The sequence below is a fragment of the Nonomuraea sp. NPDC003707 genome (assembly GCF_053587055.1).
Window position 1 is genome coordinate 1 of the sequence record NZ_JBSFNK010000048.1, and the last position, 80,823, is coordinate 80,823.

The following is an 80,823-nucleotide window of genomic DNA, read 5'->3' on the forward strand; positions in this document are numbered from 1 at the left end:
CTGTCGAACAGGGTCCAGCGGGTCAGCGCGAAGTAGAAGGCCATCACCGTCGGCACCAGGAAGATCACCAGGTAGACGACGGCGGCCGGCAGGTAGAGCGCGTACGGGTAGGCCGACTTGCGCTTGGCCGGGCCGGCGGGCGGCCGCGCGAGTGCCGGGCCGGGCCCCGAGCGGGGCCCGGCGTCCTGCCTGGTCACCACCCCGCGAGCCCCAACTGCTTGGCCTGCTTCTCGACATCCTTGTCGTACTGGGCCGCCCCCTCGGCGGCCGGCGTCAGCCCCGAGCCGACCGCGACGGTGATCTGCTCCAGAGACGGACCCTTGACCGGGGACAGGAACTCCAGCGCGGGCGCGGTGGCGCTCTTGTCGATGTACGCCTGCAGGTCCTTGGCCACCTGCACGGCGTCGTCCGGCAGCTTGGCGCCCGTGATGCGGTACGGCCCCGAGGGCTGCACGACCTTGCTGACCGCTTCGGTCGCGGCCGGCGAGGCGACGAAGGCCAGGAACTTCTTGGCCGCGTCCAGGTTCTTGGTGGTCTTGGGGATGTAGACGCCGCCCGGCTCCCAGAGGGTGGCGCCGTTCTTGGCCGGGTCGGTGCCGGGGACGCCGAAGAAGCCGACGTCGGTGGCCGCCTGCGGCATCGTGTCCACCAGCGGCGGCACCTGGGCGCTGAGCATCGGGTAGTGCGCGCCCTTGCCCTCGACCAGCATCTTCATGCCCTGGTCGGCGGTCGCCGAGCCGAAGCCCTCGCTGAGGTAGCCCTTGGCCTTGACGTCGGCCAGGTGCTGGAACCCGGCCAGCGCCGCCGGCGTGGTGGCGAACTTGGCCTTGCCCGCGGTGTAGTCGGCGGCGAAGTTCGGGACCGCGGCCTGCACGTTGTAGAAGTCGCCGAGCACGAACAGCTGTGAGGTCCAGGTGTCCTTGAACGTCGAGATCACCGGCGCGATCCCGGCCGCCTTGATCTTCTCGTTGTTGGCCATGAACTCGTCCCAGGTCTTCGGGACCTGCAGGCCGAGCTTCTCGTAGACCTTGCGGTTGTAGAGGATGCCGCCGCCCAGGGCGGTGCCGGAGGGCACGCCGAACACGTGGTCGCCTTGGCTCACCACCGGCAGGAAGTCCTTCTGGACGTTCTGGATCGCCGGGTCGCCGGCCAGGTCGACCAGGGTCTGCGACGGGTTGAGCGCTTGCAGCAGCGACCCGGAGTTGTACGCGAACACATCCGTCATGTCGCCCGTCGAGAGCCTGGTCTTGACGATGTTGTCGCCCTCGCTGCCGGGCGGTCGCGTCTCCATCTCAATCTTGATCTTGGGATTGGCCTTCATGAAGGCTTCCGTCATGGCCTTGGCCGTGTCGACCGAGCCCTGGCCGTTGTCCACGAGGTATTTCAGGGTGACCGTGCCGTCGGCTGCCGGCTCGGCGCCCGAGCTTGAGCCGCAGGAGGTCAGGGCCGTCATCGTGAGAACGGCCAGAGCCGCTCCCAGCGCGCGGTGAGAGGTCTTCACAACGCCCCTCCGGGTCCGTTGAATCGTTTTAACGCCCCCCGATGCGAGTTAACGTAAGCGTTACAGGGCCTGGCGGTCAAGGCTCGATTTGAGGAACGGTCCCCAATCGTGATCCACGTGGAGTGGGTGGACTCTTGGATATCCGATCTCTTGAATGGGTAACGTTATTCATCGCGGCACCGGCCTGGAGCTCGTACAATCGGGTCGCGTCGAGTCGAACGGGGTGCGTCACATGGTCACGCGCGACGGGCGGCGACGGGTGACGATCACCGATGTGGCGAGCCACGCCCGGGTCTCCACCACCGCCGTGTCGAAGGTGCTGCGCAATGCCTACGGGGTCAGCGAGGCGATGCGCGTCAAAGTGCAGGCCGCCATCGACGAGCTCGGCTACCGGCCGCAGGCCGCGGCCCGGGCGATGCGGGGGCGCACGTTCACGTTCGGCGTGGTGCTGCCGCACATCAGGAACCCGTTCTTCGCCGACATCCTCGACGGCTTCGACGAGCAGATCGCGGGCGCCGGCTACCAGGCCATCATCGTCCAGGGCAGCGGCAGGGACGCCGAGGCCGAGGTCCGCGCCATCGACGCGCTGGTGGACCGGCAGGTGGACGGGATCCTCGTCGTCGCCGCCGTCATCGCCAGGGCCCGCCTCGAAGAGATGGCCAGGAACACGCCCACCGTCGTGCTCGGCCGCCACGACCGTTCGGCGGTCTACGACTCCGTGCTCGACGACGACGAGGCGGGGGCCGAGCTGGCCGTCGAGCATCTCATCGCGCTCGGGCACCGCCGCATCGCGCACATCACGCAGAAGGACGTCGGAGCAGTCCGCTCGGTGACGCTGCTGCACACCATCAGGGCCAGGACGTACGAGCGGGTGATGGCCGAGCACGGCCTGGCCGAGCACATCGCTCTCGCCGCCACCGCCTACACCGAGGAGGGCGGCCACCAGGGGACGTGCGAGCTGCTGGCCCGCACGCCCCGGCCCACGGCGATCTTCGCCGGCGCCGACCAGGCGGCCTTCGGCGCGCTCGCGGCCATTCACGAGGCCGGGCTGGCCGTCCCCGGCGACGTCTCCGTGGTCGGTTACGACAACGCCCGCGCGGCGGCCCTTTCCCACATCTCGCTGACCAGCGTGGACCAGGACGGGATCATCATGGGCAAGACGGCGGGGCGGCTGCTGCTGGAGCGGATCGAGGGTCGCACGACGGCGGTGCGCTTCTCCGTCACGCCCACCCTGGTGACCCGCCGCTCCACCGCCCCGCCCGCCTGACGCGCGGGCGTCAGGTCAGAAGGAGTACGGGCCGAAGCGGCCCCAGGCCACGACGGCGGCCAGCAGGAGGAGCACCGCGTTGATGGCGATCCCCTGGTATTCCTTGCGGCGGACGTGTACGACCGCGGCCCCGATCATGACGATGACCAGGCCGGCGGCGGCCAGCGGCGTCAGCACCGGGACGATGCCCAGCGCCGCGGGCAGGATGAGCCCGATGCCGGCCAGCACCTCCAGGGCGCCGATGCCCTTGACGGCGCCGGCGGAGAAGTCCTCCGTCCAGGCCAGGCCGGAGGTGGCCAGCTTCTCCTTCGGCTGGGACAGCTTCATCAGCCCGGCCCCGAGGAAGGCCAGGGCGAGGAGGCCGGCGATGATCCACAAAACGACGTTCATCGGGAGTCCGATCGATGGCGAGATGACTTAAAGCTTCAACCGGAAGATACGCACGTCGCACTTGAAGCGTCAAGCGTGAGTGGACGCGTGATCACTTGATTCATCAAGTTAGAGTGGAGAACATGGAGCACCCTCAGGAGCCGCGCTGGCTGACCGCCGAGGAGATGGAGAGCTGGCTGGCTCTGGTCACCGTGCTGATCAAGCTGCCGGCCGCGCTGGACGGGCAACTGCTGCGCGACGCCGGGATCAGCCACTTCGAGTATCAGGTGCTGGCGGGGCTGTCGATGACCCCCGAACGCACCATGCGCATGAGCGACCTGGCGATGATCTCGGAGGGGTCGCTGTCCCGCCTGTCCCATGTCGTCAACCGGCTGGAGAAACGCGGCTGGGTGCGCCGCACGCCGGACCCGGACGACGGCCGCTACACCCTGGCCATCCTCACCGGGGAGGGCTGGGAGAAGGTCGTCGAGACCGCCCCCGGGCACGTCGAGGCCGTACGCGGCTTGGTCTTCGACCCCCTCACCAAGGCGCAGATCCGGCAACTGCGCGAAATCGGCCGCCGCATCACCCACGCCATCGACCCCGGCGACGGCTGCCTCGACCGGCACCCGGCCACCGCGCGCCCGGAGCCCGACCCCGACCCCATCCCCAACCGGGAGCCCTCATGACATCCATCCTCAACCCGGACATCCCCGCCGGGGCCTACGACGCGTTCCTGCCCGGCGCGCTGCCCCGGGCGCGGGCCCAGCGCCCCTGGACGCCCGCCGACGGCCCGCTCCCCGCTCTCTACCTCAGCCACGGAGCGCCCCCGCTCTTCGACGACGGGCCCTGGATCGGCGAGCTGTTCGCCTGGGCGCAGTCGCTGCCCAAGCCCAGGAGCATCCTCATCGTCTCCGCCCACTGGGAGGCCGCGCCGCTGGCCCTGTCCGCGCCTGCCGCCGGCACCCCGCTGGTCTACGACTTCGGCGGCTTCCACCCGCGCTACTACGCGATGACGTACGACACCCCCGACGCCGGCGCGCTCGCCCGGCGGGTGGCCGCGATGATGCCCGACAGCGAGCCGGTCCACCAGCACCCCAGCCGCGGCCTCGACCACGGGGCGTGGGTGCCGCTGATGGCCATGTACCCGCTGGGCGACATCCCGGTGCTGCAGCTCAGCCTGCCGACCCACGACCCCGACCGGCTGCTGGAGCTCGGGGCGCGGCTGGCCCCGCTGCGGGAGGAAGGCGTGCTGGTGATCGGCTCGGGGTTCATGACGCATGGGCTCCCCTTCGTCACCTCGGAGATGCTCCACCGTGGTGTCGTCCCCGCCTGGTCCTCCGACTTCGACGCCTGGGCGGCCGACGCCCTGGCCAGGGGAGACGTGGGGGAGCTGGCGGCGTTCCGGACCCGCGCGCCCGGCATGCCGTACGCGCATCCGACCGTCGACCACTACATTCCGCTGTTCGTCACGCTGGGGGCGGGCGGCCGGGTGGACCGGCCGGTGACGACGGTCATCGACGGCTACATGATCGGATTCTCCAAGCGGTCCTTCCAGACGGTCGCGTAGCGCCCGATACGTACGGCAAGAATCCAGAAAGTTTCGGTCAGCGTGACGGCGGCGCGGTGCTGGCGCGGACGATCAGTTCGGTGCCCAGCTCGACCCGGGTCTGCGCCAGCGGCTCGCCCTGCGCGAGCTTCATGAGCATGGCGGTGGCCGTGGCGGCCATCTCGGTGAGCGGCTGGCGGACCGTGGTCAGCGGCGGGACCGCCCACTCCACCGAGGGCAGGTCGTCGAAGCCGACGACGCTCAGGTCACCGGGGATGCGCAGGCCCAGCTCGTAGGCGGCGCGATAGACGCCGACGGCCTCCCCGTCGTTGCAGGCGAAGATCGCGGTCGGCGGGTCGGGCAGGCGCAGCAGCCGGTGGGCCTGGGCCAGGCCGCCCTCGATGATGAAGTCGCCCGAGCCGATCAGCTCGGGGTCGACGGGCACCCCGGCCAGGTCGAGCGCGGTGCGGTAGCCGTCGAGGCGGGCCCGGCTGGACAGGGCCCAGTCGGGGCCGGTGATGACGGCGATGCGGCGATGGCCGAGGTCGATCAGGTGGCGGGTGGCCGACAGGCCGCCGCTCCAGTTGCCCGCGCCGACCGAGGGGACGCCGGGCCCGGGGTCGCCCGACGGGTCGAGCAGCACGATGGGGATGTCGCGGGTGACGAGCTGGTCGCGCTGCTCCTCGGTCAGGCCGGAGAACACCGCGATCACGCCCGCCGGGCGGCGGCTCAGCACGCCTTCGATCCAGCCGTGCCCGGGGCCGGAGCGCTGCTGCATGTCGGAGATCACCACGGCCAGGTGATGCTCGCGGGCGACCTGGTCGACCCCCTTGATCATCTCGATCGGATAGTCGCCGCCCAGAGCGTGGAACACCACCTCCACCAGGGCTGACGCGTTGACCCGCCGGCGCTGCCGGCGGTAGCCGTGGCGGCGGATGAGGCCCTCGACGAGGGCGCGGGTCTCGGGGGCGACCTCGGAACGGCCGTTGACCACCTTGGAGACGGTCGCGGTGGACACGCCGGCCAGCTCGGCGAGCTGCGTGATGGTCAGCGGCTGGGGCGTGGCGGACGGCTCCTCGGTGGCGGTCATGGCCGCAGTCTAACGGGATGGTTTCGGAATCTGGGACCGATTGTTTCGGCGATCTTACGAGGAGGTTCTTGACGGGTTTCGGGAATTCGACCTAGAGTCCGGGCTTAACGATCGGACATTCGACCGAAACTTTCCGACGCGCTGGCGGACCCCCCATTCGAAGGAGCGCGGCATGCACCGACCTGTCTCCGAACGCGGGGTGACGGCAGCACCCGCCGCGCCCGCCCACTACGTCCTCGCCACAGCGCTCCGCCCCTGAGCGCCGGACCCACCGAAAGAGACCGACGTGAAGTTCCGCAACGTAACCCCGGTCGTGCTCGCCGCGGCCCTCGCCCTGTCCACGGCCGCCTGCGGAGGCGGTGGTGGCGGCACCCCGTCCCAGCCGTCGGGCGGCGACAGCAAGTCGTTCGAGTTCTGGTCGTTCTCCGGGATCAACCAGAAGGCCTCCGTCGACGACTACCTGAAGCAGAACCCGGGCGTGCAGATCAAGCTCACCGAGGTGGGCAGCTCGGTCGAGACGGCGCAGGCGCTCACCACGGCGCTGGCCGGCGGCAAGGTGCCCGACCTCGTCCTCATCCAGGGCGACGACCTGCCCAAGTTCGTCCAGCAGCCCCAGAACTTCTACGACCTGCGCCAGCTCGGCGCCGACAAGGTCAAGGGCGACTACCTCGACTGGGTGATGAGCGCGAGCACCGCCAAGGCCGGCGAGATCATCGGCATCCCGACGGACGTGGGCGGCATGGCCGTCGCCTACCGGGCCGACCTGTTCAAGGAGGCCGGGCTGCCGACCGACCGCGAGGAGGTGGGCAAGCTCTGGCCCACCTGGGACGCCTTCATCGAGACCGGCAAGAAGTACACCGCCAAGACCGGCAAGGCGTTCGTGGACAACGCGGCCACCAGCGTGTTCTACCAGGCGGTCAACCAGGGGCCGCAGAAGTACTACGACCCCTCGGGCAACGTCGTCTACAGCACCAGCCCGCAGGTCAAGGCGGCCTTCGACGTGGCGCTCAAGGCCGCGCAGGCCGGGATCACGGCCAAGCAGAGCTCGTTCTCCGAGGGTTGGAGCGCGGGCATGGGCAAGGGCCAGTTCGCGGTGATCTCCGCGCCGTCGTGGATGCTGGGCGCGATCCGCAGGAACGCCCCCGACACCAAGGGCAAGTGGGACGTCGCCACCATCCCCGGCGGGGCGGGCAACTGGGGCGGCAGCTACCTGGCGATCCCCAAGGGCGCCAAGAACGCCAAGGCGGCCTGGGAGTACATCACCAAGACCCAGTCGCCGCAGGGCCAGCTGACGCACTTCGTCGACTCCGGCTCGCTGCCCACGACTCCGTCGGTCTACAAGGACGCCCAGCTCACCGGGCTGAAGGACGAGTTCTTCTCCGGCGCGTCGATCGGCACGATCTACACGAACTCGCTGCTCGGGCTCAAGCCGTTCTACATCGGCCCGGACAGCTCCGCCATCGGCCAGGAGCTGCAGAACGCGATCACGAACGTCGAGCAGGGCAAGGGCGACCCCGCCAAGGCGTGGGACTCGGCGCTGGCCAACGTCAAGACGGCCATCGGCAAGTAGGACCAGCGTGACGACGAGCCTCAGCACGTCGCGGGCGGTGGAGACGCCGCCCGCGCTCACGACTCGGGTGCGGCAGAGTATCGGCGAGCGCATCGCCCCGTACTTCTACATCGCCCCCTTCTTCCTGATCTTCGCGGTCTTCGGCCTGGTTCCGCTGCTGTTCACGTTCTACGTGGCGCTGTTCGACTGGAACCCCATCGGCGATCACGTCTTCATCGGCTTCGACAACTTCAGCCGCCTGCTCGCCGACGCCCGGTTCTGGAACGCGCTCAAGAACACGATCAGCATCTGGGTGCTGTCCACCGTCCCGCAGCTGGTCCTGGCGCTGCTCCTGGCCCACCTGCTCAACCACGCGCGGCTGCGGCTGGCGGTCTTCTTCCGGATGTCGATGCTGGTGCCGTACATCACCTCGGTGGCGGCCACCACGATCGTCTTCGCCCAGATGTTCGACCGCGACTACGGCCTGCTCAACTGGCTGCTCGGGTTCGTCGGCGTGGAGCCCATCGACTTCAAGCAGTCGGTCTGGGGGAGCCACCTGCTGATCGCCGTGATGGTGACCTGGCGCTGGTTCGGCTACACGACCCTGCTCTACCTGGCCTCCCTGCAGGCGATCCCGCGCGCGATCTACGAGGCGGCCGCGGTGGACGGCGCCGGTGGGTGGAAGCAGTTCCGGCACATCTCGATCCCGTCGCTGCGGCCGGTCATCGTGTTCACGGTCGTGACCTCGACGATCGGCGGGCTGCAGATCTTCACCGAGCCGCTGCTGATCTCGCGGGCCGCGCCGCTGACGTGCGGCCCGGTCCGGCAGTGCCAGACGCTGACGCTCTTCCTGTACGAGCAGGGCTTCGGCCAGTTCCAGTTCGGCTACGGCGCGGCCATCGGCGTGGCCCTGTTCGTCCTCGTCATCGTCGCCGCGACGGTCAACTACCTCCTGTCCACCCGCATCCGCCCGGAGCGATGATGACCGCCACCAAGAGCAATCGGGTCCGCTGGTGGACCTACCTCCTGCTGGGGCTGGCCGCGTTCGCCTGCATCTTCCCGCTGTACTGGATGTTCGTGGTGGCCACGACCGACACGGCGACCGCCACCCAGCTGCCGCCGGAGATCGCGCCGGGCGGCAACTTCTTCCACCTGGCCGAGCTGGTGTTCACGACCGTGCCGTTCGTACGCTCGATCGTCAACAGCCTGATCGTGGCCGGGACGATCGGCGTCGGGCACGCGGTGCTCTGCTCCCTGGCTGGGTTCGCCTTCGCCAAGCTGCGCTTCCCCGGCCGCAACGTGCTCTTCCTGATCGTCGTGCTCACCATGACCGTGCCCACGCAGCTCGCGGTCATCCCGCAGTACATGATCATCTCCGCCCTGGACTGGGTGGACACGTTGCAGGCCCTCATCGTGCCCGGCCTGGCCAGCGCGTTCGGCATCTTCTGGATGCGCCAGCACCTGTCCACGACGATCAGCGACGAGATCCTGCAGGCGGCCCGCATCGACGGGGCGAACACCTGGCAGATCTTCTGGCGCATCGCGTTCCCGCTGGTGCGGCCGGCCGCGTTCGTGCTCGGGCTGCTCGGCTTCGTCACCTCGTGGAACGACTTCCTGTGGCCGTTCATCGTGCTGAAGTCGCCCGAGATGTACACCGCGCAGATCGCCATCAAGGCGCTGCAGAACAGCCTCGACGTCGACCTCGGCCTGGCCATGTCGGGCTCTTTCCTGGCCACCCTGCCGCTGCTGGTGCTCTTCGTGTTCGTCGGCAGGCGGATGGTGGCGGGGATCATGGACGGCGCCTTCAAGGGCTGAGAACTCACATTAAGGAAGTCATGACATTCGTGAATGAGCCGTGGCGTGACCGCGGCCGCCCGTCCGCCGAACGCGTCGAGGCCCTGCTGGCCGAGATGACGCTGGAGGAGAAGGTCGCGCAGCTCGGCTCCGTGTGGATCCAGACCGACGACCCCGGCAACGTGGCGCCCCTGCAGGACCGCTTCGCCGCGGTGGAGGGCCTGGAGGAGCGGCTGGCCGACGGGGTCGGGCATCTCACCCGCGTGTACGGCACCGCGCCGCTGTCCGCGGCCGAAGGTGCGGCCCGGCTGCGGGAGCTGCAGGAGCGCGTGGTGGCCTCGAACCGGCTCGGCGTGCCCGCGATCGCCCATGAGGAGTGCCTGACCGGGTTCGCGACGTTCGGGGCGACCGCGTACCCGACGCCGCTGGCCTGGGCGGCGACGTTCGACCCCGGTCTGGTCGAGCGCATGGCGGCGGCGATCGGCGCCGATCTGCGGGCCGCGGGCGTGCACCAGGGCCTGTCGCCGGTGCTGGACGTCGTACGCGACTATCGCTGGGGGCGGGTCGAGGAGACGCTGGGCGAGGACCCGTACCTGGTGGGCAAGATCGGCGCGGCCTACGTGCGCGGGCTGGAAAACGCCGGGATCATCGCCACCCTGAAGCACTTCGCCGGCTACGCGGCCTCGCGCGCGGCCCGCAACCACGCACCCGTCAGCATCGGGCCGCGCGAGCTCGCCGACGTGATCCTCCCGCCGTTCGCGATGGCGCTGCGCGAGGGCGGCGCGCGTTCGGTGATGAACTCCTACACCGACCTCGACGGCGTCCCGGCCGCCGCCAGCGCGGACCTGATGCGGCGGCTGCTGCGGGACGAGTGGGGGTTCGAGGGGACGGTGGTGTCGGACTACTGGTCCGTCCCGTTCCTCGCGTCCATGCACCGGGTGGCCGAGGACGTCGCGGCGGCGGGCGCGATCGCGCTGTCGGCCGGGATCGACGTGGAGCTCCCCGACACCCGCGGGTACGGCCGCAACCTGGTCGAGCAGGTGAAGGCGGGCCACGTCGACGAGGCGCTCGTGGATGAGTCGGTACGCCGCGTGCTCCGGCAGAAGGTCGACCTCGGCCTGCTGGACGGCGGCCCGCTCGTCCCGGACGGCGCCGAGGACGTGGACCTGGACAGCGCGCGCAACCGGGAGCTGGCCGCCGAGGTGGCGGAACGTTCCATCGTGCTGCTGTCCAACCCCGGCCGGGCCCTGCCCGTCGACCCGCTCGCGACCCGGCGGCTGGCGGTCATCGGGCCGTGCGCCGACGACCCGCGTACCCTCATGGGCTGCTACTCCTTCCCCAACCACGTGCTCGACCGCTTCCCCGAGAGCGGCATGGGCCTGCCGGTCGCCTCGATCCTGGAGGGCCTGACGGCCGAGTTCCCCCACGCCGACGTGCGCCACTGCCTCGGAGCCGAGGTGTCGGGCGACGACGCGTCGGGGATCCCCGAGGCCGCCGAGGTCGCCGCCCAGGCCGACCTGGTGCTGCTGTTCGTCGGCGACCGGGCCGGGATGTTCGGCGGCGGCACGTCGGGCGAGGGCTGCGACGCGGCCGACCTGCGGTTGCCCGGCCGCCAGGCCGACCTGGTCGAGGCGGTGCTCGCGACCGGCACGCCGACCGTGCTGGTCGTGGTGTCGGGGCGGCCTTACGCGCTCGGCGCCTACCAGGACCGGGTGGCCGCCGCGGTCCAGGCGTTCTTCCCCGGGGTCGAGGGTGCGGCCGCGGTCGCCGGCGTGCTCAGCGGCCGGGTGAACCCGTCCGGGCGGCTGCCCGTGCAGATCCCGTACTCGCCGTTCGTGAACCCGTCCACCTACCTCCAGCCGCCCCTGGGGCAGAAGGCGGAGGGCATCACGGTGCTCGACCCGACCCCGGCCTTCCCCTTCGGGCACGGGCTGTCGTACGCGGCGATCACGTACGAGGCCATGCGGACGTCGAGGGCGGAATACGGCACGGACGGCGTGGTCGACGTGCGGGTGACCGTGCGCAACGACGGTGACCGGCGCGCCGAGGAGGTCGTGCAGGTCTACGCCACCGACCCGGTGGCCCAGGTCGCCCGGCCCGTCCAGTGGCTGGTCGGCTTCGCCCGCGTGCCCCTGGACGCGGGGGAGAGCCGCGAGGTGGTCTTGGAGGTGCCCGCCGAGGCGTTCTCGTTCACCGGGCTCGGCGGGCGGCGGCTCGTCGAACCGGGGGAGATCGTGCTGTCCTCCGGGCCGTCGGCCGCCGACCTGCCGCTGAGCGCGTCCATCCGGCTGGTCGTCGATCCCGGGAAGGAGGGCTGAACATGCGCACGTACGGCAACCCCGTCGTCGCCGGGTTCCACCCGGACCCCAGCGTGTGCCGGGTCGGCGAGGACTACTACCTGGTGTGCTCCAGCTTCGAGTATTTCCCGGGCGTGCCGATCTTCCACAGTCGCGACCTCGTGCACTGGCGCCAGATCGGCAACGTCCTCGACCGGCCCTCGCAGCTGAGCCTGCCGGCGGACGTGCCCGCCTCCGGCGGCATCTACGCGCCCACCATCCGTCACCACGACGGGCGCTTCTATGTGATCACCACCAACGTGAGGGCCGGCGGCAACTTCATCGTCACCGCCGAACGCCCCGAAGGCCCCTGGTCCGAGCCGGTCTGGATCGACCTGCCCGGCATCGACCCCGACCTGACCTGGGACGAGGACGGCTCCTGCTGGTGCGCCTTCTCCGGCACGCAGGTGGCGCGCGTCGATCCGGCCGAGGGCAAGATGCTGGAGGGGCCGTACCAGGTCTGGTCCGGCACGGGTGGGAAATATCCGGAAGCGCCGCACCTCTACCAGGTGGACGGCTGGTGGTACCTGCTCATGTCCGAAGGCGGCACCGAGCGCGGCCACGCCGTCTCGATCGCCCGCGCCCGCTCGCCGCGCGGCCCGTTCGAGCCCGGCCCGGTCAACCCGATCCTGACGCACCGCGGCACCGACCGGCCCGTCCAGAGCACCGGCCACGCCGACCTCGTGCAGGCCGCCGACGGGACCTGGTGGATGGTCCTGCTCGGCACCCGCCCGCGCGGCTACACCCCCGAGTACCAGGTGCTCGGGCGGGAGACGTTCCTCACGCCCGTACGGTGGGAGGACGGCTGGCCGGTCGTGGGCCCCGTCGAGGAACGCCACCCGGCGCCCGCCGCCTGGCACCCGCTCCCGCCCGAGGCCTCCCGCGACGACTTCGACGAGCCCTCGCTACGGCCCTGCTGGATCTCGCCGCGCGGCCGCCCGGACGGCTCCTGGTCGCTGACCGAGCGGCCCGGCCGGCTGACCCTGCACGCCACCGGCCCGACCCTCGACCGCCCCGGCCACACCTTCATCGGCCGCCGCCAGCAGCACCACGACTGCCGCGTCACCGCCCTGCTGGAGCCGGGTGAGGGCACGGCCGGGGTGTCGGTCCGGATGGACGAGGCCCACCACTACGACCTGGAGGTCCAAGGGGGGCTGGTGCGGGTGGTCGCGCGCATCGGCCCGCTCCGGCAGTGCCTGGCCGAGCGTCCGGTGCCGCCTGGGCCGCTCACGCTCGCCCTCGACATCCGCACCCGCGACATCCTGCCGCCGTCCGTCATCTCACCGGCCGGCGAGCCGGTGGGGGTGGACGGCCGAGGGCCGGACACCATCGCCTTCTCGGCGGACGGCACACTCCTGGCCGAGCTGGACGGGCGCTACCTGTCCACCGAGGTGGCCACCGGGTTCACGGGGCGGGTGATCGGGATGTACGCGACGGAGGGGAGCGCGAGCTTCGACTGGTTCGACTACCGGCCCGCCGACCACTAACCGGCCCGCCCACCCTTCGGGAGGAGCGGCTTGGGGCGTGATGGGCGGCGGAGGCGGGCTGCCTCCGCTCCCCGGAGGACGGCAACGCCGTACGGGGTCCTCTCCTCCCGAGGGACGCCAACCTCGTGCGGCGAGCCCCCGAGGGACGCCAACCCGGTGTGGCGGCTCCCTCCTCCCGAGGGACGGCAACCCTGTGCGGCGGCCCCTTATCTCCCCCCGGAAGGACGGCAACCTCGTGCGGTGGGACAGGGGTTTAAGGTGCTTCCCTTATTAAGGCAGTCGCCTTAGGGTTGAGGGCGACTCGTCAACGACAATGGGGGCGTCATGACCGAAACCATGCCCGATTACCCCTTCCCGCGCACGACGGCACTGGAGCCGCCGAAGGAGTGGGCCGAGCTGCAGGACCGCTGCCCCGTGGCCCACGTGCGGCTGCCCAGCGGCGACGCCGCCACGCTGCTGACCCGCTACGACGACGTCCGCGCGCTGCTCACCGACACCAGCTTCCAGCGCGGAGGCGAGGGCGCGGCGCGGGTGTCCACGACGGACGACGGCGGGATCTTCTCCCGCAGTAGCACCACCCGCATGCGGGAGGGCGAGGACCACCTGCGGTGGCGGCGGCTGCTCAGCAAGTCCTTCACCATCCGCAAGATGGAGTCCTGGCGCCCCCGGGTGCAGCAGATGACCGACGAGCTCATCGACGACCTGCTCAAGTCCGGCTCGCCCGCCAACCTGTCGGTCCAGCTGGGCCTGCCGCTGCCGGTGCGGGTCATCTGCGCCCTCGTCGGCGCCCCCAGCGAGGACCAGGACAAGTTCGCGCACTGGTCCCAGGTCATGCTGACGCTGACGCGCTACACGCAGGAGGAGGTGCTGAAGACGTACGAGGAGTTCGGCGCGTACACCTCCGCCCTCGTCGAGGAGAAGCGGACGGACCCCGGCGACGACCTGCTCAGCGAGCTGACCCAGATCTCCGACAGCGAGGACGGCCGGCTCAGCCACGAAGAGCTGATCACCACCGTGATGGCGCTGCTGCTGGCCGGGCACGAGACCACGTCCAACATGATCGCCATCATGGCCGCGATGCTGCTCGCTGAGCCGGAGCGCTACCAGGCGGTCGTCGACGACCCGGAGCTGATCCCCGGCACCGTCGAGGAGGTGCTGCGGCTGGACAGCACGCTGAGCGTGGTCGGCTTCCCCAGGGTCGCCACCCAGGACTCCGAGTTCGCCGGCACCGCGGTGCCCGTGGGCAGCACCGTCATCCCGTGCCGGCCCGCGGCCAACCGGGACCCGCGCAAGTTCGCCGATCCGGACGCGTTCGACCCGCGCAGGGACAACGCCAACCAGCACCTGACGTTCGGCGCGGGCCCGCACTACTGCCTCGGCCAGCCGCTGGCCAGGCTGGAGCTGCAGGTCGTGCTCGGCACGCTCGCCCGCAGGCTGCCCACCCTGCGCCTGCGCGACAGCGCCGACGAGCTGAAGCTGCGCACCGGACTGCTGTCGGGCGGGCTCCAGGACGTGTGGGTCACATGGTGAGCTCGCGATGACCGTTCAGGCGTCCGCGCGCGCGGTGACCGCCAGGAGCGCGATCATGCGTGCGGCGGAACGCCTGTACGCCACCGAAGGCTTCGCCGGGGTGTCGATCCGGCAGATCGGCGAAGCCGCCGGGCAGCGCAACAAGTCCGCGGTGCAGTATCACTTCACCTCCCGTGACGAACTCGTCAAGGCCATCCTGGCCGAGCACGCCGAGGCCATGGAGGTGCACCGGCAGGCGATGATGAGCCGGCTCGGCGATCCCGGTGAGATGTCGCCGCGCGACCGGATCCGCTGCGTCGTCCTGCCCCACATCGAACGCCACGTCGACCTGGGCGTCCCCTCCTGGTACGGCCGCTTCCTCGCCCAGGTCGTCGTCGAGCCCGCGCTGCGCGAGTACGCCGTCAGCGTCCACCTGGAGCGGCCGTCCCTGCGTCGCCTGTACGACGCCACGCGGGAGCCGGGCGAGCCCGATCCAGGCCGGGCCGCACGGCGGGAGGCCATGACCCGCGTGCTCATCGTGCACATGTGCGCCGAACTGGAACGCGACCTGGCCGCAGGCGACACCACCGCATTGGGACGAGATCTGGCCACCGGTCACGCCACCGCCGCGTCCGCCGCGACGGCCTGGCGGCGGCTGGGCGACGACCTCGTCACGGCGGTCTGCGGCCTCCTCGGCGCCCTGCGATCCGACCCACGCTGACCGCCGTCCAGGGCCGGCCACCGGGCAAGGCTGGGCGGCGCGCTTGTCCGTGACTTGGCCGCGGGTTGGGCGCGGCTCGGCTCGCGTCCAAGAAGTCGCGAAGTCCGCGACAAGTGCGTCTGCCTAACGTTGCCCCGTGGACGCCCAGCAGGGCATCCGGACCCCCGCCGGGCGGCGGGGTGCTCATCCGCCTTCTCCCGGGAGGGGCCGCAGATGCCAGGCGAGACTTTCATCCTCACCACGGACGGGGACGCGCGCGCCGAGCGGGTGGCCGTGCTGATCGAATCCCGCTGGGCCGAGATCGCCGACGGCCGGACGGCGCCGCGCGGCAACCCGTACCTGAGGGGCCTGATGTCCGCGCTGCTGTGGGCGGCGCTGGCCGTGCTCGGGTCGGTCATGTACGTGTTCGGCTGGGTGCTGTTCGGCGGCGGCGGCGCGTGAGAGGGCAGGTCACGGGGCTAGGCTCGCAATGAGCTAGTGTGCTATGGAATCAATAGCACGCCCGGTTCCGGGTGGTACCGGGAGGTAGGCTGGTCACCATGGCTGAACACGTCTCCGAGACCGTCGCGACGGACGGGAGCCCGCATGGCATCTCGTGCGACGTGCAGTTCGTCGATGTGTTCAAGGTGCTCGGCAAGCGCTGGAACGGCATGATCCTCGTCGCGCTGATGCAGCGGCCCGCGCGCTTCGGCGAGCTGGCCAAGTCGATCTCCGGGATCACCGACGGCATCCTGTCGGATCGCCTGCGGGAGCTGATGGCGGCGAACCTCGTCGAGCGCCAGCTGGCCGACGGCCCCGCCACGGCGGTCCTCTACCGGCTCACCCCCATCGGCGAGGACCTGCGCGGCGCCTTCCAGGAGCTGCACGCCTGGGCCGCCCGCAACAACATCCACGAGCAGTGCGCCCCCTGATCGGCGGGCTTCAGCGCCGGGCGAGGTCGATGAGCTCGGCGTAGAGGCCAAGTGTCTCGTCGATGCCCGGCTCGCTCTCGGGGCTGCGGCCGGACGTGGCGAACAGGACGTGGTCCACGCCGGTGCCTTCGAGCCCGGCCAGGTCGTCGGCGATCTGGCGCGGCGAGCCGCCCAGGAACGGCCGGTCGTCACCCATCGGCTCGGCGGTGATCGGCACGTTGGCCCTGGCGACCACGGTGACCGACTCCGGGTCGCGGCCGAACTCCTCGACCGCCGCCCGGAAGGCCCTGCCGAGGCCGAGCAGCGCGTCACGCGAGACGGCCACCGGATTGAGCCCGTCGGCGATGCGGGCCGCCCGCCGCACCCCGCCCGGCGTCATCGCGCCCAGCAGGATCGGCACCCGCGCCTGCACCGGCTTGGGGTTGATCTCCGACTCGGCGATCCGGGTGAACTTGCCGTCGTACGAGACGGGGTCCGGCCCCCAGCAGGCCCGCATGGCGGCGACGACCTCGTCCATGCCGGGCCCGATCCGGCTCATCGGCACCCCGGCCGCCTCGAACTCCTGCGGCATCCACCCCTGGCCCAGCCCGGCGACGACCCGCCCGCCGCTGAACCGGTCAAGGGTGGCGAAGCGCTTGGCCAGGACGGCGGCCGGGTGCAGCAGGGCGTCGATGATGCTGGTGCCGAGCTTGACGCGTGAGGTGAGCGCGGCCACGTAGCTCAGCGTCTCCAGCGGCTCGTAGGTCTGCCGGTAGACCTCGGGCACGGGCTGCGGCTCCCCGCCGCCCATCGAGACGGGCGCGACGGGCCGCAGCAGCCTCTCGTAGGTCCACACCGAGTCGTACCCGAGTCGTTCGGCCTCGCGTGCGACGCGGGCGATGTTCTCCGGGCCGGCCAGCGGGCCCGACGTGGGCAGGGCGATACCTAGTTCCATGCTCGAAGCGTACTATATTTTTCGTAGTTCGCTAGGCAAGGGTAAGTAAACTTCGGGACCTGTAGTTTATCTGCGCGCGGCCCGGAAGGCGCGGATCGGCCGGTCGCGCAGGATGTTCCGCCCCCGGCATTGACCGCGAGGGCGGCGTGTCATACCTTCCCTACCGAAATGTTCGATTTCTGCCCGAAATTTTCGGGAGGCCAGATCTATGGGTAGGGCGCTGAAGTTGGCCGTCGTCGCGGTTCTGGGACTCGCCATGGGCACTGCCGGGGTGGCCGACGGGGCGGCGTCGCCCGGTGGGCACTGGGTCACCACGTGGACGGCGATGCCGCAGCTCACCGAGCCGGGCAACCTGCCGCCCGCGCCGTACACGCAGGAGAACCTGGTCCTGGCCGACAGCACCCTACGGCAGACCCTGCGGGTGTCGGTCGGCGGGCAGCGGTTCCGGCTGCGCCTGTCCAACGCGTTCGGCGGCGCGCCGCTGCCTGTCACCCGCGTCACCGTGGCGCTCCCGGGCGGCGGGAAGGCCGGGGTGAGCGCGATCCGGCCGGAGAGCGTCCGCCCGGTGACGTTCTTCGGCCGGCCATCAGCGGTCGTTCCGGTCGGGGCGCAGGTCGTGTCCGACCCGCTCGACCTCACGCTGGCCGCGGGCACCGTACTGACCGTGACCCTCTACCTGGCCGACGGCCAGGCCTCCACCGCCGTCACCTCGCACCCCGGCTCCCGGACCACCTCCTACCTCGCCAGGGGCAATCAGGCCGACGCGGCGGACCTCACCGGCGCCACCCCCGTCGACCACTGGTACTTCCTGAGCGGCCTCGAGGTCTGGGCCAAGCCCGCCACGGCGACGCTGGCCCTGGTCGGCGACTCGCTGACCGACGGCAGGGGCTCCACCACCAACCGGAACAACCGCTGGCCCGACCAGCTCTTCGACCGCCTGCAGGCCGACCGCCGCACCGCGGGCGTCGCCTTCGCCAACCAGGCGGCGGGCGGCAACCGCGTGCTCAACGACGGGCTGGGCCCCAACGTCCTGGCCCGCCTCGACCGCGACGTGCTCGCGCAGAGCGGCGTGAAGTGGCTGATCCTCTTCGAGGGTGTCAACGACATCGGCACCGCGGACGCCACCCAGGAGGCCCAGAAGAGGATCGCCGACGAGCTGATCGCCGCCTACGACCAGATCGTCGCGCGCGCTCACGCGCAGGACATCCGGGTGTACGGGGCCACGATCACACCCTTCGGCGGCAGCTTCTACGACGACGCCCAGGGCTACCGCGAGGCGGCCCGGCAGACGGTCAACGACTGGATCCGCGCGAGTGGCGCGTTCGACGCGGTGATCGACTTCGACCGGGCGCTGCGGGACCCGGCCGATCCCCGGCGGATGCTCGCGACCTTCGACGTGGGCGACCATCTGCACCTGAACCCGACGGGCTACAAGGCGCTCGCGGACGCGGTGCCCGCGCGGTTGCTGCACCGGTAGCGCCCCCGTTCCCCGACCCGCCGCACCCGTGCGACCCTCCGTACTGAGGGGCCCATCGGAGGAGGGGGCGGGGAGCGGGCGTCAGTCCCAGGGTTGCCGGTAGGACGGCTGGTAGGCGTGGAGGCGCAGGCGCAGGGTGAGGGTGACGGTGGTGCCGGCGGGCAGCTCCACCGTCAGGTGCGGGCCGTTCACCGGGGTCTCGGTGACCGACCGCACCGGCTCGTGGTGGACGTACTCGGTGTCGTGGCCGGTCCAGCCCGGCTCGGCGGCCGTGGCCGCGACGCCGGCGATCTCGTGCTCCCCGAACGCCCCCGCCTGCACGACCAGCACTCGGTCGGCGGTGGCGGAGAGGTTGACGAGCGTGACCACCGTGGCCTCGGGCTCGATCGAGCTGACCAGCGCCGCCACCTGCTCGGGCACGCCGGGACGGCGGCGCACGGCGTCGAAGTAGCGGACCCTGGCCTGCTGCAGGCCCCCGTTGTAGATGACCTGCGGCCCGCCCCACATGAGCTGCGTGAGGGCCTCGGTCACCACGGGGTTGACGTTCTGCCAGAGGTGGATGTCCGACTCGGGCAGGTCGCGGTCGGCGTTGTCGAGCAGCAGGGCGATGCGGCGGCGGGCCTGGGCGTGCGCGGCGGCGAGGATCCGCTCGGGATAGCCGGGGTTGTCGCCGCACAGGTACGCGTACCAGGGCTCCTCGTGCCCGGCCTCCTCCTTGTCGCGGAACGGCCGCACCGTGGCCCAGTCATAGCCGGTCGCGGCGCGCAGCGCGTCCAGGCGGGCGCGGTCCTCCGGGGCGCCGGTGTGGTGCCAGAGCGCGAGCGGCACCGAGGTCTGGACCGGGTTGTAGTCGAACCAGCCCTTGTCGCTGTGCCGGTAGGGGACCAGCAGCGTCGGCACGTCCACGTCGGAGCCGAGGTGGGCGCGCCAGCGGCCCTGGTTGGCCGAGTCGCTCTGGCTGAACGGCAGCTTCACGCCCCTGGCGATGACCGCGTCCAGCAGCGACCTGATGAGGTCCAGGTAGCCGTCGTCGCGGGTGGCCAGGGCGGCGCTGAGGGCGCCGACGGCCGTCGCCTGGCCGATGCTGTACATGCCGTGCGGCCAGGTCCAGCCGTAGTGGCCGCCGTACCAGCGCCCGTCCAGCAGGCTGCCGACCACGCCGTCGAGGCCGACGTTGTCGGGGACGACGCCGCCGTTCTCCTCGGCCCGGCGCCGCCAGGCTCCGACGTACTCGCGCAGCCAGGCGGCGTAGCGCTCGTCTCCCGAGACGAGGTAGGCGTTGCAGACCAGGCCGGCCACGCTGAGGTTGCCGACCGCGTCGCCCCGGCCGAGGCGGCGCTGCATCTCGGCGCCCAGGCGGGGGTCGTCGGCGAGCGGCGGCACGGGCTCGCCGTCGGGGACGAGCCAGTCCAGCGGGTAGCCGTACTGCGCCGCCTCCGCCGCGGTCCACGGGTACGCGGGCGAGCCGGACACCCCTTCCCGCGCCCCCCGGCTGCCGTTGTGCGGGGCCTTGATGATGCGGTGCGCCGGGTCGTAGTTGCCCTTGGCCGGGTCGAGGTAGAGGTCGGCGAACCTGGCCGCCCGCCCGGCCCAGGCCGCCGGGTCGGCGGCGGTCAGGAAGTACGTGAACAGCAGGCTCTCGCCCTGGTGGAACCAGTCGTAGCCGATCTCGAACTCGTCGGCGAACATGCCCAGCTCGGTCATCTGCCCGACGACGCCGTGCCAGTGCCGGGCGCTGCCGTCGAGCAGGTCGTCCGCGCCGCCCAGCAGGTAGAGCTGCGGCCAGTTGAAGAACGGCTCGAAGAAGTCGTCCGCGCCGTCGCGGGAGGACAGCCGGCCGGAGTACCGCAGCGAGCCGTCCGGCCTGGTGTAGCGGTCGGAGAACAGCCGCCACCCGCTGTCCAGCAGGTCGAGCAGGGCACGCTGGGCCAGCGCCCACGCCGGGGGGTCGAGGACGGGGACGCTGGCTTTCACGACGGTCATGTAACTCCTAGGAGAGGCGGTCATCCCTTGGTCGCGCCGGCGGTCAGCCCGGCGACCAGGAAGCGCTGGGAGAAGAGGAACACCAGCAGCACGGGAGCGATGGACAGCAGGGTCGCCAGGACGAGCTCGGGCGGCTGCACCTCGGCGTTGGCGCCGACGACGGGGTTGAACGTGGGGGTCGCGGCCAGCATCTGCGTGAGCCCGACCTGCATGGGGTAGTTGTCGCTGTCCGGCAGCATCACGTACGGCAGGAAGAAGTTGTTCCAGTTCGTCACGAAGCTGAAGAAGGCGACCAGCGCGACCACCGGCTTGGCCAGCGGCAGCGCCACCCGCAGGAACGTCGCGCTCTCCCCGCACCCGTCCAGCCGCGCCGCGTCGAGCAGCTCGCCGGGGACGCTGGTGGAGAAGTAGATGTACGTCAGGTAGACGCCGAACGGGAAGAACGACATCGGCAGCACGACCGAGGCCGCCTGGTTGACCAGGCCGACGTAGCTGAGCTCCAGGAAGATCGGCAGCACCAGCGCGGTCCCCGGCATCAGCATCACGACCAGCGTGACGATCAGCAGCAGGCGCCGGCCGGTGAAGCTCATGAGCGCCATCGCGTAGCCGGCGGGGATGCTGACCAGCAGGGTCAGCGCCACGGAGAACGCCGCGTACGTGACGGAGTTGCCCATCCAGGTCAGCACGGCGCCGTCCTGGAAGGACATGAGGTGCTGCCAGTTGGTGACGAGCGAGCCGAGCGAGCCCGGCGACAGCGGGTTCCCGTGGATCAGGTCGGCCGGGCTCTTGGTCGAGGCGAGCACCAGCCACAGCATGGGGAGGACGAAGAACACCGCGAATACCAGCAGGAACGCGATGACGAGCACTTTCGCGACAGCCCGCGCGGGGTCAGTCCGTGTCAAAGAGACCTCCCCGCGCGACGAACAGCCCGGCGCAGCACAGCGCCACGATGAGCAGGTCGACGGCGATCGCCGCGGAGCCGTTGAAGTCGTTCTGGTTGAAGGCGTACAGGTACGCGAGCTGGTTGATCGAGTAGTCGTTGCCCACGACGCCGAAGCTGGCCTGGGAGATGAGCTGCGGCTCGACGAAGAGCTGCGTGCCCGCCGCCAGGGACAGGATCAGCATGTAGACGATCCACTTGCGCAGCATCGGCAGCTGCACCCGCAGCGCGATCTTCACCGGCCCGGCGCCGTCCACCCGGGCGGCCTCCATGAGCTGGTGGGGGATCGTGTTCAGCGCGCCGTACATGACCACGATCCAGCCGCCCGCGCCGGTCCAGAACGCGATCAGGGTGAAGATCCACGGCAGGTGACCCGGCGAGATCACCTGCACGAAGGTCTCGCCCCAGAGCGCGCGGACGAGGTCGTCCACCGGGCTCACGGACGGGTCCAGCATGAACAGCCAGAGCAGCACGCTCGACGCGCCCGCCAGCGCGCCGGGGACGTAGTAGACGAACCGCAGCGCGGCCCGCGACCAGCCCGCGGTGAGCCGGTGGACCAGCAGCGCGAGCAGCAGGACCAGCACGGTCAGGGTGACCAGCCAGAGCACGAGGTAGGTCGCCACGTGCTCGACGGCGGCCAGGAACCGGAAGTCCTGCGCGGTCCTGACGAAGTTGGCGAAACCGGTGAAGACGCCGCGGGCATCGGTGAAGGCCAGATTGAGCGCGTACACCGTGGGCACGATGCCGAACGCGACCAGCAGCACCACGTACCCGGAGACGAAGACGTGCCCGGCGGAGAGCCGCAGTCTCGATCCGGTCACTTGGTGACCTGGTAGCCGAAGACCTGGGCCTGCTGCTCGATGGCCGTCTGCCACTCCGGCAGCAGCGACTCGACCGTCTTGCCCGCGGTCTGCCCGGGAATGACGGTCTTGGCCCAGACCGCCTCCTGGCTGAACTCGGGGGAGCCCCAGCCGGGCCACACCTGCCCGGCCGCGGCCGAGATCGGGCCGGCGAGGTCGCCGGCGTAGTAGCCGCTGTCCTGCTGCTTCTTGATCCACTTGGTCGCGGCGGGCGCGTACGCGGGATAGCCGGGGGAGAGCTCGACCTGGTACGCGTCGGCCGTCGCGACCCAGCCGATGAAGTCCTTGGCCGCGTCGAGGCGCGCGCTGTGCCGCGACAGCCACCAGGTGCCGCCGCCGACGTTGCCGGTCACCGGAGTGCTCTGGTCGGACCAGCGCAGGGCGTCACCCACGGCCAGCTCGCCCTTCGGGGTCTTGAGCGTGCCCTGGAAGACCGCGCCGCCGTACCACGCCGGGCCGGGCAGCATGAGCACCTTGTCGCCCTGGCTCTTGGCGAACTCGGGGCCGAACAGGGACAGCATCGACATGGTCTTGTTCGCGACGAGCTTGTCCATCATCTTCGCGGTGCGCACGCACTTGGGGTCGGTCGCCTTGACGGTGATGGCCTTGGGCCCGGTGACCTGGTTGGCCGGGCACTCGCCGCCCCACATGTAGATCTCCGGGGCCCACGCGTCACCGGCCGTGCCGATGATGTAACCGGGGTGCTCGGCGGCCACCTTCTCGCCCAGCGCCTGGTACTCCTCCCAGGTGGTGGGCAACGTGTAGCCGAACTTGTCGAGCAGCTTCTTGTTGTACCAGAGCACCACCTGGGCCAGGTCGTTGCGCAGGCAGTAGACCGTGCCGTCCACGGTGCACACGTCGAGCGCGCCCTTGGCGAAGCCGCTCAGCGTGGCGTCGTCGAGCAGGCCCTTGTTGAGCGGGGCGACGAACGCGTTGTCGCCCTGCGAGGCCCAGGAGGCGGTGTTGTTGTCCGTGGTGAACACGACGTCCGGCCAGCCCTCGCCGGCCCGGTCGAACAGCTGCACCTTGGTCTTGAGCGTGTTGGAGCCGTTGGCGTTGCCGTCGTAGGTGACGATGTCCAGCTGCACGTCGGGGTGTGCCTTCTGGTACGCCTTCGCGGCGTCGAGCCGGGTGGAGTCCACCCACACCAGGAGCTTGCCGGCCTTCTGCTCGGCGGGGGCGAAGCCGTACTGCGATCCGGCGGAGCCGGTCGGCTTCGCCTGGGTCGGGGCGTTCGGGGGAGCGCAGGCCGCGACGGCGAGCAGGGCCGCTGCCGCGGTGACCGCCAGGTGGGTGCGTCGTCTCATGGGGCTTCCTTCGGACAAGGCGGCTTGAGGTACGTAAACGCCGTGTTTCGGGATATGACATCATACGTGTGACGTATTCACAATGCCCTACACTGAAGGGCGTTCAGGCGGACGGGAGGATGCGTTGACTCAGCACGCGACTACGGGGCCGTGGGATTCGACGCGGGATCCGCAGCCGCCCGAGCGGGCCGGCAAGCGGCCACCGCGCCGGGTCCGCGGGGCCAAGCTGGGCACCACCGTGGTCGAGCAGCTGGTCGACGACATCGTGCGCGGGGCGCTGCCGCCCGGCACGGCGCTCCCGCCCGAGGCCGACCTCTGCGAGGAGTTCGGGGTCAGCCGGACGGTGATCCGCGAGTCGGTCAAGGTGATCCAGGAGAAGGGCCTGGTCAGGATCGAGCACGGCCGCGGCACCCAGGTCACCGACCCCCGGCAGTGGAACCTGCTCGACGACGTCGTGCTCACCGCCGTCATCGCGCACGACGAGAACGTGACGTTCCTGGACGAGCTGGTGTCCGTGCGCACCGCGCTGGAGGCGGAGATGGCCGCGGCCGCCGCCCTGGCGCGCACCCCCGACGACGAGGAGCGCATCGGGGCCGAGCTGGCGGTCATGCGCGCCAACCTCGCCTCCACGCCCGACTTCGCCGCCGCCGACGTGCGCTTCCACGACATGATCATGGCCGCGTCACGCAACCGGCTGGGGCGGGCCATCGTCAACAGCATCCACGACAAGGCCCGGACGAGCATGCTCTACCACGGCGAGTACAACGAGGCCGTGATGCGCCAGACGCTGGCCGAGCACCAGGCCATCAAGGACGCGATCGCGGCCGGCGACCAGGAGGGGGCGGCGGCCGCGATGCGCAAGCACATCACCGATTCCTGGAACCGCCGCCGCCCGTAATAAGCCCCGTAATAAGCCCTGACGCCATAGATCCGCGGGTCCGGCTCCATCTGGACGGGTGAGACCAGAGGAGAGCCCTTTTGCACCCCGACCAGCAGCGAGATTTCACCGAGTTCGTCGCCACGCGCTCGGACAGCCTGATCAGGCTCGCGTACGTGCTGACCAACGACCAGCACGCGGCCGAGGACCTGCTGCAGACGGCCCTGGCGAAGACCGCCGGACACTGGCGGCGGATCCGGGACAACCCGGAGGCGTACGTGCGCCGCGTCATGTACCACGAACAGGTCGGACGGTGGCGAAGTCCGCGCTGGGGCCGCGAACGGGTGGTCGAGGCGCCTCCCGACCGGGCCACGGGCGACCGGACCGGCGAGGTCGACACCCGCCTCAGCCTGGATCAGGCGCTGCGCGCCCTGCCGCCGCGCAAGAGGGCCGTCCTGGTGCTGCGCTACTACGAGGACCTGCCGGAGTCCGAGGTCGCCAAGATCATGCGCTGCTCGGTGGGGACCGTGCGCAGCCAGACCCACCAAGCCGTCGCCCGGCTGCGCGAGCTGGTCGGCGAGAACGTCACCCTGGAGGCCTGAGATGACCATCGACGAACAGCGGATCGCCGCGGAGTTCCGGCGGATGGCCGCCGAGGCCAGGCCCGTGGACGCCCTCGCGCACGCCCGGCGGGCGCGGACCGGCGCGCTGCGGCGCCGGCGCGCGGCGTGGTCGCTCGCCGGGCTCGCGGCGGCCGCCTCCCTGGTCACGGCGGTGATCGTCGTGCTTCCCTCCGGCGATTCCGGCCCGGACACCGCGGCGGAGGTCGCCCGGCTGCCGCAGAACACTCCTGAGCAGTTGCAGGTCGTACGCGAGTGCATGCCCAAGGGCGGCCCCGTCCACAACATGGACGGCAACCTGCGCCTTCCCGAGCAGGGCTCGGTGGAGGACTTCCGGGTGCTGGCCGAATACCGGGACAAGAAGGGCATGACCGCCCTGGTCGGCAGCCTCGCCGGCTTCGTCCTGTGCACCCCGACCACGCAGAAGGACATGGCAGAGAGGGCGGTCTTCACGTACTGGGGGTTCAAGCCGCCCGGGGACCTGACCGGCTTCCAAGGAGATCTCCAGGTGGACGCGTACACCTCGCACACGCATTCGTACGCGACGGGGCCGCAGCGGGTCCAGCACGACGACATGTACCGGGTCGTCGTCGGCCGGGTCACCTCGGGCGTGCGCCGGGTGGAGATCGACTGGGCGGACGGGCGGCGCACCGACGCGCGGCTGGCCGGCGGCTTCTTCATCGCCCGGGTGCCGGGGAAGCTGGCGCGGGATCCCGAGGACGGGTCGATGACGCTGCTGGACTCCCCGCCGGTCACGGTCACCGCGTACGGCTCGCAGGACCAGGTGCTGGGGCGGCAGAAGGACGTGAAGTTCGGCCCCCTGGGCTAGGGGAGCGGCTACTGAGATCGTCGGCGGTCGTCGGCAAAGAGTTCGTGCGGACGTCCGCGACACGCCGTAGCGAACCGCTCTTTGCTGGCATTAGTGGGCACTTTTCGACGTAACTCGACATAAGAGGTCCGTGTCGGGTTCGGGGGACAAGAAGGGCCGGGCCGGAGGATCGCTCATGTACCGTCTGCTGGGTGCCGTCGTCATCACCGCACTGGCCGTCATGGCGAGGCCCGCCGCTGCCGCGCCGTGGGAGGTCGACAACATCGCGCATCGGGGCGGATCCGGGTACGCGCCCGAGAACACCATCGTGGCCTGCGAGGTGGCCCGGACCCAGCGGGCCACCATGTGCGAGTACGACGTCCAGCAGACGAAGGACCAGCGGCTCATCCTGATGCACGACCAGACGCTGGCCCGCACCACCAACGTCGAGCAGGTCTTCCCCGGGCGCTCCCCCTGGCGGATCGCCGACTTCACGCTCGCGGAGATCCAGCGCCTGGACGCCGGCTCGTGGTTCTCCTCCCAGTTCCAGGGCGAGAAGGTGCCCACCCTGGAACAGGGACTGCGGGAGATGAGCAGGCGCGGGGTCGGGATGCTGCTGGAGATCAAGCACGATCCGGCCAGCACGGACATCGACGAACGGGTGGCCGCCGAGCTGAGGAAGTACCGATCCCTGTGGAAGGGCAGGCGGCTGGCCGTGCAGGCGTACAACTGGGAGTCGATGCGGAACCTGCACGAGATGATGCCCGACCTCCCCGTCGCGCTGATGGGCAAGCCGGACGCCTCCCGGCTGGAGGACCTGGCCGGGTTCGCCGCCGCGGTCACGGTGCCGCACAGCGGCCTCACCGCGACCTACGTCAGGCAGGTCCACGAGCACGGCATGCGGGTCTACACGTGGACGACGGACCGGCGGGCCGTCATCCGCCGCCTCATGTCGTACGGCGTGGACGGCATCATGACCGGGCGGCCCGACCAGATCGACGCCGTCAAGCGCCGGGCCATGCGCGTGGTCATGAGGGCTGGCGGAGGTCGGCTATGAGGTCGTCGCCGGACGCCGCGAGCCGGTGCTCGATGACGTCGGCGAGATCGGTGTCCATGTCGGGCCCGTAGAAGTCCTCGGCGAGGTCGAGGTGGCGGCGCATCGCCTCGCGGGCCCCGTCGGGGTCGCGGTCGAGGATGGCCTCCAGGATCACGGTGTGCAGGGGCTCGCCGGCCTCCCGGACCTCGCGGTCGCTGAGGCTGCGCAGCATCAGCCCGTAGGTGAGGTCCTGGATCGCGGTGAACATCATGTGGATGACCGGATTGCCCGAGGCCCTGGCGATGGTCTCGTGGAAGGCGAGATCGACCCGCGCCCTGGCGTGCACGTCGCCCGGCCGGGCGAAGAGCTGGTGGACCCGCAGCAGGTCGGTACGGTCGCGCTTGCTCGCGTTGGCCGCGGCCAGGCTCGCCGCCTCGGTCTCCAGCATCACCCGCGCCCGCATGAGCTGGCGGGCGGTCACCCCGGCGGCGCGGGCCGCGAGGTTCATCGGCCGCATCAGGTTCTCGGCCGTGTAGTGGCGGACGAAGCTGCCCCGCTGCGGCGAGACCTCGATCAGCCCGCGCTCCTGCAGGGCCTTGAGGACCTCCCGGATGACCGGGCGGCTGACCGCGAACTCGGTCGCCAGGTCCCGCTCGGAGGGCAGGCGCACGCCGGGGGCCCAGTGTCCGGTCAGGATCCGGTCTTCGAGAACGGCGATCAGCGCACCCGGACTGGTCGGCGGCTTTCCCCCGATATTGGGTTCGGCGGGGCTCTCGAGTGACGGTTTCCTCCCGCGCTCAGCGGTCATGCCGACCACGGTAGCGGCTCGCCGCCGGTGCCGAGCCGCGCTCCGTGCCAGCACGCCCGCCCATCCGGGCCGAACAGGTGAAGATCGGTCAGCGGCACATAAAAGGTCGCGCGTTCCCCGTCGCGCGGCCCGGTGCGGGGCGGCACGCGGGCGACGATCGCCCGGCCCGTGTCGTCGCGCAGGTGCAGGATGCTCTCGTTGCCGAGGTTCTCCCGGTACGACAGCGTCGCCTCGATGGGCAGGGCGGCCCCGTCGTCGGCCCGTACGCGTACGGACTCGGGCCTGAACCCGACGCGCACCGACTCCGGCAGTTCGTCCGGCAACCGGGGCAGCCGCCAGCGCAGGTCGCCGCTGATCAGCTCCACCCCGTCCGCGTCCGCCCGCGCGGTGGCCTCGATCAGGTTCATCTGCGGGCTGCCGAGGAACGTGGCGACGAACACGGTGGCCGGCTGCTCGTAGATCTCGGTCGGGGTGCCGATCTGCGCGAACTCGCCCTCGTTGAGCACCGCGACCCTGTCGCCCATGGTCATGGCCTCGACCTGGTCGTGGGTCACGTACAGGACGGTCCCCTTGGTGCGGCGGTGGAACTCGATCAGCTCGGCCCGCATCTGCACGCGCAGCGCGGCGTCCAGGTTCGACAGCGGCTCGTCCATGAGGTAGGCGGCCGGCTCCCGGATCATGGCGCGCCCCAGCGCGACCCGCTGCCGCTGGCCGCCGGAGAGCTGGCCCGGCTTCTTCCTGAGCTGGTCGGCGAGCCCGAGCACGCGGCTGGTGTCCTCGATCCGCTGCCGGATGACGTCCTTCGGCACGTGATGGGCGCGCAGCCCGAACGCCAGGTTGCCCTCGACGCTCAGATGCGGGTAGAGGGCGTAGTCCTGGAAGACCATGCCGATCCCGCGGTCGCCGGGGTGGGCGTGGGTGACGTCCTTGCCGCCGACCGTGACCCGGCCGGCGCTGACCGGCTCGATCCCGGCGACGATGCGCATCAGCGTGGACTTCCCGCACCCCGACGGGCCGACGATCACCAGGAACTCCCCGTCGCGGACGTGCAGGTCGACGTCGGCGAACAGCACCTGGCCGCCGTACCGCTTGGTGACCCGCTCGATGCGGATGCCGTCGGTCATCGCTTGACTCCTCCGAGGGTGAGGCCCGAGACGTAGTAGCGCTGCAGCAGGGCGAACAGGACGAGCGGCGGCAGGATCGACAGCAGCGCGGCCGCGGTCTGCAGGTGGTAGACGATCCCGTGCTCCCCCTCGAAGGACGACAGCGCGAGCGGCAGCGTCCACAGCTCCTGCTCGCTGGCCGCGATCAGCGGCCAGATGAGGTTGTCCCACTGGGCCAGGAACTGCAGCAGCAGCACCGTGAGCAGGGCCGGGCGCAGCAGCGGGACGGCGATGAGGAAGAAGATGCGCAGCTCGCCGGCGCCGTCCACCCGCGCGGCGTGCAGCATCTGCGCGGGGATGCCCAGCGCGAACTGCCGGACCAGGAAGACGCCGAGCGCGCTGGCCACGAACGGCGCGATCAGGCCCTGGTAGCTGTTGAGCCAGCCGATCTCGCTGAGCGCCACGAACACCGGGATCATGACGACCGCCGGGGTCAGCGACAGCGCGATGATCACCAGGTTGAGCAGCGCGGCCCGGCCCGGGAAGCGCAGCCGGGCCAGCGCGTACCCGGCCGCCGCCGAGATCGCCACGTCCAGCACGGAGACCGCCGAGGCGATGACGAGGCTGTTCAGCAGGTAGCGCGGGAAGCGGCCGTCGGTCATGATCTCGCCGAGGTTGTCGAACAGCGCGAACCCGTGGAAGCGCAGCCCGGACAGGTCGCTGTCGTCGGGTGCCGAGGCGAGCACGATCATGGAGTAGAGCGGCAGCAGCATCAGCGCCACGAAGCCGACGAGGGCCACGACGGTGAGCGAGCGTCGGATTCTCATTCCTCGTCACTCCTGATCAGCTTGAACTGGGTGAAGGCGAAGACCAGCAGCACCACGAGCAGCACGATCGCGATCGCCGACGCGTAGCCGAACCGGGAGAAGGAGAACGCGTTGTTGTACAGGTAGAGCGGCAGCACCTGGGTGGCGTTGACGGGCCCGCCCTTGGTGAGCAGGTAGGCGGGCACGAACGACTGCATGGCCCCGGTGACGGCCACCACGATCACGAAGGTGAAGGTGCGGCGCAGCAGCGGCACGGTGATCAGGAAGAACGTCCGCAGCGTGCGGGCGCCGTCGATGGCCGCGGCCTCGAAGACGTTGGCCGGCAGGGCCTGCAGCCCGGCCACGAAGATGATCACGTAGAGCCCGACGTACTTCCAGATGACCATCACGAGCAGCGCCCAGATGGCGTAGTCGGAGTCGGTGAGCCACGGGCGGGCGCCGACGAGGGTGTCGGCGAGCCCGCCGGTGGAGTAGATGACCTGCCACAGCACGGTGGCGCCGACCAGCGGCATCACCGCGGGGACGAAGACCATCCCGCGCAGCCAGGCCCGCAGCCGGCCGGGCTTGGCCAGCGGCACGGCCACGACCAGCGCGATCACGATGGTCGGGCCCACCGCGAAGACCGTGTAGAGCACGGTCACCCACACGCTGCTCCAGAACTCCGCGCTGGTCGCCATCTCGCGGTAGTTGTCCAGGCCCACCCACTGCGGGGTGCCCGACAGGTCGTACGAGGTGAAGCTCAGGTAGAGGGCCGCGAGCGCGGGCAGCGCCCAGAACAGGACGAAGTACACGATCGCCGGGGCGGCGAGGCCCGCGCCCGCGCGGGCCTCGACCCCGGCCATGGTGGCCCGCCGTGCAGCGGTCATTTGAGAATCCGCCCCACCGCGGCGTCGAAGGCGGCCGCGGCCTCCTGGGCGGAGCGCTGCTTGTGGATCACCGACTCCAGCGCGTCGAGCAGCGCCTTCATCGTCTCGGTCCACTGGGGCAGGACCGGGCCGAAGTCGGTGTACGGGAGCTGCTCCTCCAACTGCTGGCTGGCCTTGTCGCGGGCGCTCGGCAGCTTCTGCCAGCCAGCCGCCGGGGTGACCAGGCCGGTGGCGGCCAGCTGCTGGTCGACATGCTCGGACGTGGACAGCCAGTTAACGAAATGCCAAGCCGTATACGGATTTTTCGCCTTTTTGGCGACCATCCACCCCCATGAGTAGCCGGAGGCCACCTTCTCCTTGCCCGCCCAGTTCGGCACGACGGTGCTGTCGAAGGTCTTGCCCAGCTCGGCCTTGGCATTGAGCGCCGGGATGAGGCTGGAGGTGAACCGGCCGGACACCAGCATGGCCGCCGTGCCCTTGGCGAACAGGCCGAACGCGCCGACCGGGTCGTTCAGCTTGGGATTGCCCTGGCGGCCGTAGTATTCGAGCGCCTGCAGGCCCGCCGGGGTGTTCAGCCCGCCGCGTCCCGTGCTCTCGTCCACGATCCTCCCGCCGAGGCCGTTGATCAGCGGGATGAAGTTCAGCATCGCCCAGATGTTGTCGGCGAGCTGCCACTGGAGCCCGACCTGGGAGCCCGTGGTGAGCTTGGCGTTGAACTCCTCGACCTCCTCCCAGGTCTTCGGAGGCTTGTCGGGGTCGAGCCCGGCCTGCTCGAAGCGGTCGCGGCGGTACCAGAGGTGGACCGAGTTGAAGTCGATCGGGACGCCGTAGACCTGGTCCTTGTAGGTGAGGGCGGCGAAGGCGTTCGTGTCGAACCTGGTCTTGAGCTCGTCGATGGAGCCCGCTCCGAACTCCGCCGGCGGCAGCGGCGCGACCTGCCCCTTGGACGCCCGCTCGGCGAGGGTCCAGGCGCCGACCTTGATCAGGTCCGGTGGCGAGCCCGTGGTGAACGCGGTGGAGAGCTTGGTGTCGAGGTTGGCGATGGGGATGTACAGCGGTTTGACGGTGACCTTCGGGAACTGGCGCTGATACTCGGCGATCTTGGCATTGAAGTATTTGGTGTTCGCCTGCTCCTCGTGCATCCAGACGTTGACCGTGCCCTGGGGCCCGGACTCCTTGGAGCCGACCGGGGCGCCGCTCGACCCGCAGGCGGCCAGCGGCGTCGCCAGGCTCAGCAGGGCGGCGCCGCGCAGGAGGTCTCGACGGGGGATATCACTCATGTGTCCGGTTCCTCTCAGGGGACGGTCGTGAATTCGGTGACCCCCGCGTGGATGGCGTCGGTCATGCGCCGGTGCCAGGCGATGTCGCGCCACATGCCGTCGAACTGGGGGCCGCAGAAGTTGCTGGTCGCCAGCGCCTCCCAGCGCCCGGTGGCCAGCGCGGCCCGTACCCCGATCTCGCACAGCTCCTTGACCCAGCCCCAGTCGCGGCCGGGGCCGTCCTTGTAGTTCACGATTCCCCAGCATTCGGTGGTCACCAGCGGCTTGCCGGCCGCCCGCGACCATGCCGCGACCTCCCCGATGTGCTCGGTCAGGCGGCCGGCCCACCGCTGCGGGTCGGACCGGTACAGGCGCTCGGCCGGTCCGGACAGCGGCTCGTAGGCCCGGGGGTCGAACTGGGAGTGGTGCAGGTCGTAGCCGATCTCCGCGTAGAAGTCGGTGGTGGCCTGCGGTGTCATCCACACGTGCGGTTCGAGCAGGTCCAGCTCGGACAGGTCCTCGCCCGGGGCGCCGGTGGTCTCGGTGCAGCCGGACAGCGTGTAGCGGTAGCGGGGGTGGGCGGCGCGCAGGGTGGAGATCGCCTCTTTGGCCCAGGTCTGTACGGCCGCGTCGCCCCGGGACAGGGTCTCGGCGCCCGCGTCGTTGCCGTACAGGAAGGGCGCCCACATCGCGAGCGGCCACTCGTTCACCAGGTCGACGAAGTAGACGGCGTCGGCGAGGCCGGCGTCCTCGATCGCCGAGAGGGTGACGTCCCAGATCCGGGCCAGGTCGGCCGGGGTCCTGATCCGCGAGCGGACGTCGAGTTCGTCCTTCCTGAACCACGAGGACAGCGCGACCCGCAGCCCGCGGTCCGCGCATGCCCGGATGAAGTCGAGCAGGCCGGGCAGTACGCGTACGGAGACCGGCTCGGTGGCGCCCCAGGACTCGAAGTGCCACACGGGGAGCAGGCGCCAGGTCCGCTCCGGATCGGCCGCCACCAGGTGGGGGAAGGCGTCGATGCGTACCGCGTCGTAGCCCCGTTCGGCCAGTTCGTCGAGTGCGCGGTCCCAGTCCTGGTAGCCGGCGCCGTCCCAGCGCCGTTCGAGCCAGGAGAAGTCCCACATGGTGATCGCTAGGGGACTGGTGGTCAACGTCATAGTCTCAACATCCGTTCGATGTTGGTCTTACCAGATTGGTAGATCGTGGCTGGCCGAAGCGTGACTGTCAAGGCTCCTCTTGGTCCTTGCGGGTTACTGGTCTAACCAGCTAGCGTTCTTGGACCATGAGCACCCGAGCCGTCGCCGGCCTGGAGACCATCCGATGCCCGATTCAGCCCAACGTGCTCCTGATGCGGCTGCACGCCGACGACGGCCTGACCGGCCTCGGCGAGTCGTTCTTCGGGGCGGAGGCGGTCGAGGCCTACCTGCACGAGACCGTCGCACCACTCCTCGTGGGAGCGCCGCTGCCCAGCCCCGAGCGGCTGCGCCGGCTGCTCACCGGCCATGTGGGCTTCCAGGGCAGCGGGGTCGAGACCCGGGGCAACGGGGCCGTCGACATCGCCGTGTGGGACCTGCTCGGAAAGGCCACCGGGCAGCCCGTTGCCACCCTGCTCGGCGGCCCCTACCAGGACAGCCTCCCCGTCTACAACACCTGCGCGGGCCCCTCCTACGTCAAGAACGAGCCGCGCCAGGCCGTCTCCAACTGGGGCCTGGCCGACACGTCGCGGTACGAGGACCTGCGCGGCTTCCTGGAACGGCCCGGCGAGCTGGCCAGGGAGCTGTGGGACGAGGGACTGCGGGCCATGAAGGTGTGGCCGTTCGACCAGGCGGCCGAGCGCACCGGCGGCATGCGGCTGGAGCGGGCCGACCTGCTGGCCGGTCTGAAGGTGCTCGACGACATCAAGAACGCCGTCCCCGAGATGGACGTCATGGTCGAGCTGCACGGCCTGTGGAGCCTGCATGCCGCGCTCGGGCTGGTCAAGGAGCTCGAACGCGTCAGCCCGTACTGGGTCGAGGACCCGCTGCGGTCCGACAGCCAGGCCTCCTACGCCACGCTGCAGGCCGCGACGCCGGTGCCGCTGGCCACCGGCGAGACGCTGACCGGGCAGCGCGCGTTCCGCGGGCTGCTGGAACGCGCGGGGATCCGGGTGGCCATCGTGGACATCGGCTGGACAGGCGGGCTGACCGAGGCCCGCAAGATCGCCGCGCTCGCGGACTCGTACGACCTGCCGTTCGCGCCGCACGACTGCACCGGGCCGATCTCGTTCGCGGCGTGCGTACACCTGGCCCTGAGCCAGCCCAACGCGCTGGTGCAGGAGAGCGTGCGCGCCTTCCGCCACACCTGGTACGGGGAGCTGGCCACCGGCCTGCCGCTCGTGGAGGACGGCCGGGTGCGCCTGGAGGACCGGCCCGGCCTGGGCGTGGAGCTCACCGACGGCCTCACCAGCCGCCCGGGCGTCACCACCCGCCTGACCGGCACCCGCCCATGAGCCGCGCCCGGCGGAGCGGGGTGCGGAGATGACGCGGATGGCGGCGTTGCGCTGGTACGGGCGCGGCGATGTGCGGCTGGTCGAGACCGAGATCCCCAGCCCCGGTCCCGGCGAGGTCCTGATCGCGGTGACGCTCTGCGGCATCTGCGGCAGCGACGTCGAGGAGTACCGGGCGGGACCGATCGTCGTGCCGGTCACGCCGCACCCGCTGACCGGCCGGACGGCCCCGCTCACCCTGGGGCACGAGGTCGTCGGCGTGGTCGCCCGCCCCGGCCCCGGCGTCGACCTGGCCCCGGGCACCCCGGTCGTCCCGGACGTCGTGCTGGGCTGCGGCCGGTGCTGGTGGTGCGCCCGCGGGGACTACCCGCTGTGCGAATGCGGGGCGGCGCTCGGACTGCAGGACGATGGAGGGCTGGCCGAGTACCTGGTGGCGCCGGCCGGCCGTTGCGTCCCGCTGCCCGAGGGCATGCCCGCCGAGGTCGCCGTCTTCGCCGAGCCCGCGGCGGTCGCCGTACGGGCGCTCGACAAGGCCGGTGACGTGTCCGGGGCCGTGGTCGCGGTCGTCGGGTCCGGCGCCATCGGGCTGCTGGTCGCCCAGGTGGCCGCCTGTCGCGGGGCGGCGGCCGTCGTCGCGGTCGACCCGGACCCGGGCCGCCGCGCGCTGGCCGATTCGTGCGGCTTCACCGGCGCGGCGCCCGGCGAGGCGGCGGACGCCGTCCGCGAGCTGACCGGCGGCCGTGGGGCCGACGTGGCCGTGGAGAGCGCGGGAACGCCCGCCGCGGTGACGGACGCGCTGTCGCTGTGCCGCCGCGGCGGCACCACGGTCCTGCTCGGCGTCACCCCGGAGCCCGCCGCCCTGTCCACGCTGGACGTGGTGCTGGGGGAGAAGCGCATCGTGGGGTCGGCCTCGCACCGATGGGACACCGACGTACGCGCCGCCGTCGCCCTGCTGCACGCCGGTCACCTTCGGGTCGATCGGCTCCCCGTCCAGACCGTCCCGCTCCCGGACGCCGTACGACGCGGCCTGGCCGACCCGCCCCGTGACGTCCTGAAGACCATCGTCACCGTCACAAGCGCCTGAGCGGACGGCACGCCGCCCCGCGTGCCGCCGTCAGTGTTCGATGCTGGCGTTGAAGTGGGCCAGGCCCCGGGCGAACGCGGCCAGCTCCTCCGGGGTCCAGTCCTTCAGGACCGTGGCGAGCCCATGGATCCGGTACTCGCGCTCCCCGGCGACCCGCCGCAGCCCCTCCTCGGTGATGCGGAGCTTGCGGGCCATCCCGCCCTCGGGGTCGGGGATGCGCTCGGCGAGCCCGTCGCGGAGCAGGACGGCGGTCTGCCGGTTGACGGTGGAGGTGTCCAGGCTGAACGCCTGCGCGAGCTGGCCGATCGACATCGGCCCCTCGGCCTCTAGCCGGCTGAGCAGGATGTAGCTGCTGCCACGCTCCAGCCGTCGTTCCGAAGCAGGCGCGGCCGACGACGCCAGCTCCTTATATCGGCCGATGAGCATGAGCTCACGCTCGATGTCAACGATCTCCTCGCGCATGATTACCTCCCCACGGCGGTCAGAATATCCCTCTATATGGTGATGTGTAGGATACATACCATATGCATCGTGCATATAATTCTGCGAGATACGGGAGAACTCATGAGTTCAACGCGTGCCGCACCGTCCAGTGGCGCGATCATCAGCGTGCTGGCGGCGGCGGGCATCACGGTCTCGCTGATGCAGACCCTGATGGTGCCGCTGATCGCGACCCTGCCGACCCTCCTGCACACCACGGCCGCCAACGCCTTCTGGGCCATCACCGCGACCCTCCTGGCCGGCGCGGTCGCCATGCCCGTCTCGGGGCGGCTCGGCGACCTGTACGGCAAGCGCCGCGTCATGATCGTCAGTGCGGTCCTGCTGGCCGTCGGCTCCCTGGTGTGCGCCCCCGCCAACTCGCTGGCCCCCATGGTGATCGGCCGCGCGCTGCAGGGACTCGGGATGGGCGTGATCCCGCTGGGCATCGCCATCATGCGGGACGTGCTGCCGCCGCAGCGGCTCGGCTCGGCCATCGGCCTGATGAGCTCCTCGCTCGGCGTGGGCGGAGCGCTCGGCCTGCCCGCCGCCGCGTTCGTCGCCCAGTACGTGAGCTGGCACGCGCTGTTCTGGGGAGCCGCCGCGCTCGGCGTGGTGATGAGCGTGCTGATCTTCATGATCGTGCCGGAGTCGCCGGTCAAGTCGCCGGGGCGCTTCGACTTCGTGGGGGCGGCCGGTCTGGCGGCCGGTCTGGCCCTGTTCCTGCTGCCGGTCTCCAAGGGCAGCGACTGGGGCTGGACGAGCGGCACCACGCTCGGCATGTTCGCCGCCTCGGCGGTGATCCTGCTGCTGTGGGGCTGGTGGGAGCTGCGCGTGTCCGCGCCCCTGATCGACCTGCGCACCAGCGCGCGCCGTCAGGTGCTGCTGACCAACCTGGCCTCCATCGTCATCGGCTTCGGCATGTACGCGATGTCGCTGATCACGCCGCAGCTCCTGCAACTGCCCGAGGCCACCGGGTACGGCCTGGGCCGGTCGATGGTCGAGGCCGGGCTGTGGATGGCCCCGGCCGGGCTGGTCATGATGGCGATCTCGCCGGTGGCCGCCCGCCTGTCGGGGGCTCGCGGGCCCAAGACGTCTCTGCTGCTCGGGACGATCGTCATCGCCTCCGGCTACCTCCTGGCCCTCGTCCTGATGGGGCACGCGTGGGGCGTCCTCGTCTTCTCGTCCGTGGTCAGCGCCGGGATCGGCTTCGCGTACGCGGCCATGCCGTCCATCATCATGAGCGCCGTCCCGCGTACCGAGACGGCCGCCGCCAACGGGCTCAACAGCCTGATGCGCTCGATCGGCACGTCCTGTGCCAGTGCCGTGCTCGGGGCGGTGCTGGCCAACCTGACGGTCACGTTCGGGTCCGTGACGCTGCCGTCCGAGGCCGGGTTCCGCGCCGGCTTCCTCATCGGCGGCGGGGTCGCCATGGTGGCGGCGCTCATCGTCCTGACCATCCCCGGCCGCCGCGCCGCGCAGCCGCAGCCGGCCGGCCTGCCCGCCGACACCGACCAGCAGGTCCGCACCCGCTGACCCACGTGGGGTGGCAGGCCGCCACCCCACGTGGGTTACGTCGTGCCCAGTTGACCGCGGCGCAGGCGGGCGGCCTTGGCCATGTTCCAGCCCAGCACCGCCGTGACCACGCCGTCGAGCCGGTAGAGGGCGACGAAGCGGTTCTGCTCGGGGTCGCCCTCGACCACGCTCACCTCCGCCTCGGGCGACGGCAGCCCGTGGACCTGGAGCTTGACGTCGTACTGGTCGGTCCAGAAGTACGGGACGGGCGCGTAGGCCAGGTTCTCGCCGAGGATGTTGGCGGCCACGACCTGGGCCTGCTCGACGGCGTTGGTCCGGTTCTCCAGCCGCAGCCGCCGGCCGAGCCCCTCGTGCTGCCAGGAGGCCACGTCGCCCACCGCGTAGACGCCGTCGCCGGCGCGGCAGCGGGAGTCGCACTCCACGCCGTCGCGCAGGGCCAGCCCGCTGTCGCCGAGCCACCCGGTCGCGGGGCGGGAGCCGATCGCCACCACCACCGCGTCGGCGGGCAGCAGCTCGCCGGACGCCAGGCGTACCCCGGTCACCCGGCCGCTCTCGGAGGCCAGGCCCTGAACCCCGACGCCGAGCCGCAGCCGGACGCCGTGCTCGGCGTGCTTCCTGGTGAGCAGCGCGGCGGCCGGGTCGCCGAGCTGGTCGGCCAGGACCGCGCGGCCGAGGCCGACGAGGGTGACGTCCAGGCCGAGACCGCGCGCGGTGGCGGCCACCTCCGCCCCCAGCACGCCCTCGCCCACGACGACGAGGCGCGGTCCTTCGAGCAGGTGGGTGCGGAGCGCGAGCGCGTCGTCCAGGGTGCGCAGCACGTGCACGCCCGCCAGCCCGTCCTGGCCCGGCAGCCGGGACGGGGTCAGCCCGGTGGCCAGCACGACGGCCTGTGCGCGCAGGGTCCGCCCGGAGGCGGCGGACACCTCCCGCGCCTCGGGGTCCAGCCGCACCGCGGGGTCGCCGAGGATGAACGTCGCACCCAGCTTGTCCAGCTCGGTCTCGGCCCGCAGGTGCGCCCGCTGACTCTCCCACGTGCCGGCCAGCACCTGCTTGGACAGCGGCGGGCGATCGTAGGGCGGGTGCGGCTCGGCGCCCAGGACGGTCAGGCGGCCCTGGTGGCCCTTGCGGCGCAGCGCCTCCGCGACGGCCAGGCCGCCGGCGGAGGCGCCCACGATCAGGACGTCCGTCAAGACTGCCCGTCCAGGGTGATCGCGGCGGCCGGGCAGACGGCGGCCGCCTCGCGTACGGCGGCGTGCAGGGGCTCGGCCGGCGACGGGTCCAGCAGGATCACGATGCCGTCGTCCTCACCCTGGTCGAACACCTCGGGGGCGATCAGCACGCAGCTGCCTGCCCCGCAACATTTGTCCGTGTCGACGGTGACGTTCATCAGAGGGTTCCTTTCGGTTCTACCGGCGCCGCAGGCCGCCGACGACGAGCCCTTCGCGGCGCTTCAGCTCCTCGGCGGTCAGGCCGCCGACCAGCCGCCGTCAACCGGGACGATCGCCCCGTTGACGAACGAGGCGGCGTCCGAGGCGAGGAAGAGCGCGGCGTCGGCCATCTGCTCCGGCTGGGCCAGCCGCTCTCCGAGGGCGAGCACGGGGCTGAGCCGGGCGGCGCCGGTGGGGTCGAAGGAGGCGTTCGTGGCGATGTTGGTCATGGTGGGGCCGGGCAGGATGGCGTTGCAGCGGATGCCGTCCTTGGCGTGCGCCCAGGCCACGCTGCGGGTCAGGCCGACCACGCCGTGCTTGGACGCGGTGTAGGCGGCGCCGGCCGCCCCGCCGCGGATGCCGGCCTCCGAGGCGGTGTTGACGATCGCGCCGGAGCCCTGGCGCAGCATGTGCGGCAGCACCGCGTGGGTGACCAGGAACGTGCCGGTCAGGTTCACCCGCAGGACCCGCTCCCAGAGCTCGACCGGGATGTCGGCGGGCAGCGCCATCGTGTCCATGATCCCGGCGTTGTTGCACAGCACGTCGATACGGCCGTACGCGCCGATCGCCGCCTCGGTCAGCGCGGTCACCGACGCCTCGTCGGAGATGTCGGCGGAGACCGCGACGGCCGCCTCGCCGATCTCCTCGGCGGTCCGCCCGGCCGACTCCTTGTCGATGTCGCAGGCCACGACGCGGGCGCCCGCCTTGGCGAACGCCACGGCCATCGCCCGGCCGATTCCGGACCCCGCACCTGTGATCAGGGCGACGCGATCGTCGAATGTGCTCAAGAGCCCGTCCTTTCGCCAGCCGTCCTCCGGCCATGCTTGCGGCACGGCAACCGGACGATGTTGTCCGGTTGCTACGATACCCGCTGTGCCGGAGTCACGTCGACCGAACAGAGGACCGAGTGCCGCAGCCGAGAACCGGGCGGCGCTGGTCGCGGCCGCCCGTGAGGTGTTCGCCAGCGCCGGATTCAACGCGCCGCTGAGCACGGTCGCCCGCGCCGCCGGGGTCGGGCAGGGCAGCCTCTACCGGCACTTCCCCGACCGGATCAGCCTCGCGATGGCCGTCTTCGAGGACGGCGTCACGGAGCTGGAGGCGCTGGCGGCCCGGCCCGGCACCACGCTCGACGACCTGCTGGCGCTGCTGACCGAGCAGGCCATCGCCTCGACCGCGTTCATCGAGCTGGTCAGCACGCGGCCGAGCGAGCCCGATCCCCGCATCATCGACGTACGCGATCGCGTGGCGGGAGTCCTGTCGGGCGTGCTCGGCGACGCCCGGCGCGCGGGAGACGTCCGTGACGGCGTCTCGGCCGACGACCTGGTGCTGGCCATCGGCATGCTCGCCGGGGTCCTGGCCAAGACCCCGGCACCCGACCGGCGCGCCACCGCCGGCCGGGTGTGGGCGCTGCTGCGCGAGGGCATCGCGCCCTGAGCGAGCCCGCGCCCGTCGCCGGGAGGGGTCACCGGCTGACCGCCCGCTTGTACAGGCGCGTGGCCAGCGGCACGAACACCACCAGGATCAGCACCGACCAGGACAGCGACACCGCCACCGCGTGCTGCAGCGGCCAGGCCTGCGGGCGCGTCGCGGCCGCGTTGCCGAACAGCTCGCGGGCGGCCTGGATCACGGTGGAGACGGGGTTCCACTCGGCGACGACCTTGAGCGGCCCCGGCAGGCGGCCGGTGTCGACGAAGGCGTTGGACAGGAAGACCAGGGGCATCGACACGATGGTGGCGATGTTGTTGAACACCTCGGGCGTGCGCAGGGCCAGCGCCACGGCCGCCGTCACCCAGGAGAAGGCGTACGCGAAGAACAGCAGCAGCAGGAAGCCCAGCACGGCCTCCAGCGGCGAGGTGTGGATGCGCCAGCCGACGGCCAGGCCCACCAGCGCCATCACGACGATGCTGGTCACGTTCATGAGCGCGTCGCAGACGGTCTGGCCGACCAGCACCGCCGAGGGTGCCATCGGCAGCGTGCGGAACCGGTCGAAGATGCCCTTCTGCAGGTCCTGGGTGAGGGTGTAGCCGGTGATCTGCGCGCTGGTGACGATGGTCTGGACGAAGATGCCCGGGATCATGTACTCGCGGTAGGACATGCCCGGCAGCTCGATCATGCTGCCGAAGACGTACGCGAACAGCAGCACGAACACGATCGGCAGGATGACCGCGCCGCCGAGCAGGTCCGGGGCTCGTCTGATCTTGAGCGCGTTGCGCTTGGTGATCGTCACGCCGTCGGCGAGCGCGATCTGCAGGGCGTTCATCGGGCGGGCTCCTTCTCGGCGGTGACCTCGTGGCCGGTGAGGGTGAGGAAGACGTCGTCCAGGGTCGGGCGGCGCAGCCCGGCGTCGCGGACCGTGACGCGTTCGGCGGCCAGCAGGCCGAGCGCGGTGGTGAGCGCGGCGGTGCCGCCGGTGACCGGGACCGTCACGTGCAGCGCGGTGGGGTCGATCCGTACCTCGCCGAAGGAGGCCAGGGCGTGCCGGGCAGCCGCCAGGTCGCCGGCGCCGGCCACGGTCAGCTCGATCCGGTCGCCGCCGACCTGGTCCTTCAGCTCGTCGGCGGTGCCGAGCGCGATCACGTGACCGTGGTCGACCACCGCGATCCGGTCGGCGAGGCGGTCGGCCTCCTCCAGGTACTGGGTGGTGAGCAGTACGGTCGTGCCGCCCGCGACGAGCTCGGAGATGACGTCCCACAGGTCTGCGCGGGCCCGGGGGTCCAGGCCGGTGGTGGGCTCGTCGAGGAAGAGCACGGGCGGGTCGGCCACCAGCGCGCCGGCCAGGTCGAGCCGGCGCCGCATGCCGCCGGAGTAGCCCCGCACCGGGCGGTCGGCCGCGCCGGTCAGGTCGAAGCGCTCAAGCAGTTCCCGGGCGCGCTGCCTGCTGCGCCCGGCGCCCAGGTGGTAGAGGCGGCCGACCATCTCCAGGTTCTCGGCGCCGGTCATGTGGTCGTCGACCGCCGCGTACTGGCCGGACGCGCCGATGTGCGAGCGCAGCCGGTCGGCCTGCGTGACGACGTCCAGGCCGGCGACGGTGGCGTGTCCGGCGTCCGGTCTCACCAGGGTGGTCAGGATCCGTACCGTCGTGGTCTTTCCTGCGCCGTTGGGGCCGAGCAGGCCGAGCACCGTGCCCTCGGGGACGGACAGGTCCATCCCGTTGAGGGCGACGACGTCGCCGTACTTCTTGACCAGGCCCTCGGCGTGAATGGCGGGGGGCATCGCGGGATTTCTCCTTTTATTGGGAGGTTAACCATGATTTATGGGCATGACGGGATGGCGGACGGTCGCCCGCCCGCTTCGATCAGCGGGTGCTAGATGTCCAGGTCCTCGACGGCGGGCCGCTCGGCCAGGTCGGCGATCAGGTCGTAGAACTCGTCAGGGATCTTGCCGCGCAGTTCCTCGACCGTGTCGAAGACGTCCAGCGTGGCCGCGCCCTGCACGAAGCCCCATCTCGTCTCGCCCAGGCCGAGGTAACCGCGCCAGGTGCTCACCCAGTCGTCGGACTCCGAGCCGCTCACCCAGTCGGGCGAGCGGTCGACGTGCAGGACGAACTTGCCCTTGCGCGAGCGGTACACCCGGAACATCTCCACCCGCCCGCTGCGGCTGGTGCGGCCCCACTCGCCGAGCAGCACACCGGAGAAGCGCTGCTTGCGCCCGGCGCCCTGGCCGACCTGCACGATGATCTCTTCGTAGCCCTCCTGGCGGCCCTCCTCCATCTCGACGTAGCGCCGCAGCGCCACGCTGATGGCGGTCGACAGCTTGCCGCCGGCGAGCTCCTGCGCCCGCTGGAAGATCGGCAGATCCTCGTCCGACACGTAGATCGTTTTGTTCGGCATCGTCTCATCCTCATCCCGTATACGTATGAGTCTACGTATACGGGAAGCGGATGGCAACGGGGCTCTCAGTCGCGGTCGTCGACGGTCCCGTAGGAGGAGGCCCTGAAGAGGAAGGAGGCCCAGGATCGGTAGGGCCGCCACGCCTCGGCCAGCTTCCGGTACGCGCTCGGCGGCGCGTCCTCCGGCAGGCCGTACGCCTCGCGCAGGATCGCGAACAGGCGCGGCTCGTCGCCGGGGAACGCGTCCGGCGCGCCCGCGCCGCGGATCAGGATCAGCCCCGCGGAGAACGGCCCCACGCCGGGCAGCGCGCGCAGCTCGGCCAGGGCATCCTGCGGGTCGAGCGCGCGCAGGTGCTCGGTGGTGAGCACGCCGTCGAGCGCCGCCCGCGCCAGGCCGCGCAGCCACTCCTCCTTCTGCGCCGGCAGCCCGAGGCCCCCGGCCTCCAGCAGCGACACGGGCGGGGGGAAGGCCGATTGCTCCTGCCCGTCGACGGAGACCTTCGCGCCGTACCGGTCCGCGATGCGCTGCTTGATCCGCGAGGCGATGAGCATCGACGAACGCTGCACGATCACCGCCCAGCACGCGGCCTCCCACGGGCTCCAGAAGCACACCGGCCGCAGGCCGGGGCTGCGCCGCTGCAGGTCGCCGAGCACCGGGTCGGCCTCGCCGAGCTTGGCGAAGCCGGCGCCGTCGACGTCGAGAGACAGGATCCGCGCCACCTCGCCCCGGATCCCCGGCCCGGCGGGCCGCGTCGTGGCCACGGCGACCCCGCCCGGCGCGCCCGTCACGGTGACGCCGATCGGCAGCCAGTCGGATTCCGCGCTGTAGGCGAAGCGCATCGCCCGCCCGTCGGAGGGCAGCGCGCTGGTGGCCGGCCAGTCCTCAAGGAAGCGCAGCGAGGCGTCGAAGTCGAACGGGCCCTCGGCGGCGAGCGTGAATCCGTGCGTGGTCATGCGCGAATAGTAGGCGCCGGCAAGGACGGTCACGCACCGGAGCGGCCGCATGACAAGCGTCCGCGCGGGCGGCCGGCCGTCGCGCCGAGCGGGACGGCCGGCCGCGGTGCTCAGCCGATCGGGCGGGGGAGGCGGATCGTCAGGATGCGGCTGGGGATGCCGGTGTCCACCAGGCGGCCGTTCGCGTCGAAGGTGCCGACGCCGAAGTCGTTGTCGTTGGCGATGGCGATGGTCCTCGGGTCGAGCACCGCGACACCCTCGATCTTGCCGGGCAGCCCGTCGATCGCCGCCAGGTCCACGGTCAGCGACTTGGCCGCCACGGTGACGTCCGCGGGAAGGGAGGCCTCCAGCGACGGCGTGGTCGCCGGGTCGTCGTGGCGGCCGCCGAGGAGGTCGGTCGCCTTGCGGAGGTCGACGGTGTAGAGGCGGGCCACGGCGTCGGTGCGCTCCTGGAGCAGCAGGCGGCCGGGCTTCAGCACGCTGAGCGCGGAGATCTTCATGTCGCCCTGCTCGGCGGCCGGGTCGAAGGTGGCGACGTCCTCCATCTTGTAGGCCCACTCGCCGGTGGGCCGCCCGGTCCGCAGGTCCACCCGCAGGATGCGGGCGATGCTGGAGGCCTTGCCGGTCTTCTTGTCGGGGTTGGCCAGCGGGCTCTGCACGGCCAGGTAGAGGGCGCGCTCGGAGGGCGAGACGCCGAGCGCCTCGATGCCGCGGTTCTGCTGGCGACTGGCGAAGATGGCGGGCAGCGTCTCGCGTACGGGGTAGCCGGCTCCGGTCAGGCCGAGCCCCTTGGGCACGTACCGGGTCAGGATCCGCCCGTCGCCGGCCACGTGCAGGAGCGAGGGGGAGTACTCGTCCACCAGCCAGAAGCCGCCGCGCCCGTCCGTGACGATGTCCTCGGTGTCCAGCCCGTTCGGGTCGTAGGGGAGCGTGGTCAGGCCGTCCCAGGTGTAGGGGGCCTCGTCGTGGCCGGACTGGTTGGACAGGCCGGTGATCGGCGTGCCGTCGGACTTCTTCAGCGGGATGCTGCGGACGATGCGTGCCGTGCCGTGCCGGACGGCCACGCGCACGATCGCGGGCGCGAACTCCGGCACCGGGAACGTGCGCCGCTTCTCGCCGTTGACCTTCGGCTCGCCGTTCGGGCCGCGGTCGGTCACCATCCAGTACTCACCGTCGCGCCCGGCGGGGTACAGGCCGCTGCCGACGCCGCCCAGCTTGACCCCTCGGGAGTCCTGGACGATTCCGGGCTCGAACGCGGCCAGGTCCGGCGCGGGCAGCGTCACGTCGGACAGGATCCGCGGCTCCTTCACGGGGGAGGCGGCGGCGGGCGCGGCGAGTGAGCCGGCAAGCGCCGTGCCGATGGCGAGTGCGGCGACAAGGTGACGAGACATGGCGCTTCCCTTGGGGGCAAATGTGCTGATTCGGGGTGGAACCTACAGAGGTTCGATGTCCAGCCGCCGAAGCGCACATGAACGCGCGTTGACGTCACCGCACGGCAATCTCAGGCGCCGTCGCGTGACGGCGCCTGGGCGCGCGGTGGGTCAGACCCGGAGCAGGGAGGCGCAGGCGGCCGCCGCCGCGTCGGCGTCGCCGATCACGACGGCTCGGGCGAGAGCCGTCAGGCGCTCGGCCGAGACCCGGGCGTCGTCCAGCGGCGCGGCCTCCGAGAGCAGGTCGTCGAGATCGGCCAGCAGGCTCGCTCCCGCGAGCCTGCGCACACAGGGCCAGGTGTCGGAGAAGCGCACCGGCCGGCCGTCGGCGTCGAGCAGGGCGAGCCGGAGGCTGCGGTCGGGATGCGCCGCCGCGCTGCGCGCCAGCCCCGCCATGATCGCCTCGCGGGCCCGCGCGAGCTCCATCGGGTCGCGCTCGGCCAGCGATAACGCCGGATCCAGCGGTGACTCCTGCCGGGTCTCCTGCAGCGCCGGCGCGAGCACCACGGCGCCGTTGCCGTGCTGGACCTCGACCATGCCCTGGACCTCGAGCGCCACCAGGGCGCGGCTCAGGGTCGCCCGGCTGACGCCGAGCTCGGCCGCCAGGCGACGCTCGGGCGGCAGGCGGTCGCCGGGGGAGAGCCCCTGAGCCTCGATGAAGCGCGCGATGTGGTCGGCCAGCTGCACGTAGAGGCGGGGACGCTCCATCCGCTCGGGAACCGCGGCGGTCTGCGGGCGCTTCTTGGTCACGGGGGACAGTCTATTGACATCCGGCGCAGTGGCGCAGAGGCTAGGCCAATCCGGAAACACGCACGTAACCGGAGAGTCACCTGACCCGAGGAGTCGCCGATGTCAGCGGAAGTCGTTGCGTTGGTTGTATTGGTGTTGGTGTTCCTGATAGCCACCGTCCGGTCCATCAACATGGGGGCGCTGGCGCTCGTGGCGGCTTTCGTCGTGGGCACCGCGGTGTTCGGCGTGGAGGTGTCGGACGTCCTCGGCGGCTTCCCGGCCAACCTGTTCGTCATCCTGGTCGGCGTCACGTACCTGTTCGCGCTGGCCAGGAACAACGGCACCGTGGACTGGATCGTGCACCGGGCCGTGGTCGCGGTACGCGGGCGCGTCGCGCTGATGCCGTGGGTGATGTTCGTGGTGTGCGCCGCGATCACGGCGATTGGCGCCGCCAGCCCGGCCGCGGTGGCCATCGTGGCACCGGTGGCCATGGGCTTCGCCGCCCGCTACCGGATCAACCCGGTCATGATGGGCCTGATGGTGGTGCAGGGCGCCACCGGCGGAAGCTTCTCGCCGATCGGCATCTTCGGCGCGATCACCAACGGCGTCGTGGACAAGAGCCACCTTCCGGGCAACCCGGCCGTGCTGTTCTTCAGCGCGATGGGCGCCTGCGCGCTGATCAGCCTGGTCGGCTTCCTCACCCTGGGCGGCACGAAGCTGCTGCAGCGCGACCGCGAGACGCCGAAGCAGCAGGTCGCGACCCTCGCGCGAACGGGCGCCGCCACCGGATCCGCGGGCGACTCCGCTGGGGACCCCGACCCCGCCGACGACGCCCTGCCCCGCCTCGACGCGCAGCGCTCCCTCACGCTGGTCGGCCTGCTCGTGCTCGCCGTGGGCGCGCTCGTCTTCGATCTCGACATCGGCTTCCTCGCCCTGGCGGTGGCGGTCGCGCTCACGCTGATCTTCCCCTCCGCGGCCCGCGGCACCGTCGACAAGATCAGCTGGGGTACGGTGCTCCTCGTCGGCGGCATCGTCACCTACGTCTCCCTGCTGGAGGACCAGGGCACGGTGAAGTGGCTCGGCGACGGGGTCGCCCACGTCGGCGCCCCGCTCGTGGCCGCGTTCCTGATCTGCCTCATCGGCGCCGTGGTCTCCGCCTTCGCCTCGACGACCGGCATCCTCGGGGCGCTCATCCCGCTCGCCGTGCCGTTCCTGCAGACCGGTCAGGTCGGCGCCGTCGGGCTGGTCACGGCGCTGGCGATCTCCTCCTCGGTGGTCGACTGCAGCCCGTTCTCGACCAACGGGGCCCTGGTCGTCGCGAACGCGGACGTGTCCGAACGCGACAACGTCTTCAAGCGCCTGATGACCTGGGGCATGACCATCATGGTGGTCGCGCCGGTGCTGTGCTGGGTGATCCTCGTCGTGCCGGGGAGCCTGTCATGAGCGGCCCGCTCGCAGGTTACGTCGTCGTCGACCTGACCAGGGCGCTGGCCGGGCCGCACGCCGCGATGATGCTCGGCGACCTGGGCGCGCGGGTGATCAAGGTGGAGCAGCCCGGGAGCGGCGACGACACCCGGGGCTGGGGCCCGCCGTTCGCCGGCTCCGAGTCCACGTACTTCCTGTCGTGCAACCGCAACAAGCAGTCGATCGCCCTGGACCTGAAGGACGAGGACGGCCGGGCCACCCTCGAGGCCCTGATCCGCAAGGCGGACGTGCTGCTGGAGAACTTCCGCGCCGGCGTGCTCGACCGGCTCGGCTTCACCACCGCCCGCCTGCTCGAACTCAACCCGCGGCTGGTCGTGCTGTCCATCACCGGGTTCGGCCACGACGGGCCGGAGGCCGGGCGGGCCGGCTACGACCAGATCGCGCAGGGCGAGGCCGGGCTGATGTCGCTCACCGGGTCCGGACCCGACGACCCGCAGCGGGTCGGCGTGCCGATCGGCGACCTGCTGGCCGGCATGTACGGCGCGTACGGCGTGGTGTCCGCGCTGCTCGAACGCGAGCGGACCGGCCGCGGCCAGGTCGTGCGCACCTCGCTGCTGGCCGGGATCGTCGGGGTGCACGCCTTCCAGGGCACCCGCTGGACCGTGGCCGGAGAGGTCGGGCGCGCCCAGGGCAACCACCACCCCTCCATCGCCCCGTACGGGCTGTTCCGGTGCGGGGACGGCCACGTGCAGATCGCGGTGGGCAGCGAGGGACTCTGGCAGCGCTTCTGCGCCGAGTTCGGCCTGGACCCGCGGGAGCCCGGCCTGGCGACGAACGCGGAGCGGGTGGCCGCGGGCCGGCGGCTGGTCGAGCTGGTCGAGGCCGCCTTCGCCCCCTTCCGCGCGGACGAGCTGCTGCGCCGGCTGGCCGCCGCGGGCGTGCCCGCCGGCCGGGTGCGCAGCCTGGACGAGGTGTACGACTGGCCGCAGACCAGGTCGCAGGGCCTGCTCATCGACGTCGAGCACGCGGGCATCGGCGGGATCACGCTGCCCGGCCCGCCGCTGCGGTTCTTCGACCCGGCCGGGCCGGAAGGCGAGGTCGAGACCACCCGGACCGACCACGCCGCGCCTCCCGTGCTGAACGCCGACGAGGAGGAGATCCGCTCGTGGCTGGCCGGATGACCGCGCTCGAACTCGTCGAACTCGCGCTCGACGACGGCTCCTTCCGCAGCTGGGACCGGCCGCTCGGGCCGGTGGCGGACGCCGACGTGACCGCCGCCAGGCAGCGCACGGGCCTGGACGAGGCGGTGATCACGGGGGAGGGGCTGCTGCACGGCCGCCGGGTGGCCGTCGTCGCCTGCGAGTTCGGCTTCCTCGCCGGGTCCATCGGGGTCGCCGCCGCCGAACGCCTGGTGGCGGCCGTGGAGCGGGCGACCGCCGAGCGGCTGCCGCTGCTCGCCGCGCCCGCCTCGGGCGGCACGAGGATGCAGGAGGGCACGGTGGCGTTCCTGCAGATGGTGAAGATCTCGGCCGCGGTCACGCAGCACAAGGCCGCGGGCCTGCCCTACCTGGTCTACCTGCGCGATCCCACCCTCGGCGGCGTGCTCGCCTCGTGGGGCTCGCTCGGCCACGTCACGGCCGCCGAACCCGGCGCGATGATCGGCTTCCTCGGCCCGCGCGTCTACCGGTCCCTGTACGGCGAGCCGTTCCCGGAGGGCGTCCAGGTCGCCGAGAACCTGTACCGGCACGGCCTGGTCGACGCCGTCCTGCCGCCGCAGGCGCTGGCCGGGATCGCCGACCGCGCGCTGCGCATCCTGCTGACTCCACCGGTGGAGCCGCCCCTGGGTGAGACGCCGCCGTCCGAGCCGCTGCCGGACGTGCCCGCGTGGGAGTCGATCACCCGCTCCAGGCGGGCCGACCGGCCCGGCGTCCGGCAGTTGCTCCGCTACGCCGCCTCGGACGTCCTGCCGCTGAACGGGACCGGCGAGGGAGAGCAGGACCCGGGGCTGTACCTGGCGCTGGCCCGCTTCGGCGGCGTCTCGTGCGTGCTGCTCGGCCAGGACCGCCGCACCCAGACCGACGTGGGGCCGATGGGCCCGGCGGCCCTGCGCGCGGCCCGGCGCGGCTTCCGGCTGGCGCACGAGCTGAACCTGCCGCTCGTCACCGTCATCGACACCCCCGGCGCGGCGCTCAGCCCCGAGGCGGAGGAGGGCGGGCTGGCCGGCGAGATCGCCCGATGCCTGTCCGAGCTCGTCACCCTTGAGGCGCCGACGCTGTCGATCCTGCTCGGCCAGGGCTGCGGCGGCGGCGCGCTCGCGCTGATCCCGTGCGACCGGGTGCTCGTCGCCCAGCACGGCTGGCTGTCACCGCTGCCGCCCGAGGGCGCCAGCGCCATCGTGCACCGCGACGTCGAGCACGCCCCGGAGCTGGCGGCCGCGCAGGGTGTGCGCTCCGCCGACCTGGTCGCCGACGGCATCGCCGACCGGGTCGTCCCCGAGCGCCCGGACGCGGCCGACGAACCGGAGGCGTTCTGCCGCCGCGTCGGGCGCGAGCTGGAGCGGGAGCTCGCCGCGATGCTGCCGCGCCGCCGCCCCGACCTGCTCACCGAACGGCTCCGGCGCTACCGCGCCCTCGGCACCACCCGCGACCGGGCCCAGGCAGCCGGCTAGAAGCGCCCCAACCGCTCATTCAGGCGTCTCTGCGCAGGGCCCATTCGACGCCCGGACAGCGGTCCATGACGACGTCGAGGCCGGCGCTCAGGGCGCGTTCGGCGGCCGACTCATCGATGACGCCGAGCGGGAGCCAGATCGCCTTGGCCCCTGCCGCGATCGCCTCGTCCACCGACTGCCCCGCCAGCTCGGCCCGCCGGTACACCGCGACCACGTCCAGCGGGTCCGGCACCTCGGCCAGCGACGCGTACCCGGGCTCGCCCAGCACGGTCTCGGCGGCCGGATGGACGGGAATGACCCGTCTGCCCCGAGCCTGGAGCAGCCGGGCCTGGTCATAGGCCGTGCGCTCCGGATTGTCGCTCAGGCCCACGAAGGCCCAGTGCCGCGCCCCGTGAAGCAGGCGCTTGATGACGTCGCCGTCGGCGAAGCGGTCTCCCATGCTCGGCACCAACACGGCGCGCCCGCCGGAACTTCCCGCATTCATCTTCCGCTCAGCGGTTGCTGCGCTTTCGACAGCGTCGACCGCCGCATATGGTCCAGAGCGTTGAAGAGCGCTCTCGCGACCGGCCTTTCTGTCCGCGTGCTGGCGAAAGCCACGCCCGTTCCACAGAGGTAGAGCATGAGATCTTCTCTCGTTTTCGTCGCGCTGGCCCTCGCCGCCGCGCTGGTCGGCGGCGCGGGTAGCGCCCAGGCGGTCGCCGACCCGCTGCTGTCCCAGGGCAAGCCCGTCACCGCGTCGTCCGCCGAGAACGCCGGCACGCCCGCCTCGGCGGCCGTGGACGGCAACGCCGCCACCCGCTGGTCGAGCGCCTTCGGCGACCCGCAATGGCTGCGGGTCGACCTCGGCGGCACCGCCGCCATCAGCCAGGTGGTGCTCAGCTGGGAGTCCGCGTACGGCAGGGCGTTCCAGATCCAGACCTCCGCCGACGGCCTGACCTGGACCACCGTCTACGCGACCGGCACCGGCACCGGCGGGACGCAGACCCTCGCCGTGACCGGGAACGGGCGGTACGTACGGATGTACGGCACCGCCCGCGGCACGGCCTACGGCTACTCGCTGTTCGAGTTCCAGGTCTACGGCACGATGGGCGGCACCACGCCACCTCCAGGGGGCACCATCCCCGACCCGACCGCCCAGTCGCTGGAGGCGACCGCCGGCCCGCTGGCCACCGCGACCTACACCGTCCCCAACCCCAGCGGCTACAAGGCGGGCACGATCACGTACCCGACGGCCGGCGGCTCGTACCCGGGCATCGTGCTCATGCCGGGCTACCAGGGCACCCAGCAGAACCTGAGCTGGCTCGGCCCGCGCCTGGCGTCCTGGGGCTTCGTCGTCCTCAACGTCGACACCAACACGCTGTCCGACAGCCCCGACCAGCGGGGCACCCAGATCAGGGCGGCCGGTACCCAGCTGCTCAACCTCGGCAACGCCACCGGCAACCCCATCTCGGGCAAGCTGAACGGCGTGCTCGGCGCGGCGGGTCACTCCATGGGCGGCGGCGGCACGATGGTGGCGCTGCGCGACGACGCCCGGTTCAGGGCGGGCGTGCCGCTGGCGCCCTACCACCAGAGCGGGAGCTTCGCCGGGGTCGCCAAGCCGACCTTCTTCCTGACCTGCGCGAGCGACGTCGCCGCGCCCGGCGGCACGTACGCCAGGCCCTGGTACAACAGCATGACGCAGGCCGAGAAGCTGTACATCGAGGTCCCCGGCGACCACCTCTGCCCGATGACCGGCTACGGCAACAAGGCCAAGCAGGGCAAGTGGATCGTGTCGTTCTTCAGCCGCTGGCTGCGCGACGACGCCCGCTTCACCCCGTTCCTGTGCGGCAGCGTGCGTGACGCCGACCGGAACAACACCTCGCTGGTGACCCAGTGGACGGACACCTGCCCGTTCTGAACGACGTGACCCGGGCACGGCTCCCGAGACGGGGCCGTGCCCGGCCCGGGCTAATTGAGCGCCGAGTGGCGCCGGCTGTAGGCGAAGTAGACGACCAGCCCGATCAGGAACCAGACGGCGAAGCGCAGCCACGTCACCGGACTCAGGAACGTGATCAGCCAGATCGAGAAGAGCGCCCCGACGCCCGGCACCACCGGCATCCCCGGCAGGCGGAACTGGCGCGGCAGGTCGGGCTGCCGGTAGCGGAGCACGATCACAGCCACGCACACGACCACGAACGCCAGCAGGATCCCGATGTTCGTCAGCTCGGCCGCCTCCCGGATGGGCAGGAACCCGGCGATCAACGCCGACGCGACGCCCACGATCCAGGTGACCCGCGTGGGCACCCGGCGCACCGGGTGCAGCTTGGCGAACCAGTGCGGCAGCAGCCCGTCCCGGCTCATCGAGAACCAGACCCGGGTGACGCCGAGCATGAACGTGAACATGACCGTGAGGATGCCCACCACGGCGCCCGCCGCGATCAGGGACGCGAGCCCGGGCAGCCCGACGGAGGCGAACGCCGAGGAGAAGCCGCTCTCGGGATCGATCTCCCGGTAGTTCTGCATGCCGGTGAGCACGAGCGTGGCCAGCACGTACAGGACCATGGAGATGGCCAGCGAGTAGATGATCGCCTTCGGCATGTGCCGCTGCGCGTCCCGTGACTCCTCGGCCGCGGTGCTCATCGCGTCGTAGCCGAACACCGCGAAGAACACGGTGGCGGCGCCGGTGATCGCCCCGCCGACCCCGAACGGGAAGAACGGCGTGTAGTTGTACGGGTTGATGTAGAAGAAGCCGACCACGATCACCAGCAGCACGACGGCGACCTTGATGCCCACCACGGACGTCTCGAACCTGGCCGCGGCGCGGATCCCGAGATTCAGCAGGAAGGCGATGAACAGGCACAGGATCGCCGCGAACAGGTCCACCACGTGTCCCGCGCCGGTGCCGGGCGCGCCGAGCATCCACGCGGGCAGCGTGAAGCCGAGCTGCTCCACGAGGAAGCCGAAGTAGCCGGAGATGCCGATGGCCACGACCGCGACGATGGCGGTGTACTCCAGCAGCAGGTCCCAGCCGATGCACCAGCCGACGATCTCCCCGAGGACCGCGTACCCGTAGGTGTAGGCGGACCCGGCCTTCGGGATCAGGCCCGCGAACTCGGCGTACGAGAACGCGGCGGCGGCGCTGGCGATCCCCGCGATGAGGAACGAGACGAGCACGGCCGGCCCCGCGGTCTGGTTGGCGACCGCGCCGGCCAGGGCGAAGATGCCCGCGCCGATGATGCCGCCCACGCCGATGGCGGTGAGCTGCCACAACCCGAGCGACCTGGCCAGCTCGCCCTCGTGCTCGGTGGCGATGAGCTCCACCGGTTTGCGTCTGAAGACGCCTCCTGAAGTTGTCATGACGCCCCCGATGCGACTATGTGCGTCCGTCCTGCCCACCAGGGCCGTCCCTATGCGAAGGAGCCCTGGCGGGCGGGGTCACGGGCGCCACGTGCCGCCCGTCCGCGAGGTGCTGCTGCAGCTCGACATGCCGGAACTGGTAGTACGGCCCTTCCGTGCGCAGCAGGCCCAGCCGGTGGGCGTCGTCCAGGAAGTCCATCGCCCGCAGCGGCAGGCTCCCCCGGGTGGCCAGGCGGGGGATCGTCAGCTTGTAGGCCAGCCAGGCGTGGTGGCGGCCCAGGACGAGCCCGAACAGCAGCCCCAGCACCAGGCCGACCAGGATCGACATGTCCGGGGGGATCCCCGAGTACAGCAGGACACCCGCGGTGGCGAGCCCGACCACGAGCCCGCCGATGATCCGGATGGCGGTCAGGTTCCGGTCGGCCTGCCAGGTCGAGCGCGGGGATCTGGCCGTCAGGTCGGCGGTGGGGCTCTCGACCCAGCGGATCAGGCTGAGCAGGGCGACGAACCCGACGAAGGACAGCAGCCCGATCTGCACCGAGGATCTCAGGGCGAAGACCGGCTTCCCGCTCGCGTAGGCCATGAGCCAGCCGACGATGGCCCCCAGGGCTCCGACGATCAGCCCGTCCCGGAGGGCGGGAAGGAGCTCGGCGAGCCTGCCGCGCAGGTGGAAGTCGGCGTGGCCCGGCGACTCGGTGAACCAGGAGCCGATCAGGGTCTCGGCCACGAGCGCGGAGAACAGGCCGGCCATCGCGCTGAAGAAGAGCGACTTCGTCAGCAGCCCGAAGGCCAGCCCGACCACGACCCCGATCACGGCGGCGGCCCCGAACCGGACCGTGCGGCTGGAGGTGTAGCGGGCCAGATGCCACCACGCGACGTCGCGCGGGTCCTCCTCGTTGCGCTCGAGCTGGCGGGACAGGTACGTGAGCCAGCGGTCGACCTGCTCCGGCGTCCAGGCGTGCTGGGGCCGGAAGGGCTGCGGCGGGCCCTCGGCGGGCGTACGCGTGCTCACCAGAGCCGGGATGAGCTGGTCGCACAGATGGTCGTGCAACGTCGCCGCGCTGCCGCGCCCGAGCGCCAGCAGCGGCGTCGGATCCACCCGCGGCGCGATGTAGGTGGCGCGGACCAGCCAGAGCCCCAGAGACGTCGAGGTGACCTCGGACAATGCGGGGACGGTGCCCTTGCGCAGCTCGTCCAGGACCTGGGGCCAGACGGAGTGGGGCACCGGCGGCAGGCACGCCTCCAGGTAGTCGGCCGATGCGGCGGGGGACATGGGTTGTGGCTCGATGACCGCCGCCGCCGTGAGGGCGTCGCCGATCTCCTCGACGGACTCGGCGAACTGGTCGGTACGGCAGGTGAGGATGAGCTGGTCGGTCTCGTACATCGACCGGTTCAGCGCGGTCAGCATGTCCGCGCGGGCGGTGTCGGGCAGTTCGTCCAGGCCGTCGATGACGGGCAGCACCTCGCCCCGGGCCACGAGCGTCTCCGGCATGTCCGTGCCGAGGCCCTCCGCGCGCAGCGCCGGATAGTCCAGCGCCAGGCTCGCGGCCAGCCAGTCCTGCAGCCGCCCGTAGAGGCGGTCGTCCCAGCGCGCGGCCGACAGCAGCACCGGGACGGGCTCCTCCGGCTCCCGCGTGCGCAGCAGTTCGAGGACGAGCTGCACGGCCAGGGTCGTCTTCCCGGTGCCCGGGCCGCCCAGGATGACCAGCCGGCGGCAGCGCAGGGCGCGGAAGTTACGTGCCATGTCCGCGATGTGCACGTCCAGGCCGGGGAAGGCCACGGTGCCCTTGGCGATGATCTCGGGACGGTCGGCGAGCTCGCGGCGCTCGGTCGAGTGCCAGGGCAGCGGCATGGGCTCGGGATCGCACAGAGAGCGCAGGACCGTCTCGTCGCGCCACTGCTGGGTCACCAGCCCGGAGAGGACGTCCTTGGCGGTGGCGACGTCGGCCGAGGTGGGGGCGGCGGTGGCCGCGCCGCGCTTGCGCCACCAGGTCAGGAACTGCACCAGGCCGTTGCCCAGCCCTATCGCGCCCGTCACCGCCGCGATGATCTGAGCGGATCCGGCCGTGATCCCCCAGTCCTTCGGCAATCGGGTGGCCACGGTCAGGATCATGGTGGCGAGGGCCAGGAGCAGAACGCCGAGCACCACCGACATCTTGGCCTGGCGATTCTGCCAATATCGTGCGCCCATAAATCCAGTATGTGCGGATAAAGAGGCTGGTAATTCTCCACGCAAGGTCGATAAAGCGGAAAAACCATTCACCTCATCGATGGGGGCCGCCAATCCTGTGGCAGCGTTTCGGAAACCCGTCCGGCCGCGACGGCCAGCCCCCTGCGGCCGGGCAGGACGAGGTTGCCGTCGGTGACCAGCATGAACCGCTCCAGATCCGGCACGATCACGTGCACGGCGGTGATCCCGCAGGGGAGGACGCGCACCACGCGGTGGTAGGCCGGGTGGCCCCGCGCGGCCAGCATCGCGGCCACCTTCCGCAGCTGGGCGCCGGGAGTCCCGGCAGCCGCGGCGGCCTGCGGAAAGGGGACCACCTGCGCCTCTCGCAGGGCGTCGGTGAGGTCGAAGCGCCCGCACGCGTGCAGCGCGGGGTGCGCCGCCAGCCCGGCCAGATCGCCGCGTACGGCTCCGGAGTGCGGCAGGCCCTCGCCGAGCGTGGCCTGGACGAGCTCCGTGAGCGCCCGCCAGGCGGCGTACGCCGGGTCCAGCGAGGTGCCGCCGCCGCGCCGGTGCGGACGGCGGTCGGCCGGAGCCGTGTACGCCAGCATCGTCGGCACGCCGAGGTCGCTGGTGATGTCCAGCAGGTGCACCGGTGACCCGGTCAGCTCCTCCGCCGTCGCGTAGGCCCGCGCGAGGCCGTGCGGAAGCGTCCCCGGGTCGATCAGTCTGAGCCGGAAGCCGTCCCCGCCCAGGAAGGCGCGTACGAGGAGCAGCGACAGGGCGTCCCGCTCCACGGCCTCGTTGAGGGCGTGCAGCAGCGCCTCGGCGGCGGTGATGCCGACGGCCGAGCCGCTGTTGCAGCTGTAGCGCATCAGGTCGGCGTAGTCGCAGTCGTCCCCGGCCAGCTCGCGCAGCGGCGCGGCGCCGGTCTCGGCGTACCAGGGGGCCGACAGGAACAGCGGCACCAGCGCGTCGACGCGCCTGTGGGGGAGGGGTGGCCCGTCGAGGAGGCGATAGCGCAGGCAGGCCATCCGCCGGCCGGGCGTCCCGGTCAGCAGCAGCGCGCAGGCGTCCCCGCGCAGCGGGCCCGTGGCGAGGGCGGCGGGCGCGACGGGCCGTACGGCGGCGGGGTCGAACCCGGCGGGGCCGGTGAGGTAGTGCTCGACGGCCTCGAACAGGGCGCCTACGCGGGCCTCGTCCGGGCGTCCTTTGCCCATCCCGCACGCGACCGGCGAGAGGTCCCCCGCGCCGCCGAGCAGGCGGCACCACCAGGCGGTCGGGTCGCGGCCGTCGCCCGCGTCCACGAGCTCCGCCCGCAGGCCGAGCGCGGTCAGTGCCGCGGACGCCCGCCTCCCGGCCTCGTCCAGCGGCACCGCTCGTTCCGCCGCGCAGAACGGCCGCCCCGCCCGTCGCGGGGATTTCGGAAATCGACGCGGCCTACCTTCTGCCATCGCCGGTCGTGGCGGACAGCAGCTCGCCCAGCCGGTCGAGTTCGGCCTGGGTCAGGTGCTGGGTCGCGCGATCCAGCGACTCGGTCACGATATAGTCCACGACATTTCCCATGAGCCTCCCCCTTCCTTTCCGCCTTAATTGTAGCGCCGCCTCTGCAAAAGCCTAGAAAGGCTATTTGCGGACTTATTTACATTTTCTGGGGGATGGCCGCGGCCGGGGTGGGTACCCACCCCTGTCATCCGGAGTCCCAAGATCGTCACTCTGGGTGAGATGGCGGCCGTTACGGTCACGAACCGTGTGCTGACAAAGAGTCAACCCGCCATTCGTGATGTTTCTTCGCATCCGTACCTTGAAGTACATCTGGCCCATCGGCATAGTGGACGCACCACAGGCGTGCCAGTCGTGGCGGACATTCTCGGGGTAGTGCCGGTTCGCGACTGCCCGGCGGCGCATCATCCGGTGCGCGGAATTGGACATGATAGATGAGTTCGCCCCCGCCGATCCGTACCAAGCTGCTCAGGATTCTCCTGCTTCCGCTGGTCTCGATGGTCGCCCTGTGGGGGTTCATCGCCTACTCCAGCGTTGAGGAGATCGTCACCGTCTCCCAGGCGCAGGACCGCTGGGAGGGCATCGGGTCGCCGGTGCTGCAGCTGATCGTCGAGTTACAGCGGGAGCGCCAGCTCTCGGCGGAGGCGGTCCGCGGCACCGGCTCGTACGAGCCGCTGGCCGAGCAGCGCCGGATCACCGACGGCAAGGCCAAGCGCCTGCGCGAGGTGATCAGCGCCCTCGACGTCGGGGCGGCGGACGGGGAGACCCCGGCCCAGGTGCAGGCGCTGCTGCAGGCGCTCGACGGGCTGCAGTCGCTGCGCGATTCGGCCGACGGCGGCGTGCTGGCCCCGCCGCTGACCATCATCGAGGCGTACAACAACCTGATCAGCGTCGCCAACGGGCAGTTCAGCGACCGCGACGCGCTCAGCGACGTCTCGTCCTACCAGGCGGTGCGCGGCATGGCGGCCTACAGCGCCGCGGCCGAATATCTGGCCCGTGAGCACGCCGTGCTCACCACCACGATCGTGCACCACAAGATGACCCCCAGGGACCGGGCGTCGTTCGTCTCCGCGATGACCAGCCGCCGGCTCGTCTTCGCCAACGCCGAGCGCGACGTCGGCCCCGAACTGCGGGCGAACTACGACCGGCTGGTCACCAGCGCGTCGTTCAAGCGGCTGGTGGACGCGGAGGACCTGCTGTTCGGCTGGGACACCAGCGGCGGCGCGCCGCCCGTGGACCCCACCGTGTGGAAGCGGGACGCCGACGCCATCTTCGGCGCGATCAGCCGCGACACGCAGACGGAGCTGACCCGCACCGCGGAGGAGGCGCAGTCCCAGAAGTCCGGTGCGTACTGGCGGATCGGCCTGGTCCTGCTCCTGGGGCTGTTCGCGGTGGTGGCGTCGGTGGCGCTGTCGTACCGGTTCGGCCGCTCGCTGATCACCGAGCTCAGCCGGCTGCAGGAGTCGGCCGTGGAGCTGGCCGAGCGGCGGCTGCCCCGGCTGGTCGAGCGGCTGCGCCGCGGCGACGACGTGGACCCGGCCACCGAGGCCCCCGGCCTCGACCGCGCCGACACCGCCGAGGTCGACCGGGTGGTGCACGCCTTCTCCGCCGTACGCCGTACGGCGGTCGAGGCGGCGGTGGGCCAGGCGACCTTGCGCAAGGGCGTCGGCCTGGTCTTCCTCAACCTGGCCCGGCGCAACCAGGCGCTGCTCCACCGCCAGCTCACGCTGCTCGACACCATGGAACGCCGGGTCGAGGAGCCGGAGGTCCTGGAGGACCTGTTCAAGCTCGACCACCTGACCACCCGCATGCGGCGGCACGCCGAGAACCTGATCATCCTGTCCGACTCCGCCCCCGCGCGGCGCTGGCGCGACCCGGTGCCGCTGTTCGACGTCGTACGCGCGGCGGGGCTGGAGGTCGAGGACTACACCCGCGTCACCGTCGTACCGATGCCGAACGCCCCGCTGCTGGTCGGCCCCGCCGTCACCGACGTGATCCACCTGGTCGCCGAGCTGGTGGAGAACGCCACCGTCTTCTCCCCGCCCGACACGACCGTGCACATCCGCAGCATGACCGCGGCCAACGGCTTCGCGCTGGAGGTGGAGGACCGGGGCCTGGGGCTGAACCAGTCCACCCTCGACGAGCTCAACTCCCGGCTGGCCGACCCGCCGGAGTTCGACCTGGCCGACAGCGACCGGCTCGGCCTGTTCGTGGTGTCCAGGCTCGCGGGCCGGCACGGGATCAAGGTCTCGCTGCGCCGCTCGCCGTACGACGGGACCACCGCGATCGTGCTGCTGCCGGCCTCCCTGCTCGTCAACCTCCAGCCCCCGGTCGTCGTCGCGCCCGTCACGGACCGCGTCCCCGCGCACATAGCCAGGCCCATGCGCGCGCTCGGCACCGGGCCCGCCGAGCCCCGGCCCCGCGGGGTGGCCATCGCCCCTGAGCCCTTCCCGCCCCTCGGGCCGGACGCGCCCGCCCGCGCCCCGGAGCGCGGGACCTGGTTCGAGGCCGGGCCCGCGCCGACCCCGATCATCCAGGCCGGGCCAGTGAGTGGACCTGTGAACGGCTCCGCGAACGGGCTCACGGACGCCTCTCCCAACGGGTCCACGAACGGACTCGCGAACGGACTCGCGGGCGGACCTGCGGATGGGCTCGCGAGCGGACCCGCGGACGGGTTCGTGGACGGGCTCGCGGAGGAACCGGACAGCGGGCCCGCCACTGGACCGATCCGGATTCCGACGCCGGTCCCCGGCCCCGCCACCCCGCCCGGCCCGCCCGCCGACTGGAGCGTCACCGTGCCGGCCGAGGACGCGGACGAAGACCTCGACGGGCTGCCGATGCGGGTACCGCAGGCCAGCCTGGCTCCCCAGCTCCGTTCCGCCAGACGCGCGGACCGGCGCAGCACCTCGGCGCGCTCGCCGGAGGAGCTCGCACAACTCATGTCGTCCATGCAACGCGGCTGGCAGCAAGGCCGTCGCCAGGCGGAGCAGGGACCGGACGTGTGGAACCGAAAGGACGACCATCCCGATGCCCGACCCCAGAAGTGAACTGAGCTGGCTGCTGGACGACCTCACCCAGCGCGTCCCCGGCATCCGGCACGCCATCGTGCTGTCCGCCGACGGGCTGGCCATGGGCGGCTCCCGGAACCTGACCCGTGAGGACGCCGAGCACCTGTCCGCCATCTCCGCCGGCAGCCACAGCCTGGCCATGGGCGCCGGGCGGCACTTCGGCATGGGAGGCGTACGGCAGACGATCATCGAGATGGAGGACGGCTTCCTGTTCGTCACCGCGGCCGGCCAGGGCGCCCGGCTGGCCGTGCTCGCCACGGGCGACGCCGAGCTGGGCATGGTCACGTACGAGATGGCGCTCATGGTCAAGCGGGTCGGCGAGCACCTCTCCGCGCAGCCGAGGGGAGCGGCACCGGCACCCGCCTGGAACGGCGCGAGACAGTGACCGGGGAGGATCCCGGGCCGCTGCTCCGGCTCTTCGGGCTGACCGGGGGCCGGGCGCGCCCGCAGGGCGAGGCGTTCGATCTGGTGGCCATCGTCACGACGGTCGCCGGCACCTACGAGCCCGCGGAGCTGCTCCCGGAGCATCGCGCCGTGCTGTCGCTGTGCCAGAAGCCCACGCCGGTGGCCGACGTCGCGGCGCACCTCAGGCTGCCGCTCAACATCACCCGGGTGATCCTGAGCGATGTGCGGCGAGAGGGCTTTGTCACCATCGAGCGCCCGCGCCCCGCGGCGCAGACGATCGACGAACGCATCTACAGGGAAGTGCTGCATGGACTACGCAGCCTCTGAGTCGGGGACGACCGCCGTCGCCTCGGCCTTGGCCATCAAGATCCTCATCGCGGGCGGCTTCGGCGTCGGCAAGACCACCTTGGTCGGCACCATCAGCGAGATCCGGCCGTTGCACACCGAGGAACTGCTGAGCGAGCGGGGCATCGGGGTGGACGACACCTCGGGCGTGGAGTCCAAGACCACCACCACGGTCGCGCTCGACTTCGGCCGCATCACCATCCGCGACGGGCTGTGGCTGTACCTGTTCGGCACCCCCGGGCAGGACCGCTTCTGGTTCATGTGGGACGAACTGGCCCTCGGCGCGCTCGGCGCCGTGGTGCTCGCCGACACGCGCCGCCTGGGCGACTGCTTCCCCGCGGTGGACTACTTCGAGCAGCGCGGCGTTCCGTTCGTGGTCGGCGTGAACTGCTTCGAGGGGGCCCGCCGCCACGACCCGGCCAAGGTGCGGCGGGCGCTCGCGCTGAACGAGCGCATCCCGATCGTGCTGTGCGACGTCCGCGACCGCGCGTCGGTCAAGGAGGTGCTCACCACATTGGTGAAGTACGCGGTGGAAGGCGGATGAGCCGGGTTCAGGGGGCCGGCGTGAGTGGCGGGACGGCGTTGCGCGCCCGTTCGAGGGCCTGATCGGGCCACCACTGGCCGGAGGCCGGGGTGACGACGCCGTACACCGGGTCGGCCGGTCCCGGGGTGCCCCGGGTGCACTGGCCGTTGGAGAAACCCGGGCTGTTGAGCCAGAGGAACGCGTCGGCCAGCGGCTTCCCGGTGCCGACGGACGGCCGGGCGCCCGCACCTCTGCCGGGGGGATTGCACCATTCGTCCGGAACCGGGAAGCGCCCGGCGGGCGGTTGCCACTCGCCGGCCCCGTTCCGGCTCGTGTCGACGACGAAGTGCGGCAGGCCGGGCGCGTCGTCCGGCACGGCGGCCAGGGCCGCGTCGGCGCACGAGGCGCTCCGCGACGCCGCCCTCAGATAGACGCACCTGGACAGCTTCGCGGCGTACGTGAGCGATCGCGCGGTCGGCCGGTAGCCGACAGCGTTGACGTAGAAGCCGTCGGCGCGCACCGCCCCCGCGTTGACCAGCCGGTCGGCGATCTGCGTGAACGCGGGCCAGCCCGCCAGCCCGCCGTCGAGGTAGACGGCGGTGCGGGCCAGGCCGGTCAGGGTCTCCACGGCGTAGGTGAGATCGGCGTACCGCTGGACGGCGGCGGACTCCCCGCCCTGCGGGCACTCGGGGCTGCCGGGCATCCGCGCCAGGCCGCTGGGCTCCAGGGCGACGACCGCGGGCCGGTTCCCGATGCCCTCGGCCACCGCGTCGATCCACGCCCGGTAGCCCGCGGTGTCGGGAGCGCCGCCGTTCCAGCAGTCACGTCCCGGGATGTTGTTGGTGACGAACACCGGGACGGTCTGCCGGCGTTCGGCCTGGGCGACCGCCTCGCGTGCGGTGCGGGAGACGTCGGCGGGGGAGCCGCCGGCGAGCCAGATCGCCTGGGGGACCTGCGACAGCGCCCGCATGAGGGCGGCGTCGGCCGTCCTGCCCTGCGCCGACCAGGTCCGGGACTGCCGGGCCGCGTCGGTGTCCGGCTGCACGTAGAACCGCACGCCGTCCGCGCGCAGCGGGTTCTCGCCGGGGAGCTTCCGCCACAGCGTGCCCGCCTCCTTCGCGACGGCGGGGTTCACCGCCGGGGTCACGGCGGGCAGGCCGGGGAACAGGCTGGGGAGCAGGTACGCGCCCGCCGTCGCCACGGCGAGCGCCGCCACCGCGCCGCCGGCCCACGCCCAGCGCCTGGACGCTCCCCGTCGCCGGCCCCTGTGCGCCGGGGCGGCGTGGCTCCGGTCCGGCGTGGTGCGGCCCTTCTCCGCGGCGGCGTGACCTTGCTCGGGGACGGCGTGGCGCCGGCCCGAGGCGGTGGCGGCCGGGCTCGGCACCCCGGGTTCGTACGGGAACCGGCCGCTCGCCCGGCGTCGTGGAGGGGGTCCGACCGGGACGAGGTCGGGCGAGAGGCGGATCGTCGCGCCCCCGCCCAGCGCGTCCACGAGCTCGGCGGCCGTCGGGCGGGCCGCCGGGTCCTTGCTCAGCGCCCGCGCCACCAGCCGGCCGACCACGCCGCCCAGCTCGGGGAGCACGGGCTCCTCGTGGACCACGCGGTAGAGCACGTCGTGACCTGCCCCCGAGCCGAACGGCGGCCGCCCGCTCGCGGCAAAGGCCATGACACCGCCCCAGGCGAAGACGTCGGAGGCCGGCGACGCCAGCCCGCGCACCTGCTCGGGCGACATGTACGCCGGAGTGCCCATCCTGGTGACGGAGAGGGTCGTGGAGTCGGCGACGAAGGCGAGGCCGAAGTCGATGACCTTCGGGCCCATGGGGGACAGCAGCACGTTCGACGGCTTGAGGTCACGGTGGACGACGCCGGCCGCGTGGATGGCCCACAGCGCCACCGCCGTGCTCATGGCCAGTTCTTCGAGCTCCGAGCCCGACATCGGGCCCCGCTCGACGACCGCGCGGAACAGCGTCGGTCCCGGGACGTACTCGGTGACGACGTACGCCGTCTCGCCGTCCAGGTCGGCCGTGAGCACGGGAGCCGTCGAGAAGGGCGCGACCCGCTGCATGGTCGCGACCTCGCGGCGGAAGCGCCGCCGGAACTCCGGGTCGCCGGCGAGGTGCCGGTGGATGACCTTGATCGCCACGAGCCGCCGCGAACGGCTCTTCGCGAGGTAGACGACGCCCATCCCGCCGGAGCCGAGCCGGCGCACGATGCGGTGGCCACCGATCCGCCGCGGGTCGTCGCCGGTCCGCCCGTCCACCGCCTCGCCGTGTTTGGTGCCGTTCGCCATCGCCCGCCCATCCCGACCCGACAGTCGACAGGAGGTACGGCCGGGGCGGCACCGGGGTTCAGCTGAACGCGAGCAGGACCTTGCTCGACCGCCGGGCGTCGGCCGCCTCCTCGAACGCCGCCACCGCCGCGCCGAGCCCGAAGACGGACGTGACAATGGGTGCGAACCGCCCGGCGTCCCCGCTCATGATCGACAACGCGGCCGGCATCTCGTGGTAGAAGCGGCTCGACCCCATCAGGGTCAGCTCGCGGGTGACCGCGAGGTGCAGCGGCGCGGTGACCCCGTCCGGGGGCAGGTGCCCCACGTTGACGAGGGTTCCGCCGGGGCGCAGCGCCTCCAGGGCGGAGACGAGCCCGGCCTGGGAGCCGGAGGACTCGATCGCGACGTCGGCGGCGGGGATCGGCTCGCCGAGGTCCGCGCGGACGACGTGGGTCGCGCCCACCTGGAGCGCCAGCCGGAGGGGTTCGCCGAACACGTCGGTCGCCGTGACCCTGGCCGCCCCCGCGCAGGCGGCCAGGGCGGCGCAGAGCAGGCCGATGGGTCCCGCGCCGGTCACCAGCACGTCGCGGCCCTCGACGCCGGAGCCCGGCCGGCGCAGGCCGTGGAGCGCCACCGAGGCGGGCTCGGCCAGCGCCGCCGTCCGCAGGTCGAGCCCGTCGGGGATCGGCACGAGGCGGCTCGCGGGCACGACGAGGCGCTCGGCGAACCCGCCGTCCGTGTGCGGCAGCCGGGCGGCGCTGCCGAGATAGCGCAGCTCCGCGCAGAGGTTCTGCTCGTCGCGCAGGCAGTGGCCGCAGCGGCCGCACACCTGGGCGGGGTGCACGGCGACGCGGCCGCCCGCCGACGGCCCCGAGCCGTCGGCGGCGGGCTCGGCGACGACCCCGACCACCTCGTGCCCCAGGACCATCGGGGAGCGCAGGACGGACTCGCCCACCCGCCCACTCCTGTAGTAGTGCAGGTCGGAGCCGCAGATGCCGCCGTAGACGACCGTGACGACGGCTTCGTGCGGTCGCGGCGCCGGGGTGGTCCGGGTCTCGACCGTCAGGTGCCCGGGGCCGGTGACGACGAGGGCCTTCGCGTCCATTCAGATCACCGCCGTCATTCCGCCGTCGACGTAGATGACCTGGCCGTTGACGAAGTCGGACGCCGGTGAGGCGAGCCAGATCGCGGGGCCGACGACGTCCTCGACGCGGCCCCAGCGCGCCGCGGGGGTGCGCCGCGTGATCCAGCGGCTGAAGTCGGGGTCGGCGACCAGGGACGCGTTCAGGTCGGTGTCGATGTAGCCGGGGGCCAGGCCGTTGACCTGGATGCCGGCGGACGCCCATTCGGCGCACATCGCCCTGGTGAGCCCGCCGAGCCCGCTCTTCGCGGCCGCGTAGGGAGCGGTGGTGGCGCGTACCAGGTGGTTCTGGACCGAGCAGATGTTGATGATCTTCCCGCTGCCCCGCGGGAGCATGTGGCGCGCGAAGGCGCGGCCGACGAGGAAGCCGCTGGTGAGGTTGACGTCGACCACGCGTTTCCAGTCGTCGACCGGGATCTCGGTCAGGGGGCCGCGGATCTGCACGCCGGCGTTGTTGACGAGGATGTCCGGGCAGCCGTACGCGGTGACGACGGCCTCGCAGGCCTGCTCGACCTGCGCCGGGTCGCTGACGTCGAAAGCGTGGACCTGCACGTCGCCGGGCGGACGGCCGGGCGCGAGCTCCTCGCGCAGGGCCGCGGCCGCCGCCTCGAGGCGCGCCGGGTCGCGGCCGTTCAGCACGACGCGCGCCCCCGACAGCGCGTAGCCGCGCGCGATGGCATGCCCGATGCCGCGACCCGAGCCGGTGACCAGGGCGAGCCTGCCTGTCAGGTCGAACGCCGGAACGCCTGGAGCGGTCTGGAGGGGCACGTCAACTCTCCCTTGCAGGTGCGGATCCGAGAACCTCGACGCGTGACGCGCGGACGAGCGACGCGGCCGCGGCCTCCGCCGCCGCCGGGTCCATGGCCGCGATGGCCTCGACGACCTGTTCGTGCCGGTCCAGCGAGGCGGCGGTGTCGGCGGTGAAGAACTGGTGGCGGTCGGAGTAGCGGGCGTGCAGGGTGGCGATGAGGGTCTGCACGAGCTGGCTCAGGACCGCGTTGTCCGCGCCCCGCAGGACCGTGCGGTGGAAGCCGGTGTCGGCCGACACGAACGCGGAGCGGCTGCGTCTTTCGTAGGCGTCCCGCATGTCCCGGAGGTGCTCGCGGAGCGTGTCCACGAGGGCCTGCCGGGCGCCCAGCGCTGCGATCCTGGCGGCGGCGGGCTCCAGGGCCTCCCGCAGCGTCAGCAGCTCGCCGAGCTGGGTGTCGGCGTCGGGGCCGTCCGCCCGCCAGGCGATGACCTGCGGGTTGAGCAGCGCCCAGCTCTCCTGGGGCTGGACGGTGGTGCCGACCTTGTGGCGCGGGCGGACCATGCCGAGCACCTCCAGCGAGCGCAGCGCCTCGCGTACGACCGTCCGGGACACCTCGTACTCGGACTCGACGCGCTCGGGGGAGACGATGCCGCCCACGGGGAAGTCACCGTGGGCGATCCGGCGTCCGAGCGCGTCAACGAGCTGCGCGTGCAGGCCGCCCGGCCGGGCGCTTTCGACCATCGACAACCCCACAAAAGTATGATTAAACACACCATATAACGGCTTGGGTGAGGATGTCCGCCGCGGACGACGCCCGGCATATGACACCGAGGCCGGGCGAAGTTCGCCGCCGTGTCGGTCACGGCCCGGGGCCACCTGAGCGAGAAATATTCATAAATATCAGAACTGTGCGCGTGGGTATTGGTTTTCTGCGCCTTGGCCACATAAAAGCGTAACCGCAGGATTTTGCGCCACTTCAACGCGATTCATAACCCCCCTACGCTGTCCCCGTTCCACTTACGGCGAGGGGGATCACGTGCTCGGAATCGACACCTGCCTGGCGGAGGTCATGTCCATACCGGGGGCGCTGGACGCCATGCTGCTCGACCACACCAGCGGCATGGCGGTGGCCTTCAGCAGTGCCTCGGGCGTGGACGCCGACCGGTCGGCCGCCGCGTTGACCGAGGCGCTGCGGGCCACGACCGACGGCCTCGCCCGCGCGTGCCCGGGCGAGGTCGTCCGCATCGACGACATGCTCGTCACGACGGACAAGGGGCACCATCTGCTCAGGCCGCTGGAGACGGTCTTCGAGGGGCCGCTGGTCATCTACGTACGCCTTGACCTGGAACGATCCAACCTGGCCCTGGCGCGCCACCGCCTGCGGTCGGTCTCCAGCCAGCTGACGACGTGAGTCATGACCAGGCTCGACGCACTCCTGGCCGGGCTGGCGCACGAGCGTTCGACGGGCGCGCTCCGGCTCGGGAGGAACGGCACGATCTTCCTCCACGACGGGCGAGTGACGTACATGGAGTGCGCCCAGACCCCGGGCGTCGAGCGCCTGCTCACGGCCCGAGGTCGGATGACGGAGGCGGCGCTGCGCGGGCTCCAGGCGGACGGCGGCTGCGCGCGGCTCCTGGAGGAGGGGCCGCTCACGCCCGGCGAGCTGCAGTTCGCGGTGCTGGGCGCGGTTCTGGACGCGGCCTTCTTCCTGCTGCCGATCAGCGGGACGCGGCCCAAGTTCCGGCCGGGGGAGCGGCACTGGCTGGGCGGGCAGTGGTTCTTCGAGGTGGCGGGGCTGGTGCGGGAGTGCGCGCGGCGGCGGGCGCACCTCGCCGACATCTGGCCGTCCGCGGAGGTGGACACGCTGCCGGTACGGCCGGTGCCGTGGTTGCCCGGGCACGGGGTGACGCTGACCCGGGTCCAGTGGGAGGTGATCGTCGGCGCCGACCACAAGGCCACGCCGCTGGAGCTGGCCAAGCAGCTCGGGCGATCGGGCTACGCGGTGCTGCTGGCGGTCAGGAGGCTGGCGGCCGCGGGCCTGCTCACCCCACCCGACCCGGGCCGGGCCGCTCCCGCCGACAAGCGGCCCAGGCATGCCGAGCCCGCCGGGACCGCCGAGGCCGCCGAGCCCGATGAGGTCGCCGACGGTGGTGAAGCGCCTGGAGCCTGGCTGCCGAAGCGGGCGCGGCACCCCTACGAGCGGCCGCCCCACGATCCCGGGGCGGTGGCCCAGCCGCTCGGCCCGCCCGTGACGGGAGACCCGACCGATCTGGCGCTGCTGATGCGGCTCAAGAAGGCGCTCGAGGAGCTGGCGTGAGGTTCCCCGTACTCAGGAGGAGGCCACCGGTGGAGCTGCGGAAAGAGGTTCTGGAGGAAATGACGCTCCTGCGCGAGCGCACACCGGACGTGAGCGGAAGCGTCGCCTGCACCGTGGATGGCATACAGATCGCCTGCGACCTCGAAGGAGACCGCGGCGAGCAGACCGCGGCGCTGTCGGCGGCGCTGCTCGCGATGAGCAGGCGGATGCTGACCATGACCGGCCACGGCGCTCTTGAGGAAACGCTCATCTCGGGCACCGCCGGCTTCGTGGCCTTCTACGCCGCCGGCCCCACCATCGTCCTCACAGTCCTGGCCAAGCCCGGCGCGAACGTCGGGCTGCTGCGGCTGGAGGGCAGGAAGACGGCCGCCGGAGTGGCCGCCGTCGCAGCACGTAGGCACTGAACCGTCCCCTGGCAGAAAGGGAGAGAACAATGGCCAGCATGGACGTCTCGCTCAAGGAGATGATGACGATCGACGGCGCCCTCGGAGCGGCGATCGTCGATCATGGGAGCGGCATGGCGCTGGGCACCCTCGGCGGCTCCAAGGACCTGGACCTGCAGGTCGCCGCCGCGGGCAACACGGAGGTGGTCAAGGCCAAGCTCCGCACGATGGACTCGCTCGGTCTCAAGGACAGCATCGAGGACATCCTCATCACGCTCAGCGGCCAGTACCACATCATCCGGCCGATCACGGGGCGCGGGGGGAAGGGGCTGTTCCTTTACCTGGCGCTCGACCGTGGGCGCGCCAACCTGGCCATGTCCCGGCACCAGCTCCGGGGCATCGAGGAGAAACTGGAGGTCTGACCCCGGCCCTCGGGTGGCCCGCCCCCGCTCAACCGCGGGCCACCCACCCTTCCTCTCCACCGCGCCGCCCCACCGCGCCGCGGCGGGCGGGCGGTGGCCGGCCGGTGAGGGGGAGGTCGGTCGTACGGACCGAGACGAGGGTGGCGGCGGCGGTCGCGAGCCGCAGCGAGATGCCGTATTGAAACGGGTTGCAGTTCATCCTTAGGCTGAGCGCATGATCCTGGACCGCTTCCAGATCGGCGGCGCCGCGGCCGTGGTCACCGGCGCGGGCCGGGGCATCGGCGCGGCCACCGCCGTCGCCCTCGCCCAGGCCGGCGCCGACGTCGCGATCTGCGCCCGCACAGAGGACCAGCTCCACGCCATCGCCGAGCAGGTGAAACAGGCTGGGAGACGGGTCCTGGTCGTCCCCGCCGACCTGACGCTCCCGGGCGCCGCGGAGGAGCTCGCGGAGCGGGCCGCGGCCGCGTTCGGCCGCCTGGACGTGGTCGTCAACAACGTGGGCGGTGCGATGCCCCGCGCCTTCCTCGACACGAAACGGAAGCATCTCGAGAACGCGTTCCAGTTCAACGTCGGCGTGGCGCACGAGCTGACCAGGGCCGCCGTCCCGCACCTGCTGAAGGAAGGCGGCGGCGCGGTCGTGAACGTCTCCTCCGCCGTGGGCCGCGTGGCGGGCCGCGGTTACCTGGCCTACGGCACCGCCAAGGCGGCCCTGGCGCACTACACCCGGCTGGCCGCGCTCGACCTGGCCCCCGCCGTCCGGGTCAACGCGGTCGCCGTCGGCGCGGTCGCCACCTCCGCGCTCGACATCGTCATGAACGACGAGGGCCTGCGCGCCCAGATGGAGCAGGCCACGCCGCTGCGGCGGATCGGCGAACCGGAGGACGTGGCGGCCGCCGTGCTCTACCTGGTCTCCCCGGCCGCCCGGTACGTGACGGGCAAGGTGCTCGAAGTGGACGGCGGGATCGACCGGCCCAACCTCGACCTAGGGCTGCCCGACCTGTCATGACTTGGTGAGGACATAGGCGCGGCCGGGGTCGATCGCGACGGTCACGTTCGTGCCCTCGGCCAGCAGGCCCTGCGGATCCGGCCCCGGCACGGTCACCAGCAGGGTGCCCGAGGCGGTCTCCACCTCGTAGTCCACGCTGTGCCCGTGGAAGGCGGCCCGCAGCACCGAGCCGGTCCCGCCCTCGGCGGCCGGGCGGAGCGACAGCGTCTCCGGCCGGACCATGAGGTAGGCGGCGGCGTTCACCTGCACGTCGGGGTGGGCCGCCACCGTCATGGTCCGCCCCAGGGCCGTGACGACCGCGCCGCCCGCGGCCATCCGCTCGGGCACGACCTCGACGAAGTTGGCCCGGCCGATGAAGTCCGCCACGAACACGGTCGCCGGCCGGAAGTAGATGTCGGCGGGGGTGGCCGCCTGCTCGATCCGGCCCCTGTTCATCACCACGACGCGGTCCGACATGGTCATCGCCTCGTCCTGGTCGTGGGTGACGTACAGGCTGGTGATGCCGAGCCGGCGCTGGATGCGGCGGATCTCGGCGCGCATGGCGCCGCGCAGCTTGGCGTCCAGGTTCGACAGCGGCTCGTCGAACAGCAGCACCTCGGGCTGGACGACGAGCGCGCGGGCCAGGGCGACGCGCTGCTGCTGGCCGCCGGACAGCTCGTGCGGGGCACGGTTCTCCAGGCCGACGAGGTTCATGCTGGTGAGGGCGATCTGGAGGGCGGTGTCGGTCTCGTCCTTGGCCCGGTGCTGGGTACGCAGGCCGTAGGCGATGTTCTCGCCCACGGTGAGGTGCGGGAACAGAGCGTAGCTCTGGAACACCATGGCCATCGGGCGGCGCTGCGGCGGCAGCCCGTCGATGACCTCGCCGTCCAGCCGCACGTGCCCGCTCGACGCCTCCTCCAGCCCGGCCACGATGCGCAGCGTCGTGGTTTTGCCGCAGCCGGAGGGCCCGAGCAGCGTGATGAACTCGCCGGGCGCCACGTCGAGCGTGATCGTGTCGACCGCGACGACGGGGGCGCCGGCGCGGCCCAGGAACGCCTTGGTCAGTTTGTCCAGGTGGAGGCGCCCCCTGCGGGTCTCGTCCGTCATCGTTCCTGCCTTCCGGGGGAGCGGTGGAGTGTCGCGGAGCGCCCGACGAGCAGCCGGATGACCCCGAAGCCGGCCAGCACGATCGCGGTCAGCACCGTGCAGTAGGCGAACGCGACCCCGTAGCGGCCGGTGTTGGCGGCGCTGAGGATCTGCGAGGTGATGATGTGCGTGCCCGGGGTGACGAGCAGGATGATCGTCGAGACGGAGGTCATGCAGCGCGCGAAGCCGTAGCTGAGTCCGGTGAGCAGCGCCGGGCGGATCAGCGGCAGCGTGACCTTGCGGAAGGTCCGCAGCGGGCCGGCGCCGAGGTTCCTCGACGCCTCCTCCAGGCTCGGGTGCAGTTGCGACAGCGCCGCCGTGCCCGTACGCAGCCCGGCCGGGACGGAACGGACGACGTACGCCAGCACGATCGCCAGCGCCCCGCCCGCCACCGCGCTGCCGCCCACCAAGCCGGGCAGGACCAGCAGGTCGCCGACGTACCGGGCGGGCCGGTAGGCCAGCACGTAGCCGATGCCGAGCACCGTACCCGGCACGGCCACGCCGAGCGTCCCGGCGAAGTCCAGCCAGCCGCCCGTCCGCGCCAGCTGCCGCACCGCGAGCCAGGCGATGAGCAGCCCGAACCCCCCGGCGACCGGGGTGGCGATCGCCGCCAGCAGGGTCGTGTCCTTCAGCGCCTCCTGGCCCACGCCGAGCAGCACCTCGCGCAGGTGCGTGAACGTGAGCGCGTTGTCCACGCCGAACACCCGCGTGACCCCGCCGGCCACCATGGTGCCGTAGAGGCTGACGATGACCAGCGCGACCAGCACCGCCAGGGCGAGGACGGGCCAGCGCACCCAGCTCGTGACCGGGTGCACGCTGCCGGACGGCCTGCCGGTGATCGTGGTGCGGACCTTGCGGCCCAGCCAGTACCGCTGCGCCACGAACACGCCCACGGACGGCACCAGCAGGATCAGGCTGTAGACGGCCGCGCCCGTGGTGTCGTACTCGCCGGTCACGGCCAGGTAGGCACGGCTGGCCAGCACCGTGTAGTCGCCGCTCACGACGAGCGGGTTGGCCAGGTCCGCGACGGCCTCCACGAACAGCAGCAGGAACGGCGCCGCCAGCCCCGGCGCGAGCAGCGGCAGCATGACGGTCCTGAAGACGCGCCACCGGGACGCGCCCATGGTCATCGCGGCCTCCTCCATGGCCGGATCGAGGCCGCGCATCATGCCGAGCAGCCCCAGGTAGGCGACGGGGAACAGCGACAGCGACTGGACGAACACCAGCCCGTCCAGCCCGTAGACGTCGTACTCGACGCCCAGCAGGTCGTGCGTCACCATCCCGCGCCGGCCGAACAGCACGATCGTGGCCGTGGCCACCGCGAACGGCGGGCTCACCACCGGCATCAGCGCGACGAGGTGCAGCAGCCGCTTGCCCGGCACGTCCAGCCGGGTCTGCACGAAGGCGAACAGGAAGCCGATCGCCGTGCCGCACAGGCCGACCAGCACGCCGAGGACGAGCGTGTTCCAGAGGATCCGCAGGTCGACCGGCGAGGTGAAGAACCGGGCATAGCGCGGCCACGCCTCGGCCGACAGCGCCGAGGCGAGCACCGTGCCGAGCGGGAAGACGCTGCCGACGAGGACGAGGACGACGCAGGCGGCGATCGCCAGCGCGACGCTGGTCTCGCGGTGCCGCCTGCGCCGCGCCCGCGAGTGCCGCGCGTGCGGGGAGTCGGCGAGTGGGCTCATCTGGGGGCCTTCGCGATCTCGGCGTCGAAGCGCCGGGTCAGGTGGAGCTTGCGGGCGCCCGCGGCGGAGCTGTCGTAGTCGATGAGCTTCAGCGCGGCCAGGTCGGCGGTCTTGTCCGACCGCTTCGCGGCCGGATTGGTCGGCGCCTGGTACGAGTGGACGGTCGGCCCGACCTCCTGCGCCCCCGGCGTCAGCGCCCAGTCGATGTACTTCTTCGCGCCGGCCACGTTGTGCGCCCCCTTGAGCAGCGCCACGCCGCCCACCTCGTAGCCCGTCCCCTCGGCCGGGAACGTGACCTGCAGGTCGGTGAAGCCCTGCTCCCGCGTGGCCACGCAGTCGTGGGAGAACACGACGCCCACGCCGACCTCGCCCCTGGCGGCCTGCTGCGCGGGCGCCGCGCCGGACTTGCTGTACTGCAGCACGTTCGGGTGCAGCCGCCTCATGTACGCCAGCGCCCCGTCGTCGGCGCCCCCGTGCAGCTCCACCTGCGTCCACAGCGCCGTGTACGCGGTGCCGGACGTGGAGGGGTGCGCGATGCCGACGTTCTGCCTGAGCGCCGGGTCCAGCAGGTCCTCCCACGAGGTGGGCGCCCGCACGTGCTTCTCGGCGAGGACCTGGGTGTTGTCGCAGAAGCCGAGCACACCCACGTACACGCCGGTCCAGGTGCCGTCGGAGTCCTTGTATCGGTCGGGGATGGCGGCCGCGTTCGGCGAGACGTAGTCCTGCAGGAGGCCGTCGTCGGCCGCCGCGGCGTACCCGTCGGCCGGGCCGCCGTGCCAGACGTCGAACTCCGGATCGGCCCGCCCCGCCTTGATCCGGGCGAGGGCCTCACCGCTGGACAGGCGGACGAACTCCGCCGGGATCCCCGTCTCGGAGGTGAAGACGGAGGTCATCGCCGCGCACCACTCCTCGGTGGCGCCGCACGCGACCACCACCTTCCCGGCGTCGGCGCTCACCGCTCCGGGGGCGCGCGTGCACCCGCAGCAGGCGAGCACGAGGGCGGCGCCGATCGACAGGACCGGACGTGAGCGGGCAAGAGGTGAAGCCATCGTCGACCTCCTGGAGCGGCTGAAGGGTTGCCATGCCGCAAAGCTAGGCCGCGGGGCGGGCCCCGCCGGTGACAGCGCGGTGAGCGTTGGTGACGGCGCCGTCACCTACCGATCGGGCTGGTCGGGCATCATGTAGCCGGCGCCGCGCACCGTCTGCACGTACGAGGCGGCGTCGAGCGCCTCCAGCGCCGACCGCAGCCGGTAGACGGTGGATTTGACCACGTCCCGCCCACCGGTCAGGTTGGTGGTGCCCCACACTTCCCGCAGCAGGTCCTGCCACGACTGCGGGGTGCCCCGCCGCGCGGCGAGATGGGCGAGCAGCCTGCACTCGGTGTCCGTCAGGGTCAGCCGCCGCCCGCCGATCGTGACGGTGTGCCGGGCGGCGTCGATGACCAGGTCGCCGACCCGCAGCAGCGCGGGGCCGGTGTAGCGGCGCAGCACGGCCCGCGCCCGCAGGACGAGCTCCCTCGGGTGGAACGGCTTGGTCACGTAGTCGTCCGCGCCCCGCTCCAGCCCGGCGATGACCTCCTCGGGCCGGGAGAGCGCGGTGACCAGCACGATCGCGACATTGGGGTACTTGGCTTTGATCAGCTCACAGAGGGAGAGCCCGTCGAGCGCCGGCATGAGCACGTCGAGCACGACCAGGTCCACGTGGTGGGTGCGGAGCAGGTGCATGGCGGTCGCGCCCTCATGCGCCTCGATCACGTGGAAGCCCTGCGTCGTGAGCGCGAAGGCGATGATCGCGGTCATCTGGGGTTCGTCGTCGACGACGAGTGCGGTGGACATGGAGGCTCTCCCTAGCCCGGCAGCGTGAACAGGAAGGTGGTGCCGTGCATCGACGTGGTGTCCACCATGATGGATCCGCCGTGCAGCTCGATGATCGTCTTGGTGATGACCAGGCCGAGCCCGGTGCCGTCGGCCAGCGGGCGGCCGGTCACGAACCGCTGGAACAGGCGCCGCCGCTGCTCCCTGGTCATTCCCGCCCCGTCGTCCGTGACGTACACCGCGATCCCCGTGTCGATGACGGCCACCCGCACGTCGATGCCGCCGCCCACAGTGGTGAACCGGCCGGCGTTGGACAGCAGGTTGGTCAGGGCCTGCACGATCAGCATGGGGTCGGCCTGGATACGCGGCGTGACCTGCGGGGTGTCGAGAGTGATGTGCTGCTTGCGCTCGGCGCACAGGGCGCGCATGGCGATGACCACGTCGCGCGCCACGACCGAGACGTCCACCTGCTCCAGCCGCGGCGTGAACAGCCCCGCCTCGATCTTGGCCTGGGTGAGCAGGCTCTCGCACAGCGCGATGACCTGCGCGCACTGCTGGTCCACGATGGTGATGAAGCGCTGCTGATCCGGGGTCAGCGGCCCGGGGCTGCCCTCTCCCAGCAGGTCCGCCGCTCCCTTGATCATGCTGAGCGGCGTACGCAGCTCGTGGCTGAGCGCCGTCACCTGCTCGGCCCGCCGCTCGACCAGCTCGCCCAGCCTGGCCAGCTCGGCCTGCTGGGCCACGGCTGCCCGCCGCATGGCGGCCACCGCCAGCCCGGCGCCGCCGAGCAGCCCGGCGAGCGCCGCCGGCGCCGGCCACGTCCCGGTCAGCACCGCCGCCACCGCGCCCGCGACCCCGATCACGCCGGTCAGCAGGGGTAATCGCGGCGACCTGGCGATGCCGGACAACTCCTTCCATCCCATCCACGCCTCCCTCGCCGAAACGTGCGGCATCGTGAAAAGGATGACGTACCGGTACGCATGGCGGAAGCGGTGATCCGACGGGGTGTCAGGAATACCCCGCCGGGCCTGACACACTGGGAGATATGGGACCAAAAACTGGCAGTGAGCTGGGGAACTTCCTGCGGGCCCACCGCGCGCGGGTGACCCCCGCCGAGGCCGGTCTCACGGCCGGTCCCGGCCTGCGGCGCACGCCCGGGCTGCGCCGGGAGGAGCTGGCCACTCTGGCCGGGGTCAGCATCGACTACTACACGCGCCTGGAGCGCGGCAAGGAGACCCGGCCCAGCCCGTCCGTGGTCGACGCGCTCGCCCGTGCCCTCCTGCTGGACGAGCGCGAGCATGAGCACCTGCGGGACCTCGCCGCGTGCGCCGCCCGCCCCGCGCCCGAACCGTCGTCCCCGCCCAGCCGGTCGGTGCCGTCCGGGATCAAGCTGCTGCTGGAGAGCCTGCGGCCCAACCCCGCGCACGTGGTCAGCCGCACCATGGACGTGCTCGCCTGCAACCCGAGCGGGATGCGGCTGTTCGCCGGGATGGAGAAGTGGCCGATCACGCAGCGCAACGTGGTCCGCTACGTCTTCCTCCACCCCGACGCCCCGGACCTGTTCGACGACTGGGACGAGCAGATCCGGGCCTGCGTCGGCCGCCTGCGCGCGCTGGCCGGCACCGAGCCGGACGCCCCCGACCTGGGCGAACTGGTGGACGAACTGCTGTCCAAGAGCCCGGAGTTCGCCCGCCTGTGGGAGCGTTACGACGTGCGGGCGCACACTCAGGGCCGCAAGACCTTCCACCACCCGGACGTCGGCGATCTCACCCTCGGCTACCAGTCCATGCAGCTGGAGGGCACCCCCGGCCACCGCCTGGTCGCCTACTACGCCGAGCCCGGCACGCCCGAGTACGACGCCATGGTCCTGCTCGACCTGGCCGCCTCCGAGCACGCCTCGAAGCCCGCCGCGGACCACCGCCACCCGTGACCCACGGATTATGAGAACCGAGCCCCGAGCCGGGTCGTGACCCGGCGGAGCTTCCTGGGCGCGCCGGGCGGGTACGGCTCGCGGGTGTGCAGCAGGGTCTGGTTGTCGGCGATCACGACGTCGCCGGCCTGCCAGCGGTGGGCGTACATGTGCCGGGGGTCGTAGAGCGCCCGGCGGATCCCCTCGATGATCCGCGCGGCGTCGTGGCCCGCCGGCGGGCGCGGCAGCGTGGTGGTGGTCGGGTTGATGATGACGACGTCCTCGGGAACGGGCTCGGAGAACCTCAGGGTCGGATGGCCGAGACGCGGATGGGGCACGACGAGCGGCACCTCGCACGTCACCACCTCGCCGCCGGCGGTGGGCCGTTCGTAGCGGAACGTCAGGCCCTCCCACAGCGCCCGCGTCTCCGGGTCGGCGCCGGCCAGGACCAGTGTTGTGTCGCAGAACAGCGTCGCCCCGCCCACGGCCGGGTCGGTGGCCCGCAGGCACTGGAAGATCTGCAGGTCGGGCGCGCTCCCGGCGTTCATGTAGAGGCCGTCCCAGTGGATCGGCATGAACCCCGTCTCGAAGAGGTGATCCTCCGGCTCGGCGTGCGCCTCCACGTAGAACGTCCGGCTGCCGTTCCACGCCACCGGCTCGCCCAGCCCACCGGCGAACTCCTCGAACTCCTCGTCGGTCGCGGCCCCCGTGAAGCCCCGCAGGACGACCAGGTGATGCTCGCCGACCAGGTCCAGGAGCCGCTCCGGCGGCAGCCCGGCGAGCCGGGCGTCCCCGCCGCCCAGCAGTCGCGCGCCGAACGGCTCCTGCCGCCGGACGTCGATGGTCGGATCGGACGGGGGTGAGACGGACATCGACGCGCCTGCCTTCGGTGGTCTCCGGTAGTACGTTCGCCGGATCAATACCCCCGCACGCAGCCGCTCATTTACGGAGAGTGATATACCGTTACGTTCGGCAATCTTTCGTGGTCGGTGAGGAGTGCGATGAGTTCCGCGCCCGAGGTCGTCCCGCCGTCGGCCGTGGTGGTCTTCTCCGGCGGGCTGGACTCCACGGTGCTGGCCGCCCACTACCGCGCGACCCACCGCCTGCTGCTGATCTCCTTCGACTACGGCCAGCGCAACGGCCCGCGGGAGCTGGCGGCCGCCCGGGAGGTGGCGGCCCACCTGGAGGCCGAGCACCACACGATCACGATCACCGGTCTCGGCCCCCTGCTGACCGGCTGCTCGCTCACCGACCGCGCCCAGGACGTGCCGACCCTCGTGCCCACCGGCGCCGCCCTGCGCTCCATCACCATCCCCAACCGCAACGCCTTCATCGCCGACATGGCCGTGGCCGTCGCGATGGCCCGCCGCGCCGACGTGGTGGCGCTCGGCATCCACCGCACCCCGGAGGGCCATCCGATGCCCGACGGCAGGCCCGACTTCTTCGACGCCTACCGCGAGACGATCCGCCTCGGCGGCCGCGGGTTCCACCTTCCCCGTATCGAGACGCCTTTCCTCGGCATGCTCAAGGAGGACGTCGTCGCCTACGGCCTGCGCCTGGACGCGCCGATGGGCAGGAGCTGGACCTGCTACCTCGACGGCCCGGCCCACTGCGGCGTGTGCCTGGCGTGCGTGTCACGCAGGGACGCCTTCTCGCTGAGCGGAGCGCCCGACCCGACCGTCTACGAAGGCGAGGCCCGTGATGACGCATCAGATCTGCGTACGGCATAACTTCGAGACCGCGCACCGGCTCCCGCACCTGGCGGGCAAGTGCGTGAACCTGCACGGCCACTCCTGGTGGGCCGAGGTCACGGTGCGGGCGGCCTGCTTGAGTGACGAGCAGACCGTGGTGGAGTTCGGCGCGTTCAAGAAGGCTCTGCGGGCTTTCGTCGACGAGCACCTCGACCATGGCGCCATGCTGGGGATCGATGACCCGCTGGCCTCGCTCCTGGTGGCCCATGGCAGCAAGGTCTACCTGTTCGGCGAGCACCCGTACGCCAGGGATCTGCCGTATCCCACGGTCGAGGCGGTGGCGGTGATGCTCGGCAGGGCCGCGCAGAGCCTGCTGGCCGGCCTGCCGCACGCCGCGGGCGCCGCCGTGGCCAGGGTGAAGGTGACCGAGACGCACGTCAACGCCGCGGAGTTCCGGCCGCAGGCCGGCGCGACGCCCGCCACCCGGCCGCCGGCCGCCGACACGGTCAGCGGTGCGTGACCGCGGCCATCGCCCGATGCACCGCCCCCGACCCGCCACCACCTCCTCAGTTCGCCAGCACCGCCTCCCTCGGCCCGCCGCCATAGCCCTCGGCCCGTCGCCGCCTCCTCGGTTCGCCGCCACCGCCCCACTCGGCCCGCCGTCCTCGTCCGGGGGGAGTCGTGGTGTTGAAGTTGACGACGGCTAGGAGGGTGTGCGATCCTAAGGCGGGAGAGAGGTTGACATCAACATTAAATGTTGCCATCCATGTCCCTCTCGGTTTATGCTGCCATTCCGCGCTGCCTTTCGACGCCTCATGTCCCGGTGACTGCCGGGCGCTCGGCATGCGCGCATTCAGTCCCGCCGTCAGCTCCCGGAAGGACATCTGTTGGCAGCCTCGCGCAACGCCTCCGCCGTACCCGCTGGTCCCCGTCGCGTGTCATTCGCGCGCATCCAGGAGCCCCTCGAAGTTCCTGACCTTCTCGCTCTGCAGACCGAGTCGTTCGACTGGCTGCTCGGAAACGAGAGGTGGAAGGCCCGGGTAGAGGCGGCTCGCCAGGCCGGGCGCAAGGACGTCCCGGCTCAGTCGGGCCTCGAAGAGATCTTCGAAGAGATCAGTCCGATCGAGGACTTCTCGGGGACCATGTCCTTGTCGTTCCGCGACCACCGATTCGAGCCGCCGAAGTACTCAGTGGATGAGTGCAAAGACAAGGACATGACCTTCTCCGCCCCGATGTTCGTGACGGCGGAGTTCATCAATAACACCACCGGTGAGATCAAGAGCCAGACGGTGTTCATGGGCGATTTCCCGCTCATGACGCCGAAGGGCACGTTCATCATCAACGGCACCGAGCGTGTCGTGGTCTCGCAGCTGGTCCGTTCGCCCGGTGTCTACTTCGAACGCAATGTCGACAAGACGTCCGACAAGGACCTGTTCGGCTGCAGGGTCATCCCGTCGCGGGGTGCCTGGCTGGAGTTCGAGATCGACAAGCGCGACAGCGTCGGTGTGCGCATCGACCGCAAGCGCAAGCAGGCCGTCACGGTGCTGCTCAAGGCGCTGGGCTGGACCAGCGAGCAGATCCTCGAGAAGTTCGGCCAGTACGAGTCGATGCGGGCCACCCTGGAGAAGGACCACACGGTCGGCCAGGATGACGCGCTGCTGGACATCTACCGCAAGCTGCGGCCGGGTGAGCCGCCGACCAAGGAGTCGGCGCAGACCCTGTTGCAGAACCTCTATTTCAACCCCAAGCGGTACGACCTGGCCAAGGTCGGTCGTTACAAGGTCAACAAGAAGCTCGGCTCGGACACCGACATCAACGTCACCGTCCTGACCGAGGAAGACATCGTGGCGATGGTCGAATACCTGGTGCGGCTGCACGCCGGTGCGGAGCCGGCGGACCGGCCGCTGGAGACCGACGACATCGACCACTTCGGCAACCGGCGGATCCGTAACGTCGGCGAGCTCATCCAGAACCAGGTCCGCCTGGGCCTGGCCCGCATGGAGCGCGTCGTTCGCGAGCGCATGACCACGCAGGACGTCGAGGCGATCACGCCGCAGACCCTGATCAACATCCGCCCGGTCGTGGCGTCCATGAAGGAGTTCTTCGGCACCTCGCAGCTGTCGCAGTTCATGGACCAGACCAACCCCCTGTCCGGCCTGACGCACAAGCGGCGGCTGAACGCCCTGGGCCCCGGTGGTCTGTCCCGTGAGCGGGCCGGCTTCGAGGTCCGCGACGTGCACCCGTCCCACTACGGCCGGATGTGCCCGATCGAGACCCCCGAAGGCCCCAACATCGGCCTCATCGGCTACCTCGCCTGTTTCGGCCGGCTCAACGCCTTCGGCTTCATCGAGACGCCCTACCGCAAGGTCGTCGACGGCAAGGTCACCGAGCAGATCGACTACCTCACGGCCGACGAGGAAGACCGCTACGTCAAGGCGCAGGCCAACACGGTGCTCAACGCCGACGGCTCGTTCGCCGAGTCCCGCGTCCTGGTCCGCACCAAGGGCGGTGAGACCGAGCTCATGCGGGCCGAGGAGGTCGACTACATCGACGTGTCGCCGCGCCAGATGGTGTCGGTGGCCACGGCCATGATCCCCTTCCTCGAGCACGACGACGCCAACCGCGCGCTCATGGGCGCGAACATGATGCGCCAGTCGGTGCCGCTGCTGAAGAGCGAGTCGCCGCTGGTCGGCACCGGCATGGAATACCGTGCCGCCACTGACGCCGGCGACGTCATCAGCGCCGGGAAAGCCGGTGTGGTCGAGGAGGTCTCCGCCGACTACATCACGATCTCGAACGACGACGGCACCAGCACGACACATCGGCTGGCGACCTTCGACCGCTCCAACCAGGGCACGAGCTTCAACCAGAAGCCCATCGTCGCCGAGGGTGACCGGGTGGAGGTCAACCAGGTCATCGCCGACGGTCCCTGCACCGACAAGGGCGAGATGGCGCTGGGCAAGAACCTCCTGGTGGCGTTCATGCCGTGGGAGGGTCACAACTACGAAGACGCGATCATCATCTCGCAACGGCTGGTGCAGGACGACGTGCTGTCCTCGATCCACATCGAGGAGCACGAGGTCGACGCCCGCGACACCAAGCTGGGCCCCGAGGAGATCACCCGGGAC

Annotated in this window: 78 protein-coding genes; 38 read left to right on the top strand and 40 right to left on the bottom strand. The window is 71.6% G+C overall.

Going from position 1 to position 80,823, the window contains the following annotated elements; genetic code table 11:
- Positions 1–197 (bottom strand): hypothetical protein (locus tag ACWDRB_RS59135; protein WP_449910344.1); only part of this gene is annotated, 197 nt, incomplete at its 3' end.
- The gene (locus ACWDRB_RS59140; protein ID WP_449910346.1) at positions 194–1,501 is read right to left on the bottom strand and encodes an ABC transporter substrate-binding protein; all 1,308 of its coding nucleotides are present in this window, start codon (positions 1,499–1,501) and stop codon (positions 194–196) included. The genes ACWDRB_RS59135 and ACWDRB_RS59140, both read right to left, overlap by 4 nt.
- Before the next feature lie 232 nt (positions 1,502–1,733).
- Here ACWDRB_RS59140 and ACWDRB_RS59145 point away from each other — a divergent pair, with 232 nt between their 5' ends.
- Positions 1,734–2,768, top strand: a complete 1,035-nt coding sequence (locus ACWDRB_RS59145) for a LacI family DNA-binding transcriptional regulator (protein ID WP_364257079.1) — start codon at positions 1,734–1,736, stop codon at positions 2,766–2,768.
- Between the two features lie 15 nt (positions 2,769–2,783).
- Here the strand turns inward: ACWDRB_RS59145 and ACWDRB_RS59150 are convergent, their stop codons facing one another.
- The gene (locus tag ACWDRB_RS59150) at positions 2,784–3,158 is read right to left on the bottom strand and encodes a DoxX family protein (RefSeq protein WP_350740892.1); all 375 of its coding nucleotides are present in this window, start codon (positions 3,156–3,158) and stop codon (positions 2,784–2,786) included.
- A gap of 122 nt (positions 3,159–3,280) precedes the next feature.
- Between ACWDRB_RS59150 and ACWDRB_RS59155 the strand changes: the two genes are divergently transcribed.
- The gene (locus ACWDRB_RS59155) at positions 3,281–3,826 is read left to right on the top strand and encodes a MarR family winged helix-turn-helix transcriptional regulator (RefSeq protein WP_449910349.1); all 546 of its coding nucleotides are present in this window, start codon (positions 3,281–3,283) and stop codon (positions 3,824–3,826) included.
- Positions 3,823–4,707 carry a dioxygenase family protein gene (locus ACWDRB_RS59160; protein WP_449910351.1) on the top strand — a complete coding sequence of 295 codons (885 nt, stop codon included), beginning with the start codon at positions 3,823–3,825 and terminating at the stop codon, positions 4,705–4,707. Before ACWDRB_RS59155 ends, ACWDRB_RS59160 begins: the two co-directional genes overlap by 4 nt.
- A gap of 37 nt (positions 4,708–4,744) precedes the next feature.
- On the opposite strand, the gene ACWDRB_RS59165 is transcribed toward ACWDRB_RS59160, so the two are convergent.
- Positions 4,745–5,776 carry a LacI family DNA-binding transcriptional regulator gene (locus tag ACWDRB_RS59165; RefSeq protein WP_449910353.1) on the bottom strand — a complete coding sequence of 344 codons (1,032 nt, stop codon included), beginning with the start codon at positions 5,774–5,776 and terminating at the stop codon, positions 4,745–4,747.
- 286 nt (positions 5,777–6,062) lie between these two features.
- Here ACWDRB_RS59165 and ACWDRB_RS59170 point away from each other — a divergent pair, with 286 nt between their 5' ends.
- The 9 genes from ACWDRB_RS59170 (at position 6,063) to ACWDRB_RS59210 (ending at position 16,083) form a co-directional block, all read left to right on the top strand.
- Complete coding sequence (locus tag ACWDRB_RS59170) at positions 6,063–7,346, top strand: ABC transporter substrate-binding protein (protein WP_449910355.1); 1,284 nt, start codon at positions 6,063–6,065, stop codon at positions 7,344–7,346.
- Between the two features lie 7 nt (positions 7,347–7,353).
- Positions 7,354–8,307 (top strand): carbohydrate ABC transporter permease, encoded by a 954-nt coding sequence (locus tag ACWDRB_RS59175; RefSeq protein WP_449910358.1) that lies wholly within the window; start codon positions 7,354–7,356, stop codon positions 8,305–8,307.
- Positions 8,304–9,140, top strand: a complete 837-nt coding sequence (locus ACWDRB_RS59180) for a carbohydrate ABC transporter permease (protein ID WP_449910360.1) — start codon at positions 8,304–8,306, stop codon at positions 9,138–9,140. Before ACWDRB_RS59175 ends, ACWDRB_RS59180 begins: the two co-directional genes overlap by 4 nt.
- A 20-nt stretch (positions 9,141–9,160) precedes the next feature.
- Positions 9,161–11,437, top strand: a complete 2,277-nt coding sequence (locus ACWDRB_RS59185; protein ID WP_449910362.1) for a glycoside hydrolase family 3 N-terminal domain-containing protein — start codon at positions 9,161–9,163, stop codon at positions 11,435–11,437.
- Between the two features lie 2 nt (positions 11,438–11,439).
- Entirely contained in the window at positions 11,440–12,942 is a 1,503-nt protein-coding gene (locus ACWDRB_RS59190) for a glycoside hydrolase family 43 protein (protein ID WP_449910364.1), read from the top strand.
- 324 nt (positions 12,943–13,266) lie between these two features.
- A complete protein-coding gene (locus ACWDRB_RS59195) occupies positions 13,267–14,472 on the top strand; it encodes a cytochrome P450 (protein WP_350740909.1) in 1,206 nt (401 codons plus the stop codon).
- Between the two features lie 7 nt (positions 14,473–14,479).
- The gene (locus ACWDRB_RS59200) at positions 14,480–15,172 is read left to right on the top strand and encodes a TetR/AcrR family transcriptional regulator (protein WP_449910367.1); all 693 of its coding nucleotides are present in this window, start codon (positions 14,480–14,482) and stop codon (positions 15,170–15,172) included.
- A 213-nt stretch (positions 15,173–15,385) separates the two neighbouring features.
- Entirely contained in the window at positions 15,386–15,613 is a 228-nt protein-coding gene (locus ACWDRB_RS59205) for a hypothetical protein (RefSeq protein WP_449910369.1), read from the top strand.
- Between the two features lie 98 nt (positions 15,614–15,711).
- Positions 15,712–16,083 (top strand): winged helix-turn-helix transcriptional regulator, encoded by a 372-nt coding sequence (locus tag ACWDRB_RS59210; RefSeq protein ID WP_449910371.1) that lies wholly within the window; start codon positions 15,712–15,714, stop codon positions 16,081–16,083.
- Positions 16,084–16,093: 10 nt separating this feature from the next.
- Here ACWDRB_RS59210 and ACWDRB_RS59215 read toward each other — a convergent pair whose 3' ends face one another.
- Positions 16,094–17,017: a TIGR03619 family F420-dependent LLM class oxidoreductase gene (locus tag ACWDRB_RS59215; protein WP_449910373.1), complete on the bottom strand. Its 924-nt coding sequence runs from the start codon at positions 17,015–17,017 to the stop codon at positions 16,094–16,096.
- Positions 17,018–17,225: 208 nt separating this feature from the next.
- On the opposite strand from ACWDRB_RS59215, the gene ACWDRB_RS59220 reads away from it, so the two are divergent.
- The gene (locus ACWDRB_RS59220; protein ID WP_449910375.1) at positions 17,226–18,494 is read left to right on the top strand and encodes an SGNH/GDSL hydrolase family protein; all 1,269 of its coding nucleotides are present in this window, start codon (positions 17,226–17,228) and stop codon (positions 18,492–18,494) included.
- Between the two features lie 81 nt (positions 18,495–18,575).
- On the opposite strand, the gene ACWDRB_RS59225 is transcribed toward ACWDRB_RS59220, so the two are convergent.
- The 4 genes from ACWDRB_RS59225 to ACWDRB_RS59240 are packed head-to-tail and all read right to left on the bottom strand — an operon-like array spanning position 18,576 to position 23,584.
- Positions 18,576–20,477 (bottom strand): hypothetical protein, encoded by a 1,902-nt coding sequence (locus ACWDRB_RS59225; protein ID WP_449910377.1) that lies wholly within the window; start codon positions 20,475–20,477, stop codon positions 18,576–18,578.
- A 20-nt stretch (positions 20,478–20,497) separates the two neighbouring features.
- Positions 20,498–21,379, bottom strand: a complete 882-nt coding sequence (locus tag ACWDRB_RS59230; RefSeq protein WP_350740923.1) for a carbohydrate ABC transporter permease — start codon at positions 21,377–21,379, stop codon at positions 20,498–20,500.
- Complete coding sequence (locus ACWDRB_RS59235; protein ID WP_350740925.1) at positions 21,366–22,238, bottom strand: carbohydrate ABC transporter permease; 873 nt, start codon at positions 22,236–22,238, stop codon at positions 21,366–21,368. Before ACWDRB_RS59235 ends, ACWDRB_RS59230 begins: the two co-directional genes overlap by 14 nt.
- Entirely contained in the window at positions 22,235–23,584 is a 1,350-nt protein-coding gene (locus ACWDRB_RS59240) for an ABC transporter substrate-binding protein (RefSeq protein ID WP_363982234.1), read from the bottom strand. The genes ACWDRB_RS59235 and ACWDRB_RS59240 overlap by 4 nt, the downstream gene beginning before the upstream one ends.
- 124 nt (positions 23,585–23,708) lie before the next feature.
- On the opposite strand from ACWDRB_RS59240, the gene ACWDRB_RS59245 reads away from it, so the two are divergent.
- The 4 genes from ACWDRB_RS59245 (at position 23,709) to ACWDRB_RS59260 (ending at position 26,946) form a co-directional block, all read left to right on the top strand.
- Positions 23,709–24,482: a FadR/GntR family transcriptional regulator gene (locus tag ACWDRB_RS59245; RefSeq protein ID WP_449910381.1), complete on the top strand. Its 774-nt coding sequence runs from the start codon at positions 23,709–23,711 to the stop codon at positions 24,480–24,482.
- A gap of 80 nt (positions 24,483–24,562) precedes the next feature.
- On the top strand, positions 24,563–25,063 hold the full coding sequence (locus tag ACWDRB_RS59250; RefSeq protein WP_355211169.1) for a SigE family RNA polymerase sigma factor: 501 nt from the start codon (positions 24,563–24,565) through the stop codon (positions 25,061–25,063).
- A gap of 1 nt (position 25,064) precedes the next feature.
- On the top strand, positions 25,065–25,910 hold the full coding sequence (locus ACWDRB_RS59255; protein WP_449910383.1) for a hypothetical protein: 846 nt from the start codon (positions 25,065–25,067) through the stop codon (positions 25,908–25,910).
- A gap of 175 nt (positions 25,911–26,085) precedes the next feature.
- Positions 26,086–26,946, top strand: a complete 861-nt coding sequence (locus ACWDRB_RS59260) for a glycerophosphodiester phosphodiesterase (RefSeq protein ID WP_449910385.1) — start codon at positions 26,086–26,088, stop codon at positions 26,944–26,946.
- On the opposite strand, the gene ACWDRB_RS59265 is transcribed toward ACWDRB_RS59260, so the two are convergent.
- From ACWDRB_RS59265 to ACWDRB_RS59290, 6 genes are read right to left on the bottom strand one after another with little or no spacing between them, the layout of a single operon-like run.
- Positions 26,918–27,733 carry a FadR/GntR family transcriptional regulator gene (locus ACWDRB_RS59265; RefSeq protein ID WP_350740937.1) on the bottom strand — a complete coding sequence of 272 codons (816 nt, stop codon included), beginning with the start codon at positions 27,731–27,733 and terminating at the stop codon, positions 26,918–26,920. The two genes, ACWDRB_RS59260 and ACWDRB_RS59265, sit on opposite strands and share 29 nt — an antisense overlap.
- Positions 27,730–28,857 (bottom strand): ABC transporter ATP-binding protein, encoded by a 1,128-nt coding sequence (locus ACWDRB_RS59270; RefSeq protein WP_449910388.1) that lies wholly within the window; start codon positions 28,855–28,857, stop codon positions 27,730–27,732. The genes ACWDRB_RS59265 and ACWDRB_RS59270 overlap by 4 nt, the downstream gene beginning before the upstream one ends.
- A complete protein-coding gene (locus ACWDRB_RS59275) occupies positions 28,854–29,663 on the bottom strand; it encodes a carbohydrate ABC transporter permease (protein ID WP_449910390.1) in 810 nt (269 codons plus the stop codon). Before ACWDRB_RS59275 ends, ACWDRB_RS59270 begins: the two co-directional genes overlap by 4 nt.
- Positions 29,660–30,529 (bottom strand): carbohydrate ABC transporter permease, encoded by an 870-nt coding sequence (locus ACWDRB_RS59280; RefSeq protein WP_449910392.1) that lies wholly within the window; start codon positions 30,527–30,529, stop codon positions 29,660–29,662. The genes ACWDRB_RS59275 and ACWDRB_RS59280 overlap by 4 nt, the downstream gene beginning before the upstream one ends.
- Positions 30,526–31,809, bottom strand: coding sequence for an extracellular solute-binding protein (locus ACWDRB_RS59285; RefSeq protein WP_449910394.1), 1,284 nt, complete (start codon positions 31,807–31,809; stop codon positions 30,526–30,528). Before ACWDRB_RS59285 ends, ACWDRB_RS59280 begins: the two co-directional genes overlap by 4 nt.
- Before the next feature lie 14 nt (positions 31,810–31,823).
- Positions 31,824–32,939 (bottom strand): cellulase-like family protein, encoded by a 1,116-nt coding sequence (locus ACWDRB_RS59290; protein WP_449910396.1) that lies wholly within the window; start codon positions 32,937–32,939, stop codon positions 31,824–31,826.
- A gap of 131 nt (positions 32,940–33,070) precedes the next feature.
- Between ACWDRB_RS59290 and ACWDRB_RS59295 the strand changes: the two genes are divergently transcribed.
- Entirely contained in the window at positions 33,071–34,276 is a 1,206-nt protein-coding gene (locus ACWDRB_RS59295; protein ID WP_449910398.1) for a mandelate racemase/muconate lactonizing enzyme family protein, read from the top strand.
- Positions 34,277–34,304: 28 nt separating this feature from the next.
- On the top strand, positions 34,305–35,357 hold the full coding sequence (locus tag ACWDRB_RS59300) for a zinc-binding dehydrogenase (protein ID WP_449910400.1): 1,053 nt from the start codon (positions 34,305–34,307) through the stop codon (positions 35,355–35,357).
- A gap of 30 nt (positions 35,358–35,387) precedes the next feature.
- On the opposite strand, the gene ACWDRB_RS59305 is transcribed toward ACWDRB_RS59300, so the two are convergent.
- On the bottom strand, positions 35,388–35,819 hold the full coding sequence (locus tag ACWDRB_RS59305) for a MarR family winged helix-turn-helix transcriptional regulator (protein ID WP_350740953.1): 432 nt from the start codon (positions 35,817–35,819) through the stop codon (positions 35,388–35,390).
- 102 nt (positions 35,820–35,921) lie between these two features.
- Between ACWDRB_RS59305 and ACWDRB_RS59310 the strand changes: the two genes are divergently transcribed.
- Positions 35,922–37,370, top strand: a complete 1,449-nt coding sequence (locus ACWDRB_RS59310; RefSeq protein ID WP_449910402.1) for an MFS transporter — start codon at positions 35,922–35,924, stop codon at positions 37,368–37,370.
- A 35-nt stretch (positions 37,371–37,405) separates the two neighbouring features.
- Here the strand turns inward: ACWDRB_RS59310 and ACWDRB_RS59315 are convergent, their stop codons facing one another.
- The 3 genes from ACWDRB_RS59315 to ACWDRB_RS59325 form a co-directional block, all read right to left on the bottom strand.
- Positions 37,406–38,560, bottom strand: a complete 1,155-nt coding sequence (locus ACWDRB_RS59315) for an NAD(P)/FAD-dependent oxidoreductase (protein WP_449910404.1) — start codon at positions 38,558–38,560, stop codon at positions 37,406–37,408.
- Positions 38,557–38,757, bottom strand: coding sequence for a ferredoxin (locus ACWDRB_RS59320; RefSeq protein WP_350740959.1), 201 nt, complete (start codon positions 38,755–38,757; stop codon positions 38,557–38,559). The genes ACWDRB_RS59315 and ACWDRB_RS59320 overlap by 4 nt, the downstream gene beginning before the upstream one ends.
- 78 nt (positions 38,758–38,835) lie before the next feature.
- A complete protein-coding gene (locus ACWDRB_RS59325; RefSeq protein ID WP_449910406.1) occupies positions 38,836–39,585 on the bottom strand; it encodes an SDR family NAD(P)-dependent oxidoreductase in 750 nt (249 codons plus the stop codon).
- Between the two features lie 85 nt (positions 39,586–39,670).
- Between ACWDRB_RS59325 and ACWDRB_RS59330 the strand changes: the two genes are divergently transcribed.
- Positions 39,671–40,231: a TetR/AcrR family transcriptional regulator gene (locus ACWDRB_RS59330; RefSeq protein WP_449910408.1), complete on the top strand. Its 561-nt coding sequence runs from the start codon at positions 39,671–39,673 to the stop codon at positions 40,229–40,231.
- Positions 40,232–40,259: 28 nt separating this feature from the next.
- On the opposite strand, the gene ACWDRB_RS59335 is transcribed toward ACWDRB_RS59330, so the two are convergent.
- From ACWDRB_RS59335 to ACWDRB_RS59360, 6 genes are all read right to left on the bottom strand, one after another.
- Positions 40,260–41,057, bottom strand: coding sequence for an ABC transporter permease (locus ACWDRB_RS59335; RefSeq protein ID WP_449910410.1), 798 nt, complete (start codon positions 41,055–41,057; stop codon positions 40,260–40,262).
- A complete protein-coding gene (locus ACWDRB_RS59340) occupies positions 41,054–42,010 on the bottom strand; it encodes an ATP-binding cassette domain-containing protein (RefSeq protein ID WP_449910412.1) in 957 nt (318 codons plus the stop codon). The genes ACWDRB_RS59335 and ACWDRB_RS59340 overlap by 4 nt, the downstream gene beginning before the upstream one ends.
- 92 nt (positions 42,011–42,102) lie before the next feature.
- Entirely contained in the window at positions 42,103–42,627 is a 525-nt protein-coding gene (locus ACWDRB_RS59345; RefSeq protein ID WP_185072484.1) for an EXLDI protein, read from the bottom strand.
- Between the two features lie 65 nt (positions 42,628–42,692).
- Entirely contained in the window at positions 42,693–43,580 is an 888-nt protein-coding gene (locus ACWDRB_RS59350) for a DNA-3-methyladenine glycosylase family protein (RefSeq protein ID WP_449910414.1), read from the bottom strand.
- 110 nt (positions 43,581–43,690) lie between these two features.
- On the bottom strand, positions 43,691–44,971 hold the full coding sequence (locus tag ACWDRB_RS59355) for an esterase-like activity of phytase family protein (RefSeq protein ID WP_449910416.1): 1,281 nt from the start codon (positions 44,969–44,971) through the stop codon (positions 43,691–43,693).
- A 150-nt stretch (positions 44,972–45,121) separates the two neighbouring features.
- The gene (locus ACWDRB_RS59360) at positions 45,122–45,760 is read right to left on the bottom strand and encodes a FadR/GntR family transcriptional regulator (RefSeq protein WP_350740974.1); all 639 of its coding nucleotides are present in this window, start codon (positions 45,758–45,760) and stop codon (positions 45,122–45,124) included.
- Between the two features lie 99 nt (positions 45,761–45,859).
- Between ACWDRB_RS59360 and ACWDRB_RS59365 the strand changes: the two genes are divergently transcribed.
- The 3 genes from ACWDRB_RS59365 to ACWDRB_RS59375 are packed head-to-tail and all read left to right on the top strand — an operon-like array spanning position 45,860 to position 49,832.
- Complete coding sequence (locus ACWDRB_RS59365; RefSeq protein ID WP_449910419.1) at positions 45,860–47,182, top strand: SLC13 family permease; 1,323 nt, start codon at positions 45,860–45,862, stop codon at positions 47,180–47,182.
- The gene (locus ACWDRB_RS59370; RefSeq protein ID WP_449910421.1) at positions 47,179–48,345 is read left to right on the top strand and encodes a CaiB/BaiF CoA transferase family protein; all 1,167 of its coding nucleotides are present in this window, start codon (positions 47,179–47,181) and stop codon (positions 48,343–48,345) included. The genes ACWDRB_RS59365 and ACWDRB_RS59370 overlap by 4 nt, the downstream gene beginning before the upstream one ends.
- Positions 48,330–49,832, top strand: a complete 1,503-nt coding sequence (locus ACWDRB_RS59375; RefSeq protein WP_449910423.1) for a carboxyl transferase domain-containing protein — start codon at positions 48,330–48,332, stop codon at positions 49,830–49,832. Before ACWDRB_RS59370 ends, ACWDRB_RS59375 begins: the two co-directional genes overlap by 16 nt.
- A 19-nt stretch (positions 49,833–49,851) precedes the next feature.
- Here ACWDRB_RS59375 and ACWDRB_RS59380 read toward each other — a convergent pair whose 3' ends face one another.
- Entirely contained in the window at positions 49,852–50,271 is a 420-nt protein-coding gene (locus ACWDRB_RS59380; protein WP_449910425.1) for a CoA-binding protein, read from the bottom strand.
- A 180-nt stretch (positions 50,272–50,451) separates the two neighbouring features.
- Here ACWDRB_RS59380 and ACWDRB_RS59385 point away from each other — a divergent pair, with 180 nt between their 5' ends.
- Positions 50,452–51,729 (top strand): poly(ethylene terephthalate) hydrolase family protein, encoded by a 1,278-nt coding sequence (locus tag ACWDRB_RS59385; RefSeq protein WP_449910427.1) that lies wholly within the window; start codon positions 50,452–50,454, stop codon positions 51,727–51,729.
- 50 nt (positions 51,730–51,779) lie between these two features.
- Here ACWDRB_RS59385 and ACWDRB_RS59390 read toward each other — a convergent pair whose 3' ends face one another.
- From ACWDRB_RS59390 to ACWDRB_RS59400, 3 genes are all read right to left on the bottom strand, one after another.
- Complete coding sequence (locus tag ACWDRB_RS59390) at positions 51,780–53,168, bottom strand: amino acid permease (protein WP_449910429.1); 1,389 nt, start codon at positions 53,166–53,168, stop codon at positions 51,780–51,782.
- Between the two features lie 16 nt (positions 53,169–53,184).
- A complete protein-coding gene (locus ACWDRB_RS59395; protein WP_449910431.1) occupies positions 53,185–55,359 on the bottom strand; it encodes an NACHT domain-containing protein in 2,175 nt (724 codons plus the stop codon).
- 68 nt (positions 55,360–55,427) lie between these two features.
- Positions 55,428–56,711 (bottom strand): YcaO-like family protein, encoded by a 1,284-nt coding sequence (locus tag ACWDRB_RS59400; protein WP_449910433.1) that lies wholly within the window; start codon positions 56,709–56,711, stop codon positions 55,428–55,430.
- Positions 56,712–57,272: 561 nt separating this feature from the next.
- On the opposite strand from ACWDRB_RS59400, the gene ACWDRB_RS59405 reads away from it, so the two are divergent.
- The 4 genes from ACWDRB_RS59405 to ACWDRB_RS59420 are packed head-to-tail and all read left to right on the top strand — an operon-like array spanning position 57,273 to position 61,200.
- The gene (locus tag ACWDRB_RS59405; RefSeq protein WP_449910435.1) at positions 57,273–59,885 is read left to right on the top strand and encodes a nitrate- and nitrite sensing domain-containing protein; all 2,613 of its coding nucleotides are present in this window, start codon (positions 57,273–57,275) and stop codon (positions 59,883–59,885) included.
- Positions 59,866–60,291, top strand: coding sequence for a roadblock/LC7 domain-containing protein (locus ACWDRB_RS59410; protein WP_185072493.1), 426 nt, complete (start codon positions 59,866–59,868; stop codon positions 60,289–60,291). Before ACWDRB_RS59405 ends, ACWDRB_RS59410 begins: the two co-directional genes overlap by 20 nt.
- The gene (locus ACWDRB_RS59415) at positions 60,288–60,638 is read left to right on the top strand and encodes a DUF742 domain-containing protein (RefSeq protein ID WP_449910437.1); all 351 of its coding nucleotides are present in this window, start codon (positions 60,288–60,290) and stop codon (positions 60,636–60,638) included. The genes ACWDRB_RS59410 and ACWDRB_RS59415 overlap by 4 nt, the downstream gene beginning before the upstream one ends.
- Complete coding sequence (locus ACWDRB_RS59420) at positions 60,619–61,200, top strand: GTP-binding protein (RefSeq protein WP_449910439.1); 582 nt, start codon at positions 60,619–60,621, stop codon at positions 61,198–61,200. Before ACWDRB_RS59415 ends, ACWDRB_RS59420 begins: the two co-directional genes overlap by 20 nt.
- Before the next feature lie 7 nt (positions 61,201–61,207).
- Here the strand turns inward: ACWDRB_RS59420 and ACWDRB_RS59425 are convergent, their stop codons facing one another.
- From ACWDRB_RS59425 to ACWDRB_RS59440, 4 genes are read right to left on the bottom strand one after another with little or no spacing between them, the layout of a single operon-like run.
- Positions 61,208–63,469: a glycoside hydrolase family 6 protein gene (locus ACWDRB_RS59425; RefSeq protein ID WP_449910441.1), complete on the bottom strand. Its 2,262-nt coding sequence runs from the start codon at positions 63,467–63,469 to the stop codon at positions 61,208–61,210.
- A 58-nt stretch (positions 63,470–63,527) separates the two neighbouring features.
- Positions 63,528–64,553 (bottom strand): alcohol dehydrogenase catalytic domain-containing protein, encoded by a 1,026-nt coding sequence (locus tag ACWDRB_RS59430; protein ID WP_449910443.1) that lies wholly within the window; start codon positions 64,551–64,553, stop codon positions 63,528–63,530.
- Positions 64,554–65,357, bottom strand: coding sequence for an SDR family oxidoreductase (locus ACWDRB_RS59435; RefSeq protein WP_449910445.1), 804 nt, complete (start codon positions 65,355–65,357; stop codon positions 64,554–64,556).
- A 1-nt stretch (position 65,358) separates the two neighbouring features.
- Positions 65,359–66,081: a FadR/GntR family transcriptional regulator gene (locus tag ACWDRB_RS59440; RefSeq protein ID WP_449910467.1), complete on the bottom strand. Its 723-nt coding sequence runs from the start codon at positions 66,079–66,081 to the stop codon at positions 65,359–65,361.
- 295 nt (positions 66,082–66,376) lie between these two features.
- On the opposite strand from ACWDRB_RS59440, the gene ACWDRB_RS59445 reads away from it, so the two are divergent.
- Genes ACWDRB_RS59445 through ACWDRB_RS59460 form a run of 4 tightly spaced genes read left to right on the top strand, consistent with a single transcriptional unit; the run spans position 66,377 to position 68,462 of the window.
- A complete protein-coding gene (locus ACWDRB_RS59445; RefSeq protein WP_319719198.1) occupies positions 66,377–66,751 on the top strand; it encodes a roadblock/LC7 domain-containing protein in 375 nt (124 codons plus the stop codon).
- Positions 66,752–66,754: 3 nt separating this feature from the next.
- Complete coding sequence (locus ACWDRB_RS59450; protein ID WP_449910447.1) at positions 66,755–67,657, top strand: hypothetical protein; 903 nt, start codon at positions 66,755–66,757, stop codon at positions 67,655–67,657.
- A 29-nt stretch (positions 67,658–67,686) separates the two neighbouring features.
- Positions 67,687–68,061, top strand: a complete 375-nt coding sequence (locus tag ACWDRB_RS59455; protein WP_350741003.1) for a roadblock/LC7 domain-containing protein — start codon at positions 67,687–67,689, stop codon at positions 68,059–68,061.
- Between the two features lie 29 nt (positions 68,062–68,090).
- Complete coding sequence (locus ACWDRB_RS59460; protein WP_364257247.1) at positions 68,091–68,462, top strand: hypothetical protein; 372 nt, start codon at positions 68,091–68,093, stop codon at positions 68,460–68,462.
- Positions 68,463–68,490: 28 nt separating this feature from the next.
- Here the strand turns inward: ACWDRB_RS59460 and ACWDRB_RS59465 are convergent, their stop codons facing one another.
- Positions 68,491–68,661, bottom strand: a complete 171-nt coding sequence (locus ACWDRB_RS59465) for a hypothetical protein (RefSeq protein WP_449910448.1) — start codon at positions 68,659–68,661, stop codon at positions 68,491–68,493.
- Positions 68,662–68,676: 15 nt separating this feature from the next.
- Between ACWDRB_RS59465 and ACWDRB_RS59470 the strand changes: the two genes are divergently transcribed.
- On the top strand, positions 68,677–69,468 hold the full coding sequence (locus tag ACWDRB_RS59470; RefSeq protein ID WP_449910450.1) for an SDR family oxidoreductase: 792 nt from the start codon (positions 68,677–68,679) through the stop codon (positions 69,466–69,468).
- Here ACWDRB_RS59470 and ACWDRB_RS59475 read toward each other — a convergent pair.
- The 5 genes from ACWDRB_RS59475 to ACWDRB_RS59495 form a co-directional block, all read right to left on the bottom strand.
- The gene (locus ACWDRB_RS59475) at positions 69,463–70,554 is read right to left on the bottom strand and encodes an ABC transporter ATP-binding protein (RefSeq protein WP_397371108.1); all 1,092 of its coding nucleotides are present in this window, start codon (positions 70,552–70,554) and stop codon (positions 69,463–69,465) included. The two genes, ACWDRB_RS59470 and ACWDRB_RS59475, sit on opposite strands and share 6 nt — an antisense overlap.
- Positions 70,551–72,281, bottom strand: coding sequence for an ABC transporter permease (locus ACWDRB_RS59480; RefSeq protein ID WP_449910452.1), 1,731 nt, complete (start codon positions 72,279–72,281; stop codon positions 70,551–70,553). Before ACWDRB_RS59480 ends, ACWDRB_RS59475 begins: the two co-directional genes overlap by 4 nt.
- A complete protein-coding gene (locus ACWDRB_RS59485) occupies positions 72,278–73,330 on the bottom strand; it encodes an ABC transporter substrate-binding protein (RefSeq protein WP_449910454.1) in 1,053 nt (350 codons plus the stop codon). Before ACWDRB_RS59485 ends, ACWDRB_RS59480 begins: the two co-directional genes overlap by 4 nt.
- 105 nt (positions 73,331–73,435) lie before the next feature.
- Positions 73,436–74,116, bottom strand: coding sequence for a response regulator transcription factor (locus ACWDRB_RS59490; RefSeq protein ID WP_363982115.1), 681 nt, complete (start codon positions 74,114–74,116; stop codon positions 73,436–73,438).
- An 11-nt stretch (positions 74,117–74,127) separates the two neighbouring features.
- Positions 74,128–75,018, bottom strand: coding sequence for a sensor histidine kinase (locus tag ACWDRB_RS59495; RefSeq protein WP_449910457.1), 891 nt, complete (start codon positions 75,016–75,018; stop codon positions 74,128–74,130).
- Between the two features lie 122 nt (positions 75,019–75,140).
- Between ACWDRB_RS59495 and ACWDRB_RS59500 the strand changes: the two genes are divergently transcribed.
- Positions 75,141–76,025, top strand: coding sequence for a helix-turn-helix transcriptional regulator (locus ACWDRB_RS59500; RefSeq protein WP_449910459.1), 885 nt, complete (start codon positions 75,141–75,143; stop codon positions 76,023–76,025).
- A gap of 8 nt (positions 76,026–76,033) precedes the next feature.
- On the opposite strand, the gene ACWDRB_RS59505 is transcribed toward ACWDRB_RS59500, so the two are convergent.
- Entirely contained in the window at positions 76,034–76,876 is an 843-nt protein-coding gene (locus ACWDRB_RS59505) for a TauD/TfdA dioxygenase family protein (protein WP_449910460.1), read from the bottom strand.
- A 117-nt stretch (positions 76,877–76,993) separates the two neighbouring features.
- On the opposite strand from ACWDRB_RS59505, the gene ACWDRB_RS59510 reads away from it, so the two are divergent.
- The 3 genes from ACWDRB_RS59510 to rpoB all read left to right on the top strand — a co-directional run.
- Positions 76,994–77,734: a 7-cyano-7-deazaguanine synthase gene (locus tag ACWDRB_RS59510; protein ID WP_449910462.1), complete on the top strand. Its 741-nt coding sequence runs from the start codon at positions 76,994–76,996 to the stop codon at positions 77,732–77,734.
- Positions 77,706–78,215, top strand: a complete 510-nt coding sequence (locus tag ACWDRB_RS59515) for a 6-pyruvoyl trahydropterin synthase family protein (protein ID WP_449910463.1) — start codon at positions 77,706–77,708, stop codon at positions 78,213–78,215. Before ACWDRB_RS59510 ends, ACWDRB_RS59515 begins: the two co-directional genes overlap by 29 nt.
- A gap of 367 nt (positions 78,216–78,582) precedes the next feature.
- Positions 78,583–80,823 (top strand): DNA-directed RNA polymerase subunit beta (gene rpoB / locus ACWDRB_RS59520; protein WP_449910465.1); only part of this gene is annotated, 2,241 nt, incomplete at its 3' end.

What these genes read in the sequence shown, in the direction of transcription:
- ACWDRB_RS59145 (WP_364257079.1), top strand. Translation starts at nt 1,734, where the DNA reads ATGGTCACGCGCGACGGGCGGCGACGGGTGACGATCACCGATGTGGCG.
- ACWDRB_RS59150 (WP_350740892.1), bottom strand. Translation starts at nt 3,158, where the DNA reads ATGAACGTCGTTTTGTGGATCATCGCCGGCCTCCTCGCCCTGGCCTTC.
- ACWDRB_RS59155 (WP_449910349.1), top strand. Translation starts at nt 3,281, where the DNA reads ATGGAGCACCCTCAGGAGCCGCGCTGGCTGACCGCCGAGGAGATGGAG.
- ACWDRB_RS59160 (WP_449910351.1), top strand. Translation starts at nt 3,823, where the DNA reads ATGACATCCATCCTCAACCCGGACATCCCCGCCGGGGCCTACGACGCG.
- ACWDRB_RS59165 (WP_449910353.1), bottom strand. Translation starts at nt 5,776, where the DNA reads ATGACCGCCACCGAGGAGCCGTCCGCCACGCCCCAGCCGCTGACCATC.
- ACWDRB_RS59180 (WP_449910360.1), top strand. Translation starts at nt 8,304, where the DNA reads ATGATGACCGCCACCAAGAGCAATCGGGTCCGCTGGTGGACCTACCTC.
- ACWDRB_RS59185 (WP_449910362.1), top strand. Translation starts at nt 9,161, where the DNA reads ATGACATTCGTGAATGAGCCGTGGCGTGACCGCGGCCGCCCGTCCGCC.
- ACWDRB_RS59190 (WP_449910364.1), top strand. Translation starts at nt 11,440, where the DNA reads ATGCGCACGTACGGCAACCCCGTCGTCGCCGGGTTCCACCCGGACCCC.
- ACWDRB_RS59195 (WP_350740909.1), top strand. Translation starts at nt 13,267, where the DNA reads ATGACCGAAACCATGCCCGATTACCCCTTCCCGCGCACGACGGCACTG.
- ACWDRB_RS59200 (WP_449910367.1), top strand. Translation starts at nt 14,480, where the DNA reads ATGACCGTTCAGGCGTCCGCGCGCGCGGTGACCGCCAGGAGCGCGATC.
- ACWDRB_RS59205 (WP_449910369.1), top strand. Translation starts at nt 15,386, where the DNA reads ATGCCAGGCGAGACTTTCATCCTCACCACGGACGGGGACGCGCGCGCC.
- ACWDRB_RS59210 (WP_449910371.1), top strand. Translation starts at nt 15,712, where the DNA reads ATGGCTGAACACGTCTCCGAGACCGTCGCGACGGACGGGAGCCCGCAT.
- ACWDRB_RS59215 (WP_449910373.1), bottom strand. Translation starts at nt 17,017, where the DNA reads ATGGAACTAGGTATCGCCCTGCCCACGTCGGGCCCGCTGGCCGGCCCG.
- ACWDRB_RS59220 (WP_449910375.1), top strand. Translation starts at nt 17,226, where the DNA reads ATGGGTAGGGCGCTGAAGTTGGCCGTCGTCGCGGTTCTGGGACTCGCC.
- ACWDRB_RS59225 (WP_449910377.1), bottom strand. Translation starts at nt 20,477, where the DNA reads ATGACCGTCGTGAAAGCCAGCGTCCCCGTCCTCGACCCCCCGGCGTGG.
- ACWDRB_RS59240 (WP_363982234.1), bottom strand. Translation starts at nt 23,584, where the DNA reads ATGAGACGACGCACCCACCTGGCGGTCACCGCGGCAGCGGCCCTGCTC.
- ACWDRB_RS59255 (WP_449910383.1), top strand. Translation starts at nt 25,065, where the DNA reads ATGACCATCGACGAACAGCGGATCGCCGCGGAGTTCCGGCGGATGGCC.
- ACWDRB_RS59260 (WP_449910385.1), top strand. Translation starts at nt 26,086, where the DNA reads ATGTACCGTCTGCTGGGTGCCGTCGTCATCACCGCACTGGCCGTCATG.
- ACWDRB_RS59265 (WP_350740937.1), bottom strand. Translation starts at nt 27,733, where the DNA reads ATGACCGCTGAGCGCGGGAGGAAACCGTCACTCGAGAGCCCCGCCGAA.
- ACWDRB_RS59270 (WP_449910388.1), bottom strand. Translation starts at nt 28,857, where the DNA reads ATGACCGACGGCATCCGCATCGAGCGGGTCACCAAGCGGTACGGCGGC.
- ACWDRB_RS59275 (WP_449910390.1), bottom strand. Translation starts at nt 29,663, where the DNA reads ATGAGAATCCGACGCTCGCTCACCGTCGTGGCCCTCGTCGGCTTCGTG.
- ACWDRB_RS59280 (WP_449910392.1), bottom strand. Translation starts at nt 30,529, where the DNA reads ATGACCGCTGCACGGCGGGCCACCATGGCCGGGGTCGAGGCCCGCGCG.
- ACWDRB_RS59285 (WP_449910394.1), bottom strand. Translation starts at nt 31,809, where the DNA reads ATGAGTGATATCCCCCGTCGAGACCTCCTGCGCGGCGCCGCCCTGCTG.
- ACWDRB_RS59295 (WP_449910398.1), top strand. Translation starts at nt 33,071, where the DNA reads ATGAGCACCCGAGCCGTCGCCGGCCTGGAGACCATCCGATGCCCGATT.
- ACWDRB_RS59300 (WP_449910400.1), top strand. Translation starts at nt 34,305, where the DNA reads ATGACGCGGATGGCGGCGTTGCGCTGGTACGGGCGCGGCGATGTGCGG.
- ACWDRB_RS59305 (WP_350740953.1), bottom strand. Translation starts at nt 35,819, where the DNA reads ATGCGCGAGGAGATCGTTGACATCGAGCGTGAGCTCATGCTCATCGGC.
- ACWDRB_RS59310 (WP_449910402.1), top strand. Translation starts at nt 35,922, where the DNA reads ATGAGTTCAACGCGTGCCGCACCGTCCAGTGGCGCGATCATCAGCGTG.
- ACWDRB_RS59320 (WP_350740959.1), bottom strand. Translation starts at nt 38,757, where the DNA reads ATGAACGTCACCGTCGACACGGACAAATGTTGCGGGGCAGGCAGCTGC.
- ACWDRB_RS59335 (WP_449910410.1), bottom strand. Translation starts at nt 41,057, where the DNA reads ATGAACGCCCTGCAGATCGCGCTCGCCGACGGCGTGACGATCACCAAG.
- ACWDRB_RS59340 (WP_449910412.1), bottom strand. Translation starts at nt 42,010, where the DNA reads ATGCCCCCCGCCATTCACGCCGAGGGCCTGGTCAAGAAGTACGGCGAC.
- ACWDRB_RS59345 (WP_185072484.1), bottom strand. Translation starts at nt 42,627, where the DNA reads ATGCCGAACAAAACGATCTACGTGTCGGACGAGGATCTGCCGATCTTC.
- ACWDRB_RS59350 (WP_449910414.1), bottom strand. Translation starts at nt 43,580, where the DNA reads ATGACCACGCACGGATTCACGCTCGCCGCCGAGGGCCCGTTCGACTTC.
- ACWDRB_RS59355 (WP_449910416.1), bottom strand. Translation starts at nt 44,971, where the DNA reads ATGTCTCGTCACCTTGTCGCCGCACTCGCCATCGGCACGGCGCTTGCC.
- ACWDRB_RS59365 (WP_449910419.1), top strand. Translation starts at nt 45,860, where the DNA reads ATGTCAGCGGAAGTCGTTGCGTTGGTTGTATTGGTGTTGGTGTTCCTG.
- ACWDRB_RS59370 (WP_449910421.1), top strand. Translation starts at nt 47,179, where the DNA reads ATGAGCGGCCCGCTCGCAGGTTACGTCGTCGTCGACCTGACCAGGGCG.
- ACWDRB_RS59380 (WP_449910425.1), bottom strand. Translation starts at nt 50,271, where the DNA reads ATGGGAGACCGCTTCGCCGACGGCGACGTCATCAAGCGCCTGCTTCAC.
- ACWDRB_RS59385 (WP_449910427.1), top strand. Translation starts at nt 50,452, where the DNA reads ATGAGATCTTCTCTCGTTTTCGTCGCGCTGGCCCTCGCCGCCGCGCTG.
- ACWDRB_RS59390 (WP_449910429.1), bottom strand. Translation starts at nt 53,168, where the DNA reads ATGACAACTTCAGGAGGCGTCTTCAGACGCAAACCGGTGGAGCTCATC.
- ACWDRB_RS59395 (WP_449910431.1), bottom strand. Translation starts at nt 55,359, where the DNA reads ATGGGCGCACGATATTGGCAGAATCGCCAGGCCAAGATGTCGGTGGTG.
- ACWDRB_RS59405 (WP_449910435.1), top strand. Translation starts at nt 57,273, where the DNA reads ATGAGTTCGCCCCCGCCGATCCGTACCAAGCTGCTCAGGATTCTCCTG.
- ACWDRB_RS59410 (WP_185072493.1), top strand. Translation starts at nt 59,866, where the DNA reads ATGCCCGACCCCAGAAGTGAACTGAGCTGGCTGCTGGACGACCTCACC.
- ACWDRB_RS59420 (WP_449910439.1), top strand. Translation starts at nt 60,619, where the DNA reads ATGGACTACGCAGCCTCTGAGTCGGGGACGACCGCCGTCGCCTCGGCC.
- ACWDRB_RS59425 (WP_449910441.1), bottom strand. Translation starts at nt 63,469, where the DNA reads ATGGCGAACGGCACCAAACACGGCGAGGCGGTGGACGGGCGGACCGGC.
- ACWDRB_RS59430 (WP_449910443.1), bottom strand. Translation starts at nt 64,553, where the DNA reads ATGGACGCGAAGGCCCTCGTCGTCACCGGCCCCGGGCACCTGACGGTC.
- ACWDRB_RS59440 (WP_449910467.1), bottom strand. Translation starts at nt 66,081, where the DNA reads ATGGTCGAAAGCGCCCGGCCGGGCGGCCTGCACGCGCAGCTCGTTGAC.
- ACWDRB_RS59450 (WP_449910447.1), top strand. Translation starts at nt 66,755, where the DNA reads ATGACCAGGCTCGACGCACTCCTGGCCGGGCTGGCGCACGAGCGTTCG.
- ACWDRB_RS59460 (WP_364257247.1), top strand. Translation starts at nt 68,091, where the DNA reads ATGGCCAGCATGGACGTCTCGCTCAAGGAGATGATGACGATCGACGGC.
- ACWDRB_RS59465 (WP_449910448.1), bottom strand. Translation starts at nt 68,661, where the DNA reads ATGAACTGCAACCCGTTTCAATACGGCATCTCGCTGCGGCTCGCGACC.
- ACWDRB_RS59470 (WP_449910450.1), top strand. Translation starts at nt 68,677, where the DNA reads ATGATCCTGGACCGCTTCCAGATCGGCGGCGCCGCGGCCGTGGTCACC.
- ACWDRB_RS59475 (WP_397371108.1), bottom strand. Translation starts at nt 70,554, where the DNA reads ATGACGGACGAGACCCGCAGGGGGCGCCTCCACCTGGACAAACTGACC.
- ACWDRB_RS59480 (WP_449910452.1), bottom strand. Translation starts at nt 72,281, where the DNA reads ATGAGCCCACTCGCCGACTCCCCGCACGCGCGGCACTCGCGGGCGCGG.
- ACWDRB_RS59485 (WP_449910454.1), bottom strand. Translation starts at nt 73,330, where the DNA reads ATGGCTTCACCTCTTGCCCGCTCACGTCCGGTCCTGTCGATCGGCGCC.
- ACWDRB_RS59490 (WP_363982115.1), bottom strand. Translation starts at nt 74,116, where the DNA reads ATGTCCACCGCACTCGTCGTCGACGACGAACCCCAGATGACCGCGATC.
- ACWDRB_RS59495 (WP_449910457.1), bottom strand. Translation starts at nt 75,018, where the DNA reads ATGGGATGGAAGGAGTTGTCCGGCATCGCCAGGTCGCCGCGATTACCC.
- ACWDRB_RS59500 (WP_449910459.1), top strand. Translation starts at nt 75,141, where the DNA reads ATGGGACCAAAAACTGGCAGTGAGCTGGGGAACTTCCTGCGGGCCCAC.
- ACWDRB_RS59505 (WP_449910460.1), bottom strand. Translation starts at nt 76,876, where the DNA reads ATGTCCGTCTCACCCCCGTCCGATCCGACCATCGACGTCCGGCGGCAG.
- ACWDRB_RS59515 (WP_449910463.1), top strand. Translation starts at nt 77,706, where the DNA reads ATGACGCATCAGATCTGCGTACGGCATAACTTCGAGACCGCGCACCGG.